Source organism: Proteus sp. G2626 (genome assembly GCF_009915985.1).
GTDB lineage: Bacteria > Pseudomonadota > Gammaproteobacteria > Enterobacterales > Enterobacteriaceae > Proteus > Proteus vulgaris.
Map to the genome: position 1 here is coordinate 230685 of NZ_JAABNH010000007.1, position 115343 is coordinate 346027.

98 protein-coding genes and 1 tRNA gene (2 of these 99 cut by a window edge) are annotated in these 115343 nt (G+C 37.7%); 27 read left to right on the forward strand and 72 right to left on the reverse strand.

The genetic code is table 11. From position 1 onward, the window contains the following. The 19 genes from GWJ05_RS03495 to efp form a co-directional block, all read right to left on the reverse strand. A protein-coding gene (locus tag GWJ05_RS03495; RefSeq protein ID WP_036934316.1) for an ATP-binding cassette domain-containing protein crosses the window boundary here: on the reverse strand, window positions 1-551 show its 5' portion. 253 nt of this gene lie to the left of the window's left edge; the window shows 551 of its 804 coding nt (coding positions 1-551); the start codon lies at window positions 549-551; its stop codon lies beyond the left edge, outside the window. Further along, window positions 545-1357: an ABC transporter permease gene (locus tag GWJ05_RS03500; protein WP_036934317.1), complete on the reverse strand. Its 813-nt coding sequence runs from the start codon at window positions 1355-1357 to the stop codon at window positions 545-547. Before GWJ05_RS03500 ends, GWJ05_RS03495 begins: the two co-directional genes overlap by 7 nt. Continuing rightward, on the reverse strand, window positions 1354-2337 hold the full coding sequence (locus GWJ05_RS03505) for an ABC transporter permease (RefSeq protein WP_072024192.1): 984 nt from the start codon (window positions 2335-2337) through the stop codon (window positions 1354-1356). The genes GWJ05_RS03500 and GWJ05_RS03505 overlap by 4 nt, the downstream gene beginning before the upstream one ends. After that, on the reverse strand, window positions 2322-3905 hold the full coding sequence (locus GWJ05_RS03510; protein WP_036934321.1) for an ABC transporter substrate-binding protein: 1584 nt from the start codon (window positions 3903-3905) through the stop codon (window positions 2322-2324). Before GWJ05_RS03510 ends, GWJ05_RS03505 begins: the two co-directional genes overlap by 16 nt. A 403-nt stretch (window positions 3906-4308) precedes the next feature. Further along, on the reverse strand, window positions 4309-5298 hold the full coding sequence (locus tag GWJ05_RS03515; protein ID WP_036934322.1) for a glycosyltransferase: 990 nt from the start codon (window positions 5296-5298) through the stop codon (window positions 4309-4311). 432 nt (window positions 5299-5730) lie between these two features. Next, window positions 5731-6231 carry a hydrogenase maturation peptidase HycI gene (gene hycI / locus GWJ05_RS03520; RefSeq protein ID WP_036934324.1) on the reverse strand — a complete coding sequence of 167 codons (501 nt, stop codon included), beginning with the start codon at window positions 6229-6231 and terminating at the stop codon, window positions 5731-5733. After that, window positions 6228-6638, reverse strand: a complete 411-nt coding sequence (locus GWJ05_RS03525) for a formate hydrogenlyase maturation HycH family protein (RefSeq protein WP_036934325.1) — start codon at window positions 6636-6638, stop codon at window positions 6228-6230. The genes hycI and GWJ05_RS03525 overlap by 4 nt, the downstream gene beginning before the upstream one ends. Continuing rightward, complete coding sequence (locus GWJ05_RS03530; protein WP_103005111.1) at window positions 6631-7413, reverse strand: NADH-quinone oxidoreductase subunit B family protein; 783 nt, start codon at window positions 7411-7413, stop codon at window positions 6631-6633. The genes GWJ05_RS03525 and GWJ05_RS03530 overlap by 8 nt, the downstream gene beginning before the upstream one ends. Continuing rightward, a complete protein-coding gene (gene hyfH / locus GWJ05_RS03535) occupies window positions 7410-7964 on the reverse strand; it encodes a hydrogenase 4 subunit H (protein ID WP_115370674.1) in 555 nt (184 codons plus the stop codon). Before hyfH ends, GWJ05_RS03530 begins: the two co-directional genes overlap by 4 nt. Window positions 7965-7975: 11 nt before the next feature. After that, window positions 7976-9709: a hydrogenase large subunit gene (locus GWJ05_RS03540; RefSeq protein WP_036934330.1), complete on the reverse strand. Its 1734-nt coding sequence runs from the start codon at window positions 9707-9709 to the stop codon at window positions 7976-7978. A gap of 1 nt (window position 9710) precedes the next feature. Next, the gene (locus tag GWJ05_RS03545; RefSeq protein ID WP_036934331.1) at window positions 9711-11279 is read right to left on the reverse strand and encodes a hydrogenase 4 subunit F; all 1569 of its coding nucleotides are present in this window, start codon (window positions 11277-11279) and stop codon (window positions 9711-9713) included. 4 nt (window positions 11280-11283) lie between these two features. Continuing rightward, window positions 11284-11934 carry a hydrogenase 4 membrane subunit gene (gene hyfE / locus GWJ05_RS03550; RefSeq protein WP_036934333.1) on the reverse strand — a complete coding sequence of 217 codons (651 nt, stop codon included), beginning with the start codon at window positions 11932-11934 and terminating at the stop codon, window positions 11284-11286. A gap of 12 nt (window positions 11935-11946) precedes the next feature. Beyond that, window positions 11947-13398 (reverse strand): hydrogenase 4 subunit D, encoded by a 1452-nt coding sequence (locus tag GWJ05_RS03555; RefSeq protein ID WP_036934335.1) that lies wholly within the window; start codon window positions 13396-13398, stop codon window positions 11947-11949. Window positions 13399-13404: 6 nt separating this feature from the next. Continuing rightward, on the reverse strand, window positions 13405-14355 hold the full coding sequence (locus tag GWJ05_RS03560) for a respiratory chain complex I subunit 1 family protein (protein ID WP_036934336.1): 951 nt from the start codon (window positions 14353-14355) through the stop codon (window positions 13405-13407). A gap of 12 nt (window positions 14356-14367) precedes the next feature. Beyond that, window positions 14368-16383 carry a hydrogenase 4 subunit B gene (hyfB, locus tag GWJ05_RS03565; protein WP_087803371.1) on the reverse strand — a complete coding sequence of 672 codons (2016 nt, stop codon included), beginning with the start codon at window positions 16381-16383 and terminating at the stop codon, window positions 14368-14370. Between the two features lies 1 nt (window position 16384). After that, window positions 16385-17005, reverse strand: coding sequence for a 4Fe-4S dicluster domain-containing protein (locus GWJ05_RS03570; protein WP_036934340.1), 621 nt, complete (start codon window positions 17003-17005; stop codon window positions 16385-16387). Between the two features lie 321 nt (window positions 17006-17326). After that, entirely contained in the window at window positions 17327-18223 is an 897-nt protein-coding gene (locus GWJ05_RS03575) for a pirin family protein (RefSeq protein WP_036934342.1), read from the reverse strand. 160 nt (window positions 18224-18383) lie between these two features. Next, window positions 18384-18860, reverse strand: coding sequence for an RpiB/LacA/LacB family sugar-phosphate isomerase (locus GWJ05_RS03580; RefSeq protein ID WP_036934344.1), 477 nt, complete (start codon window positions 18858-18860; stop codon window positions 18384-18386). Between the two features lie 718 nt (window positions 18861-19578). Beyond that, window positions 19579-20145, reverse strand: a complete 567-nt coding sequence (gene efp, locus GWJ05_RS03585; protein ID WP_036934346.1) for an elongation factor P — start codon at window positions 20143-20145, stop codon at window positions 19579-19581. 44 nt (window positions 20146-20189) lie between these two features. Between efp and epmB the strand changes: the two genes are divergently transcribed. Continuing rightward, window positions 20190-21218 carry an EF-P beta-lysylation protein EpmB gene (epmB, locus tag GWJ05_RS03590; protein ID WP_036934348.1) on the forward strand — a complete coding sequence of 343 codons (1029 nt, stop codon included), beginning with the start codon at window positions 20190-20192 and terminating at the stop codon, window positions 21216-21218. Window positions 21219-21324: 106 nt separating this feature from the next. On the opposite strand, the gene GWJ05_RS03595 is transcribed toward epmB, so the two are convergent. From GWJ05_RS03595 to GWJ05_RS03610, 4 genes are all read right to left on the reverse strand, one after another. After that, entirely contained in the window at window positions 21325-21666 is a 342-nt protein-coding gene (locus GWJ05_RS03595; RefSeq protein WP_036934351.1) for a DUF4156 domain-containing protein, read from the reverse strand. 585 nt (window positions 21667-22251) lie between these two features. Continuing rightward, complete coding sequence (groL, locus tag GWJ05_RS03600) at window positions 22252-23898, reverse strand: chaperonin GroEL (protein WP_036934353.1); 1647 nt, start codon at window positions 23896-23898, stop codon at window positions 22252-22254. Between the two features lie 52 nt (window positions 23899-23950). Beyond that, entirely contained in the window at window positions 23951-24244 is a 294-nt protein-coding gene (locus GWJ05_RS03605; protein ID WP_036914050.1) for a co-chaperone GroES, read from the reverse strand. Between the two features lie 169 nt (window positions 24245-24413). Then, on the reverse strand, window positions 24414-24920 hold the full coding sequence (locus GWJ05_RS03610; protein WP_036934356.1) for an FxsA family protein: 507 nt from the start codon (window positions 24918-24920) through the stop codon (window positions 24414-24416). A 374-nt stretch (window positions 24921-25294) separates the two neighbouring features. Between GWJ05_RS03610 and aspA the strand changes: the two genes are divergently transcribed. From aspA to GWJ05_RS03640, 6 genes are all read left to right on the forward strand, one after another. Next, window positions 25295-26719, forward strand: coding sequence for an aspartate ammonia-lyase (gene aspA / locus GWJ05_RS03615; RefSeq protein ID WP_036934358.1), 1425 nt, complete (start codon window positions 25295-25297; stop codon window positions 26717-26719). A gap of 158 nt (window positions 26720-26877) precedes the next feature. Beyond that, entirely contained in the window at window positions 26878-28203 is a 1326-nt protein-coding gene (locus GWJ05_RS03620; RefSeq protein WP_036934359.1) for an anaerobic C4-dicarboxylate transporter, read from the forward strand. Window positions 28204-28386: 183 nt separating this feature from the next. Then, window positions 28387-28959, forward strand: a complete 573-nt coding sequence (gene dicD / locus GWJ05_RS03625) for a division control transcriptional repressor DicD (RefSeq protein ID WP_036934361.1) — start codon at window positions 28387-28389, stop codon at window positions 28957-28959. Window positions 28960-29254: 295 nt separating this feature from the next. Beyond that, window positions 29255-29330 (forward strand) — tRNA-Phe (locus GWJ05_RS03630). Window positions 29331-29652: 322 nt separating this feature from the next. Beyond that, window positions 29653-29781 (forward strand): type II toxin-antitoxin system YhaV family toxin, encoded by a 129-nt coding sequence (locus GWJ05_RS18770; RefSeq protein ID WP_115370964.1) that lies wholly within the window; start codon window positions 29653-29655, stop codon window positions 29779-29781. A gap of 603 nt (window positions 29782-30384) precedes the next feature. Continuing rightward, window positions 30385-31350, forward strand: coding sequence for a helix-turn-helix domain-containing protein (locus GWJ05_RS03640; protein WP_036934362.1), 966 nt, complete (start codon window positions 30385-30387; stop codon window positions 31348-31350). Window positions 31351-31422: 72 nt separating this feature from the next. On the opposite strand, the gene GWJ05_RS03645 is transcribed toward GWJ05_RS03640, so the two are convergent. The 16 genes from GWJ05_RS03645 to fixA (GWJ05_RS03720) all read right to left on the reverse strand — a co-directional run bounded on the left by GWJ05_RS03645 (window position 31423) and on the right by fixA (GWJ05_RS03720) (window position 48882). Continuing rightward, window positions 31423-31707, reverse strand: a complete 285-nt coding sequence (locus GWJ05_RS03645; RefSeq protein WP_036934363.1) for a ferredoxin — start codon at window positions 31705-31707, stop codon at window positions 31423-31425. Beyond that, a complete protein-coding gene (locus GWJ05_RS03650; protein WP_036934364.1) occupies window positions 31704-32990 on the reverse strand; it encodes an FAD-dependent oxidoreductase in 1287 nt (428 codons plus the stop codon). The genes GWJ05_RS03645 and GWJ05_RS03650 overlap by 4 nt, the downstream gene beginning before the upstream one ends. A gap of 63 nt (window positions 32991-33053) precedes the next feature. Further along, window positions 33054-33995 (reverse strand): FAD-binding protein, encoded by a 942-nt coding sequence (locus GWJ05_RS03655; protein ID WP_036934366.1) that lies wholly within the window; start codon window positions 33993-33995, stop codon window positions 33054-33056. Window positions 33996-34006: 11 nt separating this feature from the next. Continuing rightward, window positions 34007-34783 carry a putative electron transfer flavoprotein FixA gene (gene fixA / locus GWJ05_RS03660; RefSeq protein ID WP_036934367.1) on the reverse strand — a complete coding sequence of 259 codons (777 nt, stop codon included), beginning with the start codon at window positions 34781-34783 and terminating at the stop codon, window positions 34007-34009. A gap of 54 nt (window positions 34784-34837) precedes the next feature. Continuing rightward, window positions 34838-35977, reverse strand: a complete 1140-nt coding sequence (locus tag GWJ05_RS03665) for an acyl-CoA dehydrogenase family protein (protein WP_036934368.1) — start codon at window positions 35975-35977, stop codon at window positions 34838-34840. 95 nt (window positions 35978-36072) lie between these two features. Beyond that, the gene (locus tag GWJ05_RS03670; RefSeq protein ID WP_036934369.1) at window positions 36073-37392 is read right to left on the reverse strand and encodes a GntP family permease; all 1320 of its coding nucleotides are present in this window, start codon (window positions 37390-37392) and stop codon (window positions 36073-36075) included. Window positions 37393-37473: 81 nt separating this feature from the next. After that, window positions 37474-38607, reverse strand: a complete 1134-nt coding sequence (locus GWJ05_RS03675; RefSeq protein ID WP_036934371.1) for a 2-hydroxyacyl-CoA dehydratase subunit D — start codon at window positions 38605-38607, stop codon at window positions 37474-37476. Continuing rightward, a complete protein-coding gene (locus tag GWJ05_RS03680) occupies window positions 38607-39848 on the reverse strand; it encodes a 2-hydroxyacyl-CoA dehydratase subunit D (RefSeq protein WP_036934372.1) in 1242 nt (413 codons plus the stop codon). The genes GWJ05_RS03675 and GWJ05_RS03680 overlap by 1 nt, the downstream gene beginning before the upstream one ends. Further along, window positions 39845-40672 carry an acyl-CoA dehydratase activase gene (locus GWJ05_RS03685; protein ID WP_036934374.1) on the reverse strand — a complete coding sequence of 276 codons (828 nt, stop codon included), beginning with the start codon at window positions 40670-40672 and terminating at the stop codon, window positions 39845-39847. The genes GWJ05_RS03680 and GWJ05_RS03685 overlap by 4 nt, the downstream gene beginning before the upstream one ends. 36 nt (window positions 40673-40708) lie before the next feature. Then, window positions 40709-41944: a CaiB/BaiF CoA transferase family protein gene (locus tag GWJ05_RS03690; protein WP_036934376.1), complete on the reverse strand. Its 1236-nt coding sequence runs from the start codon at window positions 41942-41944 to the stop codon at window positions 40709-40711. A gap of 65 nt (window positions 41945-42009) precedes the next feature. Further along, the gene (locus GWJ05_RS03695; RefSeq protein ID WP_036934377.1) at window positions 42010-43647 is read right to left on the reverse strand and encodes an AMP-binding protein; all 1638 of its coding nucleotides are present in this window, start codon (window positions 43645-43647) and stop codon (window positions 42010-42012) included. Between the two features lie 460 nt (window positions 43648-44107). Further along, window positions 44108-45439 (reverse strand): MFS transporter, encoded by a 1332-nt coding sequence (locus tag GWJ05_RS03700; protein ID WP_036934379.1) that lies wholly within the window; start codon window positions 45437-45439, stop codon window positions 44108-44110. An 86-nt stretch (window positions 45440-45525) separates the two neighbouring features. Beyond that, entirely contained in the window at window positions 45526-45813 is a 288-nt protein-coding gene (fixX, locus tag GWJ05_RS03705) for a ferredoxin-like protein FixX (protein ID WP_161681063.1), read from the reverse strand. Beyond that, window positions 45810-47102 carry an FAD-dependent oxidoreductase FixC gene (gene fixC, locus GWJ05_RS03710; RefSeq protein WP_036934381.1) on the reverse strand — a complete coding sequence of 431 codons (1293 nt, stop codon included), beginning with the start codon at window positions 47100-47102 and terminating at the stop codon, window positions 45810-45812. Before fixC ends, fixX begins: the two co-directional genes overlap by 4 nt. 56 nt (window positions 47103-47158) lie before the next feature. Continuing rightward, window positions 47159-48097, reverse strand: a complete 939-nt coding sequence (locus GWJ05_RS03715; RefSeq protein WP_036934383.1) for an FAD-binding protein — start codon at window positions 48095-48097, stop codon at window positions 47159-47161. Between the two features lie 11 nt (window positions 48098-48108). Next, the gene (gene fixA, locus GWJ05_RS03720; RefSeq protein ID WP_087803365.1) at window positions 48109-48882 is read right to left on the reverse strand and encodes a putative electron transfer flavoprotein FixA; all 774 of its coding nucleotides are present in this window, start codon (window positions 48880-48882) and stop codon (window positions 48109-48111) included. 600 nt (window positions 48883-49482) lie between these two features. On the opposite strand from fixA (GWJ05_RS03720), the gene caiT reads away from it, so the two are divergent. From caiT to caiE, 6 genes are all read left to right on the forward strand, one after another. Beyond that, complete coding sequence (gene caiT / locus GWJ05_RS03725) at window positions 49483-50997, forward strand: L-carnitine/gamma-butyrobetaine antiporter (RefSeq protein WP_036934388.1); 1515 nt, start codon at window positions 49483-49485, stop codon at window positions 50995-50997. 41 nt (window positions 50998-51038) lie between these two features. Then, entirely contained in the window at window positions 51039-52181 is a 1143-nt protein-coding gene (gene caiA / locus GWJ05_RS03730) for a crotonobetainyl-CoA dehydrogenase (protein ID WP_023582983.1), read from the forward strand. Window positions 52182-52248: 67 nt separating this feature from the next. Further along, window positions 52249-53469, forward strand: a complete 1221-nt coding sequence (caiB, locus tag GWJ05_RS03735; protein ID WP_036934391.1) for an L-carnitine CoA-transferase — start codon at window positions 52249-52251, stop codon at window positions 53467-53469. Window positions 53470-53543: 74 nt separating this feature from the next. Then, on the forward strand, window positions 53544-55100 hold the full coding sequence (gene caiC, locus GWJ05_RS03740; protein WP_036934392.1) for a crotonobetaine/carnitine-CoA ligase: 1557 nt from the start codon (window positions 53544-53546) through the stop codon (window positions 55098-55100). Between the two features lie 76 nt (window positions 55101-55176). Further along, complete coding sequence (caiD, locus tag GWJ05_RS03745) at window positions 55177-55962, forward strand: crotonobetainyl-CoA hydratase (RefSeq protein WP_036934395.1); 786 nt, start codon at window positions 55177-55179, stop codon at window positions 55960-55962. Window positions 55963-56001: 39 nt separating this feature from the next. Further along, the gene (caiE, locus tag GWJ05_RS03750) at window positions 56002-56595 is read left to right on the forward strand and encodes a carnitine operon protein CaiE (RefSeq protein WP_036934396.1); all 594 of its coding nucleotides are present in this window, start codon (window positions 56002-56004) and stop codon (window positions 56593-56595) included. Between the two features lie 64 nt (window positions 56596-56659). Here the strand turns inward: caiE and caiF are convergent, their stop codons facing one another. From caiF to GWJ05_RS03795, 10 genes are all read right to left on the reverse strand, one after another. Continuing rightward, window positions 56660-57052 carry a carnitine metabolism transcriptional regulator CaiF gene (gene caiF / locus GWJ05_RS03755; RefSeq protein ID WP_036934398.1) on the reverse strand — a complete coding sequence of 131 codons (393 nt, stop codon included), beginning with the start codon at window positions 57050-57052 and terminating at the stop codon, window positions 56660-56662. Window positions 57053-57599: 547 nt separating this feature from the next. After that, complete coding sequence (fsa, locus tag GWJ05_RS03760; protein ID WP_036934402.1) at window positions 57600-58262, reverse strand: fructose-6-phosphate aldolase; 663 nt, start codon at window positions 58260-58262, stop codon at window positions 57600-57602. A gap of 291 nt (window positions 58263-58553) precedes the next feature. After that, window positions 58554-59165, reverse strand: a complete 612-nt coding sequence (locus GWJ05_RS03765) for a lytic polysaccharide monooxygenase (RefSeq protein ID WP_161681065.1) — start codon at window positions 59163-59165, stop codon at window positions 58554-58556. Between the two features lie 344 nt (window positions 59166-59509). Then, window positions 59510-62362 (reverse strand): RHS repeat-associated core domain-containing protein, encoded by a 2853-nt coding sequence (locus GWJ05_RS03770; RefSeq protein ID WP_161681067.1) that lies wholly within the window; start codon window positions 62360-62362, stop codon window positions 59510-59512. Window positions 62363-62366: 4 nt separating this feature from the next. After that, complete coding sequence (lysC, locus tag GWJ05_RS18400) at window positions 62367-62699, reverse strand: Rz1-like lysis system protein LysC (protein WP_158482372.1); 333 nt, start codon at window positions 62697-62699, stop codon at window positions 62367-62369. Then, window positions 62590-62946: a DUF2570 domain-containing protein gene (locus GWJ05_RS03775; protein ID WP_087803359.1), complete on the reverse strand. Its 357-nt coding sequence runs from the start codon at window positions 62944-62946 to the stop codon at window positions 62590-62592. Before GWJ05_RS03775 ends, lysC begins: the two co-directional genes overlap by 110 nt. Then, a complete protein-coding gene (locus GWJ05_RS03780; RefSeq protein ID WP_161681069.1) occupies window positions 62943-63332 on the reverse strand; it encodes a M15 family metallopeptidase in 390 nt (129 codons plus the stop codon). The genes GWJ05_RS03775 and GWJ05_RS03780 overlap by 4 nt, the downstream gene beginning before the upstream one ends. Beyond that, on the reverse strand, window positions 63329-63646 hold the full coding sequence (locus GWJ05_RS03785) for a phage holin family protein (RefSeq protein WP_036934409.1): 318 nt from the start codon (window positions 63644-63646) through the stop codon (window positions 63329-63331). The genes GWJ05_RS03780 and GWJ05_RS03785 overlap by 4 nt, the downstream gene beginning before the upstream one ends. Before the next feature lie 61 nt (window positions 63647-63707). Next, window positions 63708-68039 carry a SpvB/TcaC N-terminal domain-containing protein gene (locus GWJ05_RS03790; RefSeq protein WP_161681071.1) on the reverse strand — a complete coding sequence of 1444 codons (4332 nt, stop codon included), beginning with the start codon at window positions 68037-68039 and terminating at the stop codon, window positions 63708-63710. Between the two features lie 55 nt (window positions 68040-68094). After that, a complete protein-coding gene (locus GWJ05_RS03795; protein WP_115370666.1) occupies window positions 68095-74961 on the reverse strand; it encodes a neuraminidase-like domain-containing protein in 6867 nt (2288 codons plus the stop codon). A 425-nt stretch (window positions 74962-75386) separates the two neighbouring features. Between GWJ05_RS03795 and GWJ05_RS03800 the strand changes: the two genes are divergently transcribed. Further along, window positions 75387-76259 (forward strand): LysR family transcriptional regulator, encoded by an 873-nt coding sequence (locus GWJ05_RS03800; protein ID WP_161681075.1) that lies wholly within the window; start codon window positions 75387-75389, stop codon window positions 76257-76259. A 4-nt stretch (window positions 76260-76263) separates the two neighbouring features. Here GWJ05_RS03800 and GWJ05_RS03805 read toward each other — a convergent pair whose 3' ends face one another. Beyond that, window positions 76264-76719: a regulatory protein RecX gene (locus GWJ05_RS03805; RefSeq protein WP_103005126.1), complete on the reverse strand. Its 456-nt coding sequence runs from the start codon at window positions 76717-76719 to the stop codon at window positions 76264-76266. 357 nt (window positions 76720-77076) lie between these two features. Here GWJ05_RS03805 and GWJ05_RS03810 point away from each other — a divergent pair, with 357 nt between their 5' ends. The 7 genes from GWJ05_RS03810 to GWJ05_RS03840 all read left to right on the forward strand — a co-directional run bounded on the left by GWJ05_RS03810 (window position 77077) and on the right by GWJ05_RS03840 (window position 85422). Further along, window positions 77077-78078, forward strand: a complete 1002-nt coding sequence (locus GWJ05_RS03810) for a hypothetical protein (protein WP_036934414.1) — start codon at window positions 77077-77079, stop codon at window positions 78076-78078. Continuing rightward, entirely contained in the window at window positions 78078-79220 is a 1143-nt protein-coding gene (locus GWJ05_RS03815; RefSeq protein WP_036934417.1) for a BamA/TamA family outer membrane protein, read from the forward strand. Before GWJ05_RS03810 ends, GWJ05_RS03815 begins: the two co-directional genes overlap by 1 nt. Next, complete coding sequence (locus GWJ05_RS03820; protein ID WP_036934420.1) at window positions 79220-80374, forward strand: DUF4056 domain-containing protein; 1155 nt, start codon at window positions 79220-79222, stop codon at window positions 80372-80374. Before GWJ05_RS03815 ends, GWJ05_RS03820 begins: the two co-directional genes overlap by 1 nt. Before the next feature lie 275 nt (window positions 80375-80649). After that, a complete protein-coding gene (locus GWJ05_RS03825; RefSeq protein WP_036934422.1) occupies window positions 80650-81444 on the forward strand; it encodes a protein bax in 795 nt (264 codons plus the stop codon). 163 nt (window positions 81445-81607) lie between these two features. Then, entirely contained in the window at window positions 81608-83026 is a 1419-nt protein-coding gene (locus tag GWJ05_RS03830) for an MBOAT family O-acyltransferase (RefSeq protein WP_087803355.1), read from the forward strand. Beyond that, window positions 83013-84215 (forward strand): SGNH/GDSL hydrolase family protein, encoded by a 1203-nt coding sequence (locus tag GWJ05_RS03835; RefSeq protein WP_161681077.1) that lies wholly within the window; start codon window positions 83013-83015, stop codon window positions 84213-84215. The genes GWJ05_RS03830 and GWJ05_RS03835 overlap by 14 nt, the downstream gene beginning before the upstream one ends. Next, window positions 84190-85422, forward strand: coding sequence for an SGNH/GDSL hydrolase family protein (locus tag GWJ05_RS03840; protein ID WP_036934428.1), 1233 nt, complete (start codon window positions 84190-84192; stop codon window positions 85420-85422). Before GWJ05_RS03835 ends, GWJ05_RS03840 begins: the two co-directional genes overlap by 26 nt. A 57-nt stretch (window positions 85423-85479) precedes the next feature. Here the strand turns inward: GWJ05_RS03840 and GWJ05_RS03845 are convergent, their stop codons facing one another. From GWJ05_RS03845 to gntR, 4 genes are all read right to left on the reverse strand, one after another. Continuing rightward, complete coding sequence (locus GWJ05_RS03845; RefSeq protein ID WP_036934430.1) at window positions 85480-86418, reverse strand: methyl-accepting chemotaxis protein; 939 nt, start codon at window positions 86416-86418, stop codon at window positions 85480-85482. Between the two features lie 147 nt (window positions 86419-86565). Then, the gene (gene gntU / locus GWJ05_RS03850; protein ID WP_087803351.1) at window positions 86566-87903 is read right to left on the reverse strand and encodes a gluconate transporter; all 1338 of its coding nucleotides are present in this window, start codon (window positions 87901-87903) and stop codon (window positions 86566-86568) included. Further along, window positions 87900-88454, reverse strand: coding sequence for a gluconokinase (gene gntK / locus GWJ05_RS03855; RefSeq protein WP_036934433.1), 555 nt, complete (start codon window positions 88452-88454; stop codon window positions 87900-87902). The genes gntU and gntK overlap by 4 nt, the downstream gene beginning before the upstream one ends. A 333-nt stretch (window positions 88455-88787) precedes the next feature. Further along, window positions 88788-89783 (reverse strand): gluconate operon transcriptional repressor GntR, encoded by a 996-nt coding sequence (gene gntR / locus GWJ05_RS03860; RefSeq protein WP_036934434.1) that lies wholly within the window; start codon window positions 89781-89783, stop codon window positions 88788-88790. Between the two features lie 231 nt (window positions 89784-90014). Here gntR and GWJ05_RS03865 point away from each other — a divergent pair, with 231 nt between their 5' ends. The 6 genes from GWJ05_RS03865 to GWJ05_RS03890 all read left to right on the forward strand — a co-directional run bounded on the left by GWJ05_RS03865 (window position 90015) and on the right by GWJ05_RS03890 (window position 96707). Then, the gene (locus tag GWJ05_RS03865; RefSeq protein WP_036934435.1) at window positions 90015-91046 is read left to right on the forward strand and encodes an ABC transporter substrate-binding protein; all 1032 of its coding nucleotides are present in this window, start codon (window positions 90015-90017) and stop codon (window positions 91044-91046) included. Next, on the forward strand, window positions 91043-92041 hold the full coding sequence (locus GWJ05_RS03870) for a FecCD family ABC transporter permease (protein ID WP_161681079.1): 999 nt from the start codon (window positions 91043-91045) through the stop codon (window positions 92039-92041). The genes GWJ05_RS03865 and GWJ05_RS03870 overlap by 4 nt, the downstream gene beginning before the upstream one ends. Beyond that, a complete protein-coding gene (locus tag GWJ05_RS03875; protein ID WP_036934437.1) occupies window positions 92038-92832 on the forward strand; it encodes an ABC transporter ATP-binding protein in 795 nt (264 codons plus the stop codon). Before GWJ05_RS03870 ends, GWJ05_RS03875 begins: the two co-directional genes overlap by 4 nt. After that, window positions 92819-93643, forward strand: a complete 825-nt coding sequence (locus tag GWJ05_RS03880) for a class I SAM-dependent methyltransferase (protein ID WP_036934438.1) — start codon at window positions 92819-92821, stop codon at window positions 93641-93643. Before GWJ05_RS03875 ends, GWJ05_RS03880 begins: the two co-directional genes overlap by 14 nt. Beyond that, window positions 93640-94488, forward strand: coding sequence for a ModD protein (gene modD / locus GWJ05_RS03885; RefSeq protein ID WP_036934439.1), 849 nt, complete (start codon window positions 93640-93642; stop codon window positions 94486-94488). The genes GWJ05_RS03880 and modD overlap by 4 nt, the downstream gene beginning before the upstream one ends. 272 nt (window positions 94489-94760) lie before the next feature. Then, window positions 94761-96707: a TonB-dependent receptor plug domain-containing protein gene (locus tag GWJ05_RS03890; protein ID WP_161681099.1), complete on the forward strand. Its 1947-nt coding sequence runs from the start codon at window positions 94761-94763 to the stop codon at window positions 96705-96707. 103 nt (window positions 96708-96810) lie between these two features. Here GWJ05_RS03890 and GWJ05_RS03895 read toward each other — a convergent pair whose 3' ends face one another. The 18 genes from GWJ05_RS03895 to GWJ05_RS03980 all read right to left on the reverse strand — a co-directional run. Next, window positions 96811-97851 carry an IpaD/SipD/SspD family type III secretion system needle tip protein gene (locus GWJ05_RS03895; RefSeq protein ID WP_036934442.1) on the reverse strand — a complete coding sequence of 347 codons (1041 nt, stop codon included), beginning with the start codon at window positions 97849-97851 and terminating at the stop codon, window positions 96811-96813. Between the two features lie 134 nt (window positions 97852-97985). Next, on the reverse strand, window positions 97986-99200 hold the full coding sequence (locus GWJ05_RS18510; protein ID WP_232798981.1) for an IpaD/SipD/SspD family type III secretion system needle tip protein: 1215 nt from the start codon (window positions 99198-99200) through the stop codon (window positions 97986-97988). A gap of 3 nt (window positions 99201-99203) precedes the next feature. After that, entirely contained in the window at window positions 99204-100031 is an 828-nt protein-coding gene (locus GWJ05_RS03905; RefSeq protein WP_036934444.1) for a hypothetical protein, read from the reverse strand. 25 nt (window positions 100032-100056) lie between these two features. Then, complete coding sequence (sctE, locus tag GWJ05_RS03910; RefSeq protein WP_036934445.1) at window positions 100057-102273, reverse strand: type III secretion system translocon subunit SctE; 2217 nt, start codon at window positions 102271-102273, stop codon at window positions 100057-100059. Then, window positions 102266-102781 carry a type III secretion system translocator chaperone SicA gene (sicA, locus tag GWJ05_RS03915; RefSeq protein ID WP_036934446.1) on the reverse strand — a complete coding sequence of 172 codons (516 nt, stop codon included), beginning with the start codon at window positions 102779-102781 and terminating at the stop codon, window positions 102266-102268. Before sicA ends, sctE begins: the two co-directional genes overlap by 8 nt. Window positions 102782-102921: 140 nt before the next feature. Then, the gene (locus GWJ05_RS03920; RefSeq protein ID WP_036934451.1) at window positions 102922-103986 is read right to left on the reverse strand and encodes an EscU/YscU/HrcU family type III secretion system export apparatus switch protein; all 1065 of its coding nucleotides are present in this window, start codon (window positions 103984-103986) and stop codon (window positions 102922-102924) included. After that, complete coding sequence (sctT, locus tag GWJ05_RS03925) at window positions 103979-104752, reverse strand: type III secretion system export apparatus subunit SctT (RefSeq protein ID WP_036934453.1); 774 nt, start codon at window positions 104750-104752, stop codon at window positions 103979-103981. Before sctT ends, GWJ05_RS03920 begins: the two co-directional genes overlap by 8 nt. A gap of 5 nt (window positions 104753-104757) precedes the next feature. Further along, on the reverse strand, window positions 104758-105012 hold the full coding sequence (sctS, locus tag GWJ05_RS03930) for a type III secretion system export apparatus subunit SctS (protein ID WP_036934456.1): 255 nt from the start codon (window positions 105010-105012) through the stop codon (window positions 104758-104760). Beyond that, on the reverse strand, window positions 105012-105671 hold the full coding sequence (locus GWJ05_RS03935) for an EscR/YscR/HrcR family type III secretion system export apparatus protein (RefSeq protein WP_036934458.1): 660 nt from the start codon (window positions 105669-105671) through the stop codon (window positions 105012-105014). Before GWJ05_RS03935 ends, sctS begins: the two co-directional genes overlap by 1 nt. A 4-nt stretch (window positions 105672-105675) precedes the next feature. Continuing rightward, on the reverse strand, window positions 105676-106587 hold the full coding sequence (locus tag GWJ05_RS03940; RefSeq protein ID WP_052038436.1) for a FliM/FliN family flagellar motor switch protein: 912 nt from the start codon (window positions 106585-106587) through the stop codon (window positions 105676-105678). 2 nt (window positions 106588-106589) lie between these two features. Beyond that, window positions 106590-107843 (reverse strand): hypothetical protein, encoded by a 1254-nt coding sequence (locus GWJ05_RS03945; RefSeq protein ID WP_161681081.1) that lies wholly within the window; start codon window positions 107841-107843, stop codon window positions 106590-106592. Beyond that, complete coding sequence (locus GWJ05_RS03950; protein WP_161681082.1) at window positions 107821-108285, reverse strand: type III secretion protein; 465 nt, start codon at window positions 108283-108285, stop codon at window positions 107821-107823. Before GWJ05_RS03950 ends, GWJ05_RS03945 begins: the two co-directional genes overlap by 23 nt. Continuing rightward, window positions 108269-109570, reverse strand: a complete 1302-nt coding sequence (gene sctN, locus GWJ05_RS03955; RefSeq protein WP_036934464.1) for a type III secretion system ATPase SctN — start codon at window positions 109568-109570, stop codon at window positions 108269-108271. The genes GWJ05_RS03950 and sctN overlap by 17 nt, the downstream gene beginning before the upstream one ends. A 3-nt stretch (window positions 109571-109573) precedes the next feature. After that, window positions 109574-109987 (reverse strand): type III secretion protein, encoded by a 414-nt coding sequence (locus GWJ05_RS03960; protein ID WP_036934467.1) that lies wholly within the window; start codon window positions 109985-109987, stop codon window positions 109574-109576. Between the two features lie 8 nt (window positions 109988-109995). Continuing rightward, window positions 109996-112101, reverse strand: a complete 2106-nt coding sequence (locus GWJ05_RS03965) for an EscV/YscV/HrcV family type III secretion system export apparatus protein (RefSeq protein ID WP_036934469.1) — start codon at window positions 112099-112101, stop codon at window positions 109996-109998. 16 nt (window positions 112102-112117) lie between these two features. Then, window positions 112118-113194: a type III secretion system gatekeeper subunit SctW gene (gene sctW, locus GWJ05_RS03970; protein ID WP_036934471.1), complete on the reverse strand. Its 1077-nt coding sequence runs from the start codon at window positions 113192-113194 to the stop codon at window positions 112118-112120. Between the two features lie 4 nt (window positions 113195-113198). Further along, on the reverse strand, window positions 113199-114911 hold the full coding sequence (gene sctC / locus GWJ05_RS03975; RefSeq protein ID WP_161681084.1) for a type III secretion system outer membrane ring subunit SctC: 1713 nt from the start codon (window positions 114909-114911) through the stop codon (window positions 113199-113201). Beyond that, window positions 114895-115343 carry the 3' portion of a helix-turn-helix domain-containing protein gene (locus tag GWJ05_RS03980; protein WP_036934475.1) on the reverse strand. It continues 307 nt past the right edge of the window, so the window shows 449 of its 756 coding nt (coding positions 308-756); the start codon falls outside the window, past its right edge; it ends in the stop codon at window positions 114895-114897. Before GWJ05_RS03980 ends, sctC begins: the two co-directional genes overlap by 17 nt.

Genomic DNA, 115343 nt, shown 5'->3' on the forward strand with positions numbered 1-115343 from the left:
AGACATGCGTGCTCATCATCAAGCCATGAGGTAATTTCATCAGCCAAAATATATTGTGCGTTAGAGAGTGTTGCGTTACAGGCTAATACGCGTTTTGCCATCCCCCCTGAAAGTTTAGCTGGGTATGTTTTCACTAACGAGCCTGAAAGGTGATAAAGCCCCAATTGCTGCACAATATCATCCGATGTCACTTCAGCACCGCTTAAATGCGCTGAGCGACTTAATTGTTCACCGATACAAATTAAAGGATTAAGTGCTGTCACTCCCTGAGGAATATAGCAAAAAGTATTTCCTCGATAAGCAATAAGTTCTCGTTCACTTAATGTATGCCCATTCAGTTTAATCGAGCCACGAACTCGCATATTAGCAGGCAAAAGTCCCAATGCACTTTGAAGTAATAAACTTTTACCTTCGCCACTTCCCCCCACTAATGCCAACATTTTACCCGGTTTAATATCCAGAGAAATTGATTTTAGCAACGGTTGCCAATTTCGTTTTCCCAACCACCGAAATTGGGCAATATCAATGGAAAGCTGCTCAAAACTTAACATCCTGCCCCTCTTAACCACAATTGTTGCATTGCCTTAGCAAATTGATCGAAGATCAACACTAAGCACATCAAAATAAGTCCCGGAAACACAACCATCCACCAAGAGCCGGTACTTAAATAACGTAATGCGTCAGATAACAGTAAACCTAAAGAAGGCTCATGAGCAGCTTGCCCAAAGCCTAAAAAACTTAACGCCGCACTATGTAATACCGCGTGAGGAAACATCAATAACGTTCCCACAATCCACTGCGGTAATAACATTGGAATGTAGTGTTTTTTTACACATTCAAAAGGTGAATTACCAATACGACGCGATAACATCACATAATCGGCCTCCCGAATACGTTGAATTTCGCCACGTAAAATCAACGCAAGTTTAGGCCAATGAGTTAATGCCACTGCCAGAATCACTCCTTGTTGCCCGCCCCCTAAGGTAAAGCAGATTAAAATCAATAGTAATAAATGAGGTAATGCTAAAAGCGCATCAACAACCCCTCTGACCAGAAAATCACAATAACGATTAATCGAGGAAATACCTGCAAACAACAGAGCAATAGCACCACTGACAATCGCACTTGTCACACCGATATTTAAACTGCTTAACATTCCTTGAAAACAACGTAACCACAAAGAGCGCCCCAAATTATCAGTACCGAACCAATATTGATCTGATGGAGCCTGATTTCTAGCCAAAAAATCCATTACGATATCAGTATGAGAAACAGAAAAGCCATACGTAACTAACCCAATTAATGCAAGGGAGACTAATAAAAGTCGTAACAAAGGCCTATTCGGATCGTAAATCATGAGTCTCGTAAAATTCCTTTATTAATACGTCGTAATAGTGTGTTAGAAATACTATTACCAAAGAAAATTAAAATAGTACTAAAAACAACAATCCCCATTAATAAGGGAATATCGCCTCGTAATCCTGCATCAACAGTAGCCTGCCCTAAGCCGGGATAAGCAAATACTTTTTCAGCCAAAAGAGAGCCACCAAGTAATTCACCAATTGATGCAAACTGTAAGCAAAGTGCGGGTGTAATGGCATGACGTAGAACATGAAATAGCATCATAGCCCAACCTTTATCACCTTGAGCCTTAGCAAAATGAATAAATTCACTGCCCATCACTTCAGCAACTTTTGCACGAGTATGCAGTGCGATATTCCCTGTGCCTAATAATCCAAGGGCTATCATTGGTAAGATAAGATGGGAAAAACGCTGACTTAATGTTGCTGTTTCTGCACTACTTCCCATCGGCCATGCACAACAAATTGGTGCCCAATGCAAAGTGACAGAAAACAACGATAACAGAAGCAATCCTACCCAGAATGTCGGTAACGAAGCTAATAAATAAGAGAGAGTAGAAATAATTCTATCCGGCCAACGATTAAGATATCGACCTGCGACTAATCCCATGACCACGCCAATCACACCAGAGAAGACCCAAGCTGAAAAAAGTAAAATAAAAGAAGGCCCTACACGCTCGCGAATAACCTCAATAACAGGCATGTTATACAACATAGAATAGCCAAAATCGCCTTGAATAATTTGACTAAACCAAAACCAAAACCGCATCCATAAAGGCTGATCAAGCCCCCAACGAGCTGCAATTAAAGGGTATTGCTCAGGAGGGACATTCAGTAAATCACTGCCGATATAAGCCTTAATAGGATCTATTGGTGAAAAACTTAATAAAATAAAAACACCTGCTGTTGTCACCAACAGCAGGCAAAATAATCGCAGGAAAAAACCTGCACTGTGACGTATTACTGACAAGTCCACTTCCAAGTATCTACGCTATTTAATAATGACCATGAACCATGAATTTCAGGCGTTCCTGTTCCCAGATCAACACAGGGGTTCGTCAGGTAAGTATGTTGCACATTCATCAACCAAGCCCAAGCGGCATCACCTTTTACACCCACGCCGTTTTTCCCATCCCATTCTACTGCTTTCCAATGAGGAACTGCTTCTTGCCATGTATGGGCATCCAGCGCAGCTTGTAGGTGTTTTTCGACTTCAGGATTTTTGTAATAACCTGGATTATAATAACCAACGCCAGCAGCATTAGCACTGTAGTGATGATATAGTTCCATAGGATCAAGACTGCCCCAGCCAAATAAAGTCGGATTTGAGTGCATATAACGTTCTACTGTATCCCAACTTCCTGATTTAAGATCCATTTGAATACCAAGAGGTTGCACTAGCGCACGAATTGACTCAGCTAAATCGCGACGAGTTGCATCACCGCTGGTATACCACAGGGTTAATTTAGCTTCTAAACCATCTTTTTCACGAATGCCGTTTTTATTGGGTTTCCAACCTGCATCTTCAAGAATTTGCTTGGCTTTTTCAACATCACCATCTTTAAAGGCTGCATCTGTTTGATCCCAAGGTAAACCTTTCACTCCGGTATACGCAGGAATAGCATAACCATCAAGCACTTGCTCTGATAATAATTTACGGTCAAGGGCGTAGTTAATGGCTTTTCGAATGGCGATATCTGCGGTGATATCATTACCAATATCATAGCCTTGCGCATTCTTTTCACCTGATTTTACCATTGGAAAAACAATACCGCGGTTTTCAACACTCGGTCTTTCCCATAATTTGGTATTTGGTAAATTCTTAGCCATTGCCGCCGTTGCTGGTGGGATACGCACAATCCCTAGCTGTCCACTTTGAGCAGCAGCAAAAGCGGCATCTTCATCAAGGAAAACGAAAATGAGTTTTTCAAAATCGTTTTTCTGCCCGGCATAATAAGGGTTAGCTTCAACTATTAATTGCTGACCGGGTTGGAAACTGACCATGCGATAAGGACCAGCACCAATTGGTTTTTGTGCATAGGTTTTTTCATCATACTTATCTGCAGAAACAATACCTAAAGAGCCAAGTACGTTCACAAACGTACTTTGTGGTGCTTTTAAGGTAATAGTGACATGTAAATCATCATCTGCTTTTGCAGAAAGAAAATTCCCCATATCTACTTTACCGCCACTTGCAGCCGCATTGTTATAAGTAAATACGATATCTTTTGCTGTGATAGGTAGACCATCAGAGAATTTTAAATCAGGCTTTAACGTTAATTTCCATGTTTTACCATCTTCACTTGGCTGATAGTCACTTAACATATTGCTATACCAAGAGAGATCCGCATTTTGCTTTAATAATGGGCTATGAAGAAGTAAATAGCTCCCATGACTCCACCCCAGCATGGGATCAAAACCTTCTGTGGGTTCTTCACCAATAGCCAATTTCAGCGTTTGAGCGGATGTTGCAAAAGGGATACTAAGTGCGGCTAAGCAAGTTAAGGTTACTAATGATTGCCGCCAACCAAACCGAATAGACATAAAAACATTCTCCGATTTTTTAGATACGACTTATCACCAGTCTCTAATCCCATAAGAAAAGAGGCTGAAATAAGATAAATAACAATGATGATTACGATGCTCAGCAATTGTTGCAGATAAAGAATAAATCAGTGGCATCATAATAAATTTTTTTATTCAACTACTCGAATAATATTCGACAGTTTATTGATTTTACATAAACTTTTATTAAGCAATAATACTCATTATGACAAACTTCTAGCGAGTGCACAGTATTTTTCTAATAAATAAGTTATATATTTACCATTGAATTTATCAGTGAGCGTAAAACGAAATAAAGTGACTTTTTAACGAAATTAAATTATTTCATTTTATTTAATATACAATGAAAATAAAAAAGGCACATTATTGTGCCCTCCTACGATTAGGAATTTAATATTTTCTTTAATTTAAAATAGCGCCGCCCTAAACGCCAACGTAATCTAAAATTTTTCGCATTTTTCCAAATTAATAACCATATTCCTCTATCAAAAAACTCTTTAACTATTTGTTTTTTAACTTCAATAGATTGAATAGAATTGATTGAATGAATAATCCCCAAACCTTCTTTTGCGATTTGCCAATAACATGCATTGATATTTTTCGCGACTTCCTTATGCTTTTGATTAATAGCATCAAGCATCTCTAATATTTTCATGTAATTACGAATTGTTCGAACATGAATAGTATCATTAGGTGTCGTATGAGAAATGGATTCAGAATGAATAAAGTAGTCATAGTAACGCTCATCAATATATTTAACACGCTTCGCTGTTAATAATACTTCTGTTGTCCATGGAATATCTTGATGATGTAAGCCAGGTTCAAAATAATAACCATGAGCAAGTAGAAATTCACGTCGATACATATTTAACCAAGTTACATGTAAGAATTTCTTAGAATTTAATGCCATTTTTAGCCATTGTGGCCCCGTTAAAACATCGGTTGAATGTAATCGACTAGATGGGAATATAGGACGAGAAGGACGTCCATCGGCATAAACATAATTACCATTACAAGTTAAAATATCTAAATCATCATTTTTAGCAATATTAAGCATTCTATCGTACATATTAGAATGAATTACATCATCAATATCAGGAAAAACAATATATTGTCCTTTAGAAATATTAAATCCTATATTACGTGCAACAGAAACACCTTGGTTTTCCTGATCAATAATAGTGACATTAGGAAATCTGTCTTTCCACTCTTGTAAGATTTTAAGTGAGTTATCTTTAGAACCATCGTTAACTAAAATAAGTTCCCAATCATCCAATTTAATAGACTTTAACCCATTGAAAAATTGATATAAAAATTTCTCTCCATTATAAATGGCAACCACAATACTCAGTTGAGGTATAGAAGAAAACATAACCCACCTTTTATATTCTTAGCAAAGAAAAGAAGCTTCCTCCTAAATAGTTAGTCTTTAAAATTAAAAAAAAAGTAATGAAATACTAAACTAGTATTCATTAATTCTTAATAAAAAATTAATTTTCAACTAACTAAAAGTGGAATTTGTATTTAATCAAGATAAGTATAATTAACTTCTTTTAATCTCTTATGAAGAAAGGGTTAAGGTGGTTTGTTTTTTAAAAGAAATAACTAAAGGAAAAATTAAGGTTAGCACATAAAAAGCATGTTATTAGCGCTATAACTTTATTTATTAATGAGTAATATAAGTATTATTAACACTCATTTTTATAGCTAATGAACAGTATCGGTGTCATTAACGAAAAACATCCGCAAAGCGGATGTTTTAGTTTTTATTTATATCTATAATTTTTGGATACTTGTTCTATTTTTATTCTTCGATATCTTCTTCATCACAAACTTCAAGTTCAGGAAAGTAATCAATTCGCCAAGACTTGATCCCTTGATAAACTTCATCAACAGCATTTTTGACCGCCTCGGTCATTGGGTAGTAAAAACCGACTAAATCGGGTTGGATCCCTAAAAAAGTGATATCAGGAATATCATCTTTTAATTGATCGATAAGAAAATTCAGCGGCATATTATGGGTGCTCATAATAAACATTTCCGCTATATAATCAGGGTCTATCACCCTAATTTCGCCGGGATTTAAACCAATATCAGCAGCATCAACAATGACAACACATTGAGGTTGTAACGCTCTTACTTGATAAGAGACATTTTCAGGCGCGCTTCCCCCATTAATCACAATCCATCCCTCAATGGGATCAGCTTCCATTAACTCTGCAAGCAGAGGGCCAGCTCCATCATCGCCCATCATGCTGTTACCGACCGTTAATACCACTTTAGGTGCTGTCATTGTGTTACTCATGGTTTTCTCTTTACAATCAAATAAATCGCAGGTTCTGCGTAGATCTCACCCAATAATTTAATTAGTGTTTGACTCCATTCACTAAAAATAGGATCGTCATTTTTAGTGAGAGGATCGAATGCCAATGCTAACAAGTGAGTATGTTCTGAATTAATATTGATTTCGCCAAATGTTAGTAATCCCTGCATTTTGCGCTTGGCTTCACCTTCAGGTAATAAATCAATCCACGCTTTATATTTTTCTAAAGGGCAAACTAATTCCGTTTTTAAACAGTCAATCATTCCCACATGGTGGCCAATTGCGAGTGAATAGTACATTACCTGTTGCGCTTGTTCAGGAATATCATCATCGCTATCAACAAACTTTTGTCTTAATGACCAAAAATAAACTTTAGCGTCATCAGGCATAAATTCCTCCTTGGCTTAATGAATAGACCAGACGTTTTACAATCTCTGATAAACGAGGATCGTTAGCTTGTCTCAACCATGCATCAACACGACCACTCACTTCTTGAATAGTGGCGCCTTCTAATAAGGTGAGGAAATGATCACTGATTTGTCTTCCTTGATAATAGCCAGCTAAACGACGTGCTTCACGCTCAATCATCACTCTAGCATCTAAAGGAATAGAAGGCAGAATTAGAGACGCTTTTTCATTCTCTATTTCAATGTGCGATTCGCCTTTTAATTTTTGGTCTAACAAACCCAGTGCAACAGCAAATCCATAAATCGTCGCCGCAGGTGTCGGAGGGCAACCGGGGATCCACACATCAATAGGCACGATAGATTCGCTACCACCCCATACACAATAGAGATCGTGGAAAATACCGCCACCACAGCCACAAGCGCCATAAGAGATACAGATTTTTGGATCTGGCGCTGATTCATAAGCACGTAATGCAGGAACACGCATCTGGCGCGTGACTGCGCCAGTAAATAATAAAATATCAGCATGACGAGGTGAGGCTACCACTTTGATACCAAAACGTTCAGCATCAAAAACCGGTGTAATTGCGGAGAAAATTTCAATCTCACAACCATTACAACCACCACAGTCAACACGATAAACATAAGCTGAACGCTGAATATCTTTCAACAATGTTTGTTTTAGCTTTTGCACCTGATCATCAAGGGTGATCGGTTGGCTAACATGATGATTAATGGGAATTTCTGGTAGACTCATTTTATTGTACTCCCGATCTCGCCCATACTAATATTTTCACGGCCATCAGATAACAAGTTATGTTTACGCTTACATTCAGGGCAGGTTTCAAATTGCGGTCGCATCGCTTCCACGGTATTTTCATCCCAACCAGATTGCACTAATAACGCCATCGCATATTCAACGGATTTTTTAGGGGTAAATGGCTGATGACACTCACGGCAATTCAATAACTTAAACGTTCCTTTAATATAAAGGTCTGATTTTTTCGTCACCGCCGTTTCAAACATATCCGATAAAACAATCGCTCTTGTTGGGCAAACTTCTTCACAACGACCACAGTAAATACAGCGACCAATAAACAGTTGCCAGTGACGCTCACCTGTTTCTAAATTGGTTTCCATAGTTAATGCATTAGCAGGACAAGCCACAGTACAAGCACCACAAACAATACACTGCTGTGGATCATATTCAGGCTTTCCTCTAAAGCCATCGGGTAAATCCAAAGGCTTAAACGGATATTTGGTCGTTGCTTCGCCTGTTTTGATTATGGTTTTAAACAATTTTAACATCGTTCATTCCCTCACTTGAGCGGCGAATTTTTACGTTCGATGCTATAACGTTCAATTTCTTTATAAGAAACTGTTTTCGATTTACGTTTTTTCACATCGACGAGCGTTACCCTGTCAGTACAGGAATAGCAAGGGTCAAGGCTACCGATAATCAATGGCGCATCGGATACGGTATTTCCTTGCAACATATAACGTAATACAGGCCAGTTAGCATAAGTCGCCGCACGGCAACGCCAGCGGAATAATTTTTGGTTATCGCCCAACATACTCCAATGAACATCCTCACCGCGGGGTGCTTCGGTAAAGCCCAATGCAAATTTATAAGGTTGATAAGTGAAGCCTTCCGTTAATAACGGGCCTTCTGGCAGATTATCTAAGGCATATTCAATCATAGCCATTGAATCCAAGACTTCTTTAATACGAACCATCACACGGGAGAATACGTCGCCACCTTCATAACTAAAGAGAGTCAGTGGAAGATTGCCATAATCGGCAAATGGATGGTCAAAACGCACATCACGTTTAAAGCCACTCGCTCTGATCATAGGACCTACAGGACTAAAATCACGGGCAACCTTTTTGTCTAAAATACCCACACCAACAGTACGCTGTTCCATATTAGGCGCAGTGAGAAGAACATCAACAAGTTCAGTAACTTCACGACGCATTTCTCTTATTAATTGAATGGTTTTAAGGCGCTGATCTTTTAAGATATCGCGACGAATACCACCAATTAAGTTCAAGCCATACGTTTTACGTGCACCAGTGAGCATTTCTGCAATCTGCATTGATTTTTCACGAATGCGGAAAAACTGCATAAAACCAGTATCAAACCCCGTAAAGTGACTGGCTAAACCAATATTTAATAAATGACTATGAAGGCGTTCAACTTCTAATAAGATTGAACGAATGGTATGCGCACGACGAGGCACTTCAATGCCTAACGCATTTTCAACAGAAGTCACATATGCCACGCTATGTGTAAAACCACAAATCCCACACACGCGGTCTGATAAGAATGTCACTTCGTTATAACCCATACGGGTTTCAGCCAGTTTTTCCATACCCCGGTGAACATAGAACATGCGGTAATCAGCATCGACAATATTTTCACCGTCGACGAATAAACGGAAGTGCCCAGGTTCGTCTGAGGTAATGTGCATTGGGCCAATAGGTACTACGCGCGCATCTTGCTTACCGTCATTCACAAACGGGTAAGTCTCCGTTTCTGTCGTTGGTGCTGGACGTTGACGATAATCCATTGCATCTTTACGCAGTGGATACATCTCTTCAGGCCAGTCATCTGGAAGCACTAAACGGCGCTCATCAGGTAAACCTACAGGAATGAGTCCATACATATCACGAATTTCACGCTCCCCCCAAACAGCGGCAGGTACACGTGGTGTTACTGATGGAAATTCTAACGTGATTGGACTGACATGGGCTTTAACCACAACCCAGCATTTTTCACCCTCTTCCATTGATAATGCGTAATAAACGGCATAATCCCCATTTAAACTACGCTCATCATTGCCAAATAAAACAGGTAACCAACCCCCTAAACCGTAATATAGATACTCCACCACTTCAGGAAGTGATCCCGTTTTTACTGTTATCGTCAATTGATCAGCAGTTTGTCGCTCTTCATCAAGGACAGCTGATGGGAATTTCTCTCGAACTTTGGCAACATAATCTGCACCCAGTTCTTTTCCCTCTTTTCTACTGACATAATTTTGGTAGCTCACGTTACATCTCCTGAACTGATGTGGATTGATTGCTGATTAAAGTTGTTGGCCATGCATAAGTTGGTGACTCATTTTTATCGAGATTCATCACGATATTAGCGGCATTTTCTAACAGCTCGCTGACAGGTTTAGGAATATGAGTTCCCATTAACAGCATAAGGGCAATCAAAATGACCATTGGTAATGTGGTTAAAATCCCCAGCTCACCTTTAGCAACAACATCAGGTTTTGGACCAAAAACAGTTTTAGCCACCATACGAACTAAACCACCTAATACTATGGTTAGTAACAATAATAGTAGAATAGTTAAACCGATGTGTTGAGAAGCTAAACCTGCCACAACAATCATAAACTCACTGATAAAGACGTTGAATGGAGGCATGCCCCCTAACGCTAACGCACCACCAGCAAAAAGGGCTGCACTTAATGGCATCACTTTAAACATGCCTTTCACGACATTTAAATCACGCGTACCGTATTTCAATAACACGTTACCAGAGCCACAGAACAACAGCGCTTTCGCTAAACTGTGGTTTAAGGTGTGAAATAAAGCAGCCAAAATACCGATTGGTCCGCCAATCCCTAACGCGACGGCGATTAATCCCATGTTTTCCACACTGGAATACGCTAAAAGACGCTTCATATCGCGCTGAATAAGAATAAAGAACGCCGCAATAGCCACAGAGAGGAAGCCAAAAATTAACAGTAAGTTACGAGTGAACTCGGTGCCAATAGCCGCATCAATAATGATGTAGTAACGAATGATGATTAATAGTGCACAATTCAGTAACACCGCCGATAACAGCGCACTGACAGGGCTTGGTGCTTCACTGTGCGCATCGGGCAACCAAGCATGCATAGGGAATAACCCTGTTTTGGTACCAAAACCGATTAAAATAAAGACAAAAGCTAAATGCATCAGTGTTGGATCTAACTGGTCTGTATATTTCAACACTTCAGTCCAGAAGATAGCCTGATCTGGATCAGGCATAAAGCTTGCGGCATTGGCATATACCAAAATAGTACCGAAAAGACCAAACGCCACACCCACACTACAAATGATGATGTACTTCCACGCTGCTTCCAGAGAAGAACGTTGACCATAAATTCCGACTAAGAATGCAGAGCTTAGGGTTGTTGCTTCAATGGCCGCCCACATTAAGATCAAGTTATTACTCGTGATTGCTAATAACATGGTGAATAAAAATAGGTGGAAGAATCCATAGTAGTTACACAAAGTGCGTACTGAGATTTCACCCTCATCCACTTCGTGACTCATATAACCAATAGAATAAAGCCCCGTTAAAAAGCCGATAATGCCTAAGATGGATAGGAATAATGCGCCTAGGCTATCAACGTGAACCCAATTAGCAGCAGCCAATATTTCGCCATGAGACATGACATCTGCCACAGTCCCTAACGCAGCGATTAACAATACGGTGATACCAATAGCATGAATACCCGTCACAACAGGACGCGCACCCGCTTTTAATAACGGACTTAGAAACGCCAGTATTGAAAATACCAACGGTGCAAACATTAAAATAGTTAACATGGTTGTTTGGTTCATCTCCTCACCCCTTCAGCGCGGTCAGTTGATCCACGTTCAGTGTGTTGAGCGTGCGGTAAATCTTACGAGCCAACACTGCCATTACAATCACAGCAAAGATGGCGTCAGTGGCGATACCGATTTCGACTAGTTCTGGTGCTCTCCACGCTAATAGTGCCAGTGTTAAGTGAGAGCCGTTTTCCATTAAGCAGTAACCAAAAGCTTGTTTTAGGATATTTCGTTGAGTCACGATACAAAGCAGACCCAACATAAAGTGTCCCAAAGAAACTGCGAGTGCAGGTTTCAAATCGACAACCATTGGTATTTGAATTGGCTCAACCACAAACCAGCTTAGAATGACGATAACAGCCGCCAACAACATTAAGAGTGCAGGGCTAATAACACTGATATTCGCACTAGGATCCGATAACTTACGGAATGCAAATCCTAAAATAAGTGGCACAAGCAGAACTTTAGTAAAGAAGGCGGTAATTGCCCACAGAGTCAGTTGGTGTGCATCTAACGTATTGGCCAAGGTGACAAAAATCATCACCAAGACGAAAGATTGCAATGCATAGAACCAACAAGAAGCAATCGGCTTTTTCGCGCCAATGACCAATAGCGAAGTTATCATCATTAACCCCGCCAAATTGTTTACGATAAGTGCTCCAGTCATGATTTATCTCCCTTATCCTAGCCAAGTGACTGCGATAACACTGGATGCAAAGGACATAATAATCAGTATTCCAATGACAATTTGCATTGCCATAGGAACTGGCTGTCCTTCCTCAACCTCTTTACTGAGTTTGCCCGGCACAACACGACCAAACCAGTAGATAAACCAAGTGAAGCTAGCCACAGATTCAATCAACACTAGCACCATAATTGGTGTCATCACCCAGAAAATACTCGACAATTCAAAGCCTGCGGCAAAAATTGGGAATTTACTAAAGAAGCCATTAAGTGGTGGAACACCTGCAATTGCCAGCGCAGCAACACAAAAACCCACGCCCAATAATGGATATTTATTAATTAGCCCTTTTAAGCGAGGCAACATACGAGTACCACAGCTATAACTCAACGCACCCGCAACTAAGAAGAACAAGCTTTTAGCGAAGGCATGGTTAAAGATATAAGCAATACCGCCTTCAAACGCTTCGCGTGGTCCAAAGATAGAGATAGATAATGCGAGAAAGATATAAGAGAGCTGAGTAATCGTTGACCATGCTAATAGGCGTTTCATATCTTTTTGTGGCAGATACATCATAAAGCCATAAATCAGCGTGATTACTGCCATGGTAATACCTACCCATCCAATAAGATGAGGAACATCACCATCTGCTGACATAATTGCACGAGCAAAGATATAAACACCGACTTTCACCATTGATGCTGCATGTAAGTAAGCACTTACAGGGGTTGGAGCTTCCATTGCATCAGGTAACCAAGCTTGTAGCGGTAATTGAGCTGATTTCCCCCAAGCCGCAAAGAGAATACCGCCAAACACAATCAGTTTGGTTGGTTCATCTAAGGTTGCAATGGCGGTTAATTCAAATGTACCCGTACTGACAAATAAGGTTGCAGCCGCAAGATAAAGACCGATTGAAGCAACGTGAGTGATCAATAATGCCTTCATTGCTGAGCGGAGTGATTTTTCAGATTGGTAGTAACCGATTAATCCCCAAGAACAACCCCCTGTGATTTCGAAAAACAGGAGTTGGCCCAAGATAGTTGATGAAAGCACTAGACCTGCCATCGCACCAATAAAGATCAGCAGGAAGGCATAATAGCGACGAGTCCCTTCATGAGGATGCTCACGGTTGCCATCAGTCAGATAACCCGTGGAGTATAAACTCACCAGTAATCCTAAGAACACAACAGCGAAAGCAATCAAGGTACTCACACGGTCAATGGTAAAACCAAAGAGTGCAATATCACCATATTGTACTAGCGTAATTGTCGTATCGACTTTACCTTCAGCGAGAAACTGCCAACCTAAAGCAACCGTTCCTAATGTGGCTAATAAAGCGAACAGTGTACATAACCACTTCGCCATCCGATTTGGCATTAAGGACGTAATCAGCGCCCCCGCAAATGGGATGAGTAAGGTCGCAAGAGCTATATTTTCCATTGTAATCATCGCTCCTTATAGACCAGTTAAATAGAAAACAAGAGCCAGTGCTGCAACACCGAATCCTAACCATGTCACATGGTGAGTTAGCAGGAAGCGACCACGCGCTAAACTGTTTTCAACCAATGACGCTAATACAAACACCACTAACAATTTCACCGCCATTAAAACTAACGCTATGATCAGTGCAATGAAGGTGAATTCTGTTGCTTTACCGAAAGGAATAAATATGGCTAAGAACAGTTCAGCTACTACGACTTGTTTTAAGCCAAGACCCAATTTCACCATGGCAAAACCAGAGCCTGAATACTCAGTTAATGGCCCTTCTTGTAACTCTTGTTCAGCTTCAGCAACGTCAAAGGGCATTTTGCCCATTTCGATAAATGCCGCAAAAGCACAAGCTAATAAGGCTAACAATGTGGCTGTAGGTGATACCCAACCTTGAGCCAGTGTTGCACTGATGGTGCCAACGTTGGTTGAACCCACAATCAAAGCCACCACAATCAGTGATAACACTAAAATTGGCTCAACTAACACACCCAGTGTTAATTCACGGCTAGCACCAATACCAGCAAATGGACTTCCTGAATCCAGACCAGATAAAGAGAAGAAGAAACGATAAAGTGCAAACAGATAAATCAGTGCAATAAGATCAGCCGCACCCGCAAACAGTGATGTTGCAGTAAAGACGGGCAGTGCCATAGCAACCACTAACATACTTCCGAGTAACACATACGGCATCACTTGGAAAATCACACCAGATTGCTCAGGCGCTACTGATTGGCGTTTAAATAACTTAAAGATATCTCGATAATCTTGCAAAATTCCAGGGCCTCGACGCGAATGCATCTTGGCACGAATTGTGCGCGAAATACCTGTACATAATGGGGTTATCGCCAGCAAAAAGAGTGCTTGTATTAGTGCGAATATTCCCATCATTAACGTAGGTGCTTCTTGGAAAGTCATAAGTCCCTCTCCTTACGCTGCGATGACTAAAAGCAAGATGACCAGCGCTGCGACAACGTAGAGACAATAGAGTCTGAAATCCCCACCTTGTAGGCATTGGATACGTTTTGCAAAGCGTTGGATACCACGAACCAGAGGATAAATAATGCGTTCATCCCAGAATGGTTCGACCTTTTCAGCACCGAGCTGTGTTTTATTAAAACCACGAGACAGCAATGGAGATGGATCAAGTTGTTTACGCATACGATAAAGTGGTGCAAACATACTACGTAACGCTTGAGTAAAGCCACCTGCTGACACTGCCATGTCTTTTTCCCATACATAACCACACGCCCAAGGATCACCTTTACGACGAAACGCAGGTTGATTGCCTTTCAGGCCGAGATAAATCAGGAATGGGATAAGCGGTAAGGCAATTAATAAAACAAATGTTAATGCTGGAGAGAACATTGCTTGTGATGCGGTATCAGGAACAAGCATTGCGCCTTGAGTCACGGTTAATGCGCTGGTTTCGCTAAGTGACATTGCAATATTTGCAATAATTGGCGCAACAAAAGCAGCCCCCACACCTAACACAACACAGAAAAGTGCTAATAAACCCATTGCAATCGTCATTGGTAAAGGCACTTCTTTCGCTTTTGTTGCTTGTTCGCTACGCGGGCCACCACAGAAACTAACACCATAGACCTTAACGAAACACATTGCCGCTAATGCCCCTGTAATTGCCAACATAATAATGGCAATTGGGCCACTTAAGCGCATTACAAAGTTACCTTCGTAACTCATCGAGAAAAGAGATTGATAGGTATACCATTCACTAACAAAACCATTTAATGGTGGTAACGCTGAAATCGCCATACAACCAATTAGAAAGGCTGTTGCGGTATAAGGCATTAGTTTTGCTAAGCCCCCCATCTTATCCATATCACGAGTGTGAATTTGGTTAATAATGGCACCTGCACCAAGGAATAATAATCCTTTGAACACCGCATGGTTTAATAAGTGATATAAAGCACCTAACAGACCAAGTGCTGCTATAACAGGATGATCAGTTGCCATTCCTACCATGCCAACACCCACACCCATTAAAATGATGCCGATATTTTCAACGGTGTGCCATGCGAGTAAGCGTTTTAAATCATGCTCTGCTAAGGCGTACATAACACCTAATACAGAAGAAACAGCACCAAACCCAAGAACAACAATGCCCCACCACATTTCGGTGGCACCTAATAAATCGATACCGACTTTGATTATCCCAAAGATACCAATTTTAACCATTACACCTGACATTAATGCCGATGCGTGTGAAGGCGCTGCAGGGTGAGCTTTTGGTAACCAACTGTGTAATGGCAACATACCTGCTTTGGCACCAAAACCAAAGAAACCCAGTAAGAACACTACAGAGGCCATTGCAGGTGAAAGAGAGAGTTGACGGAATGAATCAAAATCAAGGCTACCACTTTCACGCCACATCAAGAAGAAGGCAATCATGATTAACACGGAGCCTGCGTGAGCGATAAAGAAGTAAAGTAAACCTGCGTGAATAGATTCGTCATCTTGATCAGCAATCACTAAGAACCAAGAAGCCAGCGACATCATTTCGAATAGGATAATAAAGTAGAACGCATTATCCATCACCACTAAGCCAACCATAGAAGCAATAAACAGATTCATAAAGAATCCCATGCTCCAAGCGCCACGTCCTTTATATTCTTGCACATAAGCAAGAGAATAAAGTGCACATATACTGACCAATAATGAAATAACGAACACCATAAAGGCGCCTAACATATCCATACGTACTACGAAGGCTGCAAATTCAAATGGGCCTGCCGCGGTAAAAGTGGCGATCTCACCACCCAAAATAACCGGTAATGCACTTAAAACACCTAAAACACCGCCGATGATTGCGCTGATCCCTGAAATAAGGATTGCCAACCCTTCCTGTTTCTTTAAAAACAGTGCAATAACGCCACCAACAACATACAGGATGACTGACCACAGCAGTAACTGAAGAGGTTCCATATTACTTCCGCTCCTGTGTCAAAGTAGATAAATCGTCAAGACTTGTGACAGGTTCCATCACAGAATCTAAGCGACGCGTTTTCATCTGCTCTTCAAGTTTGTCTTCTTCAACTAAATGCAATGCATCTGTCGGACACACCTTGACACAAGCAGGACCTTCATCAGAGAAAGCACATAAATCACATTTCACTGCAATAGCACGGACACCCACATTCCATGCAAGAAATGGGTTGGTTGTTGGAAGGCTTGCTGGCACATCCGCCAACATCTCTTCAGGAACAAAATGTTCAAAAACCGCTGGTAAGTTAACGGGCTTACTGCCTGATGGTGTAATTGCCCCAAAGGGACAAACCAAACCACATAACTTACAGCCAATACACAGGCTCTCATTAAGAAAGATCATATTATCTTCATGAGTGATGGCATTGACTGGGCACACGCGAGCACAAGGAGCATCCTCACAGTGCCGACAAAGCATCGGTGCTGTTTGATCCTCCACTTTTACCACTGTAAGACGCGGATGCGCCTGTAACCCCACAGCTTGGTGAACTTCTGAACAAGCTGCCATACAGGTATTACACCCTATGCATCGTTGTGGCTCTGCAATTACAAAGCGATTCATTCGCCACATCCTCCGAGAAAAACGTTTAACAGCATTACTGTCGTCAATTTTTCTTTAGATGAAGCATATTTCATGCCAAGAGAGGTTCTAATTTATTTACGATAAAAATCATTGAGATAGAAATATAAGAAGGGATTAAGAATGACGTATCGACAATAATGACGTTGACAGTAAGTGGTGAGTTATAAACAACAATTTTGTCGTCACTATGATTAGATATCAAAAATAGCGGAGCATAGAGAAAAAAATGGCTGAATTATCTTTAGATAACTCAGCTAAGTTCAAATACGTAATATTAATATTTTCTTTTATAACATAAAATTAAGGCATTAAAGGCGATACCAGTGGTGTTCTTTCATCATTAACCACTTTACCAAAACGTGCACTGCCCGCATTCCAATCGGTGATTGCTTGTTGAATTTCTTCCTTACTACGACCAATAAAATTCCACCACATCAAAATATTTTCCTTTAAAGGTTCACCACCTAAAAAAAGAACTTTAGTATCATCGCTTAATTGAATAACTAACGATGACTCATGTTGTGTACTAATATAAGCAAGTTCATTAGCTGTAAAAATTTCACCTTTAATGGTCATTTCGCCCGTTAAGACAAAAAGTCCATATTCATATTTAGGATTTAATGATAAGGAAATACCCGTAGCATGTTTTGCCATAATATCCATGCCAACCATGGGTAATAAACATAATACGGGAGAGTTGTAGCTTTGATAATCACCGATTAATAACGTGAAGTCAGCGCCATCAGCTTGCCATTTAGGTAGTTCAGGATAGTGATCAAAGCGCGGTGGCATATTTCTTTTATCGTTTGGTAGCACTATCCATAATTGCGCCAGATGGACCTCTTTTTTATCGCCGTGACTATCTTCTGAATGGCTAATACCGAGGCCTGCTGTCATCAAATTAACTTGTTGAGGGCGAATAACTTGCTGAAAACCGAGACTATCGCGATGTAAAACTTCCCCTTCTAACATCCAAGTAAAAGTTTGTAAGCCAATATGGGGATGTGGCGAAATGGCTAATTTATCGATAGAGTCATTAAAAACAGTAGGGCCTAAATGATCAAGAAAACACCAAGGCCCAATTAAACGTTGTTTTTTATCAGGTAAAGCACGATAGGTTTCAATCCCTCCAACATCTCGCATTTTAGAGGTAATACGTAATGGGGCATTTACTGCATCATCGTGTTGATGTTCCACTGTTCACCTACTTTTAATTTCTTGTTGAGTCATAAAAATGCTTTGTTTATTATTTTAATATAGATACTAAATCTTTACCTATTTTATAAGCAAAATATATCACTTAGTAAAAAATAAGCCTGAATATTCAGGCTTATAAAGGTGAGTCATTAAACTTGACTTAATTTTTATAAATTCTCTTTTCTACTTGTTTCATTGAATTTAAGCCAGATTGTAAATCTTCCGGTGTTGCTTCTGAAAAACCGTCTGTAAAGGTTGCTGATAAATAAGCGTCAACCATCATTTTTGCTTTAAATGGGGTAATTAATAATCCTCCCATAGCGAGAATATTACAGTTATTTATAATTTTACAAAAACGAGCACTGGTAACGCTTTCACAGACACCACAATAAACATTTTTATGTTTATTCGCACTGATACTCACCCCCATTCCTGTACCACAGAAAACAAAGCCAATATATTCAGGATGTTCAGAAATAATCGAACCAACTTTATCACCTACATCACAATAGCCAATAGGGCCTAATTCTGTGAGATCTTTTATTGTGTAGTTTTTTTCTGATAAATAAGATTTAATCGTGTTTTTAAGCTCAAATCCTGAAGGATCTGCCCCCATAATAATCATTTTATTTTCCATATAGCCTCCTAAATGAATTTAAGGTCTACGGGTAAATATAAGGCATTGATAACATTAGAATTGAAAAAAAATCAACACCTATTCTTTATATTCAATCTAAATAAAGTATAGATTATAATTCTGTTATCTGTTTTTTAATATGGGAAATTTATAAAAAGAAGAAATAGAAACTTATTCTATATATAAGATCTTCAACCTATGAAATAGGTGATTTTTATTGCAGTATAAATATAGATAATAAAAAAATAAAAGAGATATATCAAAGTAAATGTCTATATAGAAAGGGTTTCCCTAGTACAAAAATATAAAATAAAGATCAATAATATTACAGGATTAATGTTTTTATCTATACTCTTCAATATCTCTTAAAGGAAAGTCAAAATAACTTAAAATAAATATTGCTGTGGATTATCTTTACCAAAATAACCGACACATTCATTCTAAGAAAATGGTTATTTTTTACCAATTCCAATATTGAATATAGCATTCAGTTTTGGCATTCAAATATAATAAAGGGATAAATAAATTAGGCACAAAATAATAACATAGAAAATAAAATAATGTAGTAATACAAATCACTCAGTTTTTTAGAAAGAATATACCGTCTATTATTCAATATTTATCAATTAAAATAAAAAAATACCGCAAATAGTTAACATTATCTGCGGTAATTAATTATTGTACTTGATATTGTAACTCAGTAAAATAATCTATACGATTATTTTACACGTGATACGTATTCACCTGAACGAGTATCAACTTTAATAACTTCACCGATTTGTACAAAAAGTGGAACTTTAACAACAGCCCCTGTACTTAATGTTGCAGGCTTACCACCAGTACCCGCAGTATCACCTTTCAGGCCAGGATCAGTATCAACGATTTCTAATTCAACGAAGTTTGGTGGAATAACAGCAATAGGGCGGTTATCCCACAGTGTTACGATACACTCTGCTTGGTCGATGAGCCATTTAGCATTTTCGCCAACGGCTTTCTCGTCTGCGGCTAATTGTTCAAAGGTTTCGTTATTCATGAAATGCCAGAACTCACCGTCGTTGTATAGGTAAGTTAAGTTGATATCCATGACATCAGCACCTTCTGCTGAATCAGTAGATTTAAATGTTTTTTCCAGTAATTTGTTAGAAATCAGTTTACGCAGACGCACACGAGCAAATGCCTGACCTTTACCTGGTTTAACAAATTCACATTCAGTAATGACGGCTGGCTCGCCATCTAACATGATTTTAAGACCTGAACGAAAATCGTTGGTATTATAAGAAGCCATGAATATCCTCTAACTTTTTTAATTTAAAATGGCATAGCCAAAAAATGGCACACATTGTAACTCATAATCACCCCACCAGAGAAGTCTGGTTAACACAACTCGCGCAGGCAATCAGTGATCCTGTTGAATTACTCCAACTTTTAGCATTGGAACATCACGCTGATCTCCAAAAAGGGGCTCAGGCGCGACGGCTTTTTCCGCTACGGGTTCCCCGTGAATTCGTTGCACGCATGAAAAAAGGCGATCCTAACGATCCATTACTTTTACAAGTATTAACTGCAAATGCTGAATTTACCCTAACACCGGGATTTTCTACGGATCCGTTAGATGAGCAACAAAATGCGGTGCCAGGTTTATTACATAAATATCAGAATCGTGCATTGCTTCTGGTCAAAGGTGGTTGCGCTGTCAATTGTCGCTACTGTTTTCGTCGTCATTTTCCTTACGAAGATAACAAAGGAAACAAAGCGAATTGGCAAAAGGCAATAGAGTATATCAAAAATAACCCAAAACTCGATGAAATCATCTTCTCCGGGGGAGATCCTCTGATGGCAAAAGATGATGAGCTTGATTGGTTAATCACACAATTAGAAGCCATTCCTCATCTTAAACGTTTACGCATCCATTCTCGTTTACCTGTGGTGATTCCTGCTCGTGTCACTGATGTACTATGTCAGCGCTTACAACAATCACGTTTGCAGAATATTATGGTACTGCATACAAATCATGCGAATGAAATTAATGACGTATTACGAGAAGCGTGCTTAAAGCTAAAGAAAGCCAATGTCACTTTATTAAATCAAGGTGTGTTATTGCGAGGTGTTAACGACAACGCTGAAGTTCTCGCAGAATTAAGTCGCGCCCTGTTTGATGCAGGCGTTATGCCTTATTACTTGCATGTTCTAGATAAAGTACAAGGGGCGGCTCACTTTATGGTGCCAGACAGTGAAGCTAGAGAGATTATGAAAGGACTTATGAGCTTAGTATCAGGTTATATGGTACCTAAACTTACTCGTGAAATTGGTGGTGAACCAAGCAAAACATTGTTAGATCTCGGATTACGCCAACAATAATCAATATCGCAGAAACAAAAAAGCTGTAGTTCAATTCATTATGAAGTGACTACAGCTTTTTATTTTCTATTAGTAGACTAATAAATAATGAATAATTTACCTGCCTTTATTGGCATTTATAAACTTGCCCACTCATTTTGCTATCTAATGGTGCAAAGCTATCAACGAAACTGCCTGCGCCAGTACCAACGTTAAAAATAACGTTACCGCCCATTGCCGCTGCTTTATTACGTAAATCATTAGCAGCACCACGCAGTGATTGACTTTCAGTACGGGAACCTGATAACCAGTTATTTTGAACACCTGTCACTGTTCCTAATAATTGGCACTCACTGCCTGGTTGCGTATCAGTGATTTGTACCTGTGAGCCCGCAGTGGTTAATGTGTTTGTTGCAGAACAGCCCGCTAATAACAACGCAGTAGCTCCCAATAACAATTTAATTCGCATGATCCCCTCATTTATTTGAGTGTCCGTTTAGTTACGACAACAATATACCTTGTCATCCCTCTGATGCGCAAAAATAAATCATTATTACTATCTCACATTAGCCAATAGCCTTAAGATATTATTTTCGCTTTACACTTATTTTAACGTACAAATTCGGCTTTGAGATAGACAAAGCAACAATGCATCTATTCTACACCGCTTTTAGGCTTTTAAAACAATCTGACCTATTTTCAGCCTGCACAGTGCGAGAATGAACACATTATTTGTTCATTTTTTTAAAATTGTCAGACAATCAATCCCCTCTGCCGAATAATATTGCCCCAAAAATAAACGTGGTGAAATAAAGAGAAATACAAAAACAAGTGAATAAAAAGCCACCTCAAAACACAAAATAGACCAACAGGCACCTACCACAACTGGGAGCAACGACAAAGGGTTTTTTCTGACAGTGAGCGGGATAACCACACATAATGACAGCAAAAGAAAGGCAATGACAACTACAACAACGATCTGTTATCTCATAAAATGACATAAAAAAACCGAGCCTAAGCTCGGTTTTTTCGTGTAAAACAGTAAGCTGATGAATTACATCATGCCGCCCATTCCACCCATGCCGCCCATACCACCAGCGCCACCTAAATCCATTTTATCATCTTTAGGTAAATCAGTGATCATTGCTTCTGTTGTGATCATCAGACCTGCGATAGATGCAGCAAATTGCAGTGCAGAACGAGTGACTTTAGTAGGATCTAAGATACCCATATCAATCATATCGCCGTAAGCATCCGTTGCAGCGTTATAACCGTAGTTACCTTCACCTGCTTTCACGTTGTTTACAACAACTGAAGGTTCTTCACCTGCGTTAGCAACGATTTGACGCATTGGCGATTCCATTGCACGTAATGCAACGCGGATACCTACTGTTTGTTCTTCGTTATCACCAACCATCTCACGTAGCGCGTTAGCAACACGAACCAGCGCAGTACCACCACCCGCAACAACGCCTTCTTCAACTGCTGCACGAGTTGCATGCAGAGCATCGTCAACACGAGCACGTTTTTCTTTCATTTCCACTTCAGTTGCTGCACCGACTTTAATTACTGCAACACCGCCCGCTAATTTAGCGACACGTTCTTGTAATTTTTCACGGTCATAATCTGAAGTTGCATCTTCGATTTGTTGGCGGATTTGAGATACACGGCCACTGATTGCGTCTTGATCACCTAAACCATCAATAATAGTGGTAGTGTCTTTGTTGATAACAACACGTTTTGCTTGGCCTAAATCTTCTAACGTTGCTTTTTCTAACTCCATGCCGATTTCTTCAGAAATCACAGCACCGTTAGTTAACGTTGCGATATCTTGTAACATTGCTTTACGGCGATCGCCAAAGCCAGGAGCTTTAACCGCAGCAACTTTAACGATACCACGCATGTTATTCACAACTAATGTTGCCAGTGCTTCACCTTCAACATCTTCAGCGATGATAAGTAGAGGTTTGTTGGCTTTAGCAACTGCTTCTAGAACAGGCAGTAACTCACGGATATTTGATACTTTTTTATCAACTAACAGAATGAATGGGTTTTCTAATTCTGCTGTACCTGTTTCAGGTTTATTGATGAAATAAGGAGACAGATAACCGCGGTCAAACTGCATACCTTCAACAACATCTAGCTCATCTTCTAAGCCAGTACCTTCTTCAACAGTAATAACCCCTTCTTTACCGACTTTATCCATCGCTTGTGCGATCAAAGTACCAACAGTTTCATCAGAGTTTGCTGAAATTGTACCAACTTGAGCAATCGCTTTAGTATCTGAACATGGAACAGACAGTTTTTTCAGTTCTTCGACTGCGGCAATAACCGCTTTGTCGATACCACGTTTCAGATCCATTGGGTTCATGCCTGCGGCAACTGCTTTTAAGCCTTCGGCAATGATTGATTGTGCTAATACTGTTGCAGTTGTAGTACCATCACCTGCCGCATCATTAGCTTTAGAAGCAACTTCTTTCACCATCTGCGCACCCATGTTCTCGAATTTATCTTCGAGTTCAATTTCACGTGCTACAGATACACCATCTTTAGTAATAACTGGTGCACCGAAAGATTTATCTAAAACAACGTTGCGACCTTTAGGGCCTAAAGTTACTTTAACTGCATCTGCAAGAACATTAACACCACGTAACATTTTATTACGAGCATCTACACCGAATTTGACGTCTTTAGCTGCCATCGTATATTTCCTTTGAATTCGTTCAGTTTAAGAAGATCTTAAAAGAGAAAAATTATTCTTCTACAATTGCTAAAATGTCGCTTTCAGACATGATAAGCACGTCTTCGTTATCAATTTTTTCTGTTTTAACGCCATAACCGTCGTTAAAAATTACGATATCGCCAACTTTAACATCTAGTGGTTTAACGTCGCCGTTTTCCATAATACGGCCTTGCCCCACGGCTAAGATTTCGCCACGAGTAGATTTACCCGCTGCAGTGCCAGTGAGAACGATACCGCCTGCTGATTTAGCTTCGACTTCTTTACGTTTAACAATAACACGGTCATGTAATGGACGAATCTTCATTAATAGTGCTCCTATAAAAAAGTCCATATCAGGATTAAGGTTGATACCAGTGCCTAAGATGAACCAGTACCATGACGATACAGGTGGGGGCATCCGGTAAAACTTCAAGGGGAGAAGTGTGTTTTTTTTTCAAATTTTCCCCTTTTTAGTCGATTATGCTTTGGGCTAATTATTTTTTGTCAGAAAAATGGTCATTATTCTGATCTTCGCCCTTATTATTCAATTGGTTACTTGGTGAATCTTCTTTGCGCTGATACTCACCTTCAAAAGTGGTGCCATTCTGATGTGAAGAAAATCCGCCTTGAGTATGGCCTGCTGAATAAACACGAATACGAGAAATCAATTTAGTCACTAGCAGTGCTTGCAATGGTGGCAGTAATAACAGTAATCCCAAGAAGTCAGTAAAGAAGCCTGGGATCAACAATAGAATACCTGCCAATATTAACGAAACACTTTTCACCATTTCAGCAGCAGGTACTTCTCCTACCGCTAATTTTTGTTGCATTGAAGCAATATTTTTTACGCCCTGATTTTTTACCAATGAGACACCAACACAAGAAGTCAGCACCACAAGGAAGAGTGTTGTCAGTACGCCAATAGAAGATGCCACATTGACGAAAATAACAGCTTCTATATAAATAAGAAGACAGATAACAATTAATGGGAGCCAACGCACGTGGTTCTCCTTTTTATAAAAAAAGATTCATATTATTAATAGAAAGGAGTGTGAACTACATCTAAGCTGATGGTTTACGAACTCGCTTTTTCTTAGTTTATCTACATAATAATGGGGAGCCTAACACTCCTTTTCAAGGGGTATTAAAAAGAGAAGTAGAACTGTAAAATCCATGAGATAGATCACAAAAAGAAAATATTTAGACGTTATTTACGTATAAAGTGATCCAGCTTAAAGGTATTTGTTCACAACCCGAATATGATCATGTCAGTACCAAGCAAAACGGTAAGTTATATTACATTATTAACCGTTAACGATATATTTTATTAACAAGCGCATAACTAGACAGTTAAAATTTTAATAAGAAGGTTCTCATGTCAAATAAAACTCGTATCGAAGAAGACCTGTTAGGTAAAAGAGAAGTTCCTGCTGATGCTTACTACGGCGTCCATACTTTACGTGCAATTGAAAACTTCTACATCAGTGATCGTACCATCAATGATGTTCCAGAATTCATCCGCGGTATGGTCATGGTGAAAAAAGCAGCAGCATTAGCAAACAAAGAACTTCACACTATTCCTCGTGAAATCGCTGATACGATTATCAAAGCCTGTGACGTAGTATTAGAAACAGGTAAACACATGGATCAATTCCCAGTTGATGTATTCCAAGGCGGTGCAGGTACTTCATTAAATATGAATACCAATGAAGTTATCGCAAACATCGGTCTGGAATTAATGGGTCACCAAAAAGGTGAATACCAATACCTGAACCCAAATGACCACGTCAATAAGAGCCAATCAACAAACGACGCTTATCCTTGTGGTTTCCGTGTAGCGGTTTATAACTCTGTAATCAAGTTAACTGAATCTATCGAACTGCTGAAAGCAGGTTTTGATAGAAAAGCGGTTGAGTTTAAAGATATCCTGAAAATGGGTCGTACTCAATTGCAAGATGCTGTACCAATGACTTTAGGTCAAGAATTCCACGCTTTCTCTGTATTAATGAAAGAAGAAATCAAAAACCTGAAACGTACTGCTGAGTTACTGTTAGAAATGAACTTAGGTGCAACAGCTATCGGTACTGGTCTGAATACAGCGCCTGGTTACCAAAAACTGGCTGTTGAAAAATTAGCAGAAGTAACTGGTTTAGCCTGCGTTCCAGCAGAAGACTTAATTGAAGCAACTTCTGACTGTGGTGCTTATGTAATGGTTCACGGCGCATTAAAACGTTTAGCTGTGAAAATGTCTAAAATCTGTAATGACTTACGTTTACTGTCCTCTGGTCCTCGTGCAGGTCTGAAAGAAATCAATCTTCCAGAACTACAAGCAGGTTCTTCAATCATGCCAGCTAAAGTAAACCCAGTCATTCCAGAAGTTGTTAACCAAGCTTGCTTTAAAGTTATCGGTAATGACACTTGTGTCACTATGGCTGCTGAAGCAGGTCAATTACAATTAAACGTAATGGAACCAGCAATCGGTCAAGCAATGTTCGAATCAATTTCTCTGTTAAGCAACGCTTGTCGTAACTTAGTAGAAAAATGTGTTGATGGCATCACTGCGAATAAAGAAATCTGTGAACACTTCGTCTTCAGCTCAATCGGTATCGTTACTTATCTGAACCCATTCATTGGTCACCATAATGGCGACATCGTTGGTAAGATTTGTGCAGAAACTGGTAAGAGCGTACGTGAAGTTGTTCTAGAACGCGGTTTATTAACCGAAGAACAACTGGATGATATCTTCTCTATCGAGAACTTAAAAAACCCGGCTTACAAAGCAAAACGCTTCGATGATTAATAATTATGTTTTATAACATGACACTGTTAAACATAAGAATGAGCTCTTAAAAATACAAGGCACGGACTCTTTAAGAGACGTGCCTTTTTACTTGATTGTAAAAACAAAAATTTAACTTATCTTTCTCATTTTTTTAATTATCTCAAGGAGTAAACGCTATGCTAGCCGTAGAATTGATTATCGTTCTGCTGGCCATTTTCCTCGGTGCGAGACTTGGGGGAATTGGTATCGGGTTTGCCGGTGGTTTAGGGGTTTTAGTTTTAGCTGCTATCGGTGTTAAACCTGGTTCAATCCCTTTTGATGTTATCTCCATCATTATGGCTGTTATTGCCGCAATCTCTGCGATGCAGGTTGCTGGTGGTTTGGATTACCTTGTTGGCCAAACTGAAAAACTGTTAAGACGTAATCCAAAATACATCACAATTCTTGCGCCAATTGTGACTTATTTCTTAACACTATTTGCAGGTACAGGGAATATCTCTTTAGCAACACTGCCCGTTATCGCAGAAGTTGCAAAAGAACAAGGCATCAAACCTTGCCGCCCTTTATCAACAGGTGTTGTTGCCGCTCAAATCGGTATTACTGCATCTCCAATCTCTGCTGCGGTTGTTTACATGGCATCTGTCATGGAAAACCCTGCAATGGTCGGTGAAGGTAATACAGTAAGCTACATCACTCTGCTGTCTATCTTATTACCAGCAACGTTCCTTGCTATCATTCTGATGTCCTTCATCATCTCTTGGGTATTTAACTCAAAACTGTCAGATGATGCGGTCTATCGTGAACGTTTAGAACAAGGTCTGGTTGAGTTACGTGGTAGCCAAGAACGTAGAGAAACATTACCTGGTGCTAAATCATCTGTAATGCTGTTCTTATTGGGTGTTATCGGTGTTGTAACTTATGCTGTTATCAACAGCCCAAGTTTAGGTATCGTGAAAGAGCCGTTAATGAATACCACTAACGCCATTCTTATCATCATGCTGAGTGTTGCAACCCTTATCACTATCTTCTGTAAAGTGAAAACGGATACTATCCTCAACTCAAGTACTTTTAAAGCAGGTATGAGTGCATGTATCTGTATTCTGGGTGTTGCATGGTTAGGTGATACTTTCGTTTCAAGTAACATTGATTGGATCAAACTGACTGCGGGTGATTTAATCACTGGCCATCCTTGGTTATTAGCCGTTATCTTCTTCTTCTGTTCTGCACTGTTATATTCACAAGCAGCAACAGCAAAAGCATTGATGCCAATGGCTTTAGCTCTAGGTGTATCTCCATTAACTGCAATTGCCTCTTTCTCTGCGGTTTCTGGTCTGTTCATTCTGCCAACTTACCCAACACTAGTTGCGGCAGTTCAAATGGATGACACAGGTACAACTCGTATTGGTAAATTAGTCTTCAACCACCCATTCTTTATCCCAGGTACAATTGGGGTGGTATTAGCGGTCGGATTTGGTTTCCTCTTCGGCGGTATGATCCTGTAGTTTGAAGTAAAAAACGAAAACATTGCAAAAAAGCGCCTAGCGCTTACAAGAAATAAAAAAACAGAAAATACCCCGTCGCAAGATGGGGTATTTTCATTTTACCCTGCCGCCTCTTGCTTTCATTTTTAGTTAAAGTCTGCTAATTATGATGTTTTCGCGACAACGTGATTTAAGGAGATTTCAGTGCAACGTGAAGCGTTATTAGACCACGTACTTATCCAGCTGGAGCAATATGGCTTAGCGGCGACTTTACCGGAGCTTCTTCAAGATTCCGGTATCAATAAATCTCAACTTCACCCATTTTGGCCTGATAGAGATGCCTTAATTTTTGATTGTCTTCGCCATCACGGGCAACAAATTGATATTTGGCAACGCCAAGTGATGTTAGATGAAAAACTGACTATCGAACAAAAGTTACTTGCTCGTTATGATCAGCTCGCCATGCGTTTAGAGAAAAACCGTTTTCCTGGTTGTTTATTCGTTGCTGCTTGTAGCGCATACCCTGATGAACACTCTCAAATCCATCAATTAAGCCAACGTCAAAAACAAAGCTCATTTGATTACTCTAAAACGCTACTACGCGAGCTTGATATCGAAGACAGCGAGTTAGTTGCTAAACAGATGGAACTCATCTTAGAAGGCTGTTTAAGCCGTTTAATGGTGAATCATCATGCTGATGATATTATTACAGCAAAATTATTGGCAGAAGACATTCTTAAGATTGCTCAATGCCGTAAAAATGGCGCATTAAGTTAGTTTTGAGTACTAGGAAACGAGAAAAAGGATCCATTTTTTCGTTTGTACTCAATTTCTCTCTACTGAATAACAAAAAACAAATTTAATCATCAAAAAAGAGAAAGTTTTCTCTTCGACATGCAAAAAAGTGAATATCTTTACTGATTGTTATTTAAGCATTTTTTACTAAAAAATTGCTTATGATGAAAATTTAAACTCGAATAGAATAAAAAGAAAGCAAACGAACTTATTTTTGCATTTTTTATTAAAAAGACGTTGACGCATCACGCTGAATACGGTTTAATGCGCCTCGTTAGCCCGAATAGCTCAGTCGGTAGAGCAGGGGATTGAAAATCCCCGTGTCCTTGGTTCGATTCCGAGTTCGGGCACCATCTTTAGAAAAACCAGCCTTAGGGCTGGTTTTTTGCTTTCTAGCCTTTTAAAAAATCTTTCTCTCAATATCCTAGCTATTTCTTTTCTTATATGTTTAACAACACTGATGTGATCTCACATCAATTCAAAATAGAGTTGTATTCATAGTATTTCAATTAATTTGAAGCACTGAAAAAATATCCAGAAGATTATCAGAAAAAAGCAGATACAAAAAATTTTTGCTCATATATTGAAATCTATAGTAAACATCACAAATGCTCCACGAACTCCAGAGTTTAGATTAGGTAACACCTAGGTGAAGAAAATAAAAATTGATCACGAATTAAATTAGTAAATGGAAGATATCGTTTATTTTTTAGATTCAGTTTTAAGAAAAAGATCATTATTCTAGTATGGATAAATGATAATGGTTTATACATCGAGCAACCTATTTCAGAGCCACGATATTGACTTGTTCACAACAAATAAAAATTATTATCGTGAACATCATTAAGATTAAATATTTTTACTATTAATACATCATGATATCAAAGGAAGATTTGTTGTAATATATAATATGAATATTATTAATACTTAAGTTTATAAAAATTTAATATAATCATTAACGCTATTATTAACAATAAATAACAACATTATTTAACAAGCGATTATACTCCGTACATAAAATCCATATTAACCTACACTCTGAAAAGAATGAAATAAATAAGATATTAATAAGAATCACTCTTAATTTATTTATGAGATCTCACTCTAAAGATAAGAAATTAACTTAGGATTAATATCATAGAAGTGGTAGCATCAAAAATGCTATGAATTAAATATATAATTTAAATGACTTTAGTTTAAATAAATTAAAAACTTTTAAATATATTATCTTCAATTTATTAACAAAGAAAAGAATAAGTATCTTCGCTAATAATTATTTAAATTTACTATTCTAATTTTAAGATTAAAGTTATAAAAATATTATTCTAATTCAGTCTAGTTTATGTCGTTTTTATACTAGATTGATAGCAACACAACAAAAAAACTTTCAATAAAAGTGGGCGTACTATGAAAAGCATGTTTACGACTCGGGAGCTCCCTGACGTAGATCGGTTTTCCGTATTCAGGGATACAATAAAAGACCGCTTTTTATCGTCTTATGAATGCAATGAAGTCGAATTGCCCCCTCATTCTCGATTTTATGCCAACATTGTCGAGCAAAAGGTGACAAATATTCGCTTTATTCAGCTAGAGTCTAATGGTCACTGGGCGAGTAGTCGTCCTTTAGCTAATAAACTTAGCTTAGAAGAGCATTTCCAAATTGAGATACAACGTTCAGGAACTAGTCATCTTACCCAAGATGGGAGAACGGCATTTCTACGGCAAGGTGACTTTTGTATTTTTGATATGGCAAGACCTGTATCATGGTCTTTTGATAACGACTATTCGTTATTTAAGATCCTGATCCCAAGAGAAAAATTAGCATCACGTTTAGGCAACACGCAAAATCTGACTGCAAGGGCAATACGTGGTAATAGTATCACTGGTTCATTGGTATATAGCTTTGTGATGCGCTATATCCCTTTTTTGGATTCGATGCCACCACAACACGCTCAACAACTTGCCGATATTTTATTGAATTTAATTACCTCTGCATTTAGCGAATTCAGTATTGCGACACCACCTCAAAGCTTAGGAAGATCAACGCTGTTTTATTTTGCTCAACACTATCTTGAACAACATCTTTCCGATCCAGATTTAAGTGTTAATGAATGTGCTAGTGCCTGTGGGATCTCAGTGCGCTATTTACAGATGCTTTTTAAAGAACAAAATATGTCTGTACATCGTTGGATCTACCAAAAACGTCTTGAGAATTATAAAACGGCATTAGTTAACCCGCTTTTAGCAGAGAAAAATATTACACAACTAGCTTATGAATGTGGATTTAGTGATATTTCTAATTTAAGCCGAAAATTTAAATCTGAATTTTTTATGACTCCATCTGAGTATCGAAAAATACATTCTTTAAGATAAATAAATGAATTATCTCCCTCTCTAGTTTAGATTTTGGAGGTTATTCTAGAGGGGGAGATAAAGGTGATTACATTAGCCGTAACGAAATTCAATACCTAATGTGCCACAGGGATATTCCCATTTCTTTAAAATCGTCTCGCCACATAACACACGGCAAGTGCCACACTCTAAACACCCAGCATAATCAAAAAGATATTGCCCTTTATCATCTTTTTTATATAAGCCAGCGGGGCACGCTTTCATTAAGATTTCAAATTGTGCGGGATCGATATCATCTTTTAAGACAATATGTGGATTTTCTTCATCTACATTAAATTTATTAACGCCTAATTTAACGTCTACGTTTACTTGACTCATAAAGAACGTACTCCTTTAAAGCCATCTTTAATTAAGTTCATCACACCGACTTTCTTCACTTGAGACAGTATTTTCTTACGTACTGGTTTTTCTGGGCCATTAATCACGAATAAATCGTGCATGACATTAGTGGCCATTTGTGGGTAATCCGTGAAGAATCTGGTGTTATCAAGGAAAGCAGGTAGATCTTTATATAGCTTCATATCTTTCATAACAAAGCTGTCATTTAATAAAGATTGATAACAACTCAGCTCTTTTTGACTGTAGCTGTTTTGTTCTTTCGCCATTAAAACCGCTTTTGCGGCCGCTTCACCTGAAGCAATTGCCAGATCCATTCCTCTTACGGTATAACCCACATTGAGGCAAAATCCTGCGGCATCACCCGCCACTAAGACCCCATCTTTCACTAATTCAGACACCATATTCATGCCACCTTCTGGCACCATATGCGCTGAATATTCTAATAATTTTCCGTCTTTGATAAGGGGGGCAACAACAGGATGTTGTTTAAAATCTTCTAATAGTTGAGGAACTGTTTTTTCGAACTTATTGACATTATGCAGCCCTAAAACTAGGCCTAAAGAAACAGTATTTTTATTGGTGTATAAAAACCCCCCCCCTAAATACCCCCCTGATGGTGCCCCCGCAAAAAGCCAAGCTAACCCTTCATCATTGGTGCAACCAAATCGATCTTCCATTTGTTGTGGTGTGAATTCTAGTAATTCTTTAACTCCTACCGCCACGGTATGAGGATTAACTTTCTGCGTCATACCTAATTGCTTCGCTAACAGTGAATTCACACCATCAGCTAAAATCACGACATTGGCTTCAATTTCATCATCACCCGCTTTAACCCCACAGACTTTGCCATCTTTTACTAATACTTCATCAACACGAACGCCCGTGATCACTTGTGCGCCAGCATTTTCCGCTTTTTCCATTAACCACTGATCAAATGAAGAACGCAATACAGTATAAGAGCGTGCGGCTTCCTCTTCCTGCTGAGTATGCTGATAATCTAACGTAACTCCATCGGTTTCCGTTAACATGGAAATTTTTTCGCGCGTCACAAGACGTTCAACAGGCGCCTCTTGGGCAAAATTAGGGATGATTTTTTCAAGACTATGCGCGTATAAACGCCCTCCCGTCATATTTTTACTGCCAGCGAAATTACCTCGCTCAACCACTAATACATCACATCCTGCTTGCGCTAAAACATAGGCAGCAGTACCACCAGCAAGTCCACCACCCACAATAATGGCGTCAAAAATATCGTCTGACATACTTTTCTATCCTTTTATTATCTGTGGTCGCTTAGCACACTTTCGCCAAGCGACCGACGAGAATTAGCCGCCCAGCTTCGCTGTTAATGCAGGTAACACTTTGTAGAGGTCGCCGACAATCCCGTAATCCACCATATTGAAAATAGGCGCATTCTTATCTTTGTTGATAGCAACAATGACCTTTGCTCTATCAACACCCACCATATGTTGGATTTGCCCTGAAATACCGACAGCAACATAAACATCAGCACCTAAAGTCACACCAGAAACACCAATATAGCGATCGTGTTCCATCCAACCTTCGCCTTCAGCAATTGGACGTGAGCAACCCACTTCACCTTGAAGGGCTTTCGCTAATGCTGACGCTAACGCAATATCATCTGCCTTACCAAAGCCACGTCCAACACCAACAACACAATGCGCTTTACCTAAATCAACGCTACTACCTTGTTTTGGCTTACGTGCTAACACTTTTAATGTATACGCAGGGGCGACAAAGGTGCCTTGTACCACTGATGCATTGGGAGCATCTGTAATGACTTCCACATCTAATGCACCACCAACAGTAGCAATAGCATAAGGTGAGCGAATTTCTGCTTTAGCATGTGCTAAACCACCATAAATTTGGTGTGTTGCGATCACCGTATTGTTTTCAACAGTCAGACTTAATGCATCACTGACAACACCTGCTTTTAACGTAACACCTAGACGAGCCGCAATGGCTTTTGCTCGTTTTGATGATGCTAATAAAACCAATGCATTAGCACCTGCTTCTTTAATAATTTCAGCAAAAGAGGTCGCATAATCTTCAGCAATCACACCGTCTTGTGGTGCAAAGCAATAGACACAATCAGCCCCCAGACTGACGCATTCACGCGTACTTTCATCATCACCGATAAATAACACATTCACTTTTTCACCAAGACTACGAGCAAACGCAATCAGTTTTGCTAAATCATCCGCTTTCTCGGCATAAACAAAAGTTGTAGGGAGTAAACTAGCCATTTTTAATCTCCTTATTGATTAACCGCTTGGCGTAAATGCTCAGCAAATGTGGCAATATTTTCATCTGAATCACCGTCTAAAATAATCCCTAGGCGATCAGTCTGTTCTGGTGCGCACACCTGTGTTTGCACAACAGTCGGAGCTAAAATATCAACACCAATATCCCCTAACTCAAGTTTCTCAACAGGTTTTTTATTGGCAGCTAAAATGGCTTTCATTGATGGTAATTTTGGGGTGTTGATGCTTGATGTCACGCAGACAACGGCAGGTAATGTCAGCTCTAGCTCTTCAGTGATATTTTCTAAATCACGCTCAACAATGATTTTGTCACCTTCAACGGTGATTTTGTTCACGGCATTAACACAAGGTAAGCCTAAGTATTCACCTACTGCTAAACCTGTTTGTTGAGCGTATAAGTCACCAGAGCCTTCACCGAAAATTAATAAATCAAAACCCACCTTTTGTGCCGCTTGCGCAATAATATTAGCGGTATCTGTTGAATAAAGAGCATTGCACGCATCATCAGCAACAAGTGTTAATGCATCAGGGCCACGCGATAAAATATCTTTTTTAATTTTCGCATTTTCTACCATTGCACTAGTGCCTATACTCAATGCAGTTACGGTGCTATCACCCAGAGCCGAGGCAATTTCTACTGCGGTTTCAATTGCATTTAAATCATATAAACTAATTTTTAAACCCGCATTATCAGTTGCGAGTGTACGATCAGGCCGCGTTGTGATGTCTTGTTCGTCATGAACAACCTTACAGCAGGCAATAAGTTTCATAATTCACATTCTCCGTTTTGCTCAAGGGAGCAAATTAATAAAATCCCAATGTCATTACGCTAAAATATGTTTAGCGATCACCATGCGTTGCACTTCGCTTGTGCCTTCAAAAATTTCAGTGAGTTTTGCTTCACGCATTAGGCGTTCAACAGGATAAGATTTGGTGTAACCCATACCACCGTGGAGTTGAACGGCTTTTTGAGTGACATAGGTTGCTGTTTCAGAAGCGTATAATTTGGCTTGCGCTGATTCGCGGGTATAAGGAAGCCCAGCAATTTTTGCCGCAGCTGCGCGATATACCAGCATACGAGCACAGTCTACGCGGGTAGCCATGTCCACTAACATCCATTGCACACCTTGGTTGGCTGCAATGGGTTTTCCAAATTGAATACGCTCTTTGGTGTAATCAATCGTGGCATCTAATGCACTTTGTGCGATACCTAACGCAATAGCAGAACAGCTTAAACGACCACCATCTAAGGTCTCCATGGCAATGCTAAAGCCTTTACCTTCCGCGCCTAAACGTGCACTAACAGGTACAACACAGTCACTAAAACTGACAGAACAAGTTTCAGAGCCATTCATACCCATTTTTTCTTCTGGTAAACCAATGCTGATCCCTGGGTTATCACGCTCAACTAAGAATGCGGTGATCCCTTTAACACCCGCACTTTTATCAGTCATGGCAAATACGATAAAGAATGCACCTTGAGGTGCTGCTGTGATCCACAATTTAGATCCATTGATCACATAATTATCACCTTGACGAACAGCGGTTGTTTGTTGAGCGGCGGCATCACAACCCGCACTTGGTTCGGATAAACAGAAGCAACCAATTTGTTCACCTGAAACCACTCCCGGTAAAATACGTGCTTTGGTTTCTTCATCAGCATATTTTTGAATAACAGGGCCTGTTAATGAACACTGTGATCCCATGATCATGGCATGTGCTGCACTGACTTTTGCCATCTCTTCTGTTGCTAATACATAGCTAATTGCATCCGCTTCTGTACCACCATAATTTTCATCAATATTGAAACCAAAGAGTCCTAATTCAGCCATGGGAGTGATGCTTTCACTTGGAAAACGGTGTTCTTTATCGATTTCCCCCGCAATCGGCTTAATGTCGTTTTCAACAAACTCTCTGACCATATCGCGGATCAGGATTTGTTCTTCTGTTAGCTGAAAATCCATGTTTATTTTCCTCTGAGAATATTTAGGGTTATCTCTATGGCGTGCGATTTCACGTTTTTCGTCTTATCGCACGCATTAATGGGTTAACGTTATTCCTACATCGTCGCTATAGATGCAGGTAAGAAGGTGTACAGCAGCAACATAAACATCATGGCTAACAGTGGGATCGCGAGAGTTAACGTTCCTACAGGGCCATAGCCCTCTTTATGGCTGACACCACAGACGCTAAAGACAGTAATAATCAATCCGTTAAATGGTGGAGTTGTGCTCATTGATGCCATTGTGGCCACACGGTGTAAGGCGCCTTGATCAACCACGGTTGCAGGGAACATTGCAGCAATCATTGGCATAGCAATACTTAACGCACCAGAGCCTGAACCGCTGATAAACACCAGCGCACCGACGGAAATCGCAGTCACAACCAGAGGATTAAGACCCGATTGAGCAATCGCTTGGAAAGATTCTTTGAATGCTGGTAAGGTCATCACTAATGCCCCAAACCCAACAATAACTGCGGTATTAAAGAGAGAGGTCACTCCTTCCATCGTGCCAGCGGCCAAATTAGGTACGAGTTTTTTCCAATCGAGATAGCGTAAATACACAATTAAGGCCGCTATAATGGCGCAGAACAGAGCAATAGCAGGATCCCATTTCAGAATATTCAGCACGACCAACAAAATAAGCATTGGGAGTAATGCAACGAGCACATTCGGTAATTGACGTTCTTTTTTACCCTCTTCGGCTTTTGCTGTTTTTTCGTCTTCAACCCAACCTTCACCTTTCGCTTTTACACGCTTAAATAACCAAGTGAGATAAATAATCACTAAAGTGACCTGGAACAGTGCAGTCAACATTCCGGGTACTAAACCCGCCGTCGCTGACGTCCCTAGGAATTTCATTGGAATAAGGTTTTGGATTTGTGGTGATCCAGGCATTATCATCACAAACGTACCTGCACCAGCAAAATAGACAGCTGGAATAAGCCTGCGAGGCAGATTCGCTTTACGAAATAGACTCACCATCATCGAATAAACGGTAAACAGTGCAACAAACACTGAAACACCGCCGTAGGCTAAAATGGCACAAGCCGCAACTAATGAAGGAATAACGGCTCTTTCACCAAATTTACCAATAATAAAAGAGGCAACACTATCAGCAGCGCCACTGATAGCGGTTAATTTGCCAAAAATCGCACCGAGTACGAAAATGAAGAAGAAGCTACCAAAATAGCCACCTAACCCACCGGTATACACTTGTAACAGTGCATCGACAGGATTAAGCATATCTGGTGATACAAGCCATGCAGTCACAGCAAGAAATAGGCTGGTGGTAAAAACAGAAATGAAGATATGTATGCCTTTCATACACATGATCATTAATATCGCTAGCCCAATGATTAAACAAATAATACCCATAATTGCCCCACTTATATGTGTTAGGGTTCAATTGACCTGTGCTATTTCACACAGGTCTTTTGTGACTATTGATTAATGTTGTTAAGCAGAAAGCACATCCGCAAAAGTTTGCAGTGCGGTTCTAGCCTGTTCATACGTTTTGGTTTGCTGATCAATTTCGATAATGATGGAAGGAATGCCTTCTTTATCGAGGAATTTCTTCACTATCGGAGCATCGAATTCTTCGGGATCACAGAATTTTGTCAGTAAATAGACGACACCATCAGCGCCTGTGTTTTTCACCATATCGGCAATTAAACGACCGCGTTTTTTCTCTGGATCATATAAAAGTGAACACCCTTCAAGCTGGGCAATTTGCTCTGCCATCGCTTCATAAGGTGCGTTATTTTCTGGGATATCTTGACGGAACTGACGAGACTCATGCGCCACTTCATCTGCTACAATCGCCATCTTGTTATCAGCCAAAATTTGTAGAATAGAAGGACTATCCGCAATAATGCCTGTCACGACAATTTTGTGCCCTTTCCAAGGTTCTGGAGATAAGGTTTTGCATTGCGCAACAATGGCTTCAACAGCTTTGGTATGTTCAACCACATCCATAAAATAACCACTTTTGATCACAGTATTACGACGTTGTGGTGTGATTAAGTTTGGATGAAGGGCTGCAATTTCAGAGAATTCACGTAACGCGGCGCGACGCAGATTAAACAGATGGATTGCATTTTTTAGTGCATCATCTGTCACAGGCTGACCTGAAATTTCCCCTAATTGCAGTGCAATTTTTTTGTATTGTTCAGTTAAGAAAGCAATACCTGCTGGGGTTTTACGATTTTGTGGATGCACCAATTGAATAAATGGTACTTGTGACACACCGGCTTTCCAGTTTTGCCCTAAGCATTTTAAGGTGTCACACAAAGAAGGAATTATGGCTGCTGACAGTTTATTCAGCGCACCATCTAATCCCATCTCAAGAGAAGAAAGCACTAGCGCACAATAAAAAGGAGGAAAATATTTCTTCGCTTCTGAGATTTCACGTCCTTCAGCTCCCCAAATGCCAAAAGGCACCATGCCAGCCGCATAGACAATTTCATTCGGGGTATATTCAGGAAAACAGCCAACAACCTTTTTGCCACTGCGAATAAATCCCTCTAACTGAGCAACAGGAGTATCCACCACTGCTTGTAGAGCATCAAACTTATCTATTAATGTTTTCATTAGATGTCCCCCTTTTTCATTTCTGCCTTATTAGCAGCCATAATTTCAGTCAATGCTTCAACACGGGTGACATACTGCGCTTCAGAGAAAACTCGAGGATCAGCTTGGTCGCCATCAAAAGTCACTGTTGGGATCTTAAGTTCATGACGAATACGGCGCTCAATTTCAGGCATAATGCCACTCCAGAGCTTACAACTGCGGTTAACGTGAATAATCGCACCGTCCACTTTATTCTGACGACTGACGTCAATACGCATATCTGCAGCACGCTCAACAGAGACACAGTTAGGGACGTAAGAGTAAGCACGCATCATCTCGTCACTGTTTTGATAAATCACACCAAATGCAGTGGCGTAAACAGTGGCAGTCACGTTGATGCCTTGCTCTTTTAACGGAGTCGATGTGGCACGCAAGTAAGGCCAGCAGGCAATACCTTCAAAGAGAACACGGTATTTTTCTTCTCCGCGATAAGTCGATTTTTTCTCTTTGATGTTTTGTTCCATCTCTTCACACAGTTGTTCAAAAGCCAGTGCAGCTTCTAATTTACCGCGCGCACAAACAGCAACAGCCATGTGGTTAAACAAATCAAAACCATTCATTGGAGACGGTTCATATTGGCAATATTCTGCAGCTTTTAACCATGCACGCCCTGTGCGTTGTGAGATTTCACAGACTTCTTTAAATTTCTCTTCGGAGAAGACTTTGCCAGTGACTTTTTCAAGTTGTTTAATCGCATCATCAAATTGCGCTTGAACATACTTCACGGTCACATCATCGGTGTCATAATCATTTTTATAAGGAATATCGATGAGGATCATCGGGATATTCAGTTCATATGCGATATTTTCATACCACTTGATCATGCAGTTACAGATATTGTTGCAACACAGCAAGAAGTCGGGCTGAGGCATATCCATCTCTTCACACTGCTTAATATCCATGTAAGAGAGACTGATACGAGCATAAGCACAGATATCATTGGAATACCCCATACTCTCTGCATGTTCACACATTTTTAAACCCGCACCTTTTGCCGCAATCGCAGCAGCTTGGTTTTCAGGGTAAACCACACATAAACCTAATGTTTCAGCAATCTCTTGTGGAAAGTTAGAGGCACACCAGCCTATTTTTTCACCGCTATTTTTAGCATCCCACGCACGCTGATAAGCATCCGCAGCGATTTTTTGCAGTCGTTTTTTTGCAGGAATATAATCCGGCGCATTCATATCTACATTGCTCATTTTGATGTTCCTATTGTTAACGCATCGTCTTCCAGTTGATGGCGGTACGCTTCAAAGGCATAAATGGCGGCACCTATCGCCCCGTTGTATTGTGATAATGGTGAGATGGCGATAGAGGCGTTCAGCTCTTCGCTAACATAACGAACAACTTCAAAATTACTGGCAACACCGCCTGTCATCACGACAGGTGCTTCAACACCCACTCGTTTTGCAAGACCAGCAATACGGCTAGCCACCGAGCGGTGAATACCATTAATTACATCGGGTATTGTTTCGTTATTTGCGAGATGGGAAATGACTTCGGATTCAGAGAACACGGTACAGGTTGAGCTAATCGTGACTTTTTTAGTGGACTTAGCGCCCTCTTGTGCGAGATCGGAAATCTTAGTTTCTAATACTCTCGACATCACATCTAAAAAGCGTCCTGTACCCGCAGCGCACTTGTCATTCATCACAAAGTTTAGTAAACGGCCTGCACCATCCATATGGAGTGCTTTAACGTCTTGACCGCCGATATCAATCACTGTTTTTACGCCCGGAAAAAGAAAGTGCGCCCCTTTCGCATGACAACTCAGTTCGCTCACTTCTTTATTGGCTTCTTTCAGAGAATTACGGCCATAACCTGTTGCGCAGATCCAACTTATCTGACTGAGATCACCGCCAAATTGACTGACTACTTCAGCGATCGCTTTTTCAGGTCCTGAGGTTCCTGCACCTACGGATGCCAGTGATTTGGCGACAATAGTGTCACCATTTTTCATGATGATGCATTTTGATGCAGACGATCCGATATCAACGCCCATTGTGAAAATGTCTTGTTGCATGCCTTTGCTCTCCTGAAAATTAAAAAAATAAATGGATTATTCTTTCCACGTCATCACGTCTTTATTGGCTTCAAGGTTGGCAATTTCCTCCGCGCTATACCCTAATTCAGCTAATACAGACGGTGTATCTTCACCTAGCAAAGGACCTCGACGATATTCAGGCAAACCACTTTCTAAGAAATCAATAGGTGGACGAACTAAGGCTTTTTCACTGCCATTGTTGTACTTCATGTTGTAGAAGGTGTTGATTGCCCAAGCCTGTTTGTCTTCCAACACCTCTTCCCATGTTTGCGCAATACTGAATGGGATATCGTTTTTGGTGAAAATATCTGCCCACTCTGACGCTGTTTTTTGCTCAACTTGATGCCAAATCAGATCATATAATTCAGGGGAGCGATTATTTTTCGCCACTTCTTGTAAACGTGTATAACGAGCGTCTTCCGCTAAATCTGGACGACCAATACAAGAAATAAAGGTTGGATAGTAGGCGTCATAAACTGGCATACAGACCTGAATAAAACGGTCATCTTTTGTTTTATAAGCCAGAATAAATGGGCTAGTGGTATTACGACGATCGATTGGATACGGCTGGCCATAATCGGGGTATTGTGCTGCTTGGATCATGATCGCTTGGGTATAAATTGAGGTATGCAGTAAGTTCGTCGAAACATACTCACCTTGACCAATATTTTTAGCGCGAATATAAGCCGCTAACACCCCAGAGACTAAACCTAGTGCACATTGATGATCGCCAAGGCCGGGGATCACGTTCATAGGTACTGTGCCTTTTTGATACAGCGAACCTAAAATACCGCCACGCGCAAAGAACGCGGTGTAATCAAATCCAGGTAGATCTTTATCTGGACCTTCATCGCCATAGCCTGTCACGCTGGCATAAACTAACTTTGGAAAGCGCTGTTTTAAGGTTTCATAATCTAGCCCAGCGCGTTCTCTTGCCCCCGGGCGCCAGTTAGTTAAGAAAATGTCGGCTTTTTCTAACAGTTCAAACAGAATTTTTTTACCTGCTTCTGTTTTCGTATTTAAGACAATGCCTCGTTTATTGGCGTTTTCTAAATCAAAGCTGGTGTTTTCATGTTGATCTAACGGACGGCCTTCAGTCGGTGCGGTATAACGTAAGTTATCACCACTTGGGGATTCAATTTTGATTACATTTGCCCCCATATCAGCTAAAATACGACCTGCTGCGGGTACGGCAATAAAGGTCGCCAGCTCAACTACAGTGACGCCTTCCAGTGCTTTACGACTTGTCATTTTTTCTCCTAATTATTTTTAGACTTCATACTGCTGTTGTCAGAATGTGGATAATCCGCGGTCACTTAACCCGCTACTTTGGTTTCTTCATCCTTGATTGAAACGCCATAACCCAATTGCAACTTCAGGGCTTGCACATCAATTTTTCCGCAAGGGGTATGAGGAAATTGCGTAAAGAAATGGAGTTCTTTGGGAATTTTGTAGCGAGCCAATCGCTCTTGTAGAAATGTACGTAATTCGCTTTCATTTAGGGTGTAGTCTTTTTGCACACAAATCGTAGCAATCACTTCTTCACCTAAATCTGTAGAAGGAATACCGAACGCTTTGGTTGCATCAACGCCAGGATATTCCGCGATAGCCTCTTCTATTTCACAAAGGCTGATATTTTCACCACCACGGACTACAATTTCTTTCATGCGATAGGCATAGTGGTAATTTCCTTGTTTATCGACATAACCAATATCCCCTGTATGTAACCAACCCTCTTCGTCTAGTGCTTCCTTGGTTTTATCAGGGGCATTGTCATACCCCATCATCACATGAAAACCACGGGTGCAAATTTCACCCAAAACGCCCACTGGCACAGGTTTACCTGTTTTCGGGCTAATGATTTTCATTTCAACAAAAGGTAATGGTTTACCGATAGAACTGCGTTTTATGGATAAAGCATCATTTGGTAATGTTTGAGTACAACAAGGAGAAGCTTCTGTTTGACCATAAGAGACGGTGATCCCTTTCATCCCTAGAGTATTTTCAATGTCATCAACTAATGCAGAAGGGAAACTTGCCCCTGCGATAATACCTTTATCAAGGCTAGATAAATCGTAGTGAGAGAACTGCTCGTGCTTCATTAAGCGACTAAAAATCGTTGGTACGCCATGCATAACGGTGCAGCGATAGTCTTGAACCACTTTCAAAACATCTTCTGCACAATAGTTATCAAGAAGAACTAATTGGCATCCAGTTGTTAACGCAAAAAAGAGGCAAGAAGAGAGCCCAAAACAGTGAAATAGAGGAACAGCAAGGCAAATGACATCGTTATGCGTTACACCTAACCGCTGTGCTGACAACATGGCATTGTTAATCACATTATATTGACTTAACATGACACCTTTCGGCATTGCTGTGCTGCCTGAGGTCATTTGAATGGTCAGTAAATCTTTTACACTGACTTGTGAAACAGCGTGTTGATATTCTTTATCTGATATTTTTTGGCTAACTTCTTTTAATTGAGATAAAGAGACACTTTTTTCTGCATGTTTATTTCCCATGCTAATAAATAATCGAGGTAATATATCGTTATTTTCAGATGCTTTTTCAGAAAGACAATTAATAACCTCAATAAAGTCATTACTTTTAAAACCATCTGAAAAACAGAGTGCTTTAATTCCGGTTAATCGACATAAATCTAATAACTCTCTTTTTTTAAAATGAAAGTTAATACAAACAACAGGAACACCAATTTGAGCGGCAGCAAGAAAACAGATTATCCACTCTTTGCTATTAGCAGACCAAATACCTAAACGATCTCCTTTTTTTAAACCAATGGCTAAAAAACCACGCGCAACACTTTCCACTTCTTGTTGTAATTGTTGCCAAGAAAGTGTCTTTTTACTTTGGTTTTCAATCAAGGCTGTTTGTGAAGCATATTGCTTTACAATATTGTTTAGACATTCTTTAACTGTCATTTCTAATAAGGTCATAAATACCTACTCAACCGCTTTTCTGCTGGTGTTTGCGTCTGTAATGACCTTATTCTGGGTAGGGAGAATTATTCATTCTTGGTAAATAACGAACTGTTTTTCGTCATTTGAATAGTCTGAGAGAGATCTGTGATTGGGGTCTAGATTTGGTGAGTTAAATATAATTTGTAATTGAAGAGAAATTAATAATAATGAAATAAATTTGAAACCAAGGCGTTATAAAGGTGTTATTTAAAAAAATAAAAAGGAGAGTTATTTTATTTAAATAAGAAAAATAAAGTCACTCTCTTTTTAATATAAATAAACTCATCTCACTTAAGATATAAACAAATCTTATCAATAAACATTGATGTAATAATTTAAATTAAAATAATATAAAAATAAATACAATAACGATTAAACTTTATAACATCTAAATAAAAATATTTTAAATGACTTAACTTATTTTATTATTCATCAATTAAAGATGTTGTTTACCCTGTCGCATTGGCATGGTTGAGGTTTGATTTAGTGTTAATCCTTTGGTTTCTGGTGCAAACAATACAGAAACTATCATACCGAATAAGGAAATCGCAGCGCCCACCAGCATGGTGGTATTAATGCCATAAGTGGCAATAAAAGCAGGAAGCGCACAAGTTGAAATAACCGTCCCAATACGACTTATTGACATAATGACACCAACCGCCGATGCACGAATATCTGTTGGGAACAATTCATTTGGATAAAGCCATTGTAAAATTCCGGGGCCACCAGAAAAGAAGGCATAAGTCGCAAATGCTAAGATAACAAATAAAATAGGTAAATCAGGAAAAACACCTAGCACCAATAGTGCTAATGTCATCATGGCAAAACTACCAATCAATAACGGACGTCGCCCTGTTTGGTTTAACCAAAACATGGCGGGAATACACCCAAACATAAAGAATAGGCTAATCACCACATTACCTAACGCAGCGCTCCTTCCTGCATCCCATCCTAATAACCCGACAATCTGTGGCCCGAAAGTATAAATGGCAAACATGGGGATAACTTGGCAAGTCCAAATGACGGCAACAAACAGAACAAAAGAAAAATGACGTTTATTAAATAGCTCGATAAAACGCGTTGTTTTAGCATTTTCAGCTTCAAAAACAACCGGTTCACCAAAGAGTTTTATCATCATTTCGTTACACTCTTGAATACGCCCTTTACGTATTAACCAAAGGGGTGATTCGGGCAAATCAAAGCGGCCAATTAAAATAATGACGCAAGGAATAAAGGCACTGCCCAACATCCAACGCCAGCCATCTTCAATATCGTATAAAAGATAACCGACTAAATTTGCGCAAGTCGCCCCGATATACCACATAGCGGCAATAAAACCGACGGCAAAAGCACGTTGTTTTTTATTGGAAAACTCCGTGATCATCGAAGTCGCAATGGGATAATCGGCACCAATCACGATTCCAATAAGGAATCGCATCACTAATAGGCCCACCGGCGTTGACACAAACATCGTCGCAATCGAAATCAGCGCAATAGCCACAATATCAACGAGGAACATTTTGCGACGACCCACTTTGTCACAAATATAACCAAAGAGTGATGTACCAATAAACAGCCCGGCTAATGTTGCAGCACCAAGCAGACCTATCCACTGTGCATCAAGCTGTAATAACGGCGTGAGTTGCTCTAACGCCACCCCAATGATCACTAATACATAGCCGTCAAGAAACGGGCCACCACTCCCCCATAACATCACCCGACGATGTACAGAGGTAAAACGAATATCATCAAAGTTTCTGGGTTGCATGACTGCGTCCTGGTATTTTTTCTAAATAAAATAAAAAAGAAAAGCTCCCAGGCCGGAGATAGCACTGGGAGAAAAGTCGTGATACATCATCCGTAACGATATTCCACGCCAAACGTTCCGCGTGGGTATTCCCATTTTTCAAGCGCACTATCTAAACCAAGAATTCGACACGTTCCACACTCTAAGCATCCTGCATAATCAAAACTAATGGTGCCATCTTCTTGTTTTTTATATAGACCTGCAGGACATGCTTTAACTAAGGTTTCCAATACCTGCATATCAGGCTGTTCTTTAACGACGATATGTGGATTTTCTTCATCGACATTAAATTTATTGATGCCTAGTTTGACATCGACATTTACGAGAGAACTCATATTGCTTTTACTCCTTTGATCCCATCTTTGATCAGATTCATCCAACCGACTTTTTTGGTATGACGCATCATGGTTTTACGCATTGGTACGGGTACTTCACCCGTAACGGTAAAGAGATCTTTCGCGATACCAACGACCATTTCAGGATAAGCAGTGAACATACGAGGATTATCAAGTAGATCAGGCATACGCTGATACGCTTTCATATCGCGTAACGGGCCATCTTCTAAATGTGTGAGATATTCATTTAGCGTTTGTTTGCTAAAATCGTTTTTCTCCATAGCAGAGAGCACGGTTTTTGCCGCAGCTTCGCCAGATGCCATCGCTAAATCCATCCCGCGGATAGTAAAGCCAAGGTTCATACACATCCCTGCAGCATCACCGGCAATTAATACACCATCGCGTACTAATTCATTTTGCATTCTTAAGCCCGCTTCTGGGACGACATGTGCACCGTATTCCATCATTTTTCCGCCTTCAATTAGCGGAGCAACAACGGGATGCTGTTTAAAATCTTCCAACATTTGTGGTACGGATTTTTTCGCATCTTTAATATGATGAAGGCCACAAACAAGACCTAAAGACAGTGTGGTTTTATTGGTATATAAAAAACCACCGCCCATTAATCCATCGGTAGGCGAGCCGGCAAATAACCAAGCCGTACCTTCGTTATCTTTTAGGTTAAAGCGATCGTTAATCACACTTTCAGGCAGTTCAATGATCTCTTTTACGCCCACCGCCACATTTTCAGCAGCAACACGTTTTGTCATCCCTAACTGTTCAGCAAGAATAGAATTCACGCCATCAGCTAAAATAACAGCTTTGGCTTCTAACACATCACCATCAGCTTCCACACCAACAATCTTGCCATCACGCTCGACGAGCTTATCAACACGAATACCGGTAATGCATTGCGCCCCCGCATTTTCGGCTTGTTCCATTAGCCATTGATCAAACTCACCACGTAATACAGACCAAGAGGCCGTTTTGGGATTATTCCCTTCAGCATTTTGGTAATCAATTGTCATTGCGCCGGTTTCAGTCATAAACGACAATTTTTCGTGAGTGATAACGCGTTCAACTGGTGCTTCTTGCGCAAACTCAGGAATGATGCGCTCAAGAGTATGTGCGTACATACGACCACCGGTTACATTTTTCCCGCCAGCGTAGTTACCTCTTTCTATTAGCAATACTTGTGCGCCTTCCCTTGCCAAAACAAGTGCAGCCACAGAGCCTGCTAATCCTGCGCCAACAATAATGGCATCGAAAATATCTTCGGAATCGGACATAACATCTCCAGAATTTGCGATAAAAGCAGAGAAGTCGCCTTCTCTGCTTAAATAAATCAGTTAGATAATTGACGAGTTAATGCAGGTAAAATCTTCATTAAATCACCGACAATGCCGTAGTCAGAGAATTGGAAGATAGGGGCATTTTTGTCTTTATTAATAGCAACAATAGTTTGTGCGCCATTTGCGCCGACCATATGTTGAATCTGTCCTGAAATACCAGCCGCTAAATAGAGTTCAGGTTTCAGCATCAGATTAGAAATACCAACATAACGCTCGTGCTCCATCCATTTCTCATTTTCAGCAACAGGACGAGAACAGGCAATCTCAGCACCAATAACTTTCGCTAATTCTTCTGCAATAGCGATATTTTCTTTGCTACCAATACCGCGACCTACACTGACAACAAAGCGCGCTTTATCTAAATCAACGGCGTTGATTGCGCGCGGTTGAACTGCATTACGAACAATGGTTTGAGCTGGCGCTATCCATGCCACTTTTTGTGCATTACCCGTAGCGTCATTTTCTGGTGCAACATCAAAAGCCCCCACGCTTGCTGTCACCACGCAATAAGGGGTTTTCAGGGTTTCATCACCAAAGGCAAGACCACCGTAAACCATGTGTTTTGTGACTAATGCATCACCGTCTACTGTTAAAGATTGTGCGTCATTAGAAACAACCGCCTCTAAACGATGACCTAAGCGTGCTGCGAGTAATTTGCCACGACGTGTATTCGGTAATAGTACTAAACCTGCATCACTTTTTTGTTTGATGGTTTCAACCATGCTTTGTGCATAGTCTTCAATAATGCGATCGTCTGGTTTGCCTTCTAATTGAAAAACAGCTGTTGCACCTAATTTAAAGGCAACCACACTTTGTTCATCATTCAATGTAAATACATTAATAGATTGACCTAATGAAGAAGCACCACCTATTAATTCTGGTAAACGGGAAAGTGCATCACTAAATACCCAAACAGTTGAAAATTGGCTCATAACTCCCCCTATTACTTAAGAATTTTGCGTAAATGTTCTGCCAACTCAGCAATCTGATCGTCACCATCACCTTCAATAATGATGCGTTGACGGACTTTCTGTTTTGGTGCCGCGACTTTTTGCTCTGAACGCGCAGTAATAACATCCAGACTAAGATCAGTAACACTCCATTGTTGAACTGGTTTTTTGGCAGCGCCAAGAATGGCTTTCATCGAAGGAATTTGAGGTGTGTTAATGTCAGTAGACACCGCAATGACAGCAGGTAATGGAATTGTCAGTGTTTCAATTTCATTTTCTAATTCACGTTCAACCGTGATGGAATCATTAGAAAGAGAAACAATTTTGTTAATACCATTTATTGCTGGGATATTTAAAATTTCGCCCACCAGCAAGCTAACTTGTTGTGAGCTGAGATCTGCAGAACCATCACCACAAAGAATTAAGTCATAACCTTTTTTAGTGGCTGCTACTGCTAGTGCAACCGCCGTTTGATAGGGTAAAGAGGCTTCAAATTGGTCATCAACCACAACGACTAAATCATCAGCACCGCGAGAAAGAACGTCTTTACGCGCTTTCGCATTTGTCAGTGCTTTACCACCCACACTCATTGCCGTGATTTGAATGCCATCAAGTTGCGTCTTAAGCTGATTAGCGGCTTCAATTGCGTTTAAATCATATTGGCTGATTTTGGTATTAGCACGAGAAAAATCCAACGAACCATCTGCGCTATTGATCGTTATATCCTGCTCATCGGGAACACTCTTGTAACATGTAATAATATTCATTACATCTCCTGAAATTAATAAATAATGTCATTTACTCTGGCAATGTAATATAGAATTAACATAATTAAGCGGTTAAAAAATTAAACCTAGGTCACCAATATTGAACATTATTAAATAAAGAAGAGATAGCGTTCAATATTGCCAAATACATCACCAATATTGAAATTAGTTTTAATTTAAGTGTTCAACTTTCAATATTGCTACTTCGATCAACAATATTGAAGATAATAAATATAATGGTATTTAACATTCAATATTGCCACTCAGATCAACAATATTGAAAGATGGAATATAACAAGCCGATTACATACGACCAAATACCAATAACTATCAGTTAGTTACAATGAAAACAAAACGTTATAAAACGTAACATAAAAACGACAAAAAGAATAGTGTGAAGTGAATAACAGAATAGATTTCTTATAATATCCATCATTCTTTATCATTAATGGATTTGTAGATTAGCCAATGACTTTATTTTTCTATTATGATGAATCACCAATAGACAAAATATTCACAAATAAACTTAATTGCTTTATTAGTTATTAGGAATTAACACTACTTAAACTTCTGCGCTAAATATATTTGGAAAATTTAACCATGAGCAAAGATAATAAAAAGGTAGGAATAGAACCGAAGGTTTTTTTTCCGCCATTGATCATTGTTGGTATTTTATGTTGGTTAACGGTACGCGATCTTGATGCTTCAAATGAAGTGATTAATGCCGTCTTCAGCTATGTTACCAATGTCTGGGGTTGGGCCTTCGAATGGTACATGGTTATCATGTTCGGAGGTTGGTTCTGGCTAGTCTTCGGCCGTTATGCCAAGAAACGTCTTGGGGAAGACAAACCTGAGTTTAGTACCGCAAGCTGGATCTTTATGATGTTTGCGTCTTGTACATCCGCAGCTGTCCTTTTCTGGGGGTCGATTGAAATATACTACTACATTTCAAGCCCACCTTTTGGAATGGAAGGTTATTCAACACAAGCAAAAGAGATTGGCCTTGCTTACAGCTTGTTTCACTGGGGGCCTTTACCTTGGGCAACTTATAGTTTCCTTTCTGTTGCATTTGCCTACTTCTTCTTTGTACGCAAAATGGAGGTCATTCGACCAAGTAGCACCTTAACTCCATTAGTTGGTGAAAAACACGTTAATGGCTTATTCGGTACCATTGTTGATAATTTCTATTTAGTTGCCTTAATTTTAGCCATGGGGACTAGCCTTGGTTTAGCCACACCACTTGTGACTGAGTGTATTCAATACCTATTTGGTATTCCACATACCCTGCAATTAGACGCCATTATTATCTCTTGCTGGATTTTGCTTAATGCTATTTGTGTGGCATTCGGTCTGCAAAAAGGGGTAAAAATCGCCAGTGATGTGCGTACTTATCTGAGTTTTTTAATGCTGGGTTGGGTATTTATCGTCGGTGGTGCAAGCTTTATCGTCAATTACTTTACTGATTCTGTGGGCACATTATTGATGTATATGCCACGTATGTTGTTCTATACAGACCCAATCGGTAAAGGTGGATTCCCTCAAGGTTGGACGGTCTTCTATTGGGCATGGTGGGTTATCTACGCCATTCAAATGAGCATATTCTTAGCCCGTATCTCTAAAGGCCGTACTGTGCGTGAACTGTGTTTAGGAATGGTTTCAGGCTTAACCGCAGGGACTTGGCTAATTTGGACAATTCTTGGCGGTAATACTCTACAACTGATTGATCAAAATATTCTCAATATTCCACAACTAATTGAACAATATGGTGTTCCACGCGCCATTATCGAAACATGGGCAGCATTACCGCTTAGTACAGCGACAATGTGGGGCTTCTTTATCCTCTGCTTTATTGCCACTGTCACCTTAATTAATGCCTGCTCTTACACACTCGCCATGTCCACTTGTCGCTCTATGAAAGAAGGCGCAGAGCCACCTTTATTAGTGCGTATCGGCTGGTCTGTATTAGTTGGTGTTATCGGCATCATCCTATTAGCACTTGGGGGTTTAAAACCGATTCAAACCGCCATTATCGCCGGAGGATGCCCACTATTTTTCGTCAATATCATGGTCACCTTGTCCTTTATTAAAGATGCCAAAGTACATTGGAAAGACTGATCCGCTATACGCAAAGAATGACATATTAAGAGGTTATTAACATGGATTTTAGATTGAATGATGAGCAGGAACTGTTTGTTGACGGTGTCCGCGAATTAATGGCCAGTGAAAACTGGGAAGCTTATTTCGCACAATGTGATCGCGAAAGCAAATACCCAGAACGTTTTGTCAAAGCCTTAGCGGATATGGAAATTGACAATCTGCTTATCCCTGAAGAGCACGGCGGCTTAAATGCAGGTTTTGTTACTGTTGCTGCCATTTGGATGGAATTAGGTCGTTTAGGTGCGCCAACTTACGTGCTTTATCAATTACCAGGTGGCTTTAACACCGTCTTACGTGAAGGGACTCAAGAGCAAATTGATAAAATCATGGCGTTCCGTGGTACAGGTAAACAAATGTGGAATTCTGCTATCACTGAGCCCGGGGCAGGCTCCGACGTTGGTAGCTTACAAACTACTTATACCCGTAAAGATGGCAAAGTTTACCTTAACGGTAGCAAATGCTTTATCACCAGTAGTGCCTATACCCCTTATGTTGTTGTAATGAGCCGTGACTCAGCGTCTCCAGATAAACCTATCTTTACCGAATGGTTTGTGGATATGAGCAAACCCGGTATCAAAGTCAACAAGTTAGAAAAGCTGGGTTTACGCATGGATAGCTGCTGTGAAATCACTTTCGACAACGTTGAACTTGAAGAAAAAGACATGTTTGGTCGTGAAGGCAACGGCTTTAATCGAGTGAAAGAAGAGTTCGATCACGAACGTTTCTTAGTGGCTCTTACTAACTACGGTACTGCGATGTGTGCATTTGAAGATGCTGCTCGTTATGCCAACCAACGTGTGCAATTTGGCGAAGCTATCGGCCGTTTCCAACTTATTCAAGAAAAATTCGCTCATATGGCGATCAAACTCAATTCAATGCGCAACATGTTATATGAAACTGCATGGAAGAGTGACAACAACTTAATCACTTCTGGTGATGCAGCTATGTGTAAATACTTCTGTGCGAATGCAGCATTTGAAGTGGTTGATAGTGCCATGCAAGTGCTTGGTGGTGTTGGTATTGCTGGCGAGCACCGTATTTCTCGTTTCTGGCGTGATCTTCGTGTTGACCGTGTCTCTGGTGGCTCTGACGAAATGCAGATCCTGACACTTGGACGTTCAGTACTTAAACAGTACCGCTAATTAATCACGAAACCTCTCTCATCATTAGGTAAGAGAGGTTTCACTCAACCACTTACGAGGTGACGCTATGACAGAACATTTACCAATGCCACAATTCGGCCCACTTTCAGGGGTTCGTGTTGTGTTTTCAGGAATTGAAATTGCAGGGCCATTTTCAGGACAAATGTTTGCAGAATGGGGTGCTGAAGTGATTTGGATTGAAAACGTTGCATGGGCTGACACCATCCGCGTTCAACCTCACTACCCTCAACTTTCTCGCCGTAATCTTCATGCACTATCGTTAAATATCTTTAAAGACGAAGGTCGTGATGCGTTTTTAAAATTAATGGAAACAACCGATATCTTTATCGAAGCCAGTAAAGGCCCAGCTTTTGCACGCCGTGGTATTACTGATGAAGTATTGTGGGAGCATAATCCTAAATTGGTTATTGCGCATTTATCGGGGTTTGGTCAATACGGTGATCCGCAATATACCAACCTACCCGCTTATAACACCATCGCTCAGGCCTTTAGTGGTTACCTTATTCAAAACGGTGACAAAGATCAGCCAATGCCAGCCTTCCCTTATACCGCAGATTATTTCTCAGGAATGACAGCAACCACTTCCGCGTTAGCTGCACTGTATAAAGTCCAACAAACAGGCAAAGGTGAAAGTATTGATATTGCTATGTATGAAGTGATGTTGCGCATGGGGCAATACTTCATGATGGATTATTTCAATGGGGGCGAAATTTGTCCTCGAATGACCAAAGGAAAAGATCCGTACTACGCAGGCTGTGGGCTTTACCGTTGCCAAGATGGTTATATCGTGATGGAAGTTGTCGGTATCACGCAAATTGAAGAAATTTTCAAAGATATCGGCCTGGCTCATCTGCTTGGTACACCTGAAGTGCCGGAAGGTACTCAACTTATTCACCGTATTAATTGCCCTCATGGCCAATTATTTGAAGACAAGTTAGATGAATGGTTAGCCAAACAGCCTATCACTGAGGTCCTTAAACGCCTTTCAGAACTCAATATTGCCAGTGCCAAAGTACTCACCATTCCAGAGCTTGAAGATAATCCGCAATATATCGCGCGTGAATCGATCACCGAATGGCAAACCATGAATGGCGAAACCTGCAAAGGACCAAATGTGATGCCGAAATTTAAAAATAATCCGGGAAAAATCTGGCGTGGAATGCCGTCTCACGGCATGGACACTGACGCGATATTGAAAAATATCGGATATAGCGATGAACAAATCAGGGGGCTAGTCGATAAGGGGCTGGCTAAAATCGAAAAGTAATACTGTTGAATTCAGATAGCGCAAAGGTAGAAAGCGCGTCTGAACTCACGGCAAAAGAACGGGATAACAGTTTAATGGATGTGATTGGCAAACAAAACTTACGTCAAATGTGGGATGATTTGGCAGAGGTTTATAGTACAAAAACAGCGCTAATTTTTGGATCCGCACAAGGACAAGAGAGACAATTTAGCTACAGTGAATTAAATGAAGAGATAAACAGAACCGCAAATCTTTTCCATGCTGGTGGCATAAAAAAAGGCGACCATGTTGCCTTGCATCTTGATAACTGCCCTGAATTTTTCTTTTGCTGGTTTGGGCTGGCAAAAATAGGCGCTGTCATGGTGCCTATTAATGCGCGATTTATGCATGAAGAGAGCGCATGGATAATCAACCACTGCCAAGCCCACTACGTGGTCACATGCGATAATTTCTACCCTATTTATCAACCTATGCTACAGGATGAACAAAACCCTTTAACGCAGTTGTTTTTAATAACAGAAAACAATCTCCCTGTTGAAAAAGGGGTTATCGACTTTTTAAAAGAGAAAGCCAAGCACCCTATTACGCTTAATCATTACACCCCATTAAGTGTGGATGATACGGCTGAAATTCTTTTTACCTCAGGCACAACCTCTCAACCTAAAGGCGTTGTTATCACACACTATAACTTACGCTTTGCCGGTTATTATTCATCATGGCAAAACGCCTTACGGGAAGATGACGTTTATCTTACTGTAATGCCTGCTTTTCATATTGATTGCCAATGCACGGCTTCCCTCGCGGCATTTTCAGTGGGTGCTACCTTTGTATTGTTAGAAAAATACAGTGCTAGAGCCTTTTGGAAACAGATAATTAAATACCAAGCAACGGTAACAGAATGTATTCCAATGATGATGAGAACTTTAATGGCCCAACCCATTTCATCAGAAGAAAAGCAACACAAATTACGCGAAGTGATGTTCTACCTTAATCTCTCAGATGAAGAAAAAGACGCCTTTATTGAACGCTTTAAGGTTCGATTACTCACCTCTTATGGCATGACAGAAACCATTGTTGGTTTAATTGGTGACAGGCCTGGCGATAAACGCCGTTGGCCATCAATTGGCAGACCGGGTTTTTGCTATCAAGCCCAAATTAGAGACAAACAAAATAACGAAGTCCCTGATGGGGTGGTAGGTGAGATTTGCGTAAAAGGTGAACCAGGAAAAACCTTATTCAAAGAGTATTACAATCGACCTGATGCAACAGCCAAAGCGCTAGAGCCAGAAGGTTGGTTACATACGGGTGATTATGGTTATCGTGATGACGAAGGCTTTTTCTATTTTGTTGATCGCAGTTGCAATATGATCAAACGCGGGGGTGAAAACGTCTCTTGCGTTGAGATTGAAAACATCATTTCTTCACACCCTAAAATTCAAGATGTGGCTGTAATAGGTGTCCCTGACAACATTCGTGATGAAGCGATCAAGGCCTTTGTGGTGCTGGTCGAGAATGAAACCTTGAGTGAAGAAGAGTTTTTCCATTTCTGTGAGCAAAATATGGCGAAATTTAAAGTTCCCAGTGCTCTTGAATTTAGAGAGGGTTTACCACGTAACTGCTCCGGAAAAGTGATTAAAAAGCATTTGAAATAAAGCATAGGTAGATTCAATCACAACTTAATAACCTCAATCATAAATGCTTATTTTTGATGATGAAAAGGAATACAACATGAGCCAATCATTACACCTAACAACGCGTGGTTCAGTACTTGAAATTGTATTAGATAGACCAAAAGCCAATGCTATTGATGCGAAAACCAGCCATGAAATGGGAGAAGTTTTCCTACGTTTTCGTGATGATCCCAACTTACGTGTCGCGATTATTACAGGTGCAGGTGAACGCTTTTTCTCGGCAGGATGGGATTTAAAAGCAGCAGCTGAAGGTGAAGCTCCTGATGCTGATTTCGGCGCAGGCGGTTTTGCGGGGTTAACCGAGCTTTTCACTCTAGATAAACCCGTCATTGCAGCGGTTAACGGCTATGCTTTTGGTGGTGGATTTGAATTAGCACTCGCTGCCGACATGATGGTGTGCTCAGACAACGCTTCTTTTGCGTTACCTGAAGCACAATTAGGTATTGTGCCAGATAGTGGAGGTGTTCTACGTTTACCTAAACGTCTCCCCCCTGCTATCGTCAATGAAATGCTGATGACAGGCCGTCGCATGAATGCAGACGAAGCATTACGTTGGGGTATTGCAAACCGTGTTGTTAGCGTTGCTGAATTAATGGATAGCGCTCGTGAACTCGCAGATCAAATCGCCAATAGCGCCCCACTGGCTGTTGCAGCATTAAAAGAGATTTATCGTGCCACTAGCGAACTTTCTATTGAAGAAGGCTACAAATTAATGCGCAGTGGTGTATTAAAACATTATCCAAGTGTTCTCCATTCAGAAGATGCCACAGAAGGACCACTTGCCTTTGCTGAGAAACGTGTACCTGAATGGAAAGGACGGTAATTATCTAGTGTTTCGATAATACAACAAAGAGGAAAACGGATGAGTATCTACGCGTTTGAAGGTCTTGTTCCTGTAGTACATCCAACCGCCTATATTCACCCATCTGCGGTATTAATTGGTGATGTCATTATTGGCGCGGGTGTTTATATTGGCCCATTAGCCTCATTAAGAGGGGATTATGGACGCTTAATTGTTGAAGCAGGTGCTAACCTTCAAGATGGTTGTGTCATGCATGGTTATACAGATATGGATACCATAGTAAGAGAAAATGGACACATCGGACACGGAGCGATCCTTCATAGTTGTATTATCGGGCGTGACAGCTTAGTCGGCATGAATAGCGTGATTATGGATGGAGCCGTGATTGGTGAAGAAAGCATTGTAGCGGCAATGAGCTTTGTAAAAGCGGGTTTTCAAGGACAACCTCGCCAAATGTTAATTGGCAGTCCTGCCAAACATTTGCGCGATATTACTGATCAAGAGATGGAATGGAAGCGCATGAACACGCGTGAATATCAAGATCTCACAGTACGTTGCCACCAAAGCTTAGTCGAAACAATGCCACTAGCCGCGCCTGAACCTAATCGTCCACGTTTACGAGGCACTACAGACGTTAAACCTAAAGGTCAGTAATAAACAGCGACAGGCATCATTGCGCCTGTCGTATTGTATTTATTGTAAGATCATAAATGATCAGTTAGCGTCGTTGTGATTTTGACAGCATCCATTGCCATTTCTGCTCATGGTTGAGCCCATGAGGGATCATCGTCGCTAATTTTTCAGGTGAGCTTTGACTACTTTTTCCTTGAGCATGACCTTTTAAACGTGAATAGAGTTGAGGATCAATATGACTCACTTTGATCATTCGTTGGCACTGACATCCTCTGCCTTCAAGTTGATTAGGAACACTTTTCGTTTCACACTCAATTTCTTTCACATCAGAAAGGATGTAAGAAACGATATTAATCGCATTACATTGAGGGATATCGAATTTTTTCGCGATCTCTTTTGCGCTTACCCAACGCTCTTGTTCTTGAACCCAATCAGCAATTGACAGATAGAGTGGCTTATTCATGTATTCTTCACACATATTTACTCCAGTATTACAAATAAAATTTTATTTATTGCTAAATAAAAATAATAACTGTATATGTTAATTATCATTGCACCACGGAGTATCCGTTTTCCCTGTTAATTTGGTAATTTAACTACCCCATCAATATAATATTAATTTATTTTTAACAACCAAACTCGTTAATTAACACGCCTGTCACAATTTATTATTTTGTTATTAAAACAAAAGTAATAACTATTAAACTGAGTAAAAATAAAAATTAATTAAATTAAAAAAACAAACATAACACATTGATAAATAAAGCATTTGAAACAACAAAATAAAAAACAATAGATTATATTAATAATCCATTTCTAGACTAACATTATAATAATAGATTTGAATTTAGATTGCTAGAAAGGTGGCTTATTATTAGATATAAATCAATATTCGTTTATTTAATGCAATAATAACCCAGTGATTAAAACATTAGTAAAAGTGAAGATTAGTATTTTATATACTAAAAGCGATAAACTAAGTGCTATATAACTCTATAGCACCTAGTCTCATATTATTAAATTGATTATAAAAAACGACGCTCAAATGCAGTTTGCCAATCATCCGAAAATCTATTTACCGCATCATCCACAACTGGTGAGCGAATAATAGAGTAAGCAAGCTCAATCGGTAATGTCACCGAAGAAGCCCCCGCTAATAAACAATCAACAACTTGTCTTGGTGTTTTAAAACTCGCTGCTAAGATTTTAGTCGGTAAATTATGCATAGTAATTAAGGTTTGTAATTCTTTGACAACCCTTACCCCATCAGAGCCTTGTCTATCCATTCGGTGAACATAAGGCGCAATATAATCTGCCCCTGCTAAAGCCGCCATTAACCCTTGTGAGACACTGTAAATCGCGGTACCTAATACCAGCATATTTTTTTGCTTTAATTGTTTAATGGCGACAAGCCCCGCTTCAGTAACTGGGATTTTAATCACGGTATTATCCGCGATATTGCCAATACGTAATGCTTCTTCAACCATGGTATCGACATCACTGGCAATGACCTGTGCAAATACTCGGCCTTTGCCTCCCATTGCAGCTTTTAATTCAGGTAACAGCGTTTCAATATCTTGTGCTGATTTAGCAATAATAGACGGATTGGTGGTGACACCTGCAATAGGAAGAACTTGAGAGAGTTTTCTGACTTCTTCGATATCCGCTGTATCTAAATAGATTTCCATAATCGCGCCTCAATAATGTTGGTTTTTAAGCTAAATAATTATAGGTATAACGTAAAAAGTAGCATTGTGCGCGATGGATTTCTAGTGGTTCCAATAAAAATAGCGCCCGAGTAGAGGCGCTATTAATTAAATAACAATAATAAATGATTATAGTTTCTAGTTAATAAAAAACATTAACTCTGATCCAAATTTAGAATTCGGATTTATGATCTATTTATAATTTAAAATAAATAAGATTGAGTACAATACCATTATTGATATTAAATAATTTCTTCTATTACGTTAAATTTATTATTTTTTAAATTCAGCATCGATAACTTGATAAAAAGCATTACCTGTATCCGCAATATCCCAAACGCCTAAAATAATCTGATAACCTGAGCGCTCTGGTATATTACAATTTATCTCTACGGTTTCTGTTGGTATTTTGCCATTATCATCTTGTTGGCAGAATGGTGTTAAATCAAAATCAGCACGGGTCAATGGTTTATTTACATCCCACCCTGGTTTCGTAATAAAAAACCGCCATGATTCAGTGCTATGTTTAGCCGTTAATGTCCATTTAAACATATTTTCTCCACTCTTCATTTCCACTTTATGCCAACGATCCGCACTTTGTGCATTTAAAGCAGAAAAAGCTTCTTTCCCACCACTAGCAATTTGACCATCAGCAGGCCCATCTTTAGGAAATCCTTTAACCCCCTCAATTGATTGAGGTTCATACTGTATTGGACCACAATCTTTATTTAAATTTTTCCCTTTTGCTGAACAAAGAAAAGCTCTGCTAGGAGGAGTATCAATGTATCCATGTTTTAACGTCACATCAGCTGACGCTGTTGAAATAAAACCCGCTGATGATAGTAATAATGTTGCAGTGAATACCATAAGTTTATTTTTCTTCATAATAAAGCCTCATAATTATTAATAAGTGTTTTTAAATATAATGATTGCATCAATCACAATATATACTAGTCAAAAAAAGATAATTAAATATTCATTTATTTATATTTGTGAGCGACATCGATATTTAATTTAATATTAAAATGAGACTAACACTGTTATTTAATATTTATTAAATGACTATCAATAACAAAAATAATAAATTAAATTATTTTTATTACTTTTTTATATTTTATTAAAAGAAATAAAATCATCAATATAAAATAAAAACAACCCAAATAAGACAGAAATGCTGTCTCCCTGGGTTGCCTGTTTTGGGTGTACTCTAACAATACATAATTTGTGTATTAATGAGTCTTAGTGATGCAGCTCAATCTTCGAAAAAAACGATTCCCTCTGGTTAAACCATCTGAATGAGTTAATGAAGCCAAGCTATTACTAGTTTTATTTATTTCTCCATCACTCATCCCATATGTAGTAATTTCGCTATTATAGGGAACATGTTTCAGTCTTATGTAGGTAATATATTGTTCCTTTCCTCTGTGATTATCACCACTGAAAGATGTAAAATTTATGATTTCGTATTGTCCATTTTTTGGTAACAGTACTTCACGTTGTGGCATGCTCACTGATGTAAATGGCCTGAACTGTAAACGTGTTCCCATAGCAGAATAAATATCATAAATAATGACCTGTTTGTGCATCTGATAAAACTGTTGCGTCTTGAGAGCACTGACACTACTCGTCGTGGATAAGTAAGCAGGGTCACCTAACCTATCTCCAATTTTCAATACTCCCGAAGCTAGTTTACTGCTAATTCCAGAGTCAGGCACTGCACGAAGAAAATCCCCTTCTATTTTTGGCATCTTTTTTAAAGCTTTTTCAAGATTATTTATTTTTTTTGTTATCTTTCTCGACAAATCGTTGGCATGCGATCCATTCTCTCGCAAATAGGCATTTATTTTATTACTGTCCCCTGCGGTATAACCTTTTATAGCCTCCACGTATTTTCCAGCCATTTTTTTCGCTAAAGCACTGCCTTCGGCCAATTCATTATCTAAATTTATCATAACATCCTGATAATAAGAATCATTCAGCTGTTTAGGTGTCATTTTTTGTAATACTTCATCTTTTCTTCCTTCAGGCGTAAAGCTAGGATTTCTTCCATCTGGGTCTGTTATTGTAACTGGGTTATTACGCACCATTCGGTATAAATTTAGCCCATCAATCGTACCGGCTGGGTCGGCACTTAACCAGCGACCAATCCACGGTTGATAATAACGATAACCGTAGTAATACATCCCCGTAGAATCTTTTTCTTTACCTGAATAACGAATGGTTTTGTAATCAGCCTCTACTGCATTTTCGCTAGACCAAATCGCAGTGCCACCATAAGGGTAATACTCTTCATAGCTAACTAATTGCCCTTTACCATCGGTTTCTAATCCACTGTTGCCAATACCGTCATCATAGCTATAACGCAGTGAGTTATTTTCAATTCCTTTCGATGTGCCAATTTCCCAACACAATGCTCTGACTTTTGCACTCGTGCCTGCTTGAATTTGTACAACGGCATATTTCTCTGTCACAGAACTTGTGCTCACATCCCATTGTTCAATATTCGGTAAATAGTGCGTAGTAACTTTTTCTAAATCACCGCCAGCAGTTTTACGCCCGCGTATTTTCGTCACACGTTGGCTCGCACTGTTATATTGATAAGTTTCACCCTCAGACAAATGCCCACTTTCCATTATCTCTTTTGTGGCTTTCAGATGATTACGGCTATCCCAAATAATGGCATCACCATTAAGAAGCTGGGTTAAATTACCGCTCTCATCAAAATAGCTATCGACTTGCTTCGGATCAGAACATTGTGATTTAAGTAATGCCCGATTAGTTTTATTAGATATGGTTATATCTTGGGTAAAGCTTTGTTGCGCAATAGCGGAGTTATGACGGATTTGCGTTAAATTACCGCCTCTGTCATAAGCGTATAAACGCGTGTAATTGGTATAACTTTGTGCATCTTTGACCAACGTGGTAATGGTTTGAGATTGGATTGATGCAGGTGTTTTTTGATTGGCAGATTCACGGCCTGTTGCACTCACTAATTGATACAGAGAGTCATAGATATAACGATTTTCAGGCACGATTTTCTGATTACGCCAGTAGCGAGTCGCTTCAGCATCATTTTTCAGACAGATAATATTGCCGACGGGATCGTACTCATAACGCAGATCTTGCATGATCTTCGCACCTAATGCATGACCTTGAGGACGCTGTGTTTTGACATTCAGTAAACGTTGCGTTTCAGGCTCATATTCATAAGTGGTGACTAAGCCATTACCCTGCTCTTCACGTAATTTTTGCCCCGTAGCAGAATAGGTTAAAGCGCGTAAAATCACTTGTTCTGATTGTCCTTTTAAGGTCAACCAAGATTGCTTAACAAAGCCTGCAATATCATAGGCAATACGGCGTTTATTCCCCTTTGCATCGGTTTCTTCTAATACAACCCCTGTCGCATCATAAGTATATTGAGTGGTAAATTTTTCAGCTTGTTGAATATCATTTACTTCACGACTTGAATTCCAATCAATAACACTACCCATATGCAATTGTTGTGTTTCTGCAATAACATGCCCCAAGAGAGAATAATTGCTATACGTTTTTTTACCTGCCGTATCAAAGTGTTCAATACATTTTCCCACTTGATTGGTATCGATTAACTCACTCGCGTTTCCTTGTCCCCATTTAAATTTCTGAATAACCTTCGTGTCTGAATTCCCTAATTTTCCTTCTTTGACTTGCTCTAAATATCGCTCAACGCTGGGCTCAGAATATTCATACGTTGTCACCGTACCTTTTGCATTAATCTGTTGTGAAATGGTACCCTCAATATCATTAAGACTAAAGCTTGTACCATTATCAATCCCTTGAGATACAGCAATCGCGCCACCTAAACTCACTGTTTGTTGAATATTCGGTTGTATTGCTGAATTTGATTGTTGTGTTTCATACAATCTTGCATCAATACTGCGTTCTAAATAACCGCGAGCATGATAATGGTGACGCGTAATACGTTCATCCGTTTGGTTAACCGTATCAGGATGACGGCAATAGCTAATTTCTCGAATAGCCGATCCTCGATTATCATGAACCACCACCGTTGGCGTTCTTGTATGTAATTGTTGATTTGACATATTTCTATAATTCCTTAATTTGCTTTCTTTTATGATCTAACTCATGAGTACCAAGCTGATTTTTTGTTGCCAATATTTCTACTACCGCTTTTTTATCGGTATTACATTTTTCTAATACCAACATTAAACGTGCCACATAATCAGGATAATCCCCCCATACTTGCACATTAAAAAACGGTGCTGAACAGGGCTGTAATAAGTGTGTTGGTACAAATTTTTCGGGTGCTTTAACGACGGTTAAGGGTGTTTTGCTGCAACTGGATAACAGCGTCAGGCACAGACTCATTAGCACAAGGCGTTTGAGCCAGAAGTAGCCGTAATTCTTGGCGTATTGCATGATTTTCTTCCTCTAAATAGTGTTGCTCCTTTTGTTGATGAGTGAGCGTTTCAGAGATTTTTTCCGCTTGCTCGTGCCATTGCATTAATTGTGATTGCAATGTACTTTGTTGATATTCAAGCTGACTATTTTGTTCTGAAAGTCGATTAATTTGGTTGTGCTGATAGCGGATCACCAGAAGCGTGGTCAGAATGACTAACAACACGCCTCCTTTTAATCCCCAGCGTAGAAGCCAGGTTAGACTCATGAATATACCTCTCTAGACAGCTCATAATGAGGGCCATCACGAAACGATACCCAATCACCGCCCCAATTCATTGAAACACCCAATTGATGTGCCGCTTGTTTCATCGCTTTTGATACAGATTCAAACGCAGACCAATCATGCCAAGGGATCGAGCCATTCACTAACGGTACAATATCTACAGCATGACCCGTTAAATGACGGCTATTGAGTGTTTTGCTTTTGCCTTCTTTCATTAGCACTTTTTGGCGCGCGAATGAGCGTAGCCCTTCGATAACCACAAAATCATATTCACTCAATGTCAGTGCATGATGAACCACTTGCACTAAATCTTGATGCACACCTTTTAAGTTGTTTTGACTACGTTGACTTAATGTATACGTACTCATTTAGGCTCCTTAAGGCTATTCATGCCAAAAATACGATTCCATAGCCAAATCAATGTGGTACTTCCCATTGAGCCAAAAAGCCCTGCAATCATGTAAGACATATAGCGACTTGCACCACTTTCAAAACTCAATAATCCCCCTAATAATCCTGTGAATACTGAAATCACAATTTGGCTACCAATGCCACACCAAGACCACCTAATTTGTTTTTGCCTAATTTCCATTAAATACCTCACGATACCTCCCCAGGCTGAAAATCCACCGATAATCATCCAAGCCAGCGCATCGCTTTCAGATGGGATTGCTACCAGCATAATAAAATTCCTAAATAGAGCGGATAAATGGTGTTCCCCATTAATCCGCGTAATAAATAACCTACACTAAGGTGTCATTTTCATCTTCCTGAGCCACAAACCACGGCGTCATCATCGTATGACGGCGATATTGTTTTGCAGTAATCACTTGATATAAACGACCTAATGCATCGTAATAATGGGTATCCGCAAAGCGATTAGGCTGAGATGAACTTTCCGAAACATAACGCCAATCATTCAGGAAATAAGGCTGGTAAACGCGCTTTACATTCCCTTTGTTGTCATATTCGGTTTCACCTAAAATTGCCCAACGTGTTGTGGTACTTTTTTGCTGTGCTTGCTGTACACTGTCCACCACTAATTCCCCTTTTTTACTGCGCAAAAAGGACTCACCCGCTTCAACTCTGATAGAGGTTTGCAATAGGCGTCCAAAACCATCGCTAAACGCGATTTGTTGGCGAATTTGCTGTTGTGAGTCGCTGTCATAACGGTCAGTCATAATTTGCAGAGCGTGTGGAGGCAGTTTTGACGATGAAGACATCCAACTGTCCGTGACATAAACAAAACCCGTAGCAATAGGCAGAGTTGATGTCAGTACCAAAGCCTCATCGACAGTATTTGGCATCGTAAAGGCTTTATGGCTATAACCACTTTCCTGACCTTTTTCAGCCCCTGAAAAACGGGTTGTCGTTACACGACCAAAACCATCAAAGGTCACTTGACGAAGATTTTTGTTTTCATCTGTTATTGAATTAGGTGATAAAAAGCGCCAATCATAAGTAAGATGAAAATCTTGTGTATTTAAAGGAGATCCTTTACCCATTAATACACAGAATTGCTTATCCCACAGTAAGTTATAATCACAAGAAAACTCTGTTTTTTTATACACCAGTGGCTTATAGAACTGGGCTAATGAACCATAGGTTTTAACGCCTAATAACGGTTTTACCCACAATTTTTTGCTTTTTTCTGTTTCATCAGCGAATAAATAGTCTTTTTGCTGATAACCTGCATTTTTCATCACTTCATCCAGTTTTAAATCTGGATAAGGTTGTGAAATGACTTTTGCGGTTTCTTCATCTAATTCCGCGGTTTCACTGTAAGCTAAACGCACAGGGAAATCGGGTTCTGCTAATGTTGCATTACCACTCGCATCCAGATAAGCAAGCTGTTGTTGCCCTACAAAGACTGAAGCTGATTTTTGTGTGAGCAAATTATTGCTCGCTAATAATGCTTCGACATTCAGGCCTTCTTTCGGCTGCTTTTCCGCACCGAATATCCAACTATCTTGGCGACTGGCGTTGATGATCGCGAGCTGATAAACCTGTTTTTCAGAATGAACAAGATGATGGCAAGTCTGGCGCGACAAACCTAAACGCAGAGTGTGTTGTTGCTCATCATAACTGGATGCCCATAACGTCTCGGGTAGGCTTTCGTAGTGCTGATAAGGGTTTTTCGCCCCCTTAGCACGTCTTGGATAGTTAATCGAAACGGCTTTAGATACAAAACCATAACCGTCTTGCTCTAAGATAATGTGTTGATGACAAGCAGGATCAGAAGCAATACGCTCATAATGATAGTCACGGCTTTCGACTACAGAAGGCATCACCACTGGTGAGCGCCCTTGCGCTTCAATTAAACGCACTTGTGGCCGTTGTTCCGTAACGACATAAGGCACATCAGATACAACGGTATTGTCTAATCCATAGACCTCTTTTCTAAGCAATTGACCTTGCAGTCCACGCTCAAGCCAATAGGTGTGCTCTTGATGCACTGTGTTATTACACGCTTTTTCTGAACTTCCATCACCTTGGGTAAAGCGTGGTGAGAAATGAGAAAACGCCGCACTGTCGCCTTGCCAAAACTCATTAAAAAACTGGTTATCAACTAAGGATTTTCCCGTTAAAAACCACTGACGCGTTAATGCACTTGGCGTTTTATCCGTGGTATTTTCTTCACTTTTAAAAGACTCGGCATTGGTGGCTTCTACACAACCAAAACCACGAAACTCATTTTCTTCACCATCCCAGACACCATGACGATAGTTGTAAGTTTGCGCTAAACAACTTTGCGTGATTTCATCAATGGTTTCAATTTTCCACAACGTATGTAGTGCGAAAGGTAAGTGGCTAACCGCTTTAGCTTTATTTTGCTGTTGACGAGTTGATTTTTCATCTAACCAATATTGCGCTGAACTACGGTAATGCAAATTCTGAATAAGCCCCATATTGTTATTAATGGACGTTAATAACCACGGCTTTTTATTTTGTAACGAAAGCACCCAATGTTGCGGTGTTGGATAAGCTTTTGTCAGTAAAATACTAGCGACACCAAGACCTTGGATATCCGCCACTTGCAGTTGGCATTGGTTATCAAAACGCACACCTTTAGGTAATGCGATATCATCACCACGCACAAATTGATTACCACTTTGGTTAAAATACACCTCTAAATGAGTAGATTGAGCATAAATAATATCAGTCGTACCGCTACCATCTAAGTCTGCTAAATAGAATTGATTAGGATTAAATTTCAGACGATCCGCAGAAAAACCAGGGATCGTCATCGGAGTACTAAATCTCCCCTCACCTAAATGCACCCAACAGGTTACGCCTTGGTAATCCACTTTAATCAGGTGTTGTTGACCTGAACCCAATACGTCACTAAATGCCACTAAGGTACGTCGATTAACGTTTTTAATCGGCAACGTCACGCCATCAGCCTGCATGATATCTTTGCTTTTTTTCCAGCCTTGCGCAGAGCCAGCATAAAGACGAATACTGCGAGGACCAATTAAAGCTAAATCAGCAAAACCACTGCCTGTTAATGAGGTGATTTCCGCTCTAGAATGAAAATATTCTACTGGCAGTGCATCAAGTGGCACAAAATTTAGCCAATTTTCTGCGTTGGTTTCATCTTGAGTGTAATAACCATTCACATCACCTTGGGTAACTAACCATTCCAGTTTTCCATTACCCGTCACGTCGGTCAGCATGGCTGAATTCCGCAATGACGGAATAACAGGAAGCTTTTTTGCTTTATCCCATGTTATGGCATTCGGATTTTGTTTATCTTCTTTTCTGACAGGTGCGCGATACCACCAAGCACCACGATCTTGATACAACACGCCAGACAATCCTTCGCCTAATAAATCAACATATTGATAAGGCTGTTGTGGTGTAAAAGAAGCAAGCTCATCCAGTGATTGCCACTGGGCTTGTTTAGTCGCACCCACCATTTGCCAATCAAATTTAACCGGTGGCAATGTCACTAACGACTGCGCACCTTTATTGTTGTTAAACGCAGATTTTTGTGCTGAGACTAAAACAGTACCTGATGCGGACTCATCGTAAGTGAGCGTTAATCGAGCAACTAACTCGGGTGTTTCTGCCAATGGTGTTTGTTTTTCTAAACTTTCAAGACGGTGATACATCAGTACTTGGCGACATAAACGACGAGTACGAACTTCAAAACCGTAATAGAAAAGAGAAAAACAGTCTTTACGCAGTGCCCATGCGGAATTACTTTGCCATTGTGGATAGGTGGCTAATGCGCTATCACGCTCACCGTAATCAAAGACCAAAGTAAACAAGGCATTTTTCGGTAAGGTGTTATCCGTTTTCGTACATGAAAAAGCACGCTCTCCCACAGGGTTACCGTAATACACTTTCTCTAAATAACGCTGTGTATTAGCATTTTTATGGGATTGAATTTCTTGTTTATCACAACCTTGTTCATCTTCAGCGCGATAGTGATATTCAATTTGCTCACCCATCGCTGAAACCGAAGCATTGAGATCCCATTGCGCAATATGTGCACTGTTTTGGCTATCCACAATCTGTGCTGTGGTTTCATAACCAAATAAGTGAACCTCACCATTTGCACTCAACATCACCCAAAATTGTTTTGGTGTATTGGCTGAAACATTAGCCTCATTTAATGACCAATATTCAAAACGACTAAAACTTTTTTCAATACGTGAACGATAAGTTGTCACTTGATATTGATGAGCGAGTTTTACGCCAAGTAACTCATTACGCTGTGCCGTTTCAATTTCGCCTTTCTTATTGATAATTGGCACAATCACTTCACCTTCAGGCCCAACAAATTCATCTTGTTGAGTATAAGTAGGCACGCCTTTTGAAGTACGACGACGAATCGACATCACCCCCACAGACCAGCCAAAGCCAAAAGCGCCATTACCAGCTTGATTTTGATAACTTAGACCTAAAGAAGGGGCATAACCACGACCTTGGCTAATAGGCAACGGCAAGCTAAAAGTGGCTGCACCATCAGGGCCAACAGCACCCATGTTGCCCGTTAATCCTGTGACAGCCCCACCACCTTTTGGTAAGTTTGGCGCATCAAAGGTCAATTTCTCTGAATTTTGCATGTAGAACTCCTGACAGGCTCCCTAAGGAGCCTGTAATTAATTAAGATTTGGGTAATTAGCGAATGGTGTAATTAATGTGGAGAATGATGTCGTTCAGTGTCAGTAACATCTCTTTTTGCTTATCTGTCGCATCAGGGAAGCTTAAAGTCAGTGTACTGCTATCATTCACAGGTAAACCTTCAAATGGCAGATAACGCTCATCATTAAAGTTCAGTTGGAACTGACCACTGTCATTCATGCCATGAGAAATCGCAATCGCACTACAACCTCGTGGTTTCACCGCACTACCGCCATAACTCAACACCGCACGAATATTCTGATACGTGCCTGTTAACGCAGGTAATGTCACACTAATTTGTTTAACGCGACGTAATTGACCTAAATCTGCAGGATAATCTTTGTCGATAGCTAAATCAGAGAGCTTAATCGAAGCCTGTAATTGACCGTTTTTCAGCGTAATACCATTTTCTGCCGTACCTAGCTGGGTTTTCGATTTATTAATCAAATCAGCGACTTGTTCAAAACCAAACTTATTAGTGCCTAAACCTTGGTACACGTCTTCCAACGAAACAATCTTGGTGATTTCCAATACACGTTTATCTTTTTCAAGGTAGCTATTTTCCATTTGAGTCAGGTTATGCATTAAGCTTTCACCCGCCATCAAACCGGAATAATTACCTTGCCATGCCCCTGGGCGAATAAAGGTTTGTGTTTCACCTAAATCATACTGATAAGCCGATTCTGCCATACGGCAACGGGAGGCAGCCAAGTCGTAGAATGGCTTATAAATCGCCATCAATTTACCGCGTAACCAGCTATACAGCGCTTTATTGGTAAATTTATTTTGTAAGAACGCTAAATGTGCCTGCATATGCACTTGCTGTTGCATCAGAAGTCCTAATTGCAAATTAGCCGCTTCTTTACGCACACCCAATGCTTTAATTTGTGCATCAAATTGTTTTAATTCTGATTGTGCTGTATCACGTAATAATTTCCACTCTTCACGACGACGACGGTACACTTCAGATTGACTTAAAATGTCTGACGCCATATTAGATATGGTACCAGCGCTAAGGAATCCAGTACCTACTGCATTAAGTAGCCCACCATAATTTGATCCCCCCACAGCCATACCGAACGTATTTGGTGCTAAAACCGCTATACCCGCGCCCACATAAAATGGTTGACTTATTGTCGTAAATCCCATGCCCATAACGCGAAGTGCTAGTGCTCTTGTTTCTTTTGCACTAATGTTTTCGTTATATAATTTGCTATAATAATCATAGCGGATTTGTGCACCTTTCCGTAAATCCTGTAATGAATTTTCGTTATAAGCAAACTCTTCAATCGTTTTCTGCTGATACTTGATATTTTGGAGAGTAATTTCATTACCCTGCGTTGCTAGTAATTCTGACAACGCTTCCACATCTTGACGCTCAGTGATGCTAGAAAGCGAACTACCAAACTGTATTAACTGGCTGACGACTGATTTTGCGCTATTTAATATCACAGGGAAACGCTGAACCGGTATCATCACTTTCGGCAATACACCATCCTCTTGCGATTGATTAACTGCGGTGATTAGCAGTGCCTTAGGATCTGCTGGTGTTGCATACATTGGTAATGACAGCGATTGCCCATCAATCGATAAGTTGTGACGCAAATTAAATAAACGCGATTTTAACGTGTCTCGATACTGCGCTAACTTCTCATTAATTTGTGGTAAAAAAAGCGAAGTTAAGGTATTTGCTGTGCGTGATAATGTTGTTTCTTTTTTCTCATCATTAACAGAAGGTTTTGCTTGATGTGTTATGGTTGCTGCATCAATTAATGTCGGTGCTGACCACACATCGTCCTCTAATAGTTCTGTCTCATTTCCTAATAATTTCAGCGCTTGTACATACCACATTTTAGCTTCATTTAGTGTGTCACGCTCAAGTTGGCGATAAGCACTGTCACCTCGTGCCACAAGAATATCAAGGTACTTCATAAATGTAGCCAATTTATAGTGCATTGGATCAGCTTGTGCCACAGCATCAGGATCAGTTGAATCCAGTTGATCATGATCCCAAGCTGTATCCGCTAATAATGGCTGTGAATTCCAAACACGATGAGTATGAGTATTGTTATCAATATAACCATTTGGATTAAACACATAACGTAGCCAACGACTAGCTTCGTCGTAATTTTGCCCTTCTAGCATCACATTTGCTAACATCATCGGGGTGTAATAGAACAGTTCCCAAAAGTAGAGAGCATTCGCACCATTAAAATCCATCGGTACATCAGCGCCTTTTTCCAGAGCGGGTTCAGGCAGTCTCTGAGAATTTAGCGTTAAAATAGCATCAATTCCGTTATTCGCACGTTTGACTAATTGACGTGCAAATAATGTATTTAAACGTACTAACAAAGGTTCATTTGCCACTGTCATTGACATATATTGGGCATGCTTTTGATTTGTTTTTAAGCTAATAACACTCTCATTTATATGTTCTAATTCACTGACTTTAAAGTAACATAGGCTTTTAGCAATAATTTTTTGGTTCTTATTAACCGCTGTTACATCCGCAGTTAATATTAACTCACCATTGTCATTAAATGCATTCTGAGGAACATCAAGCTTAAGCTCTTTATTTTTACTATTGAAGCTATTACTACCCTCAACTAAAGAAGTATTGGCGTTAGACCATTGTTCGAGAGAATAGGTGACTTTATTATCCTGACTAGAAGATAATGTTATCTTAATATCATTAACCATTTCGTCATCACTATAGATAATTTTATTTAAATCACTAATAGTTAATGGGTAAAATATTCCTTTCCCATATTCTCCCATAAGCAATTGACTCGTTATTTCTCCCGAAACATAAAAAAGAAATCTTGGTGCTTCTTTATCTAGAAAATGTTGTAACGAGAAATCGCCTAATTCATTAGAAAGCGTAAAGGCAATTTTATTTTTCGATGTATATTTTAATAAACTATTTGACTGTTTAGTGAAAAAAGACAGTTCTACGCTATAATCTTCTCCATTATTAACATCTAAACCGTTAATTACCGCACCTTTTATATTATCGTAAATAAAGAAGTAAATTATATTTTTTCTAACATCAAAACCTAAATAATAACTAAAATCAGTTTTTCCATTAAAAGACAAGGTTGTCAACTTACCAACACTACCTGAAGTATAAACAATATCCTCTAATAGAGAACCACTCTTTAATAAACCGTTAAAGATATCTTTAATAGGTGCAGGAGCAAAATTTCCATAATTAATATTACAGTTAACAAAAGCAGAAAGGTAACAAGATAATGTTTTATTTTTCGACTCTACACTGACACCATTAATTAAACTTCCTGAAAGAGAGACATGTTGAGATTCCATTGTTTTTATATCATCAATAGGATCGTGAGATATTGAGTAAGCTAATTTACCTCTCAATGCAAATTTATTATTAATATTTTTAGTGAGTTTTTCACTACTCAAATCAAATTCAGACTTCACATTAATATAAATGTTTTTTGCATGTTCCCCATTTAAATCTGATATATTAGAAAACACCATTTCATTATCAATAGAATAAACTTGATACTCTTTATTTTCATCTTTATAGATATCACTTGTGACATAAGTTAAAAAATATAATTTATCTAATTCTTCGTTATAGCTTAAATGAAAATTTCCTTTTTCATTATCTATAATATTATTAGGCAGTTGAAAATCAATAGGTGAGCTCCAAGTACCATCATAACGGATATGTGATAAAATTAAATTATATCGTGTCTGCTTAGAAATTGGTGTAGATGTACTTTCTTCTTTATTCTCAGACTTTTTATTTTCAGTTTCTTTTTGTTCAATCCAAGCAACATATAATCGATTATTAAAAATAACAGGACGAATTAAATTATTGTAAGGGTTAGCACCATTCTCAATTTTAGTCCACTCTGTCCAAGCATTTGCTGCCATGACTCCTTTTTTTATTTTACTATGATCTACACTACGCCAATAATAACTTACTTTTTCTGATGCATTACAACCAATAAAATAAGTGTGCCCATCTTCTAATCTCACACTATCATGATAACCACTAATCACATCTAAATTAGCAATTTGTTCAAAAGAAGTTAAATAGGTTTTAAATGCATCATCAACCGTATCACTATTAATACTATTTTGACTGATTGACTGTAACAACGTATCCATCATTTTAGTTTGACCAATACGTACTGTAGGATCAATATAGTTTTCAGGATAATAAGCTAATAAAGAGACACCACTCCAAGTGCTATAACGCTTATTATATTTATCCCAATCTATAAAAAACTGACGAGACTTAATAAGTGAATTAGTATTTTTCATATCCAAAGATAAAAATTCATTAATATATAGCTGTATACTTGCAATAGCTTGTTCTATCTTTGTGGTTTTTATTTCAGATGAAACTTTATTATCAATCAGTAAATAATGATAAATATCATCACTAGTTACTAAATTTAATTCATTAAACTTATGAATATAAAATGCACTAAGTGCAACACTCTCTTTTTCATCCATTTTATTTTTTAGTAAAATAACTTGTTGAGCATTTAGCCCGCTTTGTAAAATTTTACTAATTCTATCCCAATTCAAGTAGTCTTTTTCTTTATTCCCACTTGTAGAAAATTTTAACTGAGTTAATAGATTAAAGTTATTTGGTGTGATGTTAAATATTTTAACCATATCAATATAGCTAGAGATTTCTTTGATATTATCAAATTTAATTTCATCATCCAGTTTTAATAAAGAAATAATTTGCTCAATTACCTCATCAGAGACTCCATATGCCTTTGATAAAATTGAAACAGTTCCATAACCGATAAAAAGGTTAATTAGCTCGTCTTTATTATTTATTTTATCTAAATAAAAACTATGGAATTCAGATATATCTTTTATTGATTTGATATTAGGAAGAATAGATTCATAATTAAGCAAACGTCTTTCTCCCAATATATTTATTTCGTTTTCATTTAATCCTAACTTAGTAAATATAGAAATTATTTGACACAACATTTTTATATAAGTAACAAGTTTATTTTTATCTTCTAATGTTTTATCATCCTTCCTTACCAAGTCTCTAAAATCATCAATAGATAAGTTTAATATCATATTACTATCGAGATATTTCCATACAGCATTGGCAACACTTAATGAAGGAAGGGATAAATGATAACCTAGTATAGGTAAATAGCACGGTATAATTGCCCGTTCAGTGAATTCATCTATATAAAAATCATTAAATTTCATTAACTCGTTAAAGAGTCTTTCCATTTCTTTAGTATAAGATAAATCATATTTTTTAGCTGTCATTGAATATAGTTCTGGAATACTAAACTTATACTCTTTGATAAACTTACAATAATTATCTATTGTATAAATTAAATTACCTGCATCATCTGATAAAGATTGTTCATTAATGGGTTTACTGAAAGGTTCAGGTAACATATCAAGTAATAAAGAAAGAGAATAAATATCTAGACTATGTACTGTTGCTAATAAATATACTCGATATAACAGTGATATATTCTTTATAGAACAAGTAAATCCCGTTTTTTTACCAGAAGCTAATTTCCACATAGCAACAATGCCAATATCATCGATATGAAATGCACGTTTTAAGGTATTAATACGTATAATATCATCTGGAGATGATGAATTAAAATCAAGTGCTTTATTATCTGCAATAAATTTACTTTTACCTAATGGAGGAGAATTAAATAAAATATCAAATAGCGATAAAGAGTTATTAAATTTTTGATGATTAATATTAGCACCATTAAGTACTATAGATTGCTCAATATTAATATTGTATTTCTCCATAATATATTGTACATGAAGAATAGAACGAATAACCTCAGAGTCAATATTGTTATCATTGTTTTTTGTTTTAATTAAAATATATAGATTATCAATAGAGATCCCTGTTGCTTTATGTAAGCGAATAATCTTATTTAATACCAGCATACTTTTTGCAGATAGTTCATTATTTACTTTAAGCATATTAAATAATGGTAATATTTCTTCTTCTGAAATAGAGTAATATTCTGATAAGAACTTTAAATTATTCTTTAAACTGATGTCTTTATTTCCGAAATTTTTCTCTATTAGTTCATCAATTTTATCGTCAGAGATTAATTCTGTTAAAATAGCATATAATTCAGGAGAAATAGATGAATTAATCGTTGAGATCCATTCTGTATCTAAAATATTAAGATAATCTTTAGCCTTTATTAATTTATCAACCAAGCCATCGCGTAATAATAATGTTTGTCGAATAGTTTCATAAGGCTGATGATAAGGATTTTCACCCATTACGCGAGTTGTTGCTAGTTCTTGAAATAAATCTTTATCATTGCCTAATTTATTTTGCAGTGCGGTAGTAAGAATTTTATTTGATAAAGAAAGAGTAGAAACTTCTTTATCCAGATTGTCTTGAGAAAGTATTAATTGAGCTAAATCAGGACGACGTGTATCAAGACGATACATTGGGCTACCAGGATGTATTTCTTTTGCTTCACGATAAAGTTCAGTTAAATAACCCGCAGGTGAAAACATCGATGCCACAGATTTAGAATCGACATAGTGGTTGTCTCGATTTGGGATCCAATTTTCTAACGTACTACTTTGAGTAGCATGAGGTTGAATACCTAAAACCACGGCATTTTGTACTTGTGGATTATTACGTGTTAAATAATGAGCTTCATTTAATTTATTAATTTTTGCAGCTTCTTGAGCTTCTTTATATAATGTTTTTGCTTCATGCCAACTAAGTTTCTCTTCACTCAGCGAGTGGATTTCATGAAGTGATAAGGGAGCTAGATCATTTAACGTGATATTTTCCACTGTATCAGAATTCATTTTCTTTAAAAGTGTATTAATGTTTTTCATTAAATATTTTCCTAATATAAGTTAATTTAAAATTAAGAGAATAAAATCGTCGTTTCATCTCGAAAATTAAAATACCAAGAAAATAAGAATTGAAAATTGAATTTTTTATAACCTGATATTGAGTTTTTTTATTCTTTATAGATTGATTGCGGTTTTTAATAAAAAAAAGATTGAGAAAAAAAGAGACAATTAATAACTAAAATACGGAAATAAAAAACAATTAATCATTTGATTTTATTTTTATCAAAAATACGCTTATTTATTATCAATATTAGTCGGTATTGTTATTTTTTTAATTTATTCTTTATCCTTTTTTCATTTTTAGTCGCACCAAAATGATTATTGATAAATATCAATATAACGATTCCATTTGGGAGGATTATTTATTCGTAAGATATATATAAATAAATATGGAGAACGCCTGCATGTTTTTCTCACGAAAAATAAATCAGTTCTTTGCCGTCGCAACTTGTCAAAGCCTAGTCAAAGCAGCAAAACAAATCAATGTTACCCCATCCGCACTACGCCACGGGATTAACGAACTTGAAAGCCAAATAGGTAAGTCACTGATTAAACGCTCCAAAAGCGGAATGGATCTTACCCCTGCGGGGAAAACACTTTATGATCGTTTATATCCCTATTATGAAAAAATTAGAAAAATTGAAAATCAGATAATGAATCCCAATGAGGATAAAACCTCGCTCTCCATTAAATTAGATGGTCTTTATTATCCTGACTTAAAAACAAAACTGTTGGAGATCCGACAAAAAAACAATCAATATAGCCTGTCTTTAGAAGATGGTTATATTAATGATATTAAAGAAGAACTTTTTGATAAAGAGTTTGATCTTGTTATTTCCTCTCTTGAATTTGACTATCCTCATAAAAACATTAATACGATTAATTTATGCACACAAAAAGTCGGCTTATTGGTGAGTAAAAAACTCTTTGAACAATATCCCAACACCAAAACATTTTTTGCCAAAGAAACCTTAATACAAAGAAGCAGTACTTTGCAAAACCCCATATTTTCAACGATTTTAGATAAGCTAAAAAATCAAGGTTATCAATATCATACTTTAGGCTTAACAGAGATGGCGGATGTCTTGCACTGCGTTGATGAAGGGGCGGGTTACTGCTTTATGCCTGAAAATATTCATTATATTTCAACGATCACAAATGATGAGGTTCAATTTATTCGCTCACCATTTCCTTTTGATATTTTCTTACATCAAAAGGTCTATTTTAAAAAAAATAATGATAAAAAATTAGCTGATATTGCAATGACACTACGTTAATCAATTAAAACAGCGCATTGATATAATCAGAGGTAAATCCACGATATTGTAGATAGCGAACTTGCTTGGCTCTCTCTTTAAAGTCTTTGGGTTTAGCTGTACCGAATTTTTTCTCTTTGACCTCTTGGCAGAGTGCGTACCAATCTGTGTCTGTTTCTTCTAATACACGTTCAATAATTTCGCTAGGAAATCCCTTTAGGCGTAATTCTTGGCGAATACGTAATGGCCCATAGGATTTATTTAAATAACCACGAAAAAAACTATAAATAGTGCGATTATCATCAAGGTATTGGCTTTCAAGTAAGCGTTCGATCACTTGAGGTAAACACTCTGGCGCCGTTGGTGAATCTTTCTCTGTTTCGCGAATTCTGCGCTCAATACGGCGTTGCAATTCGTTTGTACTGTAATCACGACGAGACAGCATAAAAATAGCGTACTGATAAAGCTCTTGATAAGTCATAACGTTCCTTTATTAAAAGAGTCCATATAAGGCAACTATTATCATAACGGTTTATCACCGAAATAGCTTATTTCGATGTTAATTTCATCAGTAATATCGAGAGAAATAAAACAGTAATAATTAAAAGAAGAGTTATCATTTCTTTTTTATAATTTTAATCGACTAGTTTTATTAAGATTTTCTTAGGGAAAATAAGGGTATTTACTTAATAATCTCTTAATAATACTACAGTAATGCGAAATATAAGTATCTCTTACTGTATATCGCACTTATAGCTGGTGACCATCAATTAGAAAAAGTTTAAAATTTTCCACTACTCTTTTACTACTTACTTTTTTAATTTTCTGTGGGTTATGTATGAACTTTTCCAATTTAAATAAGGTGGTTTTAACCGCCTCTCTTCTTGCGACTGGCTTTTCTTACGCAGATAGCGATCGCCCACTGCTCTCTTTAAGTGTGAGCCAATCTGGTGGCACCGCATTAAATAATGAAGGTTCGTTAGATACACGTACCCCAGCAAGCCAATCTCGTGTTTTACCCATTTGGGGCGATGAAGCTCGTGCCCGCGGTTATGATATTCCAGAGCCTTTTGGTGCCAGCTATAGCTATATGAATCTACGCCAAGATATTATTGTGGATAAGATTGGGTTTGATGCCAGTAAATGGCCAGAAATGAGTGATGTTGTTAAAGTTGATGTAGGACATACTCGTGAAAAAAGTGAAACTCATATGCTCAAGCTGGATAGCTGGGTTTTCCCTTTTATGAATGTATATGGCTTATACGGTTATACAAAAGGAACATCAAAAACAGTCTTAAATGACGTATCTATGGATTTTGGCTTTCCTATGTCCTTAGCTAAAGATGAGATATTTGAACTTGATTTTAAGGGTAAAACCTATGGTGCTGGTTTTACTTTAGCCGGTGGTTATAACCAATTTTTTGGTACTTTTGACTTAAACTACACTAAAACAAACTTAGATATTTTAGATGGTGATATTAAAGCGTTAGTGATTTCACCTCGTGTGGGTTATGAGTTTGTTTTCTCACCACTGATTTCCGGCCAAGGTAATACCAAATTACAGGTGTGGACAGGTGCAATGTACCAAGATATTACTCAACGTTTTAGAGGAGATGTAAGTAAATTACATCTACCAGGTAAACTAAATGACATGATGAATAATCCTGATTTTCTAGAAGGAATTGGGAACGTCAAATTTGACGTTGAACAACATCTTGCTCATAAATGGAATCAAACTGTAGGCGCACGTTTAGAAGTGACACGCAATTTTAATGTGATTACTGAGCTTGGTTTTAATAATCGTAATAGCTTCTTTGTTTCAGGTGAGTTCCGTTTTTAATGGTTAAATACCCTTTTATTTTTGGGCTGGCATTTGCCAGCCTATTTATTTCGCATACAGCACAAGCTCAACTCTTTCCCGATAGACAACAAATAGACCAATGGCTAGTTGGATTAGGGGGAGAAAATAACTTCGACCGTAGTAAAACTATCGACTGGGGCGTATTGCCGGGCCCATTTTATACGCCAGAGCTAGAATTGGGTGTAGGCATCGCCCTTGTTGGTCTTTATCAAGCCGATAGTCGCCCTGATAGTAAAATCTCGTCTCTCTCATTAAGTGGCTTTGGTTCATCAACCGGTGCTTTTGGCATGACCTTTAGCAACTACACCTATTTAGCAAATGATACTTGGCGCTTTTATCTTACAGGAACATTAAATAATGTCCCTACCAATTATTGGGGTGAGGGTTATCACGAAGGGCGTGTAAAAGATCATTTCGGTGAATTTCGCTCTCAAGAATTGCGTCTAACGCCCACGTTACTGCGCCAAATTACCAAAAACACCTATATAGGATTAGGATGGGATTACTCCAACCTACAAGCTGCTACCCCAGATAATCCCTTTAAAGACTATATGAATGCACGTGATTTACCTTTGCGTTCAACCAGCTCGGGATTAACGGTTCGCTTTACTTACGATAGTCGCGATTTCTTACCGAATGCTTATCAAGGTCAGGCTTTTGATATCAGTTATACCCATTATTCACCGGATACTGGCAGTAATAACCGCTTTAATGCGACACAGATGCAATATAACTACTACTATTCTTTAAGTGATACTGCGGTATTAGCATTTGATAATTATGCACGCTTCACATCGGGTGATATACCTTGGAGTCAATTGTCTAAATTGAGTAATGGGCACCAAATGCGAGGCTACTATGAAGGGCGTTATCAAGATAATCACGTATTTTCAACCCAAGTTGAGTACCGTCAAAAACTCGATTGGCGCCATGGCATTGCACTTTGGGTGGGAGGGGGTACGTTGAGCGACCAAGCCCGTGATTTAGGCAAAGGCCATTGGTTGCCCAGTGTTGGTGTGGGTTATCGCTTTGAATTTAAACCACGTATGAATGTGCGCTTCGATTTTGGGATAGGTAAAGAAAGTACAGGATTCTATTTTCAAGTAGGTGAAGCATTTTGATGTTTAAGCGGTTTCTTTTTATCAACACCATTGTCTTCTTCTTATTTATTGCAGGTTGCACTCAAGTCACACCTGTTAAATCGTTGCATGCCAATCTCGAGAGTGTTACCCACGAAGAAGCAACACAGCTTTGGCAAATACCCGCACCGCTAACAGCACCTAATGGCTTAAGACCTTGTTGTGCTTTTGGGTATAACTTAAAAGTCAAAGTATTTGAAATTCCCGTGCCTTTTTACCGTATTGATAATGTGATTGAAGCCTCGACATTAGGTCATCATCGTTATAACGATAGTTTTTGGCTAGGTACAGCAGCCGTATTAGGGATAGGAAGTGAAAAATCAGGTTTAATTTACTCCCATAAAGGGGGATTTCTTGATATCGCCCATATTCGTGATACGGCGGATTACACTTATTATCTCTTTAGCCATATCTATCCCAAATTAGGGCAAGAGTGGACGCTAACATTAAGTGATGAGTTAGCACAACGTAAAATCCACTTTAACGCATTTACGCCTCCTAAAAACGAATTAGAACGCTACACCTTAAGTGCTTATCTTGCGGCACGGTTAGGTTATCGCCTCGCGGTATGGCATGAAATTGCACAGTGGTATGGATTTCGTTCTGTGCCAGGATTCTCCGAAGGGATCTCAGCCTTTTCGCCCGAAGATCTCTATTCTAACTTAATTGGCGCCCGACTTTCCCTTACGTTGATCTTAAATGGCCATGCCACCAGCCTTGAACACTATAATCAATCAATGCAGGGCATCATTCCTTCTGCGCTCTACCAATTAGAAGCTCAACCTCGTCAATTAACACAACAATGGTTTGATGTGATTGATGGGCAATGGTGGGATAGTCAGCAACGAATTCCTGACAAGTTTTTAGTTTTAATGCGTGATTATCATATTTCCGATAGGCGTTATCCGGTGTTACCTTTTGAGGAAACAGCATCCCCACACTACCTCACATTACCTAGTGCTTATTCTGGTTATATTTTAGAACAATTAGCAGAATTTCAGCTTTGGCCGACAACGCAAATGGCAAATTTACCTTATCCCAAAACCTACTGGCGTGAAGCGGATTTTACTGATTTGATAGAAAAAGCACGTGAAATTGATAATAAAACTCGACCAAAAACAACAAAAACTGACTAAATAACAAACAAAAATGACACATTTCCCACTATTAATTGTGCTAAATTTAGGTTAACTCACATCTTTTTTTATAAGAAAAATTTAAGGTTTGAGTAAAAAAGCACTTTTTGTTAAAGGGGAAAAGCGATTATAAAACTAGGCGTTCCAGTAAATCTTATACATTTAGTTAACAAATCACTCGTAGTTATCCTAATGTGAGGCGATAATTTGTAGCTATGAAAAAAGTAATTTGCTAGTATTCGTTCGATTTTTATCCAGTTAAACGAGGAGAAGCAATGCCCTCTCAATTGATGAGGACAAGTGCCGTCTTCGCTTTCTTGATTTCACTACTATTTACTGGTGTAAGTTTTGCTTCAACCAGTACCAGCAGTTCCCATATACTGCAGGCGTATTCTTTCAAAAGCACGTCAACACCGTTGCCAGATTTGAAAAGATATCCTTCGGGAACACAGCGTAAGAAAGCGTTTTTAAATGTCATAGTTCCTATTATTGACAATGTTAATAATAAGATAATGAGAGATCGTGAGTGGTTAACTGCTCAACGTAAAGCCCAGCACTGGGGCAGCGCAGATTTAAAAAAACTGCGTGAAATCTGTCAATACTATGGCGTCACATGTACCAGCCCTAAAAAAGTGAATTGGGATTCGTTACTGACTCGCGTTGATATTATTCCGACACACTTTGTCGCAACGCAAGCCGCAACAGAATCAGGCTGGGGAACATCAAAATTGGCACAACAAAATAACAATCTATTCGGTATGCGATGTGGGAGTCAGTCTTGCAATAATGTGCCAGGGAAAACCAAAGGCTATGCTGCCTACCCTGATATTGAAGGCTCAGTGATTGCTTATATGCGTAATCTTAATACGCACCGCGCCTATAACTCATTGCGCTCCTCAAGAGCACAGCAAAGAATGACGCAGCAACAACTTGATTCTCGCCAGTTAATCACTGACTTGAAAGGTTACTCAGAATTGGGTTCAAGTTATAACAAATATCTGACCGAAATGTTCGACTCAAATAAAAAACTGATCACTCAAGTTCAGTTGCAGTCGAAACAAGATAGTTAAGCCTTAACAGGCTTTCATCAGGCAAAAAGCCACTTTTCTTTCCAGAGAAAAGTGGCTTTTATTTATCATAAGATAATCTTTTGATTGAAAGCCGGCTTAGAATTCATAATATATGGGGTAACACGTTTGGTATGACTTTTAAATCACACCCTTAGAGCCATTTATGAATTTTTTTTCATTCGAGTTTCTCGGAGCCTTTGTTAGCTTTTTTATTCTATACTGGCTCTTCCAAAAGCACATTAAGATCCAAAATATTCTACTGATTACAGTTAGTTATGCTTTTCTCTTTTATGCAGACTATCGTCCTGCGATTATCTTATTAAGTTATACGCTCTTTATTTATTTGCTAACAAACCTATTAACTAAGTACACCTCTTCTAAAGTCATATATTGGCTATTAGGATTATTGGTGGGTGTCTACTTCACCGCCTTTAAGTATTACTCTTTTTTCCAAGAGTCGCTGACACAAGCATTCCAACAATGGGGACTCAGCATTGAGCTACCGCTAATTGAGTTACTTGCACCATTAGGGCTCTCATTTTATATATTCCATTCCGTTAGTTATGTGGTTTCTGTTTGTCGAAAAGAGATCCCCAAAGCCCCGTTTTTAGATGTCGTACTTTATCTGTGCTTTTTCCCGAGTATCGTAGCAGGTCCGATTAATCGTGCTAAAGAATTTCTCCCACAAATTCAAGCACCAACCCGAAAAATCATTGATTATAAAGGGGCGATCATGCTGATTGTATTGGCTATCGCAAAACTCTTTTGGTTGAGTGGTTGGTTCTCAACAAACTATGTTGATCCCGTATTTAATGCGCCTGATTTAGCACAAAGCGGACAAGTGCTGACGGCAGTTTATGCCTATGCATGGCATATCTATTTCAATTTCTCGGGTTACACCAATCTTGTCACGGGTATCGCCTTATTATTGGGCTTCGTTGTTCCTCGTAACTTTAATGCACCTTATTTAGCAATAAATTTGGCTGATTTTTGGCGTCGCTGGCATATCAGTCTATCTACCTTTATTCGTGATTACGTCTATATTCCTTTAGGGGGAAATCGTAAGGGGGTGATTAGGCAGAACTTTAATGCCTTTGCCGCCATGGTGATTTCTGGGTTGTGGCATGGCGCTGCAATGACCTTTATTATTTGGGGTGCTATTCATGGGATTGGTGTGGTGCTATTAAATATTAAACACCGCCTCTTTCCTGTGAAGAAAGAGGCACCACCAAGTGCGTTATCGTCATTCAACATGCTGTTGTCATGGATAATCACGTTTCATTTTGTTTGTTTTGCGTGGATATTTTTCCGCAGTCAAACGGTGGGAGATGCCTTACTCTTAATACAGCAACTCTTCAGTGCTGGCGCTTGGGCATCATTACAAGCTGAAGGCTTAACACTCTTTATGTTCTGGGGGCTTTTCTTACTTTACCCTTGCTTTGTGACTTTAAGAGATATTGTGGCTCGTCTTGAGAAAAGAGTACCGTGGTATGTTTACCCACTGCCACTTGCGTTGATCCTCACGATTATTTTTATGTTGTCTCCAGATGGGGTGCCAGGATTTATTTATGCCAGCTTTTGATTTCTGCTCAAACTTAAAAAAGACAGCAAAAGTTGCCTTAATGGTACTGTGTAGTACCCTCTTTCTGATTTGGCTAAACCAAACATCACTAGAGCGTTTTTGGCAACAACAATATCATCGCCCTGCACCTTGGTCTGGGCTCTCCCACTATTATGCTTGGCAAGTAGGAGGGCAATTGCGTGATGGCGTATTTATTGCTGTAGAAAGTTATCGGGATTATCTACAAGTTAATCACCCTGATAATCAGGCAAAACCCATAGTGCAAACCTCCGCGCCAGAACAACTTCCTGAGGGCTTTGCGGTTGGTTTACATTTCTTTAATGGTTACACTCGACCAGCAACTCAATTGACGCAACGCTTCCCGCAATTATTAGAGCGTAAACAAGCCATGGGAGGATTACCTTATCCTTCTGTTACAGACATCTCTGATGCAGCATTAGAAGCCTTAAAACCTATCGTCCCCAAAACAGAAATTACCTTATCACCAGAGGATAAAGTCTTATTTGCAGGTGACTCAATGATGCAAGGCGTCGCACCGTTGCTGAAACGGCAACTGCAAACAAATTACAACATCAGTAGTATAGATTTAAGTAAGCAAAGTACTGGACTTGTATACCCACGCTTTTTCAATTGGCCACAAACCATTGCGACACGTTTAGCCAGTGATAATTCCATCAAGTTACTAGTTGTCTTTTTAGGCCCTAATGATCCTTGGGATATGCCACCGGATGGTGGAGGGCGTTACTTAAAATTTGCCAGTGAGGCATGGGAATCGACTTATCGTACGCGCATTGCAAGCATTATAGAGAACGCCAGGCAGAATAATGTCACGGTTATTTGGGTTGGGCCACCGAATATGCGAAAACCGAAGTTATCTGAAGGTATGGCATACCTTGATAAACTTTACCGTGAAGAAGCTGAGAAAATGGGCGAAATTTACCTTTCCGTCAATGATATGTTTAAATATGAAAAAGATATTTATTCTGATTATATGGGCGATGGTAGTAGTCGTGTTAAGTTAAGAGCGGGTGATGGCATTCATTTTAGCTTAAAAGGTCAGCAAATTATTGCTCAACACGTATTCTCACGTATTCATCTTCAAGAAGAAATTAAAGAAGATGATGCCGTCGATGATGTAAAAGATAAAAACACGGTTATTGCAAATGAAACAATTAGCGCACATCCTTGAGCGTAAAACCTTAGTCGGTAGCTCAATTATACTGACCTTGGTGTCACTTTTAGTGGCGTGTAACCAAGACACTGAAAAAGCAGTGAAGTTACCTACCCCCACAGTATTACCTGCTGATGGCTCAAGACAACTTTACAACTATCACGATCCTCAATTTGCGGGCTTCGTTAAAAAATTACAGCAAGGTCGTCAGACTGTGCATATTGTTCAACTAGGCGATTCTCATACTGCAGCTGATTTTTTCAGTGGTAAGTTACGTGAACGTTTTCAGGCCGACTATGGTAATGGAGGCATTGGTTTTATTCCTCCAACTAACATTGCAGGTCAACGTATTGCTAACGTACAGTATCAGAGTGATAAAAAAGCATGGACACTGCTTTCAAGCAGAAAAGATAACGATCCAGATTTTCCATTAGGAGGGTTTATTAGTGAACCGCAAGCTAAATGGGCTAAATTACAGTTATCTGAAAACCCAGTAACTCAACAACGTTATCAATTACAAGCACTCTATAAAGCACCAACTACAGCACAAGTGAATGTGCAGTCATCAACAAGCAAAATACTGTCATTATCACAAACACAAGGTAAATGGCAGTTTTCAAACCCAACAACGATGACTTTTCCAGTCAGTATTACGGTTAGCAAAAGCCAACCCGTTAAATTTGGCGGTTGGTTAATCACCAATCAACAACCAGGTGTCATGCTTTCCTCATTAGGCATTAATGGTGCCACAATCAATATGATGGATAAGTGGGGGACACAATGGACAGAAACGTTAGGCCAATTAAACCCTGATATGGTCATTTTGGCTTATGGCACAAATGAAGCTTTTAATAACACCTTCGATTTGAGCGCTTATCGCCAACAGCTTACGGATAAGATTCGCCAAATTCGCCAGCAAGCGCCTAATAGCACAATTTTACTAATAGGGCCTTCTGATTCCATCAAAAATAAAGAGGCCCCTGATTGCCGTTCACAACAACCGCAATGGCTCAGTGATATTGTCAGAATTCAAAAAGAAGTGGCACAACAAGAGCGAACCCTTTTTTGGGACTGGCGTGATTACATGGGGGGCGAATGCTCGATAAAAGCATGGTCACTGTATGAGTTAGCAAGACCTGATGGTGTACATCTTTCTCGCGAAGGGTACGAGAGCAGTGCCAATACACTTTATAGCCAGCTCACCACATTGATGAATAAAAGTTAACATCAAGAGTCTTGATAAGCTAAAAGGAGCTTACCGCTCCTTTTAGTTTTAAAGCCATTAATTTACAAATGAATCTAACAAGGCATCCACATATTTGATAACATCAACGCTGGCTTGTTCCATTTGTTCAATATATTTTGTGACGATCTCTTCATCACCTTCAAGATTAGCTTTTAATGCTAAACGCCCACATTCATGCACTAATTTATGTGGTGCTTCTAAACGACGAAAAGCGTCTTTTCCTGCAAACTTTCTACCCTCACCTTGATAATACCATTTACCTAAACGACATTCGGTATGCTGATTAACACAAAGCTCATCATCATTATTTAATAAATGAATATAAATAGCTTCTTTCCATAAAACATGATCTAGCTTGACGGTATTAAAAAATTGTTGCATCGACATAAAGGTAAAAAGATGTTTAAGCTCACTGGCTTGTGCTGATAATGACGCTAAATTCTGATGCCCTTCTACAACCAATTTTTTAACTTGTTGTACCTGCTCTTGGTTTTTTTCTGTCGTTTCTTTAACGGGAATAAAACGCGTCCCCAAATTATTATTAATCGTTGCGATAGAAGAGGCTTGTTGTTGAATCTCTAATGATAATTTTTTCATCTCTTGAGCTAATACAGAGAATCCCGCACCTTCACGCCCAATATGCCCCGCTTCAATTGCGGAATTAATCGATAAAAGATTCGCCTGACTTGAAAGCCTATCGATATTGCTAGCACTATCTTTAATTTTTCTTAACCAACCTGAAAATTTGTCTATCTCTTCTCTGCTATGCGTAAAATGTGCATCAACCTCATTTAAAAATTGAGCCAATGACTGAGAGTTATCTAACATCTCATTAAAGAGATGCTCCATTTCATCAAGCAAATTGAGTTTATCTTGCAACTTATTACTGGATACTAAAATAGAATCTCGAATGAGGGTAATAGTGTGGATATTGCAATCCGTGTGTTTGATAAAAAGTGAATTATAGTCAACCATGATATGACAGCCTTCGTTTGCCCACTGAATAAAGAAGCCTATAGGTTAATGGGAAACTAAGTATTTTCTGTCATATTTGATAGTCATTTATTGCAATGAAAAAGCGCGTCAAAGAACGCGCTAATAATTTAAAAAAAAGATAAAAAATCAAAGAAAAGCGAAGAAAATCATACCAATAACAGCACCTGTTGTACCAAGAATAGTTTCCATTAATGACCATGTTTTTAAGGTTTGTGCTTCTGTTGCACCCGTAAACTTACCAAATAACCAGAAACCTGAGTCATTAACGTGGCTAAGAATAATAGAGCCCCCCGCGATACATACTGATAGTGCGGCCATTTGAGCTCCACTGTAGCCCAACTCATTAACCACTGGTAAAACTAAACCAACGGCAGTTAAACAAGCAACTGTTGCTGAACCTTGAATAACACGTACTGCACCAGCAAGAATAAAACATGCCACTGCAATTGGCATACCTGCACCAATTAAAGCATTTCCTAATGCTGGACCAACTCCCGAATCGACTAACACTTGTTTAAAGACACCACCCGCCCCCGTGACTAATAAAATAATCCCCGCAGGCTGAATGGCAGCCGAACAAATTTCCATCACTTTTTCTTTGCTCATACCACGACGAATGGCAAGACCATAAATAGCCACTAAACAAGCCACAAGAATAGCGATAAATGGATGACCAACAAATTCAAGAATATTGTATAGTTCAGAGCCTTTCTCGACAAAACGCGCACCAATGGTTTTGCAACCCACTAATACTAAAGGCAATAGCACAAGCGCAAGGCTAAAACCAAAAGAAGGCATTTTATTTTGGCCTAAACTGGGCTCAGTTAAATCTTTTGGTAATTCTAACGTAACGTAGCGACTAATAAAGTTACCAAAGATAGGGCCCGCTAATAACATTCCAGGAATAGCCGCACACAGACCAATTAAGATCATCCAACCAAAATCCGCATTCATTTGGTCAGCTAACAGCATGGGTGTCGGCCCTGGTAATAAGAAGGCGGCAGCACCTGCAACACCCGCAAACAGAGGGATAGCCATTTTTACCACATTGCCACCAGTACGGCGAGCAACTGCGAATACAACACCAATTAATAGAACAACCGCAACATCAAAGAACAGAGGTAATGCACAAATTAAGCCTGCAATACCTAATGCATAGTTAGCTCGTTTCTCACCAAAGTATTTTAATAATCGGACTGCAATTTGATCTAACGCCCCAGTTTCGTGTAGTACTTTACCGAACATCGCTCCCAATGCGACCACGATAGAAAGGAAGCCTAATGTTCCCCCCATTCCGTTTTGCATGGTTTGTGTGATTTTTTCAAGTGGCATTCCTGAGAAAATACCTGCACCAATCGCAACAATCATCAACGCAATAAATGCGTGCAAACGCGCATACATAACGAAAAAGAGTAATAATAGAACCGAGCCAACCGCAGTTAGCACAAGCGTTAATGTACTCATACTGTTTCCCCTTCAAGAGCCCCATGCGTCACTGAATTTATTTTATTAATTACACTTTCAATAACATCATCAAGTGGCATTGAAATATCGATTTCATACACATCGTTTTCAGCTTTGGTTGGTTCTTCTAAAGTTTCAAATTGAGTGATTAGCATTTGAGGTTTAAAGAAGTGACCTTTACGTGCTTTTAAGCGACTTTCAATCAGTTCATAATCGCCTTTTAAATATAAAAAGTGCAGACATTGATTGCCACTTCGTAACATATCGCGATACTGTTTTTTCAATGCAGAACAAACGATTAGCGAAACATCATTAGTTCTTTGCATTGCGAATGCGGCATCATTTAACGCTTGTAGCCAAGGTTTACGATCTTCATCATTTAAAGCGTGACCTGATGCCATTTTCGTAATATTTGAGCGAGGATGGAGAAAATCACCGTCCAAAAATGCGGCGCCTGTACGTTGTGCCACACCATTTGCGACCGCAGATTTACCGCTACCTGATACCCCCATTAAGATAAAAACATGGTGTAGGGATTGGGTATCGTTCATAGAATGCTCCTTTAAGACAGATATTAAGTCTTTTTTGTAATGTTACCCGTAACTGTTACGGGTAACATATCCGAAGTAACAAGGTAAATACAACAATGAAGATCAACAAAGAAGTGAAAATGTGAAGCGACTCTCAAATGAAAGTAAGATAATCTACAAACTGACAACAAAATATCTGACCTAACTACGCCCTTTCTCACTTTTAATTCACTGTCAAAGTAAGAGTGATAACCTTAAAAGGTAGAAGATATACAATAAAAAAACCCTACTGTTATTGACATAACAATAGGGTTCGAAAAAATTAAACTTTAATATTATCAATTAGTTAGCTTGTTATATGCTTTCACCTTTAATTATACGAAAACCAACATCAATAACTTGCCCTCGAGCAATTTTACCTTTCATGCGTTTAAGCAATAAATCTGCAGCTTGTTGCCCCATTTCATCACGGGGGGTCAAGATACTCGCCAATCGAGGCGTCATCACCTGCCCTACGTCATGCCCATGGAAGCCTGAAATAGCAATATCATTGGGTACTGAAATACCTAAACGCTGGCACTCAAAAATAGCACCAATAGCAATATCATCATTAGTACAATAAAGTCCGTCTAAGTCAGGGTATTGTTTGCGTGCAGCATGTAATAACTCTGCCCCTAGCGAATATGACGAACTTTTCGGTGTCATTACACTGCCCGTAGGTAAACCCGCATTTTGCATGGCTTTCTCATAACCGTTTAAACGCATTAGGGTTCGTTCATCCTGTCTTGCACCAAGATAAATAACACGTTTACAGCCACGCTTGATCATTTCACTGACCATCTGTTGTGAAGCCTCAACGTTATCTAATCCCACCGCCGAATCAAAACAAGGCGAAACACTATCCATGATTTCCACGACCGGAATACCGGCTGTTTCTAGCATTTTCATTGTTTTTGGCGTATGCGTTCTTTCTGCAAGAATAAGCCCATCAATATTATAAGAGAGCAATGAAAGCAGACGTTCTTCTTCTTTTTCCGCACGATATCCATAGTGCGCTAACATGGTTTGATAACCGAATTTATCTGTTACCGATTCAATACCACGAATAACTTCGGCAAAAACTTGGTTAGTTAAAGAAGGTAGCAATACCCCAATCGCATGACTGGTAGAATTAGATAAAATATCAGGAGCGCGATTAGGAATATAATTAAGACTATCTAATTCGCGCGCAATTTTTTCTCGTAAAGCTTCAGAGACTTGTTCTGGGTTACGCAAAAAACGACTAACCGTCATTTTGGTGACACCAACACGTGAAGCTACATCCTGTAATGAGGGGCGTTTTTTCTTCATTTTATACCGCAACTATCCAAAAACATTCGTATTAATACGCGCTTTATTTTTCCAAGAACGCTGATTATAGCCCTAGGTTACACACTATTTCGAATAAAGTTTTTCAGATGTGTGCTTAGATTTGATTTTGACTGACTATCCCTTGACTTAAGCCAAAGGAAATATAGTATTCTTCGCTGTATAATAAATGAAATAACGATACCAATATAAAACAATAAACAGTGTGAACTTATGGCAATCCATAGACGGCAATTTCTAACTTACCTCACCACCATTGCGACATTATCTGCACTTCCACATTCGGTAAGAGCCGCAATAACCTCACGTATTGCAGCACAGTTTGGTCATATTCCAGCATCAACTGCGATCCATCGCGTGATCAGCGCAGGTCCTCCTACTGACCAATTGTTGCTCGCACTAGCTCCTGAAAAATTATTGGGTTTTTCCTCTCTTAATTTAGAAAAAAGCTCTTTATTTTCAGATGAACTACGCAAATTACCTCGTTTAGGGCGCTTATCAGGGCGAGGAAGTACCCTCTCTTTAGAAGCCTTACTAACGTTAGAACCCGATATCATTATTGATAGTGGAAATGTAGATGAAACCTATCGCTCATTAGCAAAACGCGTTTCTGATCAAACAGGTGTGCCTTATGTGTTAATTGATGGCACATTAAAAGATAGTCCAGCCCAATTGCGTCAAACTGGCGCTTTATTAGGCGTTGCTGAAAGCGCAGAAACATTAGCACTCATTGCAGAGCAATATCTTAGTGATGCAGCCTTATTTGCTTGTGAACAACACACCCACCCACGTTTTTATCTCGCTCGGGGTGCTAAAGGGTTACAAACAGGTGCAAAACACTCTATTCATACTGAGGCCATTGAAGCATTAGGCTTTGAAAATGTGGTTGATATTCCTGATTTTACCGGGTTAACAGATGTTTCACCAGAACAACTGTTGATATGGGATCCTGACTTGATCATCACACAAGATGAAAATGCCTATCAGCAAATTATGCAAGGCTCTGTATGGAAAAGCATTCAAGCTGTTAAAAATAACAATGTGTTACTGTTTAAAGGCTTACCATTTGGCTGGTTAGATGGTCCCCCGGGTATTAACCGTTTAATGGGGATGCGTCGATTACAAAGCCATTTTGACACACGAATAAAAGAGCAAGCCGTTCACGATCTACAAAATTACTTTGCTCATTTTTACCATACACAATTAAGTGCAGAACAAGGTCAGCAATTGCTGGGGTATTTATGAATCAATCTGCACGTATTACGCTTCTCATTACGTTATTTTGCGTTGTCGCGTTAATTGCGATCACAAGTGGTAAGTATTCACTTACTACTAATGAGCTGTGGACTCTAGTCAGTAATAAATTAACGGGGAATATAGAATATAACCGCACTGAAACCGTCTTCTGGCAAATAAGATTTCCTAGAGTGCTAGCGGCAATTTTAATAGGTGGAGGATTAGCGATTGCTGGTGCTGCTTATCAAGGCATGTTCCGTAATCCATTAGTCTCTCCTGATATTCTTGGGGTTTCATCCGGGGCTGGGGTGGGTGCGGTATTAGGTATTTTTCTTGGGCAATCCATGTTGTCGATTCAACTTTTCGCCTTTGCGGGAGGTTTAGCAACGGTTGCTTTAGTCTACTTTATTGCGAGACTTGCTAAACAACATGATCCCGTGCTTTCGCTTGTGTTAGTTGGCATTGCTATCAGTGCACTATGTGGCTCAGCAATTTCATTAATGAAAATTCTCGCCGATCCTTATACTCAACTGCCTTCAATTACCTTTTGGCTCTTAGGTGGGCTTTCAGCTATCACCGCCTCTGATCTAATTTCTGTTGCGCCGCTTATGTTAGTGGGTTTTATCCCTCTAATTTTATTACGCTGGCGTATGAATATCCTCAGTTTATCTGATGAAGAAGCCAGAGCATTAGGTTTAAATGTCGAAGTAACCCGACTTATTTTTATTTTGTCAGCGACATTAATCACTGCAAGTGCTGTCTCTATTGCAGGAATTATTGGCTGGCTAGGCTTAATTGTCCCTCATATTGTCAGATTGTTAGTGAGTGCTAACTTCAATCATCAACTCCCTATTTCCTTACTTGTCGGTGCTATTATGCTGTTAATCACTGACACATTAGCCCGTACTATTGCCAACCTTGAACTTCCGTTAGGTATTTTAACCTCTGCCATTGGTGCACCATTCTTTTTAATGTTGTTACTTAGAACAAGGAAAGGCTCATGATCATTGCACAGACAAACCAACTCGCGATTGGCTACAAAGGCAAAACCTTAATTAAAGATCTCTCCTTTCATATCAAACAAGGGCAAATCATCTGCTTATTAGGTGCCAATGGTTGTGGTAAAACGACACTGATGCGAACTTTATTAGGACTCATACCTTGTATTGATGGTGAGATTAATATTGCGGGTAAAATACTAAGTAAGTGGTCACCAACAGAACTTGCTAAAGTTATGGCGTATGTTCCTCAAGTAACTCACCTTCCTTTTTCTTTCAATGTAATCGATATGGTTGTGATGGGGCGAGGCGCGCATCTCTCTTTTTTCTCTACGCCAAGTTCGCAAGATAAAACCATGGCAATGGAAACCTTAGAAATGCTCTCACTTTCTCATCTTGCCGACCGAACTTTTGATACTCTTAGTGGTGGTGAGAAACAGATGGTATTAATTGCACGCGCATTAGTACAGCAACCCAAATTACTGATTATGGATGAGCCCGCGGCAAGCCTTGACTTTGGTAACCAAATAAAACTACTTACCCAAGTTAAGGCATTAAAAGCATTAGGGATCAGTATTTTTATGTCCACACATCACCCTCAACATGCTGCTTCTTTGGCAGATGATGTCATTTTACTAACACCTCATGTGCCTGTTTTGCAAGATAGACCTGACATTTTGCTGACAGCCAACAATTTAGCGCACCTTTATGGTGTACAACCAACAGATATTCAGGCGCATTTTCACGCCTACTCTGATAATAAAGATGACCATAGGCAAGCATATGAACACAATTGAAACCACGGATTTTGCTGAACTTTATAAAAACCACATGGTACAGGCAGAAAGAACCAAAAAAGAGCCTGAACATTGGGATAAACGTGCCGAAAAGATGGCAGAGAGCTGTGCCAACCCTAACGATCCCTATCTAATAAAATTTCGTGCAATGATGGATTTTAGCGGTGCTGAAACGCTATTAGATGTAGGTTGTGGCCCAGGCTCTATCAGCATTCATGTGGCAGATAAATTTAAGAAAATAATTGGTATTGATTACAGTACTGGTATGTTAACGGTCGCTAGACGTAGAGCTAAACAAGCAGGTATCAACCATGCAGAATTTATCACTTGCTCATGGGAAGATAGCTGGGATGAGCTTCCTCGTTGTGATATCGCAGTGGCTTCACGATCAACATTAGTGATGGATTTACAAGCTGCACTCTTAAAACTAAACCGCCAAGCTAATTTACGTGTTTATACCACTCACACTGTTTCGCCAACCTTTGTTGATCAACGCATTATTCGCTTACTGGGTCGAGAGGTTCCTACGCTTCCAACATACATTTATGCTGTGAATATGCTAAATCAAATGGGCATTCATCCTAAAGTAGACTATATCCGTAGCCGTAATTGCCAAAGCAATTTCAATAACCTTGAACAATTTATTGAGGGTATTAATTTTTCAGTAGGGCCTTTAAGTGAAGATGAAATTACACGCCTAACTAATTACTATCACGAAAGTATTGAAAAAAGCGTTTCACTGATTTCACCGACCCGTGATTGGGCGATGGTCTCTTGGGATGTGGTGCCAGAAAGTGAGTTAACTCTATGATTTATTATCCTGATACCTTTCTTGATAATTTGTTAATGGAAGATATCCAATATGGCGATCTCACCAGCCGAGCGCTAAATATCAGCAATCGATTAGGCACAATGACCTTTACACGCCGTAAAGCTGGTTGTGTCAGTGGGATCATGCTGGGTTGTCGCTTATTAGAAAAATTAGGATTAGTCGTAAAAGCGCATCAACAAGATGGCGATTTTACCGATGCGGGTGATTGCTTGATCACCGCTGAAGGTCGTGCTGATGCACTGCACCAAGGTTGGAAGGTGGTACAAAACGTCCTTGAGTGGAGCTGTGGTGTGAGTGATTATATAGCGAGAATGCTGGAAATTTACCACCGCTATCAGCCTCATGGACAAATTGCATGTACACGTAAAAATATTCCTAATACCAAATTGCTGGCAACACAAGCGGTACTGGCGGGCGGTGGTGTTATTCATCGCCAAGGTTGTTCTGAAACTATCTTACTCTTTGCTAATCATCGTCGTTTTCTATCAGAGCCTGACAATTGGACACAACACGTTAAGCAGTTACGCCAAGCAGCACCTGAAAAATGTATTGTTGTAGAAGCTGATGACATTGAACAAGCTAGAGAAGCGTTAAAAGCACAGCCTGATATCTTACAGCTCGATAAATTCTCTATTAAAGATATCACACAGCTACAACAAGAAGCGCCTCTCATTGCGCCTCATTGCCGTCTTTCAGTGGCTGGTGGCATTAACCTCAATACTATCGAAGAATACGCACAAACCGGCATTACATTAATGATAACGTCGTCGCCTTATTATGCACCACCAACGGATATTAAAGTTCGTCTTTACCCCAAAGATTAAAATAAAAATAATGGCTTAGAGATAAGTCAGTATTTACCTTTTTAATCAACAAGAAACAAAAACAGCACAATAATAATGAGGTCAATAACAAGGAAATGGTTGTCGTGGCATAGAGAAATCTCTTTGCTGATCTTCATTAAGTTAAGCCTGTCGCTTTGTTTTATAACAAGCTCGAGTACTTACCAACGTGTAAGTGCTCTTTTTATTCATTTATTTTTACGAATATCGTTATATAAATAATTATATATAGATTATAAACTGGGATTGGAATGATGAAATTAAAACCTCTATGCTACTGTTTATCTCTTGCTCTATTACCAAATACTGTATTTGCTGACACGACTTATGGACAATCGACACCTGATCTATTAACGGTTTGGAGTAGCCCTATCGCGGCAAATCCTGACGTGTTAACGCAAGAACAAATGCTTGAACAAAATAAAGTGAATGCCGCGAAAGCCATTGCAACATTGCCTGGTGTTGTTATGCAAAAATCAGGCAACCGTAATGAATACACGATTAAAGTACGTGGTTTTGATAGTCGCCAAGTCCCTGTATTTTTTGATGGTATTCCCACTTATGTTCCTTACGATGGTAACTTAGATTTAGCGCGTTTTACCACTAACGATCTGGCAAGCATTGAAGTCAACAAAGGCTATACCTCATTACTGCAAGGCCCTAACTTAATGGGGGGGGCAATTAATATAACGACTGCAACACCGAAAAAACCATTAGAAGGCAGTATTGCTTATTCTCAAGGTTTTGCTCGTGGCGCTGATTATGCACACAATATGAATGTACGCTTAGGTGCTCGTAATGATTTAGGCTTTATTCAAATCAGTGGTAGCCAATTAAAACAACGTTTTACACCAATTCCTGGTGCTGATGAAAATAATGTGGCAGCGGGAACTCATGGACGTCGTGATAATTCAACAACAGATGATAAACGTGGCATGATCAAAGTGGGTTGGACACCACGCGCTTCTGATGAATATACTCTGACTTATGTAAAACAAGACGGCGAAAAAAATAGCCCACCATCAACATTGGGTAAAGGTAAATTTAAATATTGGGCATGGCCAGATTACAATAAAGAAAGCTATTACTATAGCGGGATCACTCAAATTACGGATGGTATGAAATTACAAAGCCGTGCGTATCATGATAAGTTTGAGAATACCCTTTATATGTACCCTAAAAAAGGCGATGCACCTGATTACAGTCACTATGACGACTACAACACAGGTGCCGCATTACAATTAGGCATCGATACTCGTGAAAATGATCTACTCTCTTTCGCCGCGCACTGGAAAGATGACGTTCACCGCTCTCAAAAAGAGAAACATGGTGATTGGATGCGTTATAAAGACAGAACCTGGTCTTTAGCCACAGAATATCAATGGGTTGTCACTAACGATCTTGATTTAGTAGGTGCAATTAGCTACGACTGGCGCGATAGCCTTGAGACTGACAAAGGCGCTGATGATAACAAACAAACGGCCTTTAATTGGGAAATGATGGCAAAATATTCATTAACCAATAATGATACCGTACGTTTTTCTGTGTCTGATCGTAGCCGTTTCCCTACACAAAAAGAACGTTACACAAGTGAAAAACCCAAAGATGGCTCTAAAGGGATCATCAATCCAGATTTAGATCCTGAACGCGCATTATCTTTCGACTTAACCTATGAAGGACACATTACGGATAAATGGGGTTACCAATCCAGCATTTACTATAACCGTGTTAGTGATGCTATTATGGCACACACCGTTTATCGTGGTGGCAACGCATTCTTCCAAAATCAAAATAGTGGACGTGTTGATTATATTGGGCTTGATTTAGGTACTAAAGGCAATGTGACAGATTGGTTAGAGCTAGGCTTAAATTACAGCTATATTCACAGTGATCCAAAACAAGTGGCACATGTTGAAGGTTTACCAAAACATAAAGCCTACATATGGATGACATTTATTCCTGTTGAGCAAGTTCGTTTTACCATTATGGAAGAAGCCCAAAGCTGGACTTATAACCGTATTGATGAAAATGACAAACTAGCAGGCTATGCAAAGACTGATCTGCGTTTAGATTATGACTTTGGTGGTGGTGTTTCTGCTAATGCTTCTGTTAATAACCTTTTTGATAAATCTTATGAATATACTCAAGGTTATATGGAAGATGGTCGTAATTACTGGTTAGGTGTAGAATATAAATTCTAATCTAGATCATTCTTTTTAAATCTAAGAGCTGATATTTATTAGGTATCAGCTCTTTTTATCCTTAAAATAACCATATTATCCGTAATATATACTCTATATAAAATTAAAAATGAAGAAAACCTTTTGCCATTTCTAATAATGTATTCATAGTACTACTTACAATTTTCACAAAATTATCATAGTTACTATTCGCCGCACTGTATTTTTTGGAAAGTTCATCCAGATTAGTATTAATCCCTTTCTCAAAGGAATCTAATGTTTTTTTCAATAAATCAAACTCTGTTTGTAACATATCGTTTCCCCCTACTGGTATATTATTTAAATAATCCATTAATTTATCCAATCCCGATAAATCTAAACTGACATCAAATAAAAAAGATATATCAGGTCTAACAGTCGCTGAGTTATCATTTTTTTTTGATTTAATACCCTTTATTTGATTAAGTAACTTTTCTAATGCCATAGCCGAATTATCCACCTCATGATTATTGGGATAATATATTTTCTCATTATTAATCACTCTATAATATCGCCCATCATTTTCTTTATAGAAATACATCCATAAACTAAAAAATTTAGACGAATCAATTTTCATTTTTAATATTGCTAATTTATTAACTAAATCATCAAGATTGACATTGATATATCCATCTTTACTTCCAGCCTTAGTTGACTTACCTAATTCAGATAATATCTCTCTTAACTCTCTAACATACTCCATATATTTAGAGAAAATATCTTTTAAAACATCAAGATAATCATTTTTACCTGCAATAATAGATTGCTTAACATTATCAAACAGATCATTTAATGAATCAGTGGGATTTTGAACAGAAAGATTATTTTGTATTGTTTGAAAAGTACTTCTAGTATTAATTAATGCCCTATCTTTATTAATATTGTTTATATTATATTGTTCAGATAGAAAATATACTTTTTCCGTCTCTGTTACTCCTTTTAACTTTCGATAACTATCTGGATTTTCGAGATAAATATTATTATATTCATTTTTTATATCAGATAATAAAAATTCCATATCATTTAAAGAATTATTATTATTTAAATGAATCATATTATCTTCGTTATGATTTTTATTCTTTATATTGTGTAACTGATGAGACATAGGGAAAATAGCTGTAGCCATAACATTAACCTCTTATATTATTTCAATAGAAAAAATATCTTATATGCCAGCTAAATATTATTTTTTAACTTCTTATATAAGAATGATGTTAATTGACAGCATTGCTTTACTATTTTATCTAAAGTCTAATATTATTATTGACGTAAAAAACCTTTTGCCATTTCTAATAATGTATTCATTGTACTGCTCACTATTTTCACAAAATTATCATAATTACTATTTGCTGTACTAAATTTTTTAGAAAGCTCATCAAGATTAGAATTTATTTTCTTTTCTAATACGTCAAGTGATTTTTTAAATAAATCAAACTCAGTTTGTAAAATATTTTTATATTTTGAATCTTTCTTTCTATTTTCATTATCTTCTCTTATTTTAATCATTTCCTTACCGATATCAAAACCTGGTTTGACAACACCAAATAAGGAAGTATTTTCTGAAATAAGTTTTTTTCTTTTTTTCTCTATTTCTGATTCTGATAATATACCTTCTATAGAAATAGTGGTATCTATATTATTAATAAATTTATTAATATCATCAAAATCGACACTCCCAAAAAACTTAAAATTAATATCTTTATTCTTTTCAGATAAGCATTCTTCTTTTTTTATTTTAATGCCTTTTATGTCCTTTAGTAATCTTTCTATAGTATGTACTGCTTTATCAACCTGATTTTTATTTTTATAATGTATTTTTTGGTTATCAACATGACGAAAAAAGCCATGATCATTTTTACATTCAAATAGTATCTGAATATGAAAAAAGGCATCATTACCTAATTTTTCCTGATGTTTTATCTTAATTTTCTCTAATTCTTTTTTAAAATCACTATAATTGACTGCAATATGCCCATCTTTTTTCCCTGCTTTTGTATACTGAGATAAAGACGTGATTGTCGTTCTTAATTCTCTAACATAATCCATATAATTAGAAAAAATGACTTTTAAAATATCTAAATAATCATTTTTACCCGCAACGATAGATTGTTTTACTTCCTGAAAGAAATCACTTAAAGAATCAGTCGGATAACCACTCGTTGAAAGTGCATTTTGTATCTCTAGAGATAACTTTTTTTCAGAAGATAAACACTGCTGATAGTCAATACTATTTTTTGCATAGTGTTCAGAAAGAGAAATATAAATTTCTCTTTCTGTTTTCCCATCTAACTGATGACAATAGACCCAATTATCCAGATCAAAATCGTTATGCTCTCGTTTGATATGTTTTACTAAACTTTCCATATCATCAAAAAGTTGTTTCTTTTTTAAGATAGATACTCCCTCTTGAGGAGAAGAATGTGGTGTCAAATGATTTGCTATATTATGCATCCCTGAATGAATAGCATTAGACATATATTATCCTTTTACATTAGAACCAATAGTAGATGCCGCATCCTGCTGTGCATGAATAATCGCTTCAATGGCCTGCAATAGTGCTTTTATAATTTCAGTCACTTCTCGTTGCATATCATTATTATTATTAATGACATGATTATTGACACTTCCTCTAGCTTCTAAAACTTTCTGCTCCCCATCCAGTCTAATTCCATCAGCTTGTAGATTTTGATCTGCAACTCGCGCTAAAGGATCTGCCGTAGAGCTAATTAGATTACCCGTTATCATAGTTGGATTAGAGTGTCCGACCAGATTTTGCCCCATCCCTTTAATAGAAACAAACGCCCCCATGCCATGTATTGCCATTGAAATACCTGCACTCGTAATGGCAGCCCCTATCATAATATTGGCTTTTTTATTTAAATTATCTTTAATTTGATTGGCCATATTTAATTCAACATTCATCAGCATAACCCCCATTTCTCGGGATGCCTCAAATTTTTTAATCATTGACTCTAAATATTTAACAATCAAATTAATTAATTTCATCATGTCGTCAGATAAAAAATTAAATGAACCTAAATTTTCTGTTTTAATATTATCATAAATATCATTATCGTTATCGACATCCAATTCTTTTAAAATAGACTTTATATCTGGCTTTTTAATTCTTGGCTCACTTAAAATAGGCTTTCCTCCATCTATAACTTTATTTATCATTTTTTTTATTTTAGGTTCAATTATTTTATATAACATATCCTTATCAATTGTTTTCTCATCTTTTTTAAGATCATCAGGTTTTATATTATATTGGCTAATTACATGGTCATTACTTATTTTTATAGTCATATTAAAGTCTCACAAAGGATTATTGTTAAATAGATATACTTTTTATCATATCTGATTTTGCTTTATTACTAATCGATGAGCTTGTACTCATATTTTTTAAAATTTCAGTTATCGTATCAACATTCTCATGATAACTTTCCATTATCTTATCCATTAATTTTTGGATAAGGTTTAATATAGCTTCCAGTTTTTTACTGTCAGCCATAGATTGCAAAATCTTAGCTGAAATAACACTACTATAAATATTTACGGCATTAGTTGCAGTTGAGTTTACTAATTTAGAAGCGACCACACTTCTATTCAACATCACACTTGCTTTTTTTGAAATATCTTTAGCAAGTAATTTATTAATTTTCTCCATTGCTTCTTCAAAAACTTGCACAATGATTTCTTTAATCATTTTGCCCATCATTGCTTCAAGAGCATCATGTAATACACGTTTTAATGTATCTCTTATTTGTTGATTGACAATTTTATTTGCAACGTTAGTTAGACCTTTTACTGCAGGCCCAATTATAAAACTCAATGCAATCGCACCAACAAATAGAATGGCCGTAATTAAAATTTTAAGGGCCATTTTTAATTTATCTTGCATTGCATTTTTCATTTCTTCAATAATCTTCTTATCGATACCTAATCCTTTTAATCCATCAAGTGTGCTATTAATCACATCTGTGAGAAAACCGACTATTTTATCGATAGCCGTCATAATAGCATCAGAGATAGGTTGCATAATTTCATCCATAAACGATTTATCATGTATCGCTTGATAGACTTCATCAGCCACAGTTAATGCAATATCGGCAACAAATAAGGTAACCGCTACAGCCATTAGTGCCATTGATGCACCTGCGGTAAAAATAGATGCAATCCCCGCAACTAAGGCTAATAACCCACCTAATATTTTTAAGCCAATACCAGCCCAAAACTGAATTTCTTCTTGTTTTTTTATTTGAGCTTTTTGTTCCTCAATTTTTTCTTTAAGTGATTTTTCTGTCACTTCTCGCATTTCATCAAATAATTTCTGTTCACTTTCAGAGCGTTGTAACATTACTTTTAATGTAAGTTCTCGAGTTTTAGCCAATAAAAATGTTAATAACGCCATTCCAGATAATGAGTCAGACATGATTTCAAGCTCTAATGAACTTTGAGAAATCGTCAATGTTCTATATGTTTCTTTTATCTGTTCTAATTGTTTTTTTATTGACTCATTTTCTTTTTTATTTATTAATGCCTTTAACTCATCTTTATGTGATGTAATTTTCTCTTCATTTACAGAGACACAAGGCATATATTTAAATACATTATCAAAGAAACTTGATAGTTTTTCATATAAGCTATCTATTTCATCCAAAGATAATTTAGAAATATCATCAGGCAAAGTTAAAAATGGAAATGTTTTTTCAAGTAACTTTTCCATATCACCTTTAGATTTAATCTTTCCTGAAAGTAACTCATTGATTAATGAGCTAGGAATAGTATTGTTTTTTAAGAAGCTTATAACTTCACCTGCTGTTTGGAATTTATTGGATTTTATTTGATTATAAACTTCCATCCAATAATCAACATAAGCCTCTTTATTATTTTTTATTTCATCTAATACAGGTTTAATTTGATCTTTTAATCCATCAATACCTTTAGATAATTTATTTAGCTTATCTATATAATAATCAAGTTTATCTGGCTCTTTAATATTTTCTAATACATTTTGATGAATAACATTCTGATAAGATAATTGTAAAAATAAAAAATCATAATCTTTATTTGATTTCTTATTTTTCGGTAAGGTAGGATTTGAAGTTACTGATGATAATTTTTTTTCTTGAGATATATTCGTTTTATCAGTGTCTGTTGGATCATAAAGATGCTTTTCATTAGCAAGAATATTTGATTTTTTATCTTCATTATGAGTGTTACTTAATATCATTTCTCCTAATTCGAATTTATTATTATCGATAAAATTACGGTTCTTTTTTGTATTTTGTTGAGAAAAAGCATTTATCTTATACTGTGCATCATCTTTAATATTAATTCTTTGGCTATTCTTTTTTTGTTCTAGAGGTACACGAAGGGAAGGAGCCGTAAAATTATTTTCTTTCTCTTTAAGTTGTGATGCTACAATCTGCTCACTTGCAGAATTAATCCTTTGTGCTTGCTGTACTGTATCTTGAGTAACCTTATCTACCTCTTTAGAAACTAAAGGTGTGGATAGTGTTGTGCTTTCATTATTAACCTTAATCATACTGTGCTTCCTTCTCTGTATTTAAAACAACAAGAGGAATATCTTTTAATGACTCTAAATAAACATCAGCTCTCTCTTTCATTGATTGATCTTTAATATTTTTTGAAACTTGATCAAAACAATATTTTGCTTTCTCTTTATCTCCTAATGATAAATTACATTGGCCAGCATAAAATACAGGGCGATAATCATTTTTTGCATTTAAATAAGCTAAGGCATAAAGATCAATGGCTACTTGATACTGTTTTTTCAATTGTTTAACAGCAGCGAGTCCCATAATATAATCAACATTATAAAAATCATAAAGACATAAAAATTTGAAAATAGCTTCTGCTTCATCCAGTTTTCCTTTCTGGTAAAAGTCATACGCAAATGAATAAATCCCTTCCATAAATCCTTCTGGGATAGCGCCTTCATCCTTAAGTGATGCCCCATTTTGAACAATAGAAACAATATAGTTTGCTAATTGATCAAGCTCTTTTTCTGACATTTTTTCATATACTGACATGATGTTAATCCTTTCATCTATGATGAATAATTAATAATGAAATTCTAAGTGAATAATTAATTAATTACTTTAATAAAACACACGCCTATATTTACAAATATAAATACATTATTTTTATAATTAAAATAAATTAGGTGAATTTATTGATTATTTATATAATCCATTTCTTCTCTCAATAAACCTTCAATCTCTATTCTCTTAAGCCAGATAAGAATATCCATAACATCCAATAAATCTTGATCTATCATAACTTCGAACAAATGATATTTATGATAAATTTTTCTCGCCAATTTAGGATAGCGAATAACAGGAGTTCCAACTTTTTTAGCATAAGCTTTCACAGCGAGTGCTTTATCATTAATACATCTCAGTGATACTAACGGCATAATCCCATTATCAGGATCAAAATAAATACCAACAGCCACATGAGTTGGATTCACAATGACAGCAGATGAATCGCGGATCACCTTTTTCATTGGCTCATCAAGTAATTCTTGATGAAGTTGTCGACGTGTTGATTTTATTTCAGGATCACCCTCCATATTCTTATTTTCTTGTTTAACTTCATGTTTTTCCATCATCATATCTTTCATAAAGAGGAAGAAATCAGCAATAATATTTAAAATAAGAATAGGTATTGAAAGAATAAAAAATATAAATATAAAACTAATAACCAGAGAACACCATTTATCAATAACAACATTTAAACTAGAACGATATAATATAAATATTTCTTCACCGTGTAAAATAATAAAAACATAACAAGTAACTAAAAATATAATTATAAATAATAATGTCTTTAAAAGATCTTTAATTGTTCTTATGCTAAATATTTTTTTAAAGCCAGAGATTGGATTAATATGGTTAAGGTCAATTTTAATTGCTTCAGTAGCAAGTTTAAATCGAGAGCTAAATAAAGATGGAATTGCACCAGATAAAAAGGTGACTAAAAGTATTGGTAAAACAATATCAAAGAATAATGTTGATATAACATCGATATAACTTTTTAAAGTAATATTTGTTGGATGAAGTAAAATAGATTGATAAAAAAGACTAAATTCATCTAAATCGACTTGATGAAATAAATACATAACACCAATAAGATAAACAAGCCCTGATGTTAATTCTTTACTCTTAAAGCTTTGTCCTTTTTTCGCTGAATCATCGAGCTTCTTCTTCGTCGGTTTTTCTGTTTTTTCAGCCATGATAAATACTCATAAAAATCGAATAAAAGTATCTATTATTAAAAAACGAATAAAGTTCTGAGGTCATCGCAGAGGCGAAGAAAAGGAGTAATGACATAAATGCAATAATCCCTTTTATACACAATGACAGAGAAAATGCATTTAATTGGGGACAAAAAAGTGAATAAACGCCTAACGCAACTTCACTTAAAAACATAATAATCAAAACGGGAGAAACTAAAACAATCGCAGTGCGGATCATTGAATTAAGCCAATGACCAACAAATGAGTAACCAATTTCTTTATTAAAATAACCGATAGGAAATACATCATAGCTATCTTTTATCGTCGTCATTAGTTGGGTCAAACCACCTGTTGATAAAAAATAAGCCACACAAAATAACCCAGTTAATGACGCGAATTCCGAAGACTCAATCCCGGTGGTTGGGTTAATTGTATCACCAATACTAGCCCCTCGTTGATTATCAACAAATTCACCAAAAGCGGAAGCAATCCAAAAAGGAGTTGCAAAAATTAATCCAATAAAAATACCAACAACTAATTCACTTAAAAGTACGACTTCCCATTCATCTCTTATTTCATCAATAATAATGATACTTGGTCTTATTCCCATGGCAATATAAAATATAATGATATATTTTAATAGTTGGCTATTCAGTACTCGACTATTTAAAAAAGGAACAAAAAGAAAAATAGGGAATAATCTTGCAACAAGTAGAAAAAGATCAACTAAATAAACTTGTATATACCCTAAAAGTATTAACATTGTATTTATCCCGCTAATCCTAGCGTCATCATCTCTTTTGCATACACTAATATTTTATCTCCCATCCATCCCATCGTAACGAGTAAACAGACAAAAACCCCAACAAGCTTTACGCCAAAAGGTAATGTTTGTTCTTGTACTTGGGTAATGGTTTGTAAAAGCCCAATTGCCAATCCGATAAATGTTGCTATGGCAATAGGTGCTGCAGAAAGCAATATCACTAAATAAACGGCTTTATTTGCCGCATAAACCATATCCATTACCTTACCGCCATAAGATCAAGATATTGATTAATTAATCCTTTAGCTAATAGAGTCCAACCATCCATAGCAATAAATAGAATTAATTTTAAAGGTACTGATAATGTAATTGGGCTCATCATCATCATTCCTAAAGCTAATAAAATACAAGAGACAACTAAATCAATAACAATAAAAGGCAAATAAAGATAGAAACCAATAATAAAAGCCGATTTTATTTCACTTAATGCGTATGCAGGGAGCAGCGCTAACAAAGAGTTCTCTATATTTTCTTTATCACCAGAACTATCAGGTCGATTACCTTGTGCTTGTTCAAAAAAATCTAACAGCTCTGGTTCAGAATATTTGTATAAATATCGTTTATATTCTCCTAATGCATCATCAGAAAATCGTTCAAATGAATCAGGAGAAGTTACATCAATTGGGTTTTCAATAAGATATTGATAAGTATTTTTTGCTATTGGTGTCATCACGAATAAAGCCATCATTAATGCGATAGCATTAAGTACCATATTTGAAGGAACTTGCTGAACGCCTAAAGCATTACGAGTCATCACCAGCACAATAGAAAATTTTAAATAGCACGTTCCTGCTGCAATAATGAATGGCGCTAATGTTGCTAATGCTAATGTTAAAATCAGTGTTGTTGAACTTTCCATATATTTAATCTTGCTGTAAATAAGAGCGTTGAATTTCTACAGCGAATCGCTCATCTATTTTTATTAATTCGCCTTGAGCTATAGCAACACCATTAGCAATTAATGTAATATGCCGAGAAGTATTATCCGGTAAGATAATTTTTTGTCCCGGAGCCAATTCTTCAATTTCCTCAATTGGCAGTATCTTACTTGAGAGTAAAAAAGAAACCGTAACGGGAATTGCTTTAATCGACCTCAACTCGATATTTTCTTGTAATGCTATACCTGTATTTTTTGTTGGCTCTTCTTTCTTTATTTCATCAGTAAGTAATTTTTCATCTAAAACCACGGCATTTTCTCCTTCTTGCCACTGATAGCACATCCATTTCTTTTCCCCAATAACGAGTGAGAAATCTATACTATCAATCAGTACTATATCGCCCAAAGAGAGCGTTTTTAACAATGAAAATGACATTTCACTATTGCCAAGTTGAAATTGAGCAATAGCAGTAATTTTATTTTTTGAGGATAATGTCCAGTCATAATATTTCTCAAAAGAACAAATAAATATGTCACCAATATCAGTATTAATAACTGGATAATCAGTTCTTTCTTGTTCGCCTAAACAGATATTATCTGCCGTTAATGACATCGGCTCTTTCGAAAAAGGAAACAATATTTGTGAACACTTCTGTGAAAAAAGAGCATGGAGGTAATAGTCAGGAACAACCTCCCAGTCTATTTTTTTTTCAGGATAAATTTTATCCATAATCTCGTTAACCGCGACAAGCCCGGTAAATGAACCTAATGTATTTTTACCTTTTATCTTAAAATAATGAGCCGAAGAGATCGGATAATACGATTGATATAAAGAAGATAAAATTTCCATTGAATAGCTATCTTTATTATCATTAAAATTATGTTTAGATCCTAACATTATTATTTTTCATCTTTATTATCAGTAGAAGGATCTACCTCATTAATACGCCAATGATGATTATCATTTTCTAATGAAAGAGATAGTCGTCCTTGATATTGATTAAAATTCTCTAAAGAAGATTGATAAACTCGTCCAGTAGAAGCAATCAGTTGTATCTTTCTATCTGTATCAAAATTTATTTTCATTTGATGCAGTTCATTACCCCATTTTTTAAAAACATAAGTTATGCTAGGTGGCTGAGATATCATTGATACTTTTTTATGAAGAAGACTAAAAACAGGTATATCAAGTAACTTTTTATTAAATAGTGCTCCTGATATCATTTGTTGATATTCAGGCTTTATGCTATTAAATATCGATACATCATTGACATTTTCTTTTATTTTTTCTTTATGTAAATCACCTATATTTAAATTTTCACTCTCAAATTCGAAAGAAAGCTCTTTTTTATCTACACTTCTATTCTCTAAAAATCGTCCTTTAGTAAGGGAATAATTGTTTTCAATCACAAGACTATCTGAAATTAACTTACCTTCCTCAGATTTCAATGGCAGTTTGATTTTATCAATACCCTCTTTTTGTTCATTGATAGCAGGTTTATTTTCTTTATGATTTTTATTACTTTTGATTAGTTTATTAAGATAGTGTTTTTTTTCTAATTTTCCTGGTTTTTTATTATCGTATTCATGTTTAGTTAAAAGACTCAACTTGTTGTTAATTAATTGATTTTCTTTTTTAACCTCTGAATGAGTAATAACGTTTTCCTTATTAGATTCTAAATTACTAGTGAAACTTAAATTACTTTTAGTTTGTGAAGCATTAACAAGATTATTTTTATGACTAACATTACCAGCTAATATTTTTTGCTCTAATTTATTTTTTTTAAAATGAGAACAAACTTGTGAATATATTTTTTTTTGCGTTAACAGTAATCCTTCTATATTTAAACCGTCATTACCTTCATCTTTTTCATCTTTTTCATCTTTATCTTTTAATTTATCTATTGCTTTATCCGATTTTATTTTATTTTTTAAATCAATAAACTCTTTATGTTCAAGATTATAAAATTCATTTAATTTTTGTTTTATTTTACAGTCTTCTTCAGAAGAAGAGATACCCTTTTCAAGAGGTAAACGTGCTCCACGATCAGATAATGATGATAATTCTTTAGAAAAAACAGCCTTATTATCGCTATTTTGCTCACTGATTAAAAATTTATTTAACTTAAGACTATCTATCTTTATCGACATCATACAACACCATCTCCTGTATTTCATTTTGTTCTAATCTTTCAATATATAACTCTTTCTCTAATGCTTTTCCTTCAAGATAACGCTTTATTTTATTTTGTTTTTTGATTACAACTTCTCTTTCTTTTTTTAAAATCAAACTGCCTTTTTTTAGTTTTTCTAATTCATGCTCTATTTCTTTAATTTGAGTCATAGAAATATTTAGTGAAGATAAAACAATGGCCTGTTTACGCTTTTGTTGATTTAAAGAATGAGAGGAATAAACCCCTATTTTTTCATAAGCGGGGATCTCTTTTTCTAACGCTGCTGCTAATAATGCTTTTTCTTCTTTTTTATTTTCTGCTTCTTTTATCAATTTTTGATATTTTTGTTGTTCCTTTTCTATTCTTTGCTGACGCTTAACAATAGCGTTGATCAATACTTGTTGATTACGGGGTAAGCGCATAAAGTTGTTTCAATGTTTGTTGAAATACTGCTTTTTCTTTAAAGGATTGCACAAGAAAAGCCTCTATTGCGGATTGTTTATTGATCGCTACATCATTTAATTCATTCTCACCTATACGGTATTCACCTAGCTCTTGTAACAATTTAATATCTTGCAAACGCATTAAGATTTGCCTTATTTCTAATGCGGCTTTTTGTTGTTCAATGCTAGTAATCTGCTGAAAAATACGACTCACACTGCCTAAAATATCAATAGCAGGATAATGGCCTGAAGCAGCTATTTTTCGTGAGAGATAAATATGCCCATCTAAAATAGAACGAATTTCTTCTCCTATTGCATCTGGCTCATCATCACTTTCAAGTAAAACGGTATAAAATGCGGTAATTGACCCCTTATAAGTCACTCCAGGCCTTTCCAAAATTGCGGGTAATTTATCAAAGACAGAAGCAGGATAGCCTTTGCGAACAGGCAGTTCGCCGGCAGTAAGAGCAACATCCCTTAGAGCGCGACAATAACGAGTCATAGAATCGATAAATAACACAACATTTTTACCTTGTTCTCTGAAATATTCAGCAACCGTAGTGGCAACCAATGCTGCATTACAGCGTTCTATTGCAGGTTGATCGGAGGTTGAACAAATTAATACTGTTTTTTCGCATCGTTTATCTTTTCTTAATTCCTCGACAAATTCTGTAACTTCACGTCCCCTTTCACCTATGAGCCCAATAACAAAAATATCGGCCTGAGAAAACCGGATAAACATATTCATCAACATTGTCTTACCCGTTCCAGCACTGGCAAAAATCCCCATTCTTTGCCCTAATCCACAACTCAATAATCCATCAACAGCGCGAACACCTGACTCAAATATTTCAGTAATAGGACGCCGTTCATTAAATAAAGGAGGATGACCATCAATAGGTAAATATGAATAGAAATTTTCGTCTATCTCTTGCTTATTACTAAAACGTAATAAAGAATTGCCTTTGATATCAATCATGCTCCCTAACACATTAGGACTTAAAGCGACAGAAAAAGCATTACCTGTTGGTACTACAATTATTTGTAATGAATAACCTTGTGAACTCCCCATCATGCTTAAAATCGTAATACCATTACGAAAACCAATCACGATCGCTTCACCAATAATTTGGCCATCAATAACAGAATCTTTTAATAAACAAATCTCTCCAATAAATACACCACGCAACATCACCTCAAGAATATTCCCCTGAATTCGCCTAGGATGAGCTGCGTGATGAAATATTGAAAATGAGTTATTCATTATTTAATTAATAAATTGTTGATGGATGTTATTCATTATTTGGAAATATTCATCAATTGCTTTTGCCATTGATTCACCATTTTGTAGAGCTATTGGCATAAATGAAGCTCGCAATTCTAAATCAGTCTCAATTTTAACTAAAGCAGGCTGGCCTGGATAAAAACTTTCAGCTGGATTATTGATACTATTTAATAATAATTGAGAACCACATTGTGATAATAAATTTTCGTTATATTCTCCAAGTACAGACCAAATCATAGGAACTTCATCAACAACTAATAAATTAATATCAGGCATATCACCTAAACTAATTGTTATCGTTGAATGATTATCAATAGACTTCCCTCCTGAAAATAGATCATTTCGTCCGATTACATTCATCGCATCCATGATTAAACTTGCTAGATCAAAAGACATAATATCTCCTAAATAGATTGTAAAACATTAATTTCAATATCTGATGTAATTTCATCATAAGATAAAACAGATAGTTGAGGATATTGATTTTCTATTAATTTTTTAACAAAACGCCTTATATCTATTGCTGTTAAAAAGACAAATTGTTGAACATACTTAATCTCATCAATAGCTGTAGATATATTTTCTATTATCATATCAAGCTCAGCGGGTTCTAAATTTAAAAATGTCCCTGAAGAACTTTGTCTTATTCCGCCACGGATTATTTCTTCTATATTATTAGATAATATAATCACATTAATTTTTCCATCATCAGAAAAAAAGTGACTAATATAACGTGATAATAAAGCTCTAATATGCTCTGTTAAAAGTACAGGGTCTTTTTCTTTACTCCCCCATTGTACTAATCCACCTATGATTGTTTTTATATTTCTAATCGGTATTTTTTCTTGTATTAGACGTTGTAAAACATCATTGATCCGTTGAATAGAAACTTGCCGATAACACTCTTTTAAAAGTTCTGGTGAATTTTCTTCTATTTTATCTAGAATGTTTTTTGTTTCTTGTATTCCAAGAAACTCGACTATATTAAGTGTAATTAAATTAGAAAACTTTCTATAAAAATAAGATTCTGATAACTCTAACTTATAACCTAACAGAGATAACTTTTCTTTATCACTTTTATTAACCCAATAATTTACAATATCATTATCTTGTGTTTCTACCATTTTAAAATCTAGAGAAAAAAACTCATCATTAGGATTCTCAACATGTAAAAATGGAAAAGGACAATCAAACTCATCAGCCTTCACTTCATTTATTAAAATAATAAATTTATTATCATCAATTTTATCTGAATAATGTAAAACAATATCTGGAAGTAATACACCATATTGTAAGATAAATTCTTTTTTTAGCCATTTTTCAAAAACTAACTTTGAAAGATATGCCTTTTTATTCAAAGAGGTGGTAATAATCAAAGGTAATGTTTCTGCTTGAGATAATGTAATATCCTCTTTTAATAAACTGTTTTCAGTCTCAGAGTCATTTTTATTTGAAAACAGATTGGAAATAATCCCTTTTTTGCCTTCAGACTCTAACTCATCATTTTTACTCTTATCTTCTTCAGTTTCTAACGTGGTTTCTTTTTTCTTATTTTTCCACCTCTTTTTAAAGAAATATCCACCTAATATTACCGATAAGATAAGAAATACAGGCGTTGGAAACCCAGGTAGAAAACCAATAACAAAAGCGAGAACTGCCGTTACTAATAGAGCAAAATCTTGGGCTAGTAATTCATTCATAATACTAAAACCCAAATTATTATTTTCACCACCAACTCGAGTTACAATAAATCCCGCGCTAATAGAAATAAGTAATGCTGGAATTTGAGCAACAAGTCCATCACCAATAGTTAAAAGTGTATAAGTGTGTAATGCCTGTGATATTGAGAGATCCATTTGTGCCATACCAACAGAAATCCCACCAATTAAGTTAACAAAAATAATCACAATACCAGCAATCGCATCACCTTTAATAAATTTCATTGCACCATCAAAGGAGCCATATAATTGACTTTCTTGTCCTAATTCTTTTCTTCTGATTTTCACTTCTTCATTGTTAATAATGCCGGATTTTAAATCTGCATCAATACTCATTTGCTTTCCTGGCATTCCATCCAGAGAAAAGCGAGCTGCAACTTCTGCAACCCGTTCAGAACCTTTAGTAATAACTAAAAACTGTACTATCGTAACAATAGAAAAAACAACAAAACCAACAACTAAGTTTTCACCGATAACAAATTCACCAAATGAAGTAATGATTTCACCCGCATCAGCATCTAATAATATTAATCGACTCGTACTAATAGAAAGGGCAAGTCGAAAAAGTGTCGTAATCAGTAATAATGCAGGGAATGTCATAAAGTTCAATATTCGAGTTATGTAAAATGAACTCATAAAAATAAGTAAAGAAATAGTAATATTGAGCCCAATAAGAAAATCCACAATATAAGTCGGCAACGGTATAATTAACATCATAATAACCAAAATCATAACCGATAACACGATTAATTCTGGTCTGTTTTTTATTGCCAAAAGAAATCTATAAATCATAAAAATTATCCATATATTATTTTCTTTGTTGATATTGTTCTAATCGAAAATAATTATCTATAAATTTTTGTATAATTATTTGGCACTCATCTCTAAAATCATAAGATAGATATAATGATTCAGGGTATGTATTAAACATCGATTTTAACCCTTGTAATAATTTCATCTTTATATTAATTAAATAATTTACCCATTCATTTTCTAAAAGAGATGCTAAATACTTTTCCATTTCACTGGGAAGCGTCATTCCATAAAAAACAATCTGATAAAGAACTTTTTCAGTTATTGTATTTTTTAAATCTTTTATTTCTAAATTTTTTATATTAATTTCTATAAGGCTATATAAGGTACGTAACTTATTCACTCTTTCAAGGAAATAACCAAACTCTGAACTCTGAGAGCAACTTGGCATTAATGATTGCATATCACAAATTAAGCTTTGTGTTAAAAAACTCAAAATAATAGTACATTGTTTAATGTCATATTCTTCCATCCACATTTTAAAAAAATAAATAGGCTCAAGATCAAGATTAATATAACTACGATAAAGATTTCTTAATGTTGATGCATTGAGAGAAAGCAATTTAGCAAATGTTTTTGCTTGTAGAGCGATATTAATCCCCGCCCTAATTTGCTTTCCATTTTCACCTTCAAGTAGATGATTTATTTCATTTTCAATTTCTGCATCTAATTGTGCACCTAATTTTTTCTTTCTTAGTAATTCTCGCAAAACCATAACGAGATCACTTTCATCAGGAAACATTTTACGTAAATATTGAAGTAACTCTTGCAAACTTCGCCCTGATTTTCTAAATATTATCATAACTTTATCAAGTTTTTTATCAGCGCCTTCTTCTGCAATATATAATGTACTTTGTCCTCTATTTGCTTTTTTATCCAATGATTGGCCAAATCGCTGAGAAAAAAGCGTAGCTACCATAGACATATCATCAGATATTTCTATTAATTGATTTTGATAATTTTGGCTTTCACTAACTTTAGGTTGTTTATATTCTGTTTCTTGTTGGCTTTTCTTATCAATACTGTTATTTACCAATTTTGTTGAAATAGAGGTATTAATTGGCCCAATCATGATATTACCTCATAAAAACCTGAAGTTGCTTTAATGCATTAGATGTTTTGTCATCTAGCGGTTCAAATGGGTTTTCAGTTAAAGATCCGAAAGCTTCACTCTGCATTTTTTCTAATAAGCGAGGTTGCAACATAAAAATACGGATCATTTTTTTGTTATTATCAGACTCATAACGAAATGCTCGACCAATTAAAGGTATCGCACTTAAAAAAGGAATTTTATTTTCAGCTTTCACTTTATCTTCACGCGTATACCCACCAATTAATAAGCTACCACCTTCAGAAACGCGAGCAACAGTACTAATATTTGTACGATTAATAACAGGGAGTTTCTCGATGCTCTCATCATCACCGTTGTCATCTTTTTTCTCTGCACCATCTTCAAGGTTAATAATCATCTCAATATCCTTATTTGAATTACCGATGCGAGGTAATACACTGATCATCGTGCCAAATGTTGTTGATTCTAATGAAGCAACTCGCTCACCTTTTATTTGTGTATAAAAGGTTGTGTTATTATCAAAAATAGCAGGCGTATTTTCTTGTGTTAATAAAATTGGGCGAGACACCATTTGAGCTTCACCATCCTCACTCAATGCTTTAATTTTTCCTAAAAAACTAAATCCAGATGCTGCACTTAGACTTGCCGTATTAAAAAAGAAGCTGTTTTTACCAGATCCGTAACTTGCTTGCCAATTAACACCTAAACTATCCGCTTTACTTTTAGAAATATCGATTATCCATAATGACAATTCAACTTGTCTTTTAGGTTTATCTAATTGAGTAATAAGCGAACCTATTAATGCTAAACCCTCGCGACTCGTTTTAACTAAAAGACTATTTGAGCCAGGTAAAGGGACTAATTCAACATTATATTGCCCCATTTTAGTCATAATAGGCGTTGCAGTTTCTTCGATACTATTTATCATTTCATCGTATTGCTGTTCCCCCGTATCATCTATATTTCGATGAGGCTCCACGGCTGTTCTTTTTATGCCATCAGAGGAGATAAATAATTGTTGTAAAACAGATGTAATACCCGGCAATACAACTTTTTCATCACGTAAAGTATAAGTTCTATCTTGTACAAACGTGTTTTTTAATGGAAATATTTGTACAAATTCATCACCATAACGAGAGCTTCCCGTTGGTACTTGGCTATTTATATTTTCATTAATTTTTTCTTGTACATCAGTATCTAAAAACTCGGCTGCTGCTTTTACTAATTTAATATAAATAGGAGGACCAGAAATATAAAAAGTGCGTTGATCACGACCTGCGCGTAGTGGGTAACGAGGATCATACAGACCCACATCTTGTAAGTATTCTTTTAACTCAATTAGGCTTATATTCTTTACCTGAAAGAGTTCTTGTAAGATCTCGTTACTTTCATAAATATAAATTGATTTTCCATCATTAAAATAGAGTAATGACAAGCGTTTCACCATTAATTCAAATGCTTCTTCTGGTGAAGAAATATCAAAATTTCCAGTTACTCTTTCCTTTTTTACTGCATTGCTCAGAATAAAAGGCTTATTTAATTTATCTGATAAGACAAGAAAAAATTGTTCTACACGAGTATCTACAGCAATAAACACATCAGGTTTCTGTACCTGATGTGTGTAAATGACTTCTCCTTGTGCCGCTTGTGTTTGAAAGGAAATGTTAAAACATAATACTAGCCCAATAGCACAACAAATCTTATTTTTTATTTTCATAAAGATACTGACCAATTCGACGAAATTCTGTTGGCGTAATACCAAATAACGTCTTAATTTCATTAGAAAAATGAGACGCTGAACTAAATCCATTATCGACAGCAATTTGTGTTAATGATTCATCGGTTGATAACGTGGTTAAAATAGAAGATGCAGCACGCCATGAACGCAATTGACTTTTCCCACAATTACCTAAATAACGTTTACACAACCGTCTAAAATGTGTACCTGATACACCATACCGTTCTCCAATTTGTGCAATATTACTTTTCTTTTCATCTAAATAACTGATCAGATGTAAAATAAGCCAATAACTTTCACTATGTCTTATTGTGACAAATAAAGGCTCTAGTTGGCTTTCTGTTTTTATTGCTTCATTTATTAATACATATTCTAAAGATTTATTAGTATCTTCTATATAAAAAATCTGCT

Bases quoted from the DNA above. Each gene is read 5' to 3' on its own strand.
- GWJ05_RS03645 (WP_036934363.1), bottom strand. From the start codon at position 31,707: ATGAGTCAAGTAAACGTAGACGTTAAATTAGGCGTTAATAAATTTAAT.
- GWJ05_RS03690 (WP_036934376.1), bottom strand. From the start codon at position 41,944: ATGACAAGTCGTAAAGCACTGGAAGGCGTCACTGTAGTTGAGCTGGCG.
- GWJ05_RS03945 (WP_161681081.1), bottom strand. From the start codon at position 107,843: ATGATGTCGATAAAGATAGATAGTCTTAAGTTAAATAAATTTTTAATC.
- GWJ05_RS03685 (WP_036934374.1), bottom strand. From the start codon at position 40,672: ATGCAACAAGACATTTTCACAATGGGCGTTGATATCGGATCGTCTGCA.
- fixA (WP_036934367.1), bottom strand. From the start codon at position 34,783: ATGAAACTTATTGCCTGCTGTAAGGTTGTTCATGACGAACAAGACATC.
- GWJ05_RS03765 (WP_161681065.1), bottom strand. From the start codon at position 59,165: ATGAAGAAAAATAAACTTATGGTATTCACTGCAACATTATTACTATCA.
- lysC (WP_158482372.1), bottom strand. From the start codon at position 62,699: ATGCAATACGCCAAGAATTACGGCTACTTCTGGCTCAAACGCCTTGTG.
- GWJ05_RS03840 (WP_036934428.1), top strand. From the start codon at position 84,190: ATGAAACAATTAGCGCACATCCTTGAGCGTAAAACCTTAGTCGGTAGC.
- GWJ05_RS03570 (WP_036934340.1), bottom strand. From the start codon at position 17,005: ATGAATCGCTTTGTAATTGCAGAGCCACAACGATGCATAGGGTGTAAT.
- GWJ05_RS03525 (WP_036934325.1), bottom strand. From the start codon at position 6,638: ATGCCTGATGACGCTAAAGTTTATTTTTGGTCATTAAGACAAAAGTTT.
- caiF (WP_036934398.1), bottom strand. From the start codon at position 57,052: ATGTGTGAAGAATACATGAATAAGCCACTCTATCTGTCAATTGCTGAT.
- GWJ05_RS03510 (WP_036934321.1), bottom strand. From the start codon at position 3,905: ATGTCTATTCGGTTTGGTTGGCGGCAATCATTAGTAACCTTAACTTGC.
- GWJ05_RS03960 (WP_036934467.1), bottom strand. From the start codon at position 109,987: ATGTCTTTTGATCTAGCAAGTTTAATCATGGATGCGATGAATGTAATC.
- GWJ05_RS03560 (WP_036934336.1), bottom strand. From the start codon at position 14,355: ATGACTTTCCAAGAAGCACCTACGTTAATGATGGGAATATTCGCACTA.
- GWJ05_RS03805 (WP_103005126.1), bottom strand. From the start codon at position 76,719: ATGACTTATCAAGAGCTTTATCAGTACGCTATTTTTATGCTGTCTCGT.
- GWJ05_RS03715 (WP_036934383.1), bottom strand. From the start codon at position 48,097: ATGAGCCAATTTTCAACTGTTTGGGTATTTAGTGATGCACTTTCCCGT.
- gntU (WP_087803351.1), bottom strand. From the start codon at position 87,903: ATGAGTACATTAACGCTTGTGCTAACTGCGGTTGGCTCGGTTCTATTA.
- GWJ05_RS03515 (WP_036934322.1), bottom strand. From the start codon at position 5,298: ATGTTTTCTTCTATACCTCAACTGAGTATTGTGGTTGCCATTTATAAT.
- epmB (WP_036934348.1), top strand. From the start codon at position 20,190: ATGGCACACATTGTAACTCATAATCACCCCACCAGAGAAGTCTGGTTA.
- sctN (WP_036934464.1), bottom strand. From the start codon at position 109,570: ATGAATAACTCATTTTCAATATTTCATCACGCAGCTCATCCTAGGCGA.
- GWJ05_RS03810 (WP_036934414.1), top strand. From the start codon at position 77,077: ATGAACTTTTCCAATTTAAATAAGGTGGTTTTAACCGCCTCTCTTCTT.
- GWJ05_RS03820 (WP_036934420.1), top strand. From the start codon at position 79,220: ATGTTTAAGCGGTTTCTTTTTATCAACACCATTGTCTTCTTCTTATTT.
- GWJ05_RS03835 (WP_161681077.1), top strand. From the start codon at position 83,013: ATGCCAGCTTTTGATTTCTGCTCAAACTTAAAAAAGACAGCAAAAGTT.
- GWJ05_RS03940 (WP_052038436.1), bottom strand. From the start codon at position 106,587: ATGTTAGGATCTAAACATAATTTTAATGATAATAAAGATAGCTATTCA.
- modD (WP_036934439.1), top strand. From the start codon at position 93,640: ATGATTTATTATCCTGATACCTTTCTTGATAATTTGTTAATGGAAGAT.
- gntK (WP_036934433.1), bottom strand. From the start codon at position 88,454: ATGAACGATACCCAATCCCTACACCATGTTTTTATCTTAATGGGGGTA.
- GWJ05_RS03965 (WP_036934469.1), bottom strand. From the start codon at position 112,101: ATGATTTATAGATTTCTTTTGGCAATAAAAAACAGACCAGAATTAATC.
- GWJ05_RS03675 (WP_036934371.1), bottom strand. From the start codon at position 38,607: ATGAAAACATTAATAGATAAGTTTGATGCTCTACAAGCAGTGGTGGAT.
- GWJ05_RS03695 (WP_036934377.1), bottom strand. From the start codon at position 43,647: ATGACCTTATTAGAAATGACAGTTAAAGAATGTCTAAACAATATTGTA.
- GWJ05_RS03870 (WP_161681079.1), top strand. From the start codon at position 91,043: ATGAATCAATCTGCACGTATTACGCTTCTCATTACGTTATTTTGCGTT.
- GWJ05_RS03670 (WP_036934369.1), bottom strand. From the start codon at position 37,392: ATGGGTATTATTTGTTTAATCATTGGGCTAGCGATATTAATGATCATG.
- efp (WP_036934346.1), bottom strand. From the start codon at position 20,145: ATGGCTTCTTATAATACCAACGATTTTCGTTCAGGTCTTAAAATCATG.
- GWJ05_RS03665 (WP_036934368.1), bottom strand. From the start codon at position 35,977: ATGGATTTTCAGCTAACAGAAGAACAAATCCTGATCCGCGATATGGTC.
- caiA (WP_023582983.1), top strand. From the start codon at position 51,039: ATGGATTTTAGATTGAATGATGAGCAGGAACTGTTTGTTGACGGTGTC.
- GWJ05_RS18510 (WP_232798981.1), bottom strand. From the start codon at position 99,200: ATGTCTAATGCTATTCATTCAGGGATGCATAATATAGCAAATCATTTG.
- GWJ05_RS03920 (WP_036934451.1), bottom strand. From the start codon at position 103,986: ATGGCTGAAAAAACAGAAAAACCGACGAAGAAGAAGCTCGATGATTCA.
- aspA (WP_036934358.1), top strand. From the start codon at position 25,295: ATGTCAAATAAAACTCGTATCGAAGAAGACCTGTTAGGTAAAAGAGAA.
- GWJ05_RS03640 (WP_036934362.1), top strand. From the start codon at position 30,385: ATGAAAAGCATGTTTACGACTCGGGAGCTCCCTGACGTAGATCGGTTT.
- GWJ05_RS03785 (WP_036934409.1), bottom strand. From the start codon at position 63,646: ATGCTGGTAGCAATCCCATCTGAAAGCGATGCGCTGGCTTGGATGATT.
- GWJ05_RS03530 (WP_103005111.1), bottom strand. From the start codon at position 7,413: ATGAGTCTACCAGAAATTCCCATTAATCATCATGTTAGCCAACCGATC.
- caiC (WP_036934392.1), top strand. From the start codon at position 53,544: ATGGATGTGATTGGCAAACAAAACTTACGTCAAATGTGGGATGATTTG.
- GWJ05_RS03580 (WP_036934344.1), bottom strand. From the start codon at position 18,860: ATGGAAAATAAAATGATTATTATGGGGGCAGATCCTTCAGGATTTGAG.
- GWJ05_RS03775 (WP_087803359.1), bottom strand. From the start codon at position 62,946: ATGAGTCTAACCTGGCTTCTACGCTGGGGATTAAAAGGAGGCGTGTTG.
- GWJ05_RS03795 (WP_115370666.1), bottom strand. From the start codon at position 74,961: ATGAAAAACATTAATACACTTTTAAAGAAAATGAATTCTGATACAGTG.
- sctS (WP_036934456.1), bottom strand. From the start codon at position 105,012: ATGGATATGGTTTATGCGGCAAATAAAGCCGTTTATTTAGTGATATTG.
- GWJ05_RS03950 (WP_161681082.1), bottom strand. From the start codon at position 108,285: ATGCGCTTACCCCGTAATCAACAAGTATTGATCAACGCTATTGTTAAG.
- GWJ05_RS03650 (WP_036934364.1), bottom strand. From the start codon at position 32,990: ATGTCAGACGATATTTTTGACGCCATTATTGTGGGTGGTGGACTTGCT.
- GWJ05_RS03800 (WP_161681075.1), top strand. From the start codon at position 75,387: ATGTTTTTCTCACGAAAAATAAATCAGTTCTTTGCCGTCGCAACTTGT.
- GWJ05_RS03905 (WP_036934444.1), bottom strand. From the start codon at position 100,031: ATGACTATAAAAATAAGTAATGACCATGTAATTAGCCAATATAATATA.
- GWJ05_RS03830 (WP_087803355.1), top strand. From the start codon at position 81,608: ATGAATTTTTTTTCATTCGAGTTTCTCGGAGCCTTTGTTAGCTTTTTT.
- sctT (WP_036934453.1), bottom strand. From the start codon at position 104,752: ATGTTAATACTTTTAGGGTATATACAAGTTTATTTAGTTGATCTTTTT.
- GWJ05_RS03545 (WP_036934331.1), bottom strand. From the start codon at position 11,279: ATGAACCAAACAACCATGTTAACTATTTTAATGTTTGCACCGTTGGTA.
- GWJ05_RS03500 (WP_036934317.1), bottom strand. From the start codon at position 1,357: ATGATTTACGATCCGAATAGGCCTTTGTTACGACTTTTATTAGTCTCC.
- GWJ05_RS03790 (WP_161681071.1), bottom strand. From the start codon at position 68,039: ATGCAAAATTCAGAGAAATTGACCTTTGATGCGCCAAACTTACCAAAA.
- GWJ05_RS03700 (WP_036934379.1), bottom strand. From the start codon at position 45,439: ATGCAACCCAGAAACTTTGATGATATTCGTTTTACCTCTGTACATCGT.
- GWJ05_RS03875 (WP_036934437.1), top strand. From the start codon at position 92,038: ATGATCATTGCACAGACAAACCAACTCGCGATTGGCTACAAAGGCAAA.
- GWJ05_RS03780 (WP_161681069.1), bottom strand. From the start codon at position 63,332: ATGAGTACGTATACATTAAGTCAACGTAGTCAAAACAACTTAAAAGGT.
- sctW (WP_036934471.1), bottom strand. From the start codon at position 113,194: ATGATTGGGCCAATTAATACCTCTATTTCAACAAAATTGGTAAATAAC.
- fixX (WP_161681063.1), bottom strand. From the start codon at position 45,813: ATGAGTTCTCTCGTAAATGTCGATGTCAAACTAGGCATCAATAAATTT.
- GWJ05_RS03595 (WP_036934351.1), bottom strand. From the start codon at position 21,666: ATGCGAATTAAATTGTTATTGGGAGCTACTGCGTTGTTATTAGCGGGC.
- GWJ05_RS03845 (WP_036934430.1), bottom strand. From the start codon at position 86,418: ATGGTTGACTATAATTCACTTTTTATCAAACACACGGATTGCAATATC.
- GWJ05_RS03935 (WP_036934458.1), bottom strand. From the start codon at position 105,671: ATGGAAAGTTCAACAACACTGATTTTAACATTAGCATTAGCAACATTA.
- hycI (WP_036934324.1), bottom strand. From the start codon at position 6,231: ATGAGTAACACAATGACAGCACCTAAAGTGGTATTAACGGTCGGTAAC.
- sctC (WP_161681084.1), bottom strand. From the start codon at position 114,911: ATGAAAATAAAAAATAAGATTTGTTGTGCTATTGGGCTAGTATTATGT.
- GWJ05_RS03655 (WP_036934366.1), bottom strand. From the start codon at position 33,995: ATGGCTAGTTTACTCCCTACAACTTTTGTTTATGCCGAGAAAGCGGAT.
- gntR (WP_036934434.1), bottom strand. From the start codon at position 89,783: ATGAAGAAAAAACGCCCCTCATTACAGGATGTAGCTTCACGTGTTGGT.
- GWJ05_RS03770 (WP_161681067.1), bottom strand. From the start codon at position 62,362: ATGTCAAATCAACAATTACATACAAGAACGCCAACGGTGGTGGTTCAT.
- GWJ05_RS03680 (WP_036934372.1), bottom strand. From the start codon at position 39,848: ATGAGCAATGTAGATATGAATGCGCCGGATTATATTCCTGCAAAAAAA.
- hyfE (WP_036934333.1), bottom strand. From the start codon at position 11,934: ATGACTGGAGCACTTATCGTAAACAATTTGGCGGGGTTAATGATGATA.
- fixC (WP_036934381.1), bottom strand. From the start codon at position 47,102: ATGTCCGATTCCGAAGATATTTTCGATGCCATTATTGTTGGCGCAGGA.
- GWJ05_RS03865 (WP_036934435.1), top strand. From the start codon at position 90,015: ATGGCAATCCATAGACGGCAATTTCTAACTTACCTCACCACCATTGCG.
- fixA (WP_087803365.1), bottom strand. From the start codon at position 48,882: ATGAATATTATTACATGTTACAAGAGTGTTCCCGATGAGCAGGATATA.
- caiD (WP_036934395.1), top strand. From the start codon at position 55,177: ATGAGCCAATCATTACACCTAACAACGCGTGGTTCAGTACTTGAAATT.
- GWJ05_RS03605 (WP_036914050.1), bottom strand. From the start codon at position 24,244: ATGAAGATTCGTCCATTACATGACCGTGTTATTGTTAAACGTAAAGAA.
- sctE (WP_036934445.1), bottom strand. From the start codon at position 102,273: ATGATTAAGGTTAATAATGAAAGCACAACACTATCCACACCTTTAGTT.
- groL (WP_036934353.1), bottom strand. From the start codon at position 23,898: ATGGCAGCTAAAGACGTCAAATTCGGTGTAGATGCTCGTAATAAAATG.
- sicA (WP_036934446.1), bottom strand. From the start codon at position 102,781: ATGTCAGTATATGAAAAAATGTCAGAAAAAGAGCTTGATCAATTAGCA.
- GWJ05_RS03815 (WP_036934417.1), top strand. From the start codon at position 78,078: ATGGTTAAATACCCTTTTATTTTTGGGCTGGCATTTGCCAGCCTATTT.
- GWJ05_RS03880 (WP_036934438.1), top strand. From the start codon at position 92,819: ATGAACACAATTGAAACCACGGATTTTGCTGAACTTTATAAAAACCAC.
- GWJ05_RS03890 (WP_161681099.1), top strand. From the start codon at position 94,761: ATGAAATTAAAACCTCTATGCTACTGTTTATCTCTTGCTCTATTACCA.
- GWJ05_RS03895 (WP_036934442.1), bottom strand. From the start codon at position 97,851: ATGGCTACAGCTATTTTCCCTATGTCTCATCAGTTACACAATATAAAG.
- GWJ05_RS03825 (WP_036934422.1), top strand. From the start codon at position 80,650: ATGCCCTCTCAATTGATGAGGACAAGTGCCGTCTTCGCTTTCTTGATT.
- caiT (WP_036934388.1), top strand. From the start codon at position 49,483: ATGAGCAAAGATAATAAAAAGGTAGGAATAGAACCGAAGGTTTTTTTT.
- fsa (WP_036934402.1), bottom strand. From the start codon at position 58,262: ATGGAAATCTATTTAGATACAGCGGATATCGAAGAAGTCAGAAAACTC.
- GWJ05_RS03620 (WP_036934359.1), top strand. From the start codon at position 26,878: ATGCTAGCCGTAGAATTGATTATCGTTCTGCTGGCCATTTTCCTCGGT.
- caiB (WP_036934391.1), top strand. From the start codon at position 52,249: ATGACAGAACATTTACCAATGCCACAATTCGGCCCACTTTCAGGGGTT.
- hyfH (WP_115370674.1), bottom strand. From the start codon at position 7,964: ATGTTAAAATTGTTTAAAACCATAATCAAAACAGGCGAAGCAACGACC.
- GWJ05_RS03555 (WP_036934335.1), bottom strand. From the start codon at position 13,398: ATGATTACAATGGAAAATATAGCTCTTGCGACCTTACTCATCCCATTT.
- caiE (WP_036934396.1), top strand. From the start codon at position 56,002: ATGAGTATCTACGCGTTTGAAGGTCTTGTTCCTGTAGTACATCCAACC.
- hyfB (WP_087803371.1), bottom strand. From the start codon at position 16,383: ATGGAACCTCTTCAGTTACTGCTGTGGTCAGTCATCCTGTATGTTGTT.